The organism is Coprobacter fastidiosus, from assembly GCF_030296935.1.
Classification (GTDB): domain Bacteria; phylum Bacteroidota; class Bacteroidia; order Bacteroidales; family Coprobacteraceae; genus Coprobacter; species Coprobacter fastidiosus.
In genome coordinates this window covers 2,076,172-2,191,514 of sequence record NZ_AP028032.1, presented here as the reverse complement: position 1 = coordinate 2,191,514, position 115,343 = coordinate 2,076,172, and the positions used below count along the sequence as shown (strand labels likewise).

The following is a 115,343-nucleotide window of genomic DNA, read 5'->3' as shown; positions in this document are numbered from 1 at the left end:
GCGGGCGATCATCACGCCATAAGCGACTTCAAGTATTTCATCGATATTGTCGACACCTTCCTGATTTTCTATTTTCGCAATGATTTTTATGCTGCTGTTATGCGCATCGAGTATCTCTTGTATATCGAGGACGTCTTGCTTATTGCGTACAAAGGAGTGTGCGATAAAATCGATATTGTGCTCGATAGCATATAAAATGTTTTTACGGTCTTTTTCGGTTAGAGCCGGAAGATTGATGCGGACACCCGGTACGTTAACGCTTTTTCTTGATCCCAGTTCTCCTTCATTTTCTGCAATACAAAGTAAAAAGTCGTCGTGTTTTTCTATAACTTTGAATTCTATTTCTCCATCATCGATCAAAACTAAACTGCCGACCGAAAGATCTTTGACGAAATTCGGATAAGAGATGCATATATGCTCTTTAGTCGTCAGTTGATTAGGATTACCACTCATTTTTACATAGTCTCCGGTCGAAAAGTTGATGCGTCCGTCGTCAGCAATCGCTGTGGTCCGCATCTCCGGTCCTTTCGTATCCATAAGAATGGCGATCGTATTCGAGACGGCTCTTACATTCGTTATAATTTTATTGAATCCTTCAGCATCCAAATGGGCTGAATTCATACGAACAACGTTCATTCCGTTTTCGAAAAGATCCCGAACGAATTCAACGTCGCAACGTTTATCTGAAACTGTGGCAACAATCTTAGTTTGTTTTGACATAATTTGATCTATATAACTAATATAACAATCTGAGAGTATTTATTTATTACTGATTAATGCTTCGATAGCCAGTCTGTATGAATCCATGCCGAAACCTGCTATTGAGCCTTTGCATGCGGCCGCAATCATAGAGGTGTGGCGGTAAGCCTCTCGTGCATGTATGTTGGAAATGTGTACTTCTATCACAGGAACATTAATTGCACGTATGGCATCTGAGATGGCTATGGAAGTATGTGTATAGGCTCCGGCATTGAGAACAATGCCATCAGTATCCCCAAACCCGTATTGATGCAAAGTATTGATTAATTCACCTTCAATGTTGGACTGAAAATAAACCAATTGGTGTTCCGAGTATTTGTTCCGTAAAAATTCCAGATAGCTTTCGAAAGAATTTTCTCCGTAAACGCTTTTTTCCCGTTTTCCAAGAAGGTTCAGGTTGGGTCCGTTAATGATAAGTATATTCATAAAGAATCTTTTTTATACCTTTGTCTTATCCGAAGATTTCGATGTTTTCAATCCTTCGGTAAGATGTTGCAAAAGTAAATAAAAAAATCGAATATTTAGTTCGTAAATAAGATGATACTTACCGAGAGAGATTTAATGAAAAAATATCTGAGTTATTTAAAGCTTGAAAGAGGGCTTTCTCAAAATACGGTCGAGGGTTATCGAAATGATGTGTATAAATTATTATTGTATATAGGTACTGAGAATTTGACCCGGGAAATACTTCAGAAAGTCGATATTCAACAATTTATATGCGGGTTACAGGATATAGGAATACATCCCAGATCACAAGCCCGCATATTGTCCGGATTAAAATCGTTTTATAAATTTTTGTGTTTAGAGGATTATATCAGCGTTAATCCTGTCGAGTCGATAGAAGGTCCTAAAATCGGACTTCATCTTCCGGAGGTGTTAAGTGTTGAGGAAGTAAATCGCATGGTTGACTCTTTCGATATGTCATTGCCTGAAAGTCAGCGTAACAAGGCAATTATAGAGGTTTTGTATGGTTGCGGTTTGCGAGTGTCGGAATTGATAAATTTAAAAATGTCCCGGATTTATGAAAAGGAAGAGTTTATAATTGTTGAAGGAAAAGGCGATAAACAGAGACTTGTTCCTATTTCGAGGATTGCATTGCATGAAATTGAAAAATATAAGAAAGATCGGATGTTATTAAATGTAAAGAAAGGTGATGAGGATATTCTTTTTTTGAACCGTCGGGGGGGACGTTTATCCAGAGTCATGATTTTTTATGTTATTCGCAATCAATGTGAGATTTGCGGCATTCATAAAAAAATCAGTCCTCATACCCTACGGCATTCTTTTGCTACCCATCTTCTTGAGGGAGGAGCTAATCTACGTGCCATTCAACAGATGTTGGGACATGAGAGTATTACTACGACAGAGATTTATGTTCATCTGGATAAGGAATTTATAAAAAGTGAAATTTTAAATCATCATCCGAGAAATATGAAGTTTCGGACATAAGTCTCGTTTGAGAATCTGTTTGAATCTTTTTCTGCTCTGTTTTTATTTCTCTACAGATGTGTTGTAGTCTTTTCCCGAAGTTGCAAAGTATCTTCAGATTTTTTTTAGATCTGTATGGGTATTGAACGATTTCTGAAATATTGTGTTAAAAAGACAGTTTTTTTTACGCAAAAAATACAAAAACAAGAAAAAGGCGAGATTGAGGGCGGATTATCTGACTTTTATACTAAAAAAATTATTATTTTCAGTATTCGATTGTCAGAAATTTAACTATATTTGTCTCGATAATTTGATGTCTTATATGATGTCAGAAACAGTTTGTTCCTATTTTTTTGCATAATAGGATGTTAAATTAAAAATTAGTGTTACTTTTGTGAATATTAAGAAGAAGTATAACCCAATTAAACAATTAGTTATGAATAAAAAACTCTATTTACCCTTATTATTGGCTGTTTTAGTGGCCTTTGTAGGATGTAAAAAAATGGGTGGATTATCGGCAGATTACTTTACCGTAACTCCCTCTCCACTTGAAGTTGTAGGCGGAAAGGTTGCCGCAACGATTACAGGAAAATTCCCTGAAAAGTATTTCAAAAAGAAAGTTACGGTTACCGTTACTCCTTATTTGGTTTATGAAGGAGGCGAGACTGCAGCTGCTTCATATACTTATCAAGGAGAAAAAGTGAAAGGAAATAATCAGACTATTTCTTATAAATTAGGTGGAAATATCACAATGAAGGCTTCATTTGATTATATTCCTCAAATGAGAAAATCTGATTTATATCTTGCTTTTAAAGTACAAAAAGGTTCTAAATCTTATGATTTACCTCGTGTAAAAGTTGCAGAAGGAGTGTTGGCTACAGCCGAAATCAGCAATGCAGCTACTGTAAAACCTGCACTTGCAGCAGATAAATTCCAACGCATTATCAACGAAAGCCGTAAAGCAGATATTTTGTTCTTGATTCAACAAGCTAATATCCGTGCAAATCAGTTATCTACTGATCAGATGAAAGAATTCCACAACGAAGTGGCTAATGCTGCCAGCGCTGCAAATAAAGAACTTAAAGGAATCAATATTTCTTCTTATGCATCTCCCGATGGTGGTGTTGAATTGAATACCAAATTGGCTGAAAACCGTGAAAAGAATACGGTGAAATATATGAACGAACAGTTGAAAAAAGGCAATATCGAAACTGATATGACTGCTGAGTTTACAGCTCAAGACTGGGAAGGTTTCAAAGAATTGGTTGAAAAATCGAATATTCAGGACAAAGACCTTATCCTTCGTGTTCTTTCTATGTATTCAGATCCCGAACAACGTGAAAAAGAGATAAAGAATATGTCAAGTACATTTAAAGTATTGGCTGATGAAATTCTTCCTCAATTGCGTTATTCAAGAATCACGGCAAGTATTGATATTATCGGTAAATCAGATGCTGAAATCAGTAAGCTCGCAGCTTCTGATCCTAAATCTTTGACATTGGATGAATTATTATATGCCGGTACGTTGACCGATTCTAAAGATGACAAGATCGCTATCTATAAAAAAGCTGCAGAAATTTATCCGAACGATTACCGTGCTTATAACAATGTAGGTATGGCTTATTATCAGAAACAAAATGTAGCTGAAGCAGAAAACTGGTTCAAGAAAGCTGCTAAGATCGATCCGAAAGCTCCGGAAGTTCAAATGAACCTAGGTTTGATCAGCTTGGCTAAGAATGATTATAATAAAGCAGCTCAAGAATTCGGTAATGCTGCAGGTATCGATGAATTGAAAGAAGCTACCGGTGTTCTTTATTTGAAGAAAGGTGAATATCAGAAAGCTGTTAAAGCATTCGGCGATACAAAGAGCAACAATGCTGCTATTGCACAGATCTTGACTAAAGATTATAACAAAGCTAAGAATACATTGTCTTCTATCAACAACGGAAAAGACGCTACGACTCTTTATCTGTTGGCTGTTGTAGGTGCTCGTACAAACAACGAAAAGATGGTTAAGGAAAATCTGCAAAAAGCTATCAGTTTGGATAATCAGATGAAGGCTTTTGCTGCTGCAGATATTGAATTTGCAAAATATGATATTTCTTCTTTGACGAAATAAAAAGAGTGTTTTCTTATTAAACAAGAAGAGTACCCGAATATTCGGGTACTCTTTTTTATTTGAAGTCGTATTACTTTTTGTTCAAGATGTTAATGGATAAAAGTTATTCAAGAGTTTAAAGATTTCAAACAATTCGGGATTTACTGTAGGCAGATGGCGAATGTTCGGCAGAAAATATGGTATAAAAGGCCTCTTGTTTTTCAGACAAAATTTATGTTATCTTTTTTCTGAAATGATTAACAGACATTTTGTTTATTTTTGTCTATTGAATAATATCTCTTTGTTTACCTTGTATTAAGTATTTATGAAAAATGTAATCAATCAGATGAGATCTTTGTATCCTATTTCTGACGATACCATATGTATTTTGAAGAAACATGTGGAATTATGCCGTTTCCCTAAAAGATTTCAGTTGATAAAAGCTGATAGTTTCTGTAAGTTCGCTTATTTTATTGAAGAAGGAGCGACCCGTTCTTTTTGGTTGGTGAACGGGGAAGAGATAACCACGTCTTTTTCTTGCGAAGGAGGTATTGTATTCAGTATGGATGAACTTTATTATAATAGAATGAGTGAAGAGTTTGTGGAGACTCTTGAGAATGTCGTGACCTATAAAATATCATTGGATGATTTGTTGCATCTTTTTCGGACCAATATAGAATTGGCTAATTGGGGTAGGATTATTCATCAAAATGAGTATCGACGTTTACATCGTTCGCACAAAGATCGTCTTACATTGTCTGCAAAAGAGCGGTATGAAGAATTCAAGCGTCAATTTCCTCATATATACCAGCGGGTACAATTGGGGTATGTCGCTTCTTATTTGGGTATAACTCTCCCGACATTGAGTCGACTTAGAGCCCAAAAATGATATTTAAGAAGGCGAATTTGATGTAGGACAATCGAAATACGATATAAATATCGTAATTTTGAACTCTGATTGTCAGAGCCAAAGAGCCTGTCTGAATTTTATTCGGGCCAGGCTTGAGAGTTTCTTTTGAGGATGTTTTTCTGTGTTTACGAGGTTGATAGTGGGCTATCTGACAAGTGAAAACAGGAAAAAAGATCAGAAGAAAACACAAAAATGACCTGACAATATTTTTTGTCGGAAAGTTTATACAGGCTCTAAGTAAAACTTAAATTCTAAATATATATGCAAAAAACATTATCTTCTTCTGCATTTTCAGATTCAAAACCTCATTATGAACTTCTTGATGGATTAAGGGGTGTCGCAGCTCTTTTGGTGATATGGTATCATGTTTTTGAAGCTTTTGCAACAAGTCCCATAGATCAGAAATTTAATCATGGATATTTAGCTGTCGATTTCTTTTTTATTCTGTCGGGGTTCGTTATAGGATATGCTTATGACGATCGTTGGAAGATGACAATGACAGTGAAGGATTTTGTGAAACGCCGGTTGATTCGTCTGCATCCGATGGTTGTTATGGGGGCTATTTTAGGAGCTTGTACATTTTATATACAAGGTAGCGAAAAATGGGATGGCTCGCAAGTCTCTTTATCAGTGTTAATGCTTGCTATGCTACTCAATCTTTTTCTTATCCCAGCAATACCCGGTTCGAAGGTAGAAGTTCGGGGAAATGGAGAGATGTATCCTTTAAATGGTCCGAGCTGGTCTTTGTTTTTTGAGTATATAGGAAATATCCTGTATGCTTTATTTATTCGTCGATTGTCTACCAAGTCACTTGCTTTGCTTGTTTCATTGTCCGGAATCGGATTAGCTGCATTTGCGATCTCCGGCCTTTCGGGTTATGGACATTTAGGAGTAGGTTGGACACTTCTGGATTATAATCTGATCGGAGGTTTTTTACGTTTGATGTTTTCGTTTTCCGCAGGTTTGCTTATGTCTCGAGTCTTCAAACCAGTTAAAATCAGAGGCGCTTTCTGGATTTGTAGTTTGGTGATTGCCGTATTACTCTCTGTCCCGTATGTCGGTAATAAAGAATTTTCGTGGATAAATGGTATTTATGATTCGGTGTGTGCTATTTTGCTTTTTCCGTTATTGGTCTATTGGGGAGCATCTGGTAAAACAACAGATAAATGGACATTAAAAATATGTAAGTTTTTTGGAGATATATCTTACCCTGTGTATATTGTTCATTATCCTTTTATGTACCTTTTTTATGCATGGGTGTGGAATAATGATCTGACATTTGGGCAAGTGTGGCCGGTAGTTTTGTTACTTTTTTTCGGAAATATTTTGCTCGCGTATCTTTGCCTGAAGTTATATGACGAGCCTATAAGAAGATGGTTGAGCAAGAGATTTTTATCTAAAAAATAACGATTGTTTTTTTAGGATAACGACTGGATAAAATCGAGCTGCTCTTTTTGCATTTTTCTCAATGCTACGATGCAAGAAATTTTAAACAGGCATTTGGTTCGCTTTGGCAATATAGTTCTTGATGTTGCTTCTCTAGTTTATCCGTTATTGCTTATTTACGCCCAACCAAGTCCATTTGTGCCAAATAAGTTCTAATGGCCCTTGTTTATGTTTCGACAACCACCATTTGCAGAACTTTACTTGCAATAGGAATGTAAAAAATCCGATTAATAAACTAACTGTATATCCGCAATATGGTGCGAGGTACAAGCCAAATGGAAAATAAATAATTGCTCCTATTATAGATTGGGCGATGTAATTGGTAAGGCTCATTCTACCATAAAAACATAAATTGTTGACCCTATTATGAAACTTCTTGTTTTGGTAAAGAAGTATGAAAGATGCTACCAAGACCAGAGTAAAGGCTAATTTTTGCCACATGTCAAATGCCGTTCCTGCTGTTTGTCGTATGATTGGAGTATTGTCCATAATAAGATCTTTCAATGTATATAAAGGTGCAAATGCAATAGCGGAGACAATCAGTATCTTTACCCAGAAATGGAGATTTTTTTCGGAAGAAACGAAAAGTTGCTTTTTGCCGATATAGAAACCTAATAGAAATAATCCTGCTGTTTGGAAAAAGCGTCCTGCGTTTATGGCCCATAACAAACTGGCTTTTTGTCCTAATGTGATGTTTCCTAAGATGAAATCCCAAAAATTTCCGCCTTTTATATATTCTGCTACTTCTGCATACATTTCGCCTACTTTGAGGTTAGGCAACCGGTGTGTCGGGTTTATCAGATTGGCGATATAATGATACCATTCGATGGGTTGCAACAGAAAAATGACAGAGGTTATGATAATGGCTTTGTTACTCCAATTTCGTGTAAAAAATAATATCGGTCCTGTCACTACGAATAACAGTAAGACATCTCCTGCCGGGAAAAAGGCTGCATTTAATGTTGCGAAACCGACTAACAATATTAAACGCCAGAGGAAACGATAGCCGAAATCTTTACCCCGTTTTCTTTGATTGTTGGTTTGTATGTAGAATGTAAATCCGAACAAAAGAGCGAAGATGGCATAGGCTTTTCCCGCAAAAAGAGAAAAAATTCCGTTGAATATACCTTGATCTAAGATATTCAACCAGTTTGGCGAGTCGGTCGGATAAACCGGAAAAATGAAATGTTCCAGATTATGAACCAAGATGATTGCCATTACTGCAAATCCTCGTAGAGCATCTACGACTTCAATACGAGAATTTTTGTTGATGAGCTGTTCCATGTATGATTTGTCGGTAATTTTAATATTATGCGAATTGAAATTTTATTTGTATCATCTTTATTTATTTTTTCGACAAATACAGTCTGTCAGGTGATCGTTGATGAATCCTGTCGCTTGTAGATAAGCGTAGCAAATAGTAGTTCCGAAGAATTTGAATCCCCGTTTTTTCATGTCTTTGCTCATTGCATCAGATTCGGGAGACGACACGGGTATTTCACTTAATGACTTGAATTTGTTAATTATCGGTTTTTTATCAGGGAAGAATGATAATATATAATTATAAAAGCTCCCGAACTCTTTCTGTATGGTGAGAAAAAGTTTTGCATTTGTAATTGTAGATTTGATTTTTAGACGGTTTCGTATAATGCCGTCAAATTGCATTAGTTGTTCTATGTCTTCTGAAGTCATGCGTGCAACTTGTTCTACGTCAAAGTGATGAAAAGCTTTTTTGTATCCTTCTCGTTTTCTGAGAATGGTAATCCATGCCAATCCGGCTTGGGCACTTTCAAGAACCAGAAATTCAAATAATGTTTTATCATCGGTAACAAGCCTGCCCCATTCTTCGTCATGATATTTTATATATAGCTCATCTGTTCCTGCCCAGCCACAGCGTGTATTTATTATGTCTTTCATTATCTTGATGTATAAAATTCTATTATTGTTAGTCTGATGTTATTAGTATATGACCTTTGAGAGTGACGATGTGAATTTATAAAAAAATTGTGGGTTTGCTATATTGGAAAGTAAAAAAGCCGGTTTGTTATGAGATGAAACCGGCTTTTTCAATTGGGTTAGCTTCTTGTATATATTGGTAATGCTTTTTTGAATGATTGCGTGATTCGAATGCAAATTTCCGTTTAAACGGACTATTTTATTTTTGAAGCGATAGAAGCTGCTATTTTTTCCATTTTTTCAGAAGATACTTTTAACTTCTCCTTTGAGAAGTACATGTCTGTTTCCTTGTTAATAGGGATTAGATGAATGTGGGTATGCGGGACTTCCAATCCCATAACGGCTACTCCTACACGTTTACAGGGAATCGCTTTTTCGATAGCCTTGGCAACTTTCTTTGCAAATAAGGTCAGTCCTGAATAATCTTCGTCTGACATGTCGAATATGTAATCTCCTTCTGCCTTGGGAATGACTAATGTATGACCTTCTGCTAAAGGATTGATATCGAGAAATGCAAAATATTTCTCGTCTTCGGCAATTTTGTAACATGGAATCTCACCTGCTACGATACGACTGAAAATAGTTGGCATAGTTATATTTATTTGAATTAAGTATTTTTTGAAAAACTGCCCGCAACGTACGGTAAACTATAGGATATGTACGCAGGGGCAGTCTGTATAGCAAGAACGACACCGTCCGGGCATCAAACCCGAGGTGTCGTTCCATTTTAAATCGATATATCGATAATTTCGAATGTCATAATTCCTGATGGAACTTGTATTTCTGCAATATCTCCTACTTTTTTTCCAAGTAATCCTTTCCCTATCGGTGTGCTTACGGCAATCTTTCCTTCTTTCAAATTTGCTTCGCTTTCCGATACGAGCATATATTGCATAACCGCGTTATTTTTTGTGTTCTTTATTTTTACCTTATTCAGTATCTGTACGGTATGAGTGTTCAGTTTTGTGTCATCGATCATGCGTGCATTTGCGACTTTATCTTTTAATTGGGCGATTTTCATTTCCAATAGACCTTGCGCCTCTTTTGCCGCATCATATTCCGCATTTTCCGAGAGGTCGCCTTTATCACGAGCTTCCGCGATTTGCCTTGATATTTCAGGCCTTTTTACAGTTTCGAGAAAAGTAATCTCTTCAAGCATTTTTTTATAACCTTCTTCGGTCATATAAACAATAGCCATAATTTTGATCTCCTATAGTTTAATTTTTAATTGTTTTGTCTTCTGTGTTATAAAACAAAAAAGAATTCCCGCTGTTAAGCCGGAACTCCTTTTTGTGTGTTCTCTATTGCAAAGATAAGTTCTTTTTTTTACTTTCCAAATAAAAACGACAATCTTTCTAACTTTCTCTGAATAAAACTTTTATTTTAGAACTATTCTTTATAGGAGTTTTTGAATCTCTCCTGAAATTGATTCTATTGAAGCTATCCGTTTTTGTATTGCACCTGTCCTGTCGATAAGAAATGCGCTCGGAAGATTTTTTACATTGTATAAGTTCGCTACGGTAGAGTAGATGCTGGCCTCATCCCGTACGCATATCCATGGAAGATTTGATGCCGATACTTTCCAGAAATTTTCATTATTGTCTAAAGATACTTGATAAATTTCAAATCCTTTGTCTCTGAATTGTTTATATATTTTGGCAAGTAAGATATTATATTCCGGTGAATAATCGGTTTGATAAGCTGTAAAATCGAGTAAAACAACTTTTCCTTTCAGATCTGATAACTTCTGTTGTTTCCCTTTGATGTCAGGCAACGATATATCTATCAGAGATGCCTCTTTTGCTTGTTCTAACAAAGTCGGCTGTTTTAGTTGTCGTTCGGCTTGAAGAGAAGCTATGGCCATATTGTAAAGTTGCTTGGCTCGATGAGAGCCTTTATAATATACATCGTACGCATTTGCTACGGCACGGATGGCTTTACTGTCTTCTTTGTCGAACGGATCGAAAATTATGTTTCCGTTAACTTGCTGGAAAATGGCAAAATAAGCGGCTTTTGATTTGGGGTTTCCGTATATAATAGGTAAGGTCGTTTTTTTGTATTGATCGAGAGCGTTTAATAACCTTTTGGCGTTTGCTATTCGGATGCTGTCCGAAGTTCCGGTATTACTTAAAATTTTATCAACTTCATTTTTTAATAGACTTCCTGCTTTAGAAACTTCTTGTATTTGTTTATTTTCTTCCGACCCTTCTACAGAGTAATCCGTAAAAGATTTGCCGGATGTCTGAAAAGTGACGGTTTCTGTAGAATCTATGGCAAAGTGGATATATGAACTGTCGAGGCGTAATCTGTAAAATTCGGGGAATTCGGTTTTCGGGGCATAGAATGTGAACTTTCCGTCCGACTTCAATTTTATAGAATCCAAAGTGACGATTTTGTCGATTTGCGTAGCTTCGAAATAGAGCGTTTTTCCTTCTGCATCCGAAACATTTCCCGTTACGGTAAAATCATTGCGGTGGCAAGCCGAAAAGGTCACGATAACAGTTAATAGATAAAGGTACTTTTTCATAAGATATTTTTATGCTTTTCTCTTTGCAAAGATATATTTTTTCATAGAACAAACCGCATTTTATAAATTTAAAGACCCAAAATAGAGATTTTACTGTAATAAAAGGTGAAAATAGAGTGTTCGATAAGATTTTTCTTTCATTTTCACCTTGTTGCACTTAAACTTTAATTATCTTTGCATGAATTTGGAAAGAAAGTGAACAAGAAAAAATTTTATGATTAATCCTATTAAGAAAACGATCGATTTAGGAGATGGAAGAACCATCACGATCGAAACTGGAAAATTGGCTAAACAAGCTGACGGGGCAGTAGAAGTCCGAATGGGTAATACCATGCTTTTGGCTACCGTAGTGTCGGCACAGGAAGCCGGCGAAGGGGTGGATTTTATGCCCTTACAAGTAGAGTATAAAGAGAAATATTCAGCTTACGGGCGTTTCCCGGGAGGTTTTACAAAGAGAGAAGGCCGTGCTTCGGATTATGAAATCTTGACGGCACGTTTGGTTGACCGTGTATTACGTCCTTTGTTCCCTGATAATTATCATGCAGATACGTTCGTAAATATAATAATGTTTTCTTCTGACGGTCACGATATGCCCGATGCATTAGCCGGATTGGCAGCATCAGCAGCTCTTGCCGTTTCTGATATTCCGTTTAACGGTCCTATCTCTGAAGTTCGTGTTGCTCGTATCGACGGACAATTTAAAATTAATCCTACATTCGAAGAGTTGGAAAAAGCCGATATCGATATTATGGTAGGAGCGACTATGGAAAATATCATGATGGTAGAGGGAGAAATGGATGAAGTTTCGGAAGCAGAATTGCTCGAAGCGATGAAAGTCGCTCATGAAGCTATCAAGAAACAGTGTCAGGTGCAAATCGAATTGGCGGAAGCTGTCGGTTCTACTGTAAAACGTACCTATTGCCATGAAGTGAATGACGAAGAACTTCGTAAGGATGTTTGGGAAAAATGTTATGACAAGGCTTATGCTATAGCACAGTCTGGTAATGCGAATAAACATGCTCGTTCTGAAGCTTTTGAAGCTATCGTAACCGAGTATCTTGCCGGGATGGATGCTGAGGCTGCCGCAGAAAAGGAAGCTTTGGTAAAACGCTATTATCATGATGTCGAGAAAGAAGCTGTTCGTCGGTGTATTTTGGATGAAGGGAAACGTTTGGACGGTCGTACCACGACACAAATTCGTCCTATCTGGTGTGAGGTGGATTATCTTCCAGGACCTCACGGATCGGCAGTATTTACACGTGGAGAAACTCAATCTTTGTCAACAGTGACATTGGGTACTAAACTGGATGAGAAAATTGTTGACGATGTGCTGGACCAAACTCGTGAGCGTTTCTTACTTCATTATAATTTCCCTCCGTTCTCTACCGGTGAGGCTAAAGCGCAAAGAGGAGTCGGCCGTCGGGAAATCGGTCATGGTAATTTGGCAAATCGTGCATTGAAACGGATGATCCCTAAAGACTATCCTTATGTGATTCGTATCGTGTCGGATATTCTTGAATCAAACGGCTCTTCTTCTATGGCAACGGTTTGTGCCGGAACTTTGGCATTGATGGATGCCGGGGTTAAAATCAAGAAGCCTGTATCCGGTATCGCTATGGGATTGATTACGGATAAAGATAATGTGAAATTTGCTATATTGTCCGATATACTTGGAGATGAAGACCATCTTGGAGACATGGACTTTAAGGTAACAGGTACAAAAGACGGTATTACGGCAACCCAAATGGATATAAAAGTTGACGGACTTTCTTATGAAGTACTTGAAAAGGCTTTAGCACAAGCTCGTGAAGGTCGTATGCATATACTTGGTAAAATTCTTGAAACGATACCAGAACCGCGTCCTGACATGAAACCTCATGCTCCGCGGATCGAAACTTTGACTATTCCGAAAGATATGATCGGTGCGGTAATAGGTCCGGGCGGTAAAATTATTCAAGGAATTCAAGAAGCAACAGGAGCTGTTGTTACGATTGAAGAAGTGGATAATATCGGACGTATCGAGATTGCTGCACCTTGCCGGGAGTCTATCGATGCGGCTCTGTCCAGAATCAAAGGTATAGTGGCTGTTCCCGAAGAAGGGGAAGTTTATACCGGAAAAGTAAAATCGATTCTTGCTTTTGGTGCATTTATTGAGTTTATGCCGGGAAAAGACGGTTTGTTGCATATTTCGGAGATAAGCTGGGATCGCATTGAATCGATGGAACAGTCTGGAATTAAAGAAGGAGATGAGGTTACGGTTAAGTTGATCGAAATCGATAAAAAGACCGGAAAGTTCCGCCTTTCTATGAAAGCATTACAACCTCGTCCCGAACGTCAAGACAAACGTGACCGTTCGAAAAAAGAAAACAAAGATTAATTATTTGTAGAAAGATTCTTGTAAAATAAGAATAGGGGTGTTGACACTTTGATGTGTCCCCAAGTTATGGTTAAACATTGTTGAAATACACTCTTAGATCGGAATAAAGCTCGGTATTGTACCGAGCTTTTTCCATTTACCGAATATCCCAATTTAAATCTGAAATAAAAAACAGAGGCCATCTCAAATTCAGCCTGAATTTTTGGACAGCCTCTTCTTTGTAGTGCGTACGAACGTTATTTTACCAACATCTTGCGTCCGTTTACAATGTATATGCCTTTAGGAAGGTTTTCCAAAGCTCTGTCATTGCTTACTTTGTGACGAATCAAAACACCGTCAATCGTGAAAACGTCTACTATGGTATTGTCGGTCGTTACGTTCTCGATACCGAGTTCTTCTTCTTTTTCTGCGCTTACAATCATAGCGTTGTTAATCTTGGTATTGCTCGAAATCGGAATTTTGACATTCTGTTCGTTTTCGTACAAGTATAGTTCGAGCGAGTAAGGTATCTCTTGTCGCAGATTGGCCGTAGAGCCGAGCGGTGTGAGGACAAGGGTGGTTATGTCTCCGTTTTCCAGTGAAGCAACAGTACCGGTCAATGTAGCTCCGGTCTGACCGTCCCAAGGTTGCTTGAAATATGCGCGGAATTCTATGTTACTTACGTTCTCGAGAGCTTGCAGTTTTACATAAAGTTTGAGGTTTTCTATAGATGTGAAATTCCCGTGTTCGAAACTGATAGGTGCGGTTACGTATATTGTCGGTGTTTTGCCCGAAATGGTAAGTTGCGGTGCTTTGTTCTGACCCGTAGCCGCTTCTATGCGTATCCATTCTGTGGTGCCGCTTATTTGGTAAACCGGCCATACTTCGAATGTGCCGTTCTTTACAATATCGCTCGTGTTCAGTAGCAATGCGCTGAAACGGTTACCCGGAGCAAAGGTGTAGTCGGTTATACCCGCTATAATTTTCTCACCCGTTGCTACATCAGTCAATTCTAATCCCATGTAAACTTCCTCGGTGTTGGAGATATTTATCATGTTTCCCGAAACGAATAGTTCATCACCGCGAGTTGCCGAGTTTTGCGAAATGGTAATGGCGTCTTGTGCAACAACACCACTGCTGGCTTTAGCCGGCTTTAGTCCTGTTATAATACGCTGGTCGTTATGGTAGCCTTGACCGTGAAGTCCTGCTCCGGTATAAGGATTGAGGGCATCGCTACCCGATAGGGCAAAGTATCCGTTAAAAGTACCTTCCCATCCCCAATTAATATGGAAAAGGCCATCTTTGTAACCATCGCAAACGAACGTGTGTCCGCTGCCGCTATCGTCATTACCGGAGTAGAAAATCGGAAGTCCTGCTTGTAAGTCGTTGTATACAAGCGTTTCCCATTCATCATCGTTAGTAATGTTGCTGCGGCTTATCTCTGCTGCTGTTTTTGCATATCCAAAGTAATCTTGAAATGAATAAACAGCCCAGTTCGATGCGCCGGCTGTGCCTATGTTTGTGTCATTGAAAAGCGAATTTACGCTAATTGCACAGTCGAACATCAAAAGAGCCACTGCATCGGCTTGCTGTTGTGTGTAGCCGGAACGGTATGAGGGTATCATGGCTGCATAATCGTATGTGTGCTCAGCAAAGTTGCTTTCCTTGTGTTGCTGTACTTCTTTGCCGTTTACGTCTATCGAGTAGTCGTAGCTGTACGATCCCGTGCCCTTTTCGGGCCATTTGTGGAAATACATGATTTGCGACATTGCGGTGGCTACACATCCGGTTAAAGCGGGTGAGATACTTGTACCATTATTGTAACTGCAAAGTTGATTGAATGGGGCTTCTTGTGACCATTCGGTTTCGAGCAAGGGCTTTATTTCTGTTTTTACGGCTTTAGCGGCGTGTGTTTGCTCTGTAACTTCCGGCATGGAGCATACTGCCTTTATTTGCCGGGCGTATTCGCCAAGCCACCAGCGCATGTTTGCGGGCAGTGTTGAGGGATTGTATGAACCCTTGTCTACGTATGCAAGTATCTCTGTTGCGCGGTCGTCGGCAGCGGTAATGACAAAACCGCCTCCAGTTATGTTGAACACGTAGTAGAGAGGAGCATTGGCATCGCTCTCGGTGTATACGAGTTCCAAGTTTGTGGCAATAGCCTTTTGTCGTATTTTGCCGTATTCAGTATTAGCAATAAAATTTTTAGCCGTTGATAGAGCGTCGGTAACTTCAATTTTACGGGCATGCAATAGCTGTGTAAGTGCGAGTAAAAAAGTTACAATCAGTAGTTTTTGTAAAATCTGTTTCATTTTGTTGGGGTATTAGGGTTAAGTATGATGTGTATGCAGTTGTGTACAAATCTGATTTTTGTAATGTTAATCATGCTTGGTAAATATAAGAATTAAAATTGAGATTAACAAGGTAGTTTGAAATATTGATTTCTATATTATTATGGTTTTCGATATTGGCTAATTCTGGATCAAAATTAAGGTCGGTATAAAAGTTTTGTCGGGAGAAAACGTAAAAATGACCTGATAATGTTCGCTTATTAGAAAATTCAGACAGTTCTTATGAGCCTATAATACCAGTTTTAAGTAAATGTTTTTTTACTTTATTAATTAAATAAAGTTATTTAAGATTCGTGAGGTTTATCTGGAGAATCGTGGTTTGTAAAAGATAAGGAGAATTGCTCTCTAAAATTTTCGTTATTTTCTTTTTCTGAAAGATTTAATTCCTGTTTTTTTTGTGCACTAAGTATTGATTGGGCGAATGTTTGGTCGTTTTTTACACGAGTTAAGGCTATTTGTGCTGCATTTTGTTGAGCTTCTTTTTTAGAATAGCCGATCCCTATTCCACATGGATTTCCGGCGAGAATTGCTTGAAACTGAAATATGGGATTATTTTCTTTGTCAGTAAAGGCTTCGATGAGAGAGAACGATACATCGATACGGTTTTTTTGTCCCCATTCTATCAATTTTGATTTGAAATTGACTTCTTTCCGTGCAATTACCGATAAATCTATATAAGGTGCGATTATGCGGTCTTGGATAAATGTTTTGCATGTTTCATACCCTTGATCAAGATATATAGCTCCGATGAAGGCTTCGAAAGCATTGCCGTAAATATAATTGTTATGAGTATTTGTCCGGATAGAAGTCTGTACGAGTTTATCCAATCCCATTTTTATGGCAATGTCGTTCAGTGTATCTCTTTTTACGATTTTTGATCGTGTATTGGATAAAAAGCCTTCTTTTTTATTCGGAAATTTATTGAACAGGATATCTGAGACAACTGCGTCGAGAATTGCATCCCCTAAAAATTCTAATCGTTCGTTGTTGATTCGTTGCCCTTCTTGGGTACGGATATCCGATGAACGGTGGACAAATGCCTGTTCGTATAAATTTATATTATTGGGGTAGAATCCGAGTATTTGATAAAACAAAGAATACGGCCCTTTGTGCTTTTGCACAAAAAGCCGTATTCTTTTATAAAAGTTCAGAAACACGTTATCCTTTGAATTTCTTTACGATGATGCTTGCATTATGACCGCCGAATCCGAAAGTATTGGACAGAGCTACATTAACAGTCCTCTTTTGAGGTTTGTTGAATGTAAAATTCAATTTGTAATCAATTTCCGGATCTTCATCTCCTTCGGTAAAGTTTATTGTCGGAGGAACGATGTCATTTTCAACGGTTTTTACACAAATCATAGCTTCAATAGCTCCGGCTGCACCTAATAAGTGTCCGGTCATCGATTTGGTTGAACTTATATTCAGCTCATAAGCATGATCTCCGAATACAGATTTGATCGCCTTAACTTCCGATATATCGCCTACCGGTGTCGATGTACCGTGTACATTAATATAATCTACTTCTTCAGGCTTCATCTCTGCATCACTCAGGGCATTTTGCATAACTAATTTTGCTCCGAGACCTTCAGGGTGAGTTGCTGTCAAGTGATAGGCGTCTGCAGACATACCGCCACCGACAACTTCTGCATATATTTTTGCTCCACGAGCTAAAGCGTGATTCAATTCTTCGAGTATAAGGCAAACACCGCCTTCTCCCATAACGAAACCGTCACGGCTAGCACTGAATGGGCGAGATGCCGTTTGGGGATCTTCATTGCGGGTCGAAATGGCGTGCATTGCGTTAAATCCACCGATTCCTGCTACGGATATTGCTGCTTCAGCTCCACCAGTTACGATAACATCGGCTTTTCCTAAACGAATATTATTGAATGCATCGATCAGGGAATGAGTAGATGATGCACAAGCCGAAACCGTTGCATAGTTAGGACCATGAAATCCGTAAATCATAGAGATATGACCGGCAGCGATGTCGGCAATCATTTTAGGGATGAAAAACGGATTGAATTTAGGGCCGCGTTCTATGTTGGTAAAGTATCCGCCGACTTCTTCTTCAAAAGTCCGTATACCACCGATACCGGCAGCAAATATAACTCCCACCCTGTTTTTATCTACTTTTTCAAGGTCTAAAGCCGAATCTCCGACAGCTTCTTTTGCTGCAGCAACAGCAAATTGCGCATATCGGTCGAATTTGCGCACCTCTTTTTTATCGAGATAAAGTGTAGGGTCGAAATTTTTTACTTCACAAGCAAACTGTGTCTTGAATTGTGAAGCATCAAAATGAGTAATAGGTCCGGCACCACTTACTCCATTCAACAGGGCTTCCCAAGTTTCATCAACGTTGAGTCCCAATGGCGTAACTGCCCCCAGACCTGTTACAACAACTCTTTTTAATTCCATAAAAGTAGAGTATTCAGTTACTTCGCGTTAGCTTCGATGTATGATACAGCATCGCCAACAGTTCCGATTTTTTCTGCTTGATCATCAGGAATCGTGATACCGAATTCTTTTTCGAATTCCATGATCAATTCTACAGTGTCAAGAGAATCTGCTCCAAGATCGTTTGTGAAGCTTGCTTCTGGTGTAACTTCAGATTCTTCTACTCCTAATTTGTCAACGATGATTGCTTTTACTCTTGATGCAATTTCAGACATAACTTCCAGTTTTTAGTTAATTAATAAATTTACTTCTTATTTTTGCTGTGCAAAGAAATACATTTTTCTCCAAACAAAAAAAATATTTACTGTATAAAATCAAAAAAACTGCACACTTTTAGTCTGTTTGTGCAATTTTTTGCCTCTTGATGGCTCTCTGAAGATAAAAATTGAGTTCATTTTATCCTTTTTGATAATGATTTCCTGTGCCGTTTTTCTTTGAACTTTCAATTTTCAATGGAAAAATAGAACGGACAATGAATTGTTCTATACTGACTTTAGGGAAGAAAACGGATATTTTTCGCATTTTTATTTGCCGTTTAGAACATCTTTCGATACATAATTAAATAAATAGAATTCGATTTGTCAATAGATCGACAATTTTATCTTTTAATGTAATTGGTATTAATAGTGATAGGTTTTGACGTGTACCCGTCGAATCCGCTTTTTAGGATCTTATCTTCATCTTCGGTGCTGTTACGGCAATGATTGGAGCTGATGAAGATATTTCACGGATTTTTTTGTCGTTCCGTATTTGTCGAGTACCGGCATATTGATGTCTATCAGAATAATTGAGGCTTGTATTCTTGATAGAGTTTGACTGCTCCTTTATATTAATTGTATCGTTTCTTCGGCTGTTTTATAAATTTTTGTAGTTTTGTCAAGACTTGAAATGATAGAATGAAAAATGAATACACACATTGCCATATTTGCTTCCGGTTCGGGTACTAATGCAGAGAACATTATTCAATATTTTTCCAAATCGAAGAGTATTGAAGTTTCCCTTGTTGTTTCTAACAGGTCGGATGCTTATGTCCTTGAGCGTGCCCGGTTATTGAAAGTTCCTGAACTTATCATTACGAAAAAGGAGTTTTCTGAATCGGAGTATTATGTACTGACAAAACTTCGGGATTTTCATATCGATTTTATCGTTTTGGCCGGTTTTTTATTGCAGATCCCGAAGTATTTGATTCAGGCATATCCCGGTGCAATTATAAATATCCATCCTGCGTTGTTACCTCGTTTCGGTGGGAAGGGTATGTATGGAGATCATGTTCATAAAGCTGTTGTCGAGGCGGGAGAGAAAGAAAGCGGTATAACGATACATTATGTAAACGAACACTATGATTCAGGGGCTATTATTCATCAAGAAAAATGTACGGTAGATCCGGCTGATACTTATGAAGATGTAGCTCGAAAAGTGCACCGATTGGAGTATGAGTTTTATCCTCGGATAATTGAGGATATTGTCTCACGACTATGATTTTGAGGGGCTAATGAACCCTAATTCTTTTAAAACCGGAATTTTTTCGGATGCGGAAAGCATGATTTTATATGCTCCGAATTCTCGACGAAGTCCGTAATTCCCGCGTAAATTTTCGAATTGTTCAGGTGCGGAACGCAAATTGGTTGTGTCGGTTCGGGGATCGTATGACGCGATTACGGCATTCGTTATCGGATCTCCCGAACATACATTTAGATCTATTTCCGGAAAAGGGGCTGGCGGAGGTGTTATTTTTGAGGTGTCGATCTCGATCCCGAGTATTCGGGATATTTCCCGAACCATAGCCCGGGAGGCATTCGATTTTCCGTCGGCTGAGTAGCCGGCAATATGAGGTGTTGCGATAAAGGCGCTCTCAAGTAATTCAGGAAGTATATCCGGTTCGTTTTCCCAACAATCGATGATTATATCCGATATTTCTTTCTTTTGATATGCGGTTAATAAGGCTTTATTATCGACAACTTCTCCTCGGGAAGAATTGATGATAACGGGTTGCTTTCTCAACTTTTTGAAAAAGCTATTGTCGGCCAGATGAAAACTTCGGTATATCCCCGTGCGATTAAGCGGTGTATGAAAAGTGATAAAATCGCATTCTTCGGCAATCGTGTCTAAAGAAACGAAAGTACCGTTTTGTTCCGTATTTGCCCGAGGCGGATCATTGAGCAAAACAGTCATCCCGATAGTTCGGCAATGGTGAGCGACTATCGAACCGACATGACCGACACCGACTATTCCGATCTTTTTCCCTTTAAGCGAATAATTGTTTTGTTCTGCATGCAGAAGCAAAGATGCTAATATATATTGCCCGACCGATGAGGCATTGCATCCCGGCGCATTCTTCCATTCGATATCGTTTTGTTTGCAATATTCGGTATCGATGTGGTCGAATCCGATTGTTGCCGTACCGATAAATTTGCAACGGCTTCCTGAAAGAAGATTTTCATTGCAGCGTGTACGAGTGCGTATGATCAAAATATCAGTATCCTTTACTTGATCTTTTGTTATCTCCGAAGGGGGTAAATATCTAACGTTTGCATACGGTTCGAGAATACCTTTGATGAAAGGTATTTTATTATCGATAATAATATTGATATTCTTTTTCATATCTACGGGAAATGGTACAAAATTAACTCTTTTTTCGGTATGTATTCGGTAAAGGGCGTTAAACCGTATTTATTTGTCCGAAAGATTGTTCGTTTATGAAACAATTGTTATGTTTGTAGACTTAACTATACAATAACAGACTCGATATGACTTTTAGTGAAAAAAGTAACCGGATATTTTGGAATGCCACATTGGCTTATCACAATATAGATGACGTGGATGCTGAGATTCAGAATCCTTTTGAAGAAAAAACAATCGATTATTATTTGTATCTGAAAAATTGGATCGATGCCGTCCAGTGGCATTTGGAAGATATTATTCGCAATCCGGCTATCGATCCCTCAGAAGCGTTGCAGATAAAACGCCGTATTGACAAGTCGAATCAGGATCGTACCGATTTGGTCGAATTGATAGACAGTTATTTCTGGGATAAGTATAAGAATGTAAAGGTGGAAGCAGATGCAAAGATCAATACCGAAAGTCCTGCATGGGCAATAGATCGACTTTCTATTCTGGCCCTTAAGATTTATCATATGCAGCAGGAGGTAGAACGCCGTGACGCTTCTCCGGAACATATAGAAAAGTGCCGTGAAAAATTGCGGGTGTTGCTTGAGCAACGAATCGATTTGTCTTCTGCGATAGATCAGCTTTTACTTGATATTGAGTCGGGGAAGAAATATATGAAAGTATATAAGCAAATGAAAATGTATAATGATCCGGCCCTGAATCCGGTGCTATATGGTAAAAAATAATTGTTCTGTGATTTTCCCCCGACCATTAAGAAATATCTTGATTATTCGGCTTTCCGCATTGGGAGATGTTGCGATGACTATTCCGGTGGTTTACTCGTTGTGTGAAGCTTATCCCGATGTGAATTTTACAATGCTGACTACTCCTGTGATATCTCGGATATTCATAAACCGACCGGATAATTTGAAGATTTATCCGGCTGAAATTCGGGGACGGCATAGGGGGATAAAAGGTATTTATGTACTATATAAAGAGCTTCGGGCGTTATCTTTTGACGGGATAGCTGATCTTCATAATGTTTTGCGTTCACGTTTATTGTGCGCATTATTGCGTCTTTCAGGTGTGAAAAGTATTCATATAAATAAGGGGCGAATTGCTAAATGTGAAATTACGGCACGTCGACATAAAAAGTTGCGGCAATTACCTACATCCTTTCATCGTTATACGGATGTGTTCAGGAAACTCGGCTTTTCTTTTCCTGAAAATTTCGTTTCGATTTATGGAAAGCAAAAAGCCGCTTTACCGGAAATCTTATTATCGGAGTTCTCTTCTGAGGAGCACTGTATAGGTGTAGCGCCATTTGCAAAACATCAAGGAAAGATATATCCGGAAAAAAAGATGGAACAACTAATATCGATGTTGGCAAAAACGGGAGAATATAAAATATTTCTTTTCGGCGGAGGGGAAAAAGAGTCTTTGGTTTTAAACCGATGGGCATCTGATTTTCCGGATAAGGTTGTTTCTTTAACGGATATGAAACTGGGTTTCTCCGGAGAATTGGCCTTGATGAGTCATTTGAAATTGTTGGTTTCGATGGATTCTGCAAATATGCATTTGGCTTCTTTAGTCGGACTTCCGGTTATATCTGTTTGGGGTGCGACTCATCCCTATGCGGGTTTTTTAGGGTGGAGACAATCTCTGGATAATGTTGTTCAGCTCGATTTACCCTGTCGTCCATGCTCGATATTTGGAAATCGTCCTTGTTGGCGGAATGATTATGCTTGTTTAAATGAAATTTCTCCTGAAGAGATAGCGGATAAGATAAAAAAGGAAATATATGCCCAAAAATAGTTTTGTAAAAAGCTATATTCAAGAAAATAGGTATATTTGTATAGAATTAACGAAGAAGAGTTTTAACTCGGTGATATGAATATTGTAATTAATCCGGATTATTCGAAACTTTCACTTTTTATAAAGCAACTTCCCTCTGATTTCAGTAATGGGGGGGATATGATTTATGAGGCCCGTAATCAAATTAAGAAATTCAGGGTACAAGATATCGATGTTGTAGTGAAACGCTATAAAGTTCCGATTTGTATCAACCGTATTATCTATGCTTTTTTTCGCCCTAGTAAAGCGAAGAGAGCTTATGATTATGCTATGTTTCTTTTGAGTAAAGGAATACGCACTCCTGAACCGATAGCCTATATAGAAGTAAAAAAAGGTCTGTTTTTTTATCAAGGATATTTTATAAGTAAAATGGAAAATTATCCTCGAATGATGCGTGACTTTTATAATTCGATAGGGTCGGGTGAATATATCCTCGACAAGTTTGCCGAGTTTACTTTAAAAGTTCATGAGTCGGGAATCTTGCATCTGGATTATTCTCCGGGAAATGTCCTTTATGAACAAGTCGGAGATGACGTGCACTTTAGTTTGGTAGATTTGAACAGGATGCGTTTTGGCAAGCTGACGAAAAAGGAGTGTCTTCGTAATTTTGATAGAATCAGCCCGAGTGATGAAGTAACTTCGTATATTGTTACCGAATATTCCCGTCTTCGGGGCTGGGATATTGCTTCTTCAGTGGAAACAGCATTATATTATAAGAGAAAGTTTTGGGAAAAAGTAGCTAAAAAAGCGGCCCTGAAAAATAAAATGCGCAAAGATTCTTGATTTTAACGATTTTGTTTTGAAGTTTAACCAGATACTTTTTCATAAAGATCGTTTGTCCCGAAATAAATATCTAAGTTTGTTTTTCGAAAGTATGAAACATTTAGCCTGTATATGGAATCTGATTTTAATATAAGAGAGCAAAATATTTCTGAAAATGAACGGGAGTTTGAAAAAGCCCTTCGTCCGCTGACTTTTGATAATTTTAGCGGACAAGATAAAATTATAGAGAATCTGAGGGTTTTTGTTATGGCTGCCCGTATGAGGGAAGAGGCTTTAGATCATGTCCTGCTGCACGGGCCTCCCGGATTGGGAAAGACAACTCTTTCGAATATCGTGGCGAATGAGTTAGGTGTGGGATTTAAAATCACTTCCGGACCGGTATTGGATAAACCCGGAGATTTGGCCGGGATTTTGACTTCGTTAGAACCTAACGATGTTCTTTTCATCGATGAAATACATCGGCTGAGTCCCGTAGTAGAAGAATATCTTTATTCCGCTATGGAAGACTATCGTATCGATATTATGATCGATAAAGGTCCGAGCGCTCGTTCTATACAGATCGATTTGAATCCTTTTACTCTGATCGGAGCTACTACCCGAAGCGGGTTGTTGACCAGTCCTTTACGTGCTCGATTCGGCATTAATTGCCATCTTGAATATTATGATCATACGGTATTGAGTCGTATCGTCTTACGCTCTGCCTCGATTATGCAAGTCCCTTGTACGATCGAAGCTGCGGATGAGATTGCCATGCGTAGTCGGGGAACACCCCGTATAGCAAATGCTTTATTACGCCGTGTGCGGGATTTTGCACAAGTAAAAGGTAGCGGAAAGATAACGATAGATATTGCCAAGTTCTCTCTGGAGGCTTTGAATATAGACCAATATGGATTGGACGAAATCGATAACAAGATACTGATCACGATTATCGATAAATTTAAGGGCGGACCTGTGGGGCTTACGACTATAGCTACTGCTTTAGGCGAAGATCCGGGTACTCTTGAAGAAGTTTATGAGCCGTATTTAATTAAAGAAGGATTTATTAAACGGACTCCACGTGGGCGGGAAGTGACCGATTTGGCATATACGCATTTGCGTCGTTCCCGTTTCTCGGAACAGGGTTCTTTATTTTAAAACGATTATTTATGTCCGGAATGAAAACTCTTGCCAAGGATACTGCGATATACGGATTGAGCAGTATCTTGGGGCGTTTCTTGAATTGGTGCTTTGTTTTTTTGTATATTAACGCACTAAAAACTACCGCAGAGTACGGGATAGTTACAAATTTATATGCCTATATGGCTTTGTTGTTGATTATTCTGACCTATGGACTCGAAACCGGATTTTTTCGTTTTGCCAATGATAAGGAGTATAAAGACCCTCTTAAAGTATATACTACCGGACTGATTTCTTTAGCATCCACATCGTCTTTGTTCTTTATATTGGTGCTTATTTTTTTGAAACCGGTTTCTGCATGGTTGGGGTATCCCGCTCATACCGATTATGTTTGGATGGTGGCATTGATAATCGCAATAGACGCTTTTACCGCTTTGCCGTTTGCTTATTTGCGTTATCAGAAACGTCCGATACGCTTTGCCGCGCTTAAACTTTTTTCTATATTTTTGAATATCGCATTGAATCTGTTTTTTTTCTTATTGTGTCCGTGGATATACAAAACTAATCCCACCCTGATTTCATGGTTTTTTGATCCTGATTTTATGGTAGGCTATATTTTAGTCTCCAATTTGATCAGTTCGGGAGCTGTATTATTGATGTTGATTCCCGAAATATTTAAGATTCGTTATCGTTTTGATGCGGTGATCTGGAAACGTATGCTTCGTTACTCATTCCCGTTGTTGATATTGGGTATTGCCGGAATTATGAATCAGACATTTGATAAAATGTTTTATCCGTTGCTGGCGGAATCCCGGCCTAATGCGATGTCTGAGTTGGGAATATACGGTGCGGCTTATAAGATAGCTATTGTCATGGTTATGTTTACGCAGGCGTTTCGTTTTGCTTATGAACCGTTTATTTTTGCAAAAAACAAAGAATCCGGAGATGAAAATAAAAAATCCTATTCAGATGCGATGAAGTATTTTGTTATTTTCGGACTCTTCATATTCTTGGGGGTGATGTTTTATTTGGATCTGGTACGTTTTCTTATGCCGAAGGAGTATTTTACAGGCATCGAAGTCGTTCCTATCGTTATGTTGGCAGAGTTGTTTTTCGGAATATTTTTTAATCTTTCTCTCTGGTATAAGCTCACGGACCAGACGCAATGGGGGGCTTGGTTTTCTTTATTCGGGTTTGTTGTTACGGCGGCTATAAATATAATGTTCGTCCCTCGTTTCGGGTATATGGCATGTGCATGGGCTGCTTTTTTCTGTTATTTCTCGATGATGATGGCTTCCTATTTTATAGGACAAAAAAAATACCCGATTAAATACGACTTGCCCTCGATGGGACGTTATGCGGTATTGACTCTTGTTTTATATGCTGTTGCGATATGGGTGGATATAGATAATCTGGTTTTAAAATTATTGTTCCGTACAGCACTTTTATCTGTTTTCGTTGTTTATATGGTAAAACGGGATTTGCCGATAAAAGAGATTCCGTTGATAAATAAATTGATAAAAAAGTGAGGATATGTTTTTTAAAGAGTCGTTTCTTGCTGTCAGGCAGTTTTTGGGGCATTATTTAGACCAGAGTCAGGACCGAGAAAGTGAACAGGTGACAGTCGAGGCCATCCGTGAAGGGATAGAATTTAAAGGCTCTACCATATGGATACTTATTTTTGCCATTTTTATTGCTTCTTTAGGGCTTAATACAAACTCTACGGCGGTTATTATTGGCGCGATGTTGATTTCTCCATTAATGGGTCCTATAATGGGCATTGGATTGGGACTTGGAATCAATGACTTCGAATTGATAAAAAAGTCTTTTCGGAATTTAGGTGTGGCGACTATTTTCAGTGTATTGACCTCTACGCTCTATTTTTTGATTTCTCCGTTGAATGAAGCCCGGTCGGAATTGCTGGCACGTACATCCCCGACGATATATGATGTGTTGATTGCTCTTTTTGGCGGATTGGCAGGCATTGTAGCCATGGCTACCAAACAAAAGGGAAACGTAATTCCGGGAGTGGCTATTGCTACGGCTTTGATGCCTCCCTTATGTACGGCAGGTTTCGGCCTGGCCAATGGAAATATGCACTATTTTTTCGGAGCGTTTTATCTGTTCTTTATCAATTCTGTTTTTATTGCTTTTGCAACGACAATGGGAGTAAAAGCAATGAAGTTTTCTAAAAAGCAGTTTGTCGATAAAGACCGTGAGAAAACCGTACAACGTATTGTATATTCTATTCTGCTCCTTACAATGACACCGAGCGTGATCATTACCTATAATATGATACGTCAGAATTACTTCGAGACATCTGCATTCCAGTTTGTGAATCAGCAGTTTAATTTACCTGATATTCAGGTTTTAAGTAAAACGGCTTCATTTGAGAGCGGACAGAAAGTTATTCGGGTTTCTCTTATAGGACAAGAACTTTCGAAAGATTCGATATTGGCGATCGAGTCTCGACTGCCCAAATATGGGTTAGCCGGTACAAAATTGATCCTTTCACAAGGATTTGCATCCAATAAGGAGATTGATTTGAAGAGCCTGAACAGCATGATGTTTCAAGATATTTATAAGGATAATCAGCAGCAGATTGCTTTATTGAATAAGAAAGTCGATTCTTTGCGGACAGTCGTGTCTCGTTATCAGCAGTATGATACGATAGGTGTTGCAATTTCACCCGAGATTAAAGTCCTTTTCCCGTTAGTTGAAAATATTGCAGTTACGAAATCTGTATTCAGTAGTGTAGAAACCGGAAAACTGGATACGATGACGTTAGCTGTGGTACGCTATGCGAAACCTATGTCGAAAGCGGAACAATCGCGTTTTGTCCGATGGCTTGAGGCAAGACTGGCTGTAAAGAGTATAAAGATAGTGATGGAATAGTTCATTACTTCTATATAGAGACGGCAGGTCCTTTCTACAAGAATCTGCCGTTTTATGTTATAAATTCAAATTGACAAATTATAGGACCATTTATCAAATAAATTCGTTCCCGAATTTTGCTTTTGCATCATTCACGATCTGTCGGATACGTTCTTCTTCATCTTTTCTGCAAATGAGCAATACATTGTCCGAATCGGCGACAATATAGTTCTTTAAGCCTTCGATGACGACCAATTTATCTTTCGGAACAGCAATGATGTTGTTATCACTTTCATAAATGAGAGATTTTCCTTCTTGATTTACATTGCCGTTTTTATCTTTAGACGAAATATCATAAAGAGATCCCCATGTCCCTACATCTGCCCATCCGAAATCGGCGCAGAGAACAAATACGTTCGATGCTTTTTCCATCAGTCCGAAATCTATGGAGATGTTTTGGCAAGCGGGGAAATTTTCCTGAATAAATTCTTTTTCTTCAGATGTATTGAATTTTCCGATTCCAGATTCGAATCGAGCCGAGACTTCGGGAAGATATCGTTGGAACGCTTTAATAATGGTCTGCACATTCCAGATGAATATTCCGGAGTTCCAGAAAAATTCTCCGCTTTCTACAAAAACTTCAGCCAATTCCTGATTGGGTTTTTCCGTAAACGTTTTAACGGTGTTGATATCTCCGTTACTTTCATCTCCGATCTGTATATATCCGTATCCGGTTTCCGGACGGTTGGGTTTTACTCCTAATGTAAGAAGAGCCGGAAATTTTTCTACAAATTCTAATCCTTTATCGATACATTCCGCAAAAGCATCTTCTTTGAGAATAAGATGGTCTGACGGGGTTACTACGATATTGGCTTCCGGATCGATAGACTGTATGCGGTATGCTGCCCAAGCAATACAAGGAGCTGTATTTCTTCGTTGGGGTTCTAACAAAATGTGTTTATCATCGGCATCCGGTATTTGTTGTTTTACCAAACCTTCATATTGTTCGTTCGTTACGATGAAGATATTTTCGGGAGGAATAATTTTGCGGAAACGATCATAGGTCAGTTGCAAGAGAGTATGTCCGGTTCCGAAAAAATCTAAAAACTGTTTAGGGCGGTTTGTTCGGCTGACAGGCCAGAATCGGCTTCCGATTCCGCCAGCCATAATGATACAATATCTATTTTTCATACTATAGCTTTTTTGTGTCGGTTGGGCGAATAAAATACAGATTAAATGCTGTTTTTCATTTATTTGTCCGATTCTATTCCGAAATATATTTTGTATTTATACCGTTTGCTAAAGTAACTAATATTTTTCTTTACAAATCTATATATATCCTTTTTTTGAAAAAAAAGTCTGAAAAGCTTGCCACAATCAAAAAGAATATCTACTTTTGCCCCGTCTAAAAGCCCAGATGGCGGAATTGGTAGACGCGCTGGTCTCAAACACCAGTGGATTCACTTCCATGCCGGTTCGATCCCGGCTCTGGGTACTGAAGCGGGGAAAGTAGAAATACTCTCTCCGCTTTTCTTTTCTACTCCCTCGCAACTATTTGATTCACTGATAGATTAAGTCGAGTCTTTTATTTTAAGAATTGGTTCGATATACATTCTCATCAAACGTAGAAAAAAAGAAGGTAATTTAAAGATTGAGATATTGTATAACAGGAAAATGCACTAGATTGTAACAAAGTCTGTTGTTTTCTATTATATTTGAATACAATTTAAACATATCGCTTTATGACAAAAGAATTAGAGAATAGGATTTTATTATTATATGCAATATTGAATTTGGGTGGTAATTCCAACAAAAAAGAAGTTTTGGACTTTATCATTGAAAATGATTTGATTGCATTAGAGGATGTAGATAAAGAACTTTTGGTATCCCGTAAAGAAATAAGATGGCGAAATGAGTTAGCTTATGTTAGGCAACATTTGGTTGAGATAGACGCATTAAATAGATATGAATGGTCTATAACCCCTATAGGAAAGATGTATTATAATTCTTTGGTACATGATTTGACAAATATAGATACGGAGTACAAACTACAACGATTAAAAAAGCCTAATATTTTTGTTCCCATTAGTGATTTTAGGGTCGAGGTAATAGAAGATATTTATAAAGGTGTAGAGTTATCAAGTACTAATATTGAGGCTATAGTGCTTTGTCGGAGGGGACAAGGGATTTTTAGATTAAATCTGCTTAAACTTTGGAAAAAATGTTGTGTAACGGGGTATTCTAATGGAGAATTATTGATAGCATCACATATAAAACCATGGAGATTCTCAAATAATTTCGAACGATTGGATAAATTTAATGGTCTGTTGTTAACACCAACTTTGGACAGATTATTTGATAAAGGCTTGATAACTTTTGACTGTAATAATGGCAAAATTTTGTTGTCTAAAGAACTAAAAGATATTGAATTATTAGGGATTAATAGTGATATGAGAATTAATTTGTTCGAAGAAAATAAGAAATATCTTGAATATCACAATAAACATGTATTCAAAGATAAAATTGAAATGCGTTTATAGAAGTATCAATACTGCATAGATTGTACTCTAGGTTTTAGGTATCCATTTTCTTAATTCCCAAATCAAATCCAAATTGTGTAAAAATTGGTTCGAGAACAGAACGGGTCTTGGTACGAAAAAAGAAAGAAGTCAAATGTAAATCATTTGACTTCTTTCTTTTTATAGGTTTTCCAGATTGTTTCCACGTGTCTTAGGAATAAAATAATTACATTAAGTTTTTTTCTTTTATATGGGGAATACCCTTCATCACCAATGGATTATATTATATGTCATCTATATTTATTAAATAGCTCTTGTCAATTAGAATGTAATTGTATTTTCTTGACATACACTGTTCCAGGTTATATCTATTAGTTTTGTTCATATTTTTCAAGATTATATCTGTTGTTTGCCTCTTTTCTATAACATTTTCATATTTCAAGATATCTTGAAAATTTTGTCGTATATATTCCTGACTGAATATAAGACAGACGTATTTTATCTGTTTTCTATATTCATCAGTAAAGTCATTTTCCCAGCCGAAAGGAATATAGCATCCTTCAATAATCAGGTTTTGCGAATTCTCGATGCAGGTCTTTATTATTTCTTTGACAATCGGCCACAGATAATTGGTTAATTCCATATCATTGCTATCAGTTGACAATTTACATTGTCCGCTTCTAATAGCTCCCATTTTCAAATGGTCTATCGAAAAGTAGGGATATTTATATTTTCCCAGCAACTTTTGCGCTAATAAGGTCTTTCCCGTATGCGTATCTCCTGCAATAAGAATAATCATAAATCTTTTGGGTTATCTGAAATTTCAAATCTTATGCTATGCTTTTTATCAACGATCTCATCATTATAAAGGCATTTCCTCTATGAAATGGTTGGGGTATTTATCCCAATATTTTTTATATACTCTGTCTTTTTGTCCATCAAAATTTAGTTGGTACATTCTGAATGTGACCAGAAAATTTTTAGGTTGCCACAGTTCTTCATAAGAGTACTGATATGTCATGCCTATGGCTTTCATTACTTTTCCGCTTCTCGGATTATTTACATCATGTGTAGCTGTGATATAGGGGATATTTGTTTGTTTCAGCATATCGATTATTGCCAAGCAAGATTCGGTGCAAATCCCTTTATGCCAGAACTCTTTCTTGATGCTATATCCTAAATCATGACTGTCGTCAGCACTTACATGAATACAGCCGATAGGTATATTGTCTTCTTTAAGACAAATAGCATAGTAGAGTCCTTTCTGTTGAATATAATTTTTTATATATTGAAAGTATCTTTTTGTCTCTTCTATGTTTCTCAAAGGATACATGGGGAGAAACGTGTTTACATCTTTATCACTTAAAATGGCGAATAGAGCATTTATATCTTTTTCCGTGAAATGCCTTAATATCAATCGTTTTGTTTTTAAGCAATTCATTTTTACGTATATTTATATTTTCGTAAATATACAAAAATATAAATTGAAGGTTACATGTTTATTGTATGAATAGAGACTTATTTCTATAACAAAGAAAAGTCTGAAATTTTTTATATATGCAAAGTCCTGATTGAGAGTTTGTCAAATGCCCTTATGCGTAATCCTAAACATAGTTTTGATCTGTTGAAATATAAAATTAAATTTATTTACTTAAAGAAAAAATCATAACTTTGTTTTCTCATTCTGAGATAGGGTGCAATTATACCGTGACACGATTAGAAGTCGGTCCGAACGGAGATATGTTCTGAAACAGTTATTGTCTATGGCAGATCATGAAAAAACTTTGTCGGTGATCATTCCTTCGTATAACGAAGGAAAGACCATTTGTCATATCTTGACTCGGGTTTTGTCGGTGTTATTGCCGTTCGAAATAAAAAAGGAGATCGTGGTTGTCGATGACGGTTCTGCCGATGAGACCGGAATGCTTGTCGAATCATTTATCCGGGAACATCCGGAAGTTCCGATAAAATATGTCGTTCATGATATAAATCGGGGAAAAGGGATGGCTATCCGTACCGGGATAAAACATATTACCGGAGAGTATGTGATTATACAAGATGCCGATTTAGAGTATGATCCGCACGATTATTCTTTGCTTTTGCCTTATTTGCATTCCGGTGAATATTCGGTTGTGTACGGTTCTCGTTTCCTGAATAGGCAAAACCGGCATTCTTATCCGGCATTTTATTGGGGAGGCCGTTTAGTCTCGTTTATTGCGAGTTTGTTGTACGGGCAGGTCTTGACCGACGAACCGACGTGTTATAAAATGTTCAGGTCGTCTTTGTTAAAATCGATACCTCTTGACTGCACCGGCTTTGAGTTTTGTCCGGAAATAACGGCTAAAGTTTTAAAAAAAGGATATAAGATAAAAGAGGTGGCAATAAGCTATACTCCTCGATCTATGGAGGATGGGAAAAAAATAAAATGGACAGATGGCCTTGAGGCGATCTGGGTTTTGTTGAAATATCGGATAAGGTGATATTATGGGAAGTAAGGAAAGAACAGTAAAAAGCCCGAAAACGGAAATAAACGGAAAAGCCGTGAAACCGGCTTATTCCAGATGGTTGTTTAAGAATATCGTAGCTGTTGCGCTTACGTTGTTTTTATTGAAGGTCGTCATGGTTTTGCAGCCTACCTATAACTGGGTATGCTTTACGATGCTTCCTGAAAATATGGAAATTGTCAGGAAATATCCGAACCTTAATTATGACGGTAGAATGTCTATAAAGCTCGGGGCTAATTATATGTATCTGAAAAATACTCGGGAACATACACCGGAGAATGCGGTTATTTTATGGCCTTCTTCAGAAGCTTTTACAAAAGGGAAGAGCCCTTTTACGGCTGAGATATCGAATAAAATATATGCACTCCGCTTCCTTTATCCCCGAAAATTGGTTATCCCTTTTGATTTCGGAAAAAGCCATTATGTCGATGAGATTACCCATGTCGCCATTGTAAACGGTGAAGGATTTGAATATGTCCCTTATGAAGTGGAAAAGTTCGAAAACGGTATTTTACCGATTAAGAAACCTGAAAACAAATAAGCATTATGGTATCGTTTGGTATATTTCTTTCATTCCTGACAGGATTTGTGACGGTTAATCTTATATCATTGAAGTTCAGTTTGATCGAGAAACTGGGACTCTCTTTCCCGATAGGTATAGCTTTGCAGACTTTGTTGATGCTGTTGATGGATGCCGTCGGTATTCCGCTTACAAGAGTCTCGATTTTAGTGGCGAGTGTCTTGCTCATCCTATCGCTTTCGTTCCCGATGATTTTCCGTCGGAAAGAACTTGTTCAGGAGATTCGGAAACCGGTCTCTTTCGATTTCTCCAGTTTTAATCTGGTATGGCTGCTGTTTGTTCTCCTCATTATCATTTTGGAATATATGAATTTCTCCCGGTGTGTCTATTTCCCTACTTATGACCGGGACAGTCTTTCGGGGTTCGATACGATCGGGTACATCATTTCCCAAGAGCATACGTTAAAAGGCCTTTCCATATTTCAGGGAGATTATATGCCGTCTATACACCGACCGGGAAGTTATATTACCTATACTCCTATGGTTCAGCTCAGTTATGCCTATGTTTATTTATTGGGAGCACCCATGTCGAAGTTGATTCCGGGGTTGATGTATCTTTTCTTCCTGATTGCTTTTTATGCGGTCTTATGCCGGGTAGTTAACCGTACAGGCGCTGTAATAGCCACTTTCTTTATGTTGATAACTCCCGATATGCTTGGTTTCTCTTCGCTTTCGGGGACAAACGTCATACATGCCGTAACCGCTTCTTTGGGAGTCATATATCTTGCCGTCTGGTTTCGGTATCGTGAGCGGAAAGACCTGTATCTGGCCTCCCTTTTGCTGGCATTGAATATTTGGATACGTACCGAAGGAATCGTATTTATCGGTGCTGCACTTTGTGTTGTCAGTTACGACTCTTTCAGAAGAAAACAGTATAAAGACTTATTGCCGGTTTTGTTGTCATTGTCTCCCGCTTTGCTTTGGAGTCTGTTTATGAAACTGAACGGACTGTATGCCGAAGGTATAGCCATTGTCCGCCTTTTTTGGGATGGGGAGAAGGTCGAGACTATCTATAACTATATGAAAAATCTTTATGTCAATAATTATTATTACGGCTGGTCGTTTTCCGCTGCTCTTCTTTCGCTGCTTGTCAATATCCGGAATGTGATAAAGACACGTGATAACCTTCGTCTGTTATCTATGATTCTGTTGGCATCTCTGTTCTATGTGATTATTTTATATCAGATCGATTATAAATGGGATACGATAGAAAATGTTTTGGCTTATTCCGCCAAGCGTTTCCTTTTCTGCTTTGTCCCTTGCGTATGGTTCTTTACGGTGACGAATAAGATTGTAATGACCGGATTCGATAAGTTGGAAAAATATTTAGCGCTCAGATAGATGCTAAGTATTTATTGGGCAGGAACTTGTGTTTTTCCCTGTTCGGTTTCTAAAAATCTACGTATTTCGCTTTTGACGCGGAGAGTATAAGTGCTTTCTGCTTTTAAAGGTTGTTTCAATATCCGTTCGGCAATGGTAATTGCGTTCGTCGTGTCCCCTCTTTGTAATGAGTTTTGCCATAACAAATAGTTGGGAGTTATTTTCTCGGGAACCATAAAAGACGCTGTTTTCAAATATTCTTCTGCATAGTCGTATTGTTCAGAGAGCATATATGTTTTTCCTATATTGCAATAATTGTTGCATCCCGCCGGCAGTCTCGGCAACTTTTTTATATCCGGATGTTTTTCCAGCCACATGCTGTAAATATTGTTGAATGATTCGCTATATTTTAGCTGTTCATAATGTCGGTCTGAAAATAAAATCGCTTCCGAACTGTTTCCCGTGAAAAATTTTTCGAGAGTTTTCGCTCCGTTATAATAAAATCTGATTTCCCGAATTGAAACGGAACAGACCAGAACCGATAGAATTAGCAGGCTTCCCGTTGTCAAGGCGGATACCGGTATTTTAAATACCTTCCGGCTCTCGATGCATCCCGAAAATATTCCGAAAAGGACAAATAGAGGGAAGACCGAATTCGGATAGGAAAACAACGAAAAGCATAAATAAGTGATTAATCCGGCTTTTAAAATCCGTTTTGTCCCGTTTTTCGATCGGGATAAAAATAGAGAGAGTAAAAAAACTCCGATTGCCGATAATCCCGGGATTCCGAGTTCTACCAATATATGTAGAAACTCATTGAAAGGGTAGACCGTATCATCGGCAGTTTGAGAAAAGCGCGAGTCGGGATGCGTTTCGAAATAGTGCGCTTGGTGCAGCATATAATCCTGTCCGAATGATGCAGTTCCGTATCCTGAGAACGGCTTATGACAGATCATTTCCGAACATACTCTCCAGATCAGGAGTCGCAAATGATTGATTTTTAACAATTTGATCTTTGTTTCTTTTCAGGCTCATACTCCTTGATTTTCAAGACTAAAGGTAGTATTTCTTTTTCAAATAATCTCTCTTGTTTTTTTCTATTTTCTTAAGATGTGTGCAAATTGTGTGCAATTAGATTTGTACGGTACATGTATATTGGGTTATGTCAATAATAGGAAGTTTGCTTCCTGCATCGTTTACAGCTTGCATAAATTTAGTACATTCTTGTTGTGTCATTTTCTTTTTGCAATAAGCGTAATATAGAAAATCAAGAGTCGTTAAATAAGTTATGCAGTTCTTTGAACAGTAGTCCTTTATATCTCTTAAATTACTACTCCCCAATACATCTCTATTGTCCCTACAATATACCATACAGGCACTCTCTCCTTTTCCCAATACTCGTTGCAATGAAAAATATTCTTTTATTGATTCTCCTTTTGGAGCAAATGTTTCTTGTTTCAATTTTGGAAAATGGTGAAGATAGTTGTCTATGAATTTTTTCGTTTTATTATTCTTTGAAACTTCATTGTAAACCACATCCAGTACTATATATTCATATTCGGGGAATATATCCGGTAATAATGAAAAGTTACCCGCTTCTATAAAATGGATAATCACATCAGCATCGAGTACTATTTTCGTTTTCTTGTGTCCCATTGATACTTATTTTACTGAGTAATTCCATATAATGGCTCTCTGAAATTTTTTCTTTATCGAATAAACTACGTGCCTTTTCTCCAAAATCACCGATAACTAACCCCTCATTTGCGGGTTCGTATAGAGCAATGTCATATCCGAAACATCTTGCAGAGTGTTTTACTCCTATCTCTGCAAGCTGGGAACGTGTATTTTCAGTTATGAGGCCAATGTTTAATAATCGATATAGCAGAGCTGAACGAGAAACAGAAAAATAGTGTTCGAGCTTTAAAATCGTTGCTATGGAAATGTTTCTGGTATTTAGTTCTACTTCCGGTATTAACTGGCAAATTCCAGCTTCCGGCATTAATAAGGAAGAAGCAAACATATCTGCGTATTGTTCTACTTTATTTTTGCTGTGTCCTGGATTACATTTATGTGGAGTTGGTTTTTCTTCTATAAATAAGTGGTATAATTCGTGAGCAATCGTAAAATGTTGTCTTCCTCGTGGCTGGTTAGAATTGATAAGCATAAAACGGTGTCCGGAATTATCCTTTAAACACATACCAGAAAAATTTTCAGACAGAGGTCTGAAAATAGTAAGTACGTTTAACTTTAGGAGCAGACTCTTCAATGTAATAGGCTCGGACGAGCTAAGCCCATTATCTGTGCGAAACTCTGAAACTTGTCTTTCTATAATAAATTTATTCAACTTCATTTTGGGCTATTCGTTCCATTTTAAGGTATGATTTCACAATATCCTTGAAATTGGCTATTTCTTTCAAATCGTCATCTTCTAAATCGGAAATTCTGAAAGCCGTAGCCAAAATCTCATTATCTGTTTGGACATTATCTTCAAACAGAATAAAAGGCTCACAACCAAATAGGTTTGATAGTTTTTCTAAAATATCATACGGAACTTCCCTTATGCCTCCTTCATAATTACTATATGCAGAACGCTCAATCCCAATGGATTTAGCTATCTTCTCTTGCGTAAAACCGGATAACTCTCTAATTTTCTTTAGATTTTCTCCAATAATTTGATTAATCGTTTTCATGAGTGTTCTCCTTTAATTTCTGTGGCAAAATTACCTATAAGTTATTATATATACAAATATTGCCACGATAAGTTTGCTTATTTATAGTTATTTAGATGATTTCCTAAATAGATACACATGAATGATGTTTTAACTTATTCAGATAACATTTAAATCATTCAAAACCAATATTCAAAAGACTTCAAAATGTTTCGAAACCGTTTATATTTCCCTTAAAAAATGGATATATAGATTATTGCAGGCAATTCCGCTTGCATGTAATTACTAAAAATCATGTTCAATTATTCTAAAGATGGTGTCGTAGTGTCTACGGTACTGGATGCACGTACAATCAACAAGGAGGGTAAATATCCTGTTAAAATCAAGGTTTATTATTAGAAGAAGCCAAAATATTATTCCATTGGCCTTTGTATGACAAAAGAAGAATGGAATAAGCTGCCGGATAGTAAATCGTTTGAAAGCAGGAAAATCAAACAAGCCATTGAAAGCAGTTTTTCTTTAGTCCGGATGAATATTGAAGCACTGGTAGAAAAGAGAACATTCTCTCCTTCAATACGCTCAATTTACGTTTTGGAAAAGCAACCGGAGACACTCTAAATAGTGCCATAAGAGCAAAAATTGAGGAATTGAAAAGCGAAGATAGAATCGGAACAATGCAATTCTTAAATGTACTTTAGTCATGGTTGAAGAAGTTGGAGGTAAAGATATTCCGTTCAGTGCCATTACCGTTGAATGGTTGCAGAAATGCGAGAAACTTTGGTCAAAGACAAGAAACGTTTCTACAATCGGTATGCACATGAGAAATATTCGTACTTTGATGAATGAAGCAAAGAGAGCCGGAGCTATCAAAGAGCCGCAAACCTGTTGCCGATTTGTCCGAGATTGTTGTATATGATGAAAAAGGACATGCGGTCGGTTGCGTGCCGACAGACTCTTGTTTTAAAAAAAGTACCGATCGTGCCCCGTTGACGTATGTCCGCTATGTAAGAGATAATAAGAAAGAAATGGTAATCGATCTGAAAAGTCTTGTCGGGATAACCCGGATCGTATGTGTGCCTCGAAATGACGGAAATTCGGTTTTCCCGGGCTCTGTCTATGAACTGTTTTATTATGGTATGGACGGATGGGAATCGTTGGGGATAAAACGGGCTGAGGATTATAATGTGGAATATGAAGATGTGCCTGCCGGGGCGTTGTATTGGCTGAAGTGTCTTACCGGAGGTGTTGAAGAGAGAATATTTACGTTTACCGATAAAGACGGAATACGTTTTTTTTGAGGACAGAATTAAATAGGCTCTTAGACGGATTCTTAAACGAGTTATGAAATAAAAAATATGTTTTTGTGTAACATTTAAATCGGATTTGCCATGAAAAAGTTTATGATTATTGCCTGTTTGGTGTTGATTGCTTGTTTCGTTTGGGGTATTAATTTGAGGAATGATTCGGGAAAACAGGTCGGGATCGATACCGGTACAGAAGAGGTTGAAGATGCTTCCGAACCGGAGAGTATCGGAATAAATAAAAATTCCGAGTCAGCGGTGCGGTATAATCCGGGACGGCAAAACCGCTCGGTCAGGAATTATCCGGAGGGGCGCAGATATACAACAAACCATGTTTGGGTACAACCCGAAGGCGATTATTGTTGGGTCGGGATAACCGATTATCTTCAAGAACGTTTGGGAGATATCGTATATGTCTCTGTCGATGGAATCGATGAATATTTTGATAAGAACACTGTATTTGCCACTATAGAATCGATTAGCGAGGTTTGTGATTTGTATATGCCTCTTTCGGGCACGATCTTAGGCGTGAATAATATTTTGGAAGACTCTCCGGGTATGTTGAATTCCAATGCCCACGAATATCCGATTATTATGCTGAAACCGGATGATAGTCTGGAATTCGAAGAATTATTGCCAGCCAACGAATATTCTATTTATATTGACAATTGGTAAATCGTTTAGAGTTCTTTCTTCAACAGTTTTCGGATTTTCCTACATTTATATATGTGTGAATCTTCATTTGTCCGGCAAGTTCTATAACATGTTCATCTCTATTAATTTTATCAGTCATGTTGCAAGCCAATGGAATATTACGTTTATTATATTAAAATAACATGAGTTTGATATAAAAAGCCAACTAATTCATAATTATATCATTGTGAATTAGTTGGCTAATTTTTATTATTTACTGAATCTACTTAGTCGTTCAGGCTTATTTTCTTTGCTTTACCATCTGAATAGTTCCATCTTCATTATAATACAATCGGTCTACACAAATGGATCTCAACCAATCATGATTAGACAATGCACTATTATGATAGAAAGCAAACCATTCGCCTTTATATTCTACAATAGAGCCATGATTTGTATAACTGTCGGTAGGTTCCATATAGATACCTTGATGTTTCCATGGTCCCAACGGGCTATCACTGATAGCATAACGCATTCGGTTATCACCTTTGACTCCATCATTCATATTTTCATCGTGATTATCCGAGTATGACAGATAATACTTTCCGTTATATTTATGTACCCATGGTGCTTCATGAAAATCTACCAATCCTTCCATTCGGAGCATTTCACCATCCAGTTCCATCATGTTATCTTTAAGCTTTCCGCCTTTACATATACCACCTCCTCCATGGTATATATAGGCCTGTCCATCATCGTCAATAAATACGCACGGATCGATCAATGAATCCATACCTTTTATATATCCTTGAACTTTAAAATCTCGGTCAGGATACCGACTGGTTGCCACTCCGATTTTCCAGGAATCATTCCAAGCCGTTTCACTCGGATGCGGGAAATAAAAATAATAAGTTCCATTTTTATAGGCACAATCGGGAGCCCACATGAAACCTCCTTCTTTACGCCCCCAAGCAACCTGAGATGAATTCAGTATCTCTCCATGATCTGTCCAATGTACCATATCATCGGTAGAAAAGACATGATAACGGTCCATCAGATCACATCCCCGTGGAGGATCGATATCGTGGGATGCATAGATATAAAGTCTTCCATCCTCCCATACATGCGCCGAAGGGTCTGCTGTATACATATGCGTAATAAAAGGGTTGGATGCCAAGCTGTCTATACCACTTTTTTCTGTAATCTTATTCTTGACCGACTGGCACGACATCATGCAACCAATAAAGCATAAAGCTCCAATAGTGTGTAAAACTTTCATAAGCAGTTAGTATTAATCATGAAACAAATATCAATGAATTGACGGAGGAACTCACCCTTTTACGCCCCCATTCCTTATTTGGCATATCATATCTTTACGGGATGTTCCACATCCTGTAAAGATCAAACACATTATGAGATATAGAATATTATTCTTCATTATTTCTTTATATTCAAAAGTCAAACAATCAGTTTTAATGCGGACGCTTGGGCAATGTAAATGTCAAGGATTTCTTCCCCTTGAGAATTAACGAAGCCTCTCCTGTCAACCATAAATAGTGATCAGAAGGCATATTGTCCATTCCCACAAATTGAATATTCTTGCCTACCGGTGGATTATCAGTACATTTAAAGATAGCCGTGCCCTCATTCACTTCATCGAACATAGCTATATACAGCATTCTGGCACCGCAGTTTATGGCCGTAGAGATCTGCTGCCAATAAAAACGACCACCTTGGCGAGGTATTGAACCGGATGGTTTAACGTCGTCCGGAAATGCATATCGACTTAAATTATGCCAACTGAATCCGGGTGTAACACAAGGAACGTATTCTATACCGTTCTCCTTACACCATGACATATCACGCAGTATAACATCGCGATAACGATCCATGTCATTATGCAACAAAGGAGTAAATCTTTGTACCATCCAAGGCATAATTAAATCTGCTTCGCGGATAATTTCATGCAAATAAGGATCATGCACACAGTCGGCACCAAGTTCACGCCAATAGGTAGGTACTCCCAACATAATGCTGCATCCTCCATACTCGGGATCATTACATAAAAAATCTATAAAACGTTTCAGGCCGATGTCCCGAATATCGTAAGGTCTGTCAGGAAAACCTACTCCCCAAATTGTAACCAATGGCTTTCCATTATGGAAAATATAAGTATGAGCTCCGTCCTGATTTGTAACTTTTAAAGAATCGACTAAGAATTTCCAGTCTTCAATCAAAGATGAACAATCCTCACCATGAGCTTTCAGCCCTGACAAATCATACATGATGCCGATTGCGCGGTTATACTTGGAAGCTGCTTTAAAGGCATGACTGATAACAGCATTCCCTTTTGTGTTATCTTTACGGGCAGCGTTGAAGAAACGCTGCATAAAGACACCGTCTATTCCATACTCTTTCATCCAACGGAAATGGAGGTCTACAGTACTCTCGTCGGAAGAACAAAAGAATCGTGCAGTAGAACCGTCGGCATGTTTCAGACCTGTTGGATAAGTTTCTGGATATTCACTTACATCAGGCCACATGTCAATTCGCACATTCTTCTCATCAGGATACATCATTCCTTTTTCCGGTTTATGGAACCATCCTTGATACCCGGCCATAACAAGTCCGTGATAAGACGGATAATTTGTATCTGCTGCATGCTTGGGAGATGCAGACAAACTTAATACAAAACCATTAAATAAAAGGAATATGCTTATCCGGATTCTACATGTCTTGAGACTACAATATTTTTTAGTAACAGAATATATCATCAATCAATTATATTACAGATTTAGAACAACAATCGACTATTTATTTTTTAACTTGATTTGTTCTACTGCCTGATCATAGAAACCAAGCAGTAGGACAAATACACAGATTTATCTTGCCGGCCAGGATGACTTCAAAGGAACCTCTCCTCTAAGCATCTTGCGACCTTGCCCGGTAAGCCATAAATAATGGTCTGTCGGAAGCCCGTCTTCCACTCCCTGAAATTTAACCTTTAGATCCTTAGCCAACTGACACCATTCATTAGCCCCGGTCACTTCTACCTTAGATTGAGTCATGCGATAACTATTATTTTGATATACAACATAATAATCGTCTTCAGCTTCATTGCTTGGCACATCACTTTCATTCAAGCATTTGAAAATAGCTGTACCTTCGTCTATTTCATCGAACATGGCAATATACAACATTTGCGCACCGGACTTGATACAGAAATACATCTGATCCCACAAGAATTGGCCTCCGTAACGCGGATTAATCGAATTATTCGGGTGCATATTACGGTCTGAAGAGCCTGGAAAACATAAAGGAGCATAGGCTACATTATTTTCTTTACACCATGCAATATCTTGCTGAATCAAATTATGGAAGTTAGAATAATCACTTTTCCCATACCTTCCGACAAACCAAGGCATAATCACATCAGCCATCTTGATAAGGTCATGTAGTTTGGCATCTGGTATTGCATCATTTCTTCTTTCTCTCCAATAAGTCGGAACTCCCAACATGATACTGAAACCTTTTTCCTTCAGTCCATTCATCAGTTGCTCTACATCATTCATGTTATAAGGACGATTATCGTTAAATCCGACGCCCCATAATACGATCAGCGGTTTCTCGTTTTCATACAAATAGTATTTCTGCACATTCCTGTCTTTCAATCGATATGTATCCAATATTTCCTGTGCATCGGCCAAAACAGCATCTGCATTACGAGTATTATCAGACATAAATCCTCCCAAATCATACATGACACAAATAGCACGCTGATACTGATTTGACGCTTTCATTGCAGAAGCCAGTACTTTATTGAAATGTGCTTTTCCGTCAGGATTATTTATAACTTCACCTACGAATCGCTGCATAAAGACACCATCTAATCCGTAATCCTTCATCCATTTAAAATGTAACATAACGGTAGATTCATCATAAGAGCTGAATACTGTCGCTTTTTCACCATTAGGAAGAATAAATTTGCCGGGAGTATATTGAGTTTCATACTCACTCATATCTGGCCAAAAATCAATTGAATTTCTCAAAACTCCGGGTTCAAAGCGGTCGTTTTCACGATAATGGTACCATGCGGTATTGGAATGGTCACTGTGCGGACATCCATCACCGGGAGCGCCAAACCATCCTTGATATCCGGCCATAACCAACCCGCGATAAGTATTGAAGGGTTCTCCATCTACGTGGGGTGTAAATCCTAAATCATTATAGATTTCAGGAGCTGCCGGTTTTTCCGGTTCTTGAATGGCAGGAGGGATATGGTCATCATCTTTATTACTACAAGAAATACAGCACAAGCCTATTACAGCCCAAAATATGTATAAATTATATTTCAATTTCATAAGCAACTATTCGTTTTTTTTACGTTCGGGAAAAGATTTCTCCTTTCCCGAATCGAATTTTATTAACTTTAATATGTCTATTACTGAGGCACTTCGACCTTTACTATTTCGGTATAGTTATGTTTTTCAAACGAATCCTTAACTTTTGCTCCCATACGAACAAAGTAAATATATCCGCGTTTTACAGGAACAGTAACCTCAAATGGAATAGTTCTGCCATCTCCCTCTTTTTCGATCTTGTCCCATGATTTCATCACATTAACTCTAAAATCATTGGTATTATAATAGTTAATGCAGTTGGATGCTCCACAGAACTGATTTAAGCTCAAATATGGACGGACTTCCATTATTTGTGGCAATCCCTCGGTTATAGGTGCATCCAGACGGCAGGACATCGTAAGATTTTCGCCTTCCAGATTCACTTGAAAATCTATTAACTTCAGATAGGGAGTTACCTCAAAATTCTGAGTTACCGTTTTCTTTCCAATCCCGACACGGATAGTATCACAAGGCCACCAGGCTCCTTCCGGAACGACATCGTATGTTCCGGAAAATAATTTTGAATTATTATATGTACCATCTTGTTTCACAGGAATATCCTGATTTGCAGGATTCAGGCTGAAACTTTTCTCCCAGATACGGACTCTGCATTCGCCCTGGTCTGCCAAAATATTTTCACCTGTAGTACTATCTATGATACGGCCGGTTACATGAGCTTCAGGGGCATCAAAGTTATCTACTTTCATGCATGAAGAACTTGCTAACACGGATGCAACAAACAGAATACTATATATTGTCTTTTTCATATTGTGATCGTTTATATAGGTTTGAAATTAATAACCATCATTGCGGATCAAATTTGGATTCTTTCCGATTTCACCACTTGGAATCTGTTCATAGTACCAACGTTTTTCAAACGTTACTTTACGTCCTTCACGTTCCACTTCATTCAAGAAAATCCACTTATTTTCGTCCATTACATAATATGGCAATAATGTGTGAGTATACATACCATTCTGGAACATGATATCCGCAACTCTCCAACGACGTAAGTCGAAAATACGATGGTTCTCATAACATAATTCACGAGCACGCTCATCACGGATATACTGAAGATTCTCATCGATAGGGAAACCATAAATTTCAGAACCTATATCTTGCGGACTTTCTACCATATCATGGCGATGGGCACCGGCTCTATCACGAATTTCGTTGATATGATCAAACGCTTCTCGTTTTAGGTTATTATCATTCTTGATGAGTCCAAGTTCATAAGCGGCTTCTGCCCAATTCAACAGAATCTCTCCGTAACGGAATACTTTCCATGACTGAGAACTTCCATGCAGAACTCTACTCGATGCGTCAGCATTATAATTGACATATTTGCGTATAAACGCACCTGTACGGGAATATCCTTCATCACCGGTTCCTTCGGCCAATCCATGCTTCCCACTTACTTGAACAGATTGTCCGTTAATGACTTGAGTTTCACCGGGACTTGCTGCCCTTACTCTGTAAGTGTCAGTATAATCGTTAATACTTCCGGGAATTTCAGACTCTCCATCACTTGCCAAACCCGGATATTCCTTATATACACCACCCCGTATGTCAATGCTAACCCCGGAAACAGACTCGGTCATGCCAGGAAAGAAGAAATTGGCACGGCAACGAGCTTCCATCTCGTCTGTATTCCACAATTCATCGACACTATTGAAGCGAATCGGTTTACCTTCTGCATCTTTTATTGCCGGCATTTCATATAAACCTATCATTTCCCAAACCGGTTGTAAAGCACATCCGACATCACTGGCCAGACCTTCACCTCTCGGTAAAATCATAGTATCCCAAGAATGAAACAAGCTCGTGTTTGCCGGAGTAGTCGTCTTGGGTCCATACTGTTTAACAAAGATATCTTCTTCATTGTCTATCAAGAAAGTTTCAAGATAAGCTTTTTCCTTATCAGACCCGGTATGCAATGTAAAACCGGCTTTTTTCAAGAACACACAAGCATCATAGGCATATTGGAAAAACTCTGCCGCTTTGTCCGACGGGATTCCCATCAATCCTGCAGTAACTGCAGGACCTGTCGTCCCGACATAACCTCCGTATTTGGCAATTGTTCCGGCATATAACATCGCTCTTGACATTAATGCCGCTGCAGCATACCGATTTGCTCTACCGATTTCAGCTTTGGATGCAGATGCATTATTCATTGCATATAACAAATCATTGTAGATAAACTTCCAGCAATCGTATTCGGTATCTCTCGGCTGTTGGAGTTCAGCCGTCGGAGCACTTGGATCCAATACTTTATCTACAATAGGGACTCCTCCATATCTTTTTACGATACCGAAATAGTAGAAAGCGCGTAAGAAACGTGCTTCTCCTATATACGCATTGTAATCTTCTTCTGTATAATAGCTACGATATTCAGGAAGTTTCTCTATGAAATTATTGATATCACGGATTCTGTCATAAGGCCAATATCCCCAACCATCACCATATGAAGGATCGCGACCGGCAGCTTCTGCTCCAGCGGCAGCCGGGCTACCTTTTTGGGCTTGCCATTTATTACCGGTATGCCAACCTCCTTGATTGACTGTCGCAAAGCCTTTTTCATCACCATTTTGTTTATAATTGAAGTCTTCAATAGGCAAATCTTGGTATATAAGGGCCATATATTTCTTTATACCATTGTCTGACTGAAACAAAACATTTTCGTATAGTAATCCTTTTGGTTCCAGCTCCAGATCATTACAAGAAGTAATCGAGACTCCCAAAGCGGCTAATATAAATAAATATTTAAAAGTTTTCATATGCTATTCCTTTGATTAGAATTTAATAGTCGCACCAATATTAAATGTACGATTTACAGGATAATTATAGTAAAGGATACCACTGCTACTACCACTATTACTTCCCCCTTGATATCCGGGTCGTTCAGGGTCGATATTATCCAATCCGCTAAAGGTTAACAAGTTATATGCATTTACATATACTCTCAGATTTTTTACTCCGATCTTATTCATCCATACTTTAGGGAAAGTATAGCCGAGTTCGAGTGTTTTCAGACGTATATAAGATGTATTGTGTATACCTGTCGAACCTGTGTTAAAGCTATGTCCCGTAGCCGGATACAATCCTTCTACCCATTGAGTATTAGGATTCCACGGATCATCATTGACATTTACTGTATGCCAACGGTCCTTATACATGTCAAGGACTGCACCACCGTTGAATGGTCCGACTTCTGTAAACACTTCATTATACGAATTATATACACCTGCAGCACCTTGCCAATTCATTGATAGGTCAATGCCTTTCCATGATGCTCCCATAGAAATACCATAGTTGAAAACCGGCAGATTAAATGTGGCTACAGGATGTCTGTCCGCATCATTTACGATACCGTCTTCATTCCAGTCTTTATACCAATAGTCACCCGGCAATGTTCCTTGGTTATAATTCGCACCGGTCGTTCCATGATACCGAATTTCTTCATAACTTGTAAAGCGCCCGCCTTCTTCGTATGTAAACCAAATATCCTTATTACGTCCTGATACATCGGAACGGTACCAATTCTCCATCGAGTTACCGGCTTGACTGTCCAAGTGATAATCCCAACGATTCTTAGTTGCTGAAATCTGAGTATTTACCCAATAATCGATATTTGCTACACGGTTATGGTGTCCCAAACTGATTTCCCAACCGAAAGTTTCGTCACTATTGATATTTTCTTGAGGCATAGAGGCTCCCACAGTACCTGGAATAACAGCCGATGACGTAGCTAACAAGCCTTCACGTTTACGTTTAAATAATTCCAATGTACCGGTAAGTTTCTGACTCCATAAGTCAAAATCCAATCCCAAATTATATGTTTTAGCTGTATACCATGTCAGTTTCGGATTAGGGATCGATGTTGCAGAAACACCTGCCATAAATTTCCCATTATAAAAATAACCTATCTGATCTTTATTGATATTATAGGCAATTTGCGTCTGAGGATATGTATTTGCACCGCTGTCATCTCCCATTTCACCATAAGATGCACGGAGCTTTAAATTGGTCAAGAATGGCACCGCCTCTTTTATAAAATGTTCCTCGCTTATTCGCCAACCGGCAGATATCGCAGGGAAGAATCCCCAACGAGATTCTTTAGGGAAACTTGATGTTCCGTCGTAACGGAAAGAAAAATCAACCATGTATCGACCTTTATAGTCATAATTGAATTTACCAACCAGAGCCTTTCTGGTCTTATCACCGGCACCGGACATTGAACCGACCTGTTCTTCATCTTCACCATAAATCAGATAATCTCCATCAAGCATCATCACACGCTGAGCATAAAAATTATCCCAATTATCATATTGTTCCTCGAACAAAAGCATACCGCTTACATTATGATCACCGAACTTATTCGCATAATTCAAAGAAAGTTGCAGTACGGTTCCATATCTTGGATCCGTATTTCTACGCAAATAACTGTCACTATTTCTAATGAATGATTGTAATTCGCCATCTCCCCCTCTATTATACAGTTTATAAGTACGACGATATTCTGTATTATTCGTTGTATAATAATCATAACTGTAGAATGCTTTTGCAGACAAACCTTTAACGCCAGGTATATCATAGTTCAAAGCTAATGATCCATTAAAATTGTACCGCTTTTCTCTACGATAGCCGGTAAATTCGCTATTTGTTGCAGCCACCGGATTTTCACTGTCCAACATTTCATCATCATACGCTGGCAGACTGTGGTCACCGTCAACCCATGCAGACGATGTAGGTCTGAATGTCCATGCCTTCTTATATACTGCCCAAATATCAGTAAACGGTTGATTCTTTTCATCTATATAACCACTCAAAGCAACGGTAGCTTTCAAACGGTTAGTGATCTTTGCATCTATATTTGAACGGAAATTCCATCTATCGTAATTCAAAGAACCGCTTTTATATGAACCTTCCTGTTTCAAATAGCCCAAGTTGAAGAAGTACTTGATCCTGTCCGAGCCACCATCCATACTGATATTATATTGTTCCTGAGGTACATTGCTGTCAAACAACTCGTTTGTCCAATTTGTACTCTGTTTTTTCCCTGTACTATATTCCATCATCTGCTCCCAAGTATATTTGGGAGTTGTGCGGATAGGATAGTTTCCGTCGAATGAATTATAGCCTTTCTCATTGATAAGGAGCATATGATCTACTGCACTTGCTGTTTCCGGGACATATAAGAATTGTTGCCATCCGTAATTTGCAGAAAATGTAATGTTAAACTTGCCATCGGAGCTATCACCGTGTTTTGTAGTCACCAAAATAACACCGTTTGCAGCTCGGATACCATAAATAGCAGCTGATGCATCTTTCAAAACAGATACGCTTTCTATCTCATTGGCATCCATACGTGAAAAATATGCCTTATCTCTTGGAATTCCATCAACAACAATTAATGGCTCTCCCATACCACGAATATCAATGGTGTTATCAAACTCACCGGGTTGAGAACTATTTTGAGAAATTCTGACTCCCGGAATTTTACCGGTAAGCATATTGACAACGTTCTCATTCTTGGTAACTGTAATTTCTTTATTGGTTACGGCAGATACGGCACCTGTTAAAGTAGCTTTTTTTTGAACTCCATATCCTACCACTACCACTTCATCCAAAGTCTTGGTATCCTCTTTCAAAATGACCTTAATATTTCGTTTATTACCGACAGAAATTACGGCATCTAAATAACCGATAAACGATATGGTAAGTTTCTCATTATTTGAGACATTTATATCAAACTCTCCATTAAGGCCTGTTACAGTACCTCGAGTACTACCATCCACTCTCACATTGGCCCCGATAACCGGTTCACCAGAAGTATCTAAGACGACACCATGTAGAGCTCTATTCTGAGCGAAAGAAGGAAGCGATGAACAGAAAAGAAATAGTATCATCATAGTTTTCCATAAATATGGGCTTCCTATTATTAGTCTTTTATGTTTCATGTTTTAGATTCTTAAAGAATTAGACGAATAATATTAAATTATTCTTTAGGAGCCGGCATTGTAGCACCTTCCGGAGCCAAACGACGATTAAAGAAGAATAATCCGAATTGGTCTGCTTCACCTATCTTCTTGACTCCATAAGCATATTCATATCCTGCACCTACACCGATACGGAAGCCATAGCCTGTATATGTTTCAGGAAGGGTGATGACACCTGTCTGTTCATCAATCTTAAAATTCCAGGATGAAACCGGATCATAGAAAGTTGTCGGATTATTGATATATTCACTATAAGAGCCTAACCAGAGATCATAATCATATCCTTCTCCTCCGGCATAAGATTTACCATTTGTCCCGATGTATTTACCATCTTCTACGGCCAATGTTTCAGGAACATAAATTGCAAATCCGCGATAGAACCAATAAATCCCACGAGATTTCGCAGCATATTCTGCGCCCAAATCTCCTAAAACTAATTTAGTTCCGTCGCAATAAATAATGTTATCCTCATTAGGAGTAGAAATAGCGATACTTGACCATTTTGCAAAGAAGTCATCTTTTCCGCTATGAATTATTGTATAATCACTTTCATAGTTAGTAAATGTAGCTTGAATATCAATAGTCTGTGCTCCTAATGACAGCGATTTTTCACGACCTCCCCATTCTGCTTCAGCTTGTTTTAAACCTGCATTAAAATCAACATCAGCCAATTCATCAATAATTTTCAAATAAATTTTGGCCTTTACTACATCATTGGATACTATATTAAACAAGAATCCGGGACGGTCTTGATTGGAATTAAAACTTGTTCCCGGTCTTTCGGCAAATGCCCATGTTCCATCTTTCTGCAAACTGTTTGCCAACAGAGTATATTTATTCTGCGCATCACCGACAGGCTGCTGATCTATACCTGCAATTCTAAATTCTGCATTTTCCGGTAATTGAGAGAAGAAGTCCTTAAAATTCAAATTTTTTAATAGAGTAACACCGTTTACAGTCATTTCACTATAATTTTCGTCCAAACTGGCAGGGTTATATTCTGATTTTATTTCATAACCACCGATTTGTTCACCGATAAAAGAAAAATCCTCGGCAATATGCACATTGAAATAATTAGATCCTATGACTGTTCCACGCATATTCATTTGCAGAGAGATTGCATAATGATTTCCGGCCTCAACGTTTAAAGCCTTAAGAGGAACAGAAATGAATCCGTTATCCAAAGTTGCCTGACCATTTACTTTAAACTGCTCACCATCTCCTGCACGGGTTACCGCATGTGACTCGGCAATAGAGAACTCAGCACCATCCAGATTATTTAATGAAGGTCTTACTAAAAATTTTACGACCGCACCGTCATTTCCGATTTCTACGATACCATCCAATGTTTCAGGGACATATACCAATGAACTTACAGATGCTCCTAAAGGAAGGATATATTCTTGACCATCTATTGTTATAACTGCATTGGTATCTGTTACTACAACAGAGATATTAGAACCTCCTCCTGCCTGGTTCTTAATTTCAATAGTCTGCCCATTACTTAAAGTAATGTTCCAACTTCCGTCGTCTTTTTGTTCTACCTTCGTTATACTAGCACCTGTAACAAGAGCATTCTGCAATTGCGACTTAATATCATCAATGGCAATTTCTACCACAGACATTCGAGATTTTAATTCATCAACATCATCGTTACACGAAGTAAAACCATTACAAGAAAGGATAATTGTTCCTAATAGGAACGCATTTAAAATGTGTTTATTCATACATGATTAAATTTATAAATGAAAAAAATAATGAAATCAAGGCATTGTAATTCAATATTTGAGCGGAGTTATTTCGAGATAAAAGTATGCTTGCGACCTTAATATTTTCCTTAAAAAAACATTAATAAATACGCTATGTATCTAAAATTGTTGCTATTATATTATTATTATATAAAGTTGTACGACAGGCTCTTATAGAAATAAGCAGAAAATATTCGCGGATAATTTTCGTATTTATTTATAGGAAAAGTTACTTTTGTTTAATTGCATATATTTCTTGTGTTTTATCTATGAAAAGCATACTGAATTTATTAACGTTTTTGTTTATTTCAATATGTACGGCGATTGCTGCATCTCCAAAAGAGTATGGGTTATATATTCGAACATATCCATACCCCAAAGACGAATTTACCAGTGTCGTATTAGAAAATGGGTATCCGATAAGAACTTTCCAAAAGAAACTCACTTTAAGTTTCAGTATATTCACAAGAGAAGAAAATGTTTTTGGTAGCATATTCCGAATAATAACCAACAATAATCAGAATATAGATTTATTATATAGCGTTGATAAAAATGATAAGCGCTACCCTATTTTAGTCACAGGTAAAACAGTACATCCTCTTTCTGACGAGAATGTAAAAAAAGGAGTATGGGTTAACGTCTCAATAAGTATTGACCCCAAGACCGGTGATATAAACCTGATCTATGATAAGACTTCCGCATTTATTAAATTTCCGGAATTGAAAGATACCGAGAGTGTTCGAATCGCTTTTGGATATTGTCCGTTTGAAAACTTTTCTTTAGCAGATGTTGCATCAGTCAATGTCAAAGACATAACTATCAACAGAGGGAAAGAAGAAATACGAAGATGGAAATTGGGTCATCATGACAGAAATACTTGTTATGACGAGCTATTTTACAAACCTGCGACTACCTATAACCCTCATTGGATTATCGACCAATACATAACTTGGAACAAATTATATTCCGCGACGTTCGATTCATCTCTTTCTATAGCGTTTGATCCTAATATAGGGACTTTTTATATGGCTACGGATAAAAATAATTTATATGTGTACCATCTTGGAGAAAAGAAAACAGATACAATTTCTATAAAAGGAGGAGAAATAGCATCAAATTATCCTAATCAATTAGTGTTTATCCCTGATCAGAATCAACTTCTCTCATATAACTTGGATGAGAACATATACTCATCGTTGAACCCTATCAGCCATCGATGGGGCAATAATATAGTCTCCCAAAAGGACCATGATTATTGGAACAATACTTGTGTATTTAACCCTGAAGATTCCAGTCTGATTAGTTTTGGAGGATATGGACATTATCGTTATAATAATGAACTCTTGATCAGCTATCCGTTCCATACGAAGCCTCAACAGAGATATATATTAAAAGAGATAGATCCACGATATTCATGTGCCTCAGTGATAGTCAATGATACTTTGTATGTTTTTGGCGGACGAGGATGCCCATCCGGAAGGCAAGAATTATCTCCACAAAATTATTATGATTTATATGCTATTGATTTAAAGACTTATAATGTACACCGATTATGGCAACATATCACCCCAATAGAAGGAGGAGAATTCCAACCTTGCGAACACATGATTTATGATAAAGCCAATAATTGTTTTTATGTATTCTGCACCCAAGAAGGAGGAGTATTAATAAAAATAAATAGAGACAATCCCCATTTTGAAAAGATGTCACTCCCCATAGGCAAAAAATTTGATTTACAATATTTATATACCAATATATATTTCTCCCGACAATTAAATAAACTATATTTAGTCATACATGAAGCTGAGGTATCGGGAAAATCTTATGTAGAAATTTACGAATTAGACTACCCGCCAATTCCTGCAACAAGTTTTATACAAACCAACAATACGCAAGAGACATCACAAACACATAATTATTGGGCAACTATTATTATATTATTATCCCTTATTGCTATCGCGATCTTAAGCTACATTATCTATATCAAGAAAAGAAAACATAAGGTTGCCCCCGAATATAAGGCAAGTCTTAATAATAATTTAGATGTCAATAATATACATGAAGAAATATTCTCTGCAAAGCAATATGATTTTTCGAAACGATGCATCTGTTTTTTGGGAGGCTTTCGCATTGTAGATAAAGAGGGAAATGATATAACCTTATTATTTACACGTACTCTGAAAATGTTACTTATAGCATTGATATTATATACCGGAAAATGTGAAAAAGGCATAAATGGTAATAAACTCATCCAAATGTTATGGCCCGGAAAACCTGAAGATGCCGCACAAAATATCCGTAATGTATATATGAGCAAATTACGTAACATACTTGAAAAGATCGGTGATATCAAAATTATTAACCAGAAAGGATTTTGGAGCATAAAATTAGATACCGATGTTACATGCGATTATCTTGAAGTATTATATCTCTATAACAAAAATGGCAACAATAATAATATTGAACAATTATTGGAATTATTATTGCATGGAATGATGCTGCCTAATATTGAAACAGAATGGGTAGATACGTTTAAAAGTGATTTCTCCAGCCAAACAATTGATTTACTTTGTAACTTACTTAAACAGGAAGACTTACCGGATCCCCTCAAAATACGAATATCTGATGTTTTATTCCAACATGATTACCTCAATGAGAATGCTTTGTCAACCAAGATACGTATACTCTGTACCCAAGGTAAGAAAGGTGTTGCTAAAAGTGTTTATGATGCATTCTGTAAGGAATATTATACGACATTAGGCGTAGAATATCAATATTCTTTTATGGAGATTATTAAAGATACTCTGGAAATAAGATAAAATGGAAGGCTATCTTAAACGGAATGCCTCTAAAAGTTAGATGATTATAGAAGGATGTCTGTATATTTCTCTCGGAGTTTCAGTTTTATTTCAGGATTATCTTTTATCTTTGAATTGCAGGTTGTTTTTAGTTTATCGAAAAAGGACAGAGACGATCCGAGAATAAATCGGATGCGATTCTTTATTTTAAAACAGTAGGAAATGAAAATTCTGATTGTCGAAGATGAACCTTCTTTGAGAGAGTTGATGCAGAGAACATTGGAGAAAGAGCGTTATGTTGTCGAGGTTGCCGCAACTTACGGTCAGGCTTTGCAAAAGATCGAAGATTACAGTTATGACTGCATTTTACTGGATATTATGCTGCCGGACGGTAGCGGTTTAGATTTGCTCGACCGTTTTAAAGCGTTACGAAAGCAGGGGAATGTCATTATTATATCGGCAAAAGATTCGATAGAGGATAAGGTGTCGGGTCTTGATTTAGGTGCGGATGATTATCTGGCGAAACCTTTTCATCTGGCGGAACTGTCTGCACGAATAAAAAGTGTGATGCGCCGTAATCGCGGGAATGGAGAAAATACGATCAAGTTGGGAAATGTGGTCGTGTCGCCCGATAAATTTCAAGTATCGGTAAATGGCGCTGATGTGCCTCTGCTTCGTAAAGAGTATGATATATTGTATTATTTTATTCTTCGTCCCGGTCATTTGGTCGATAAATCGGTATTGGCGGAAGCCGTATGGGGCGATCATATCGATCAGGCGGATAATTTCGATTTCATATATGCGCAGATGAAAAACCTGAGGAAAAAGCTGAGAGATGCGGGAGCTGAAATTGAAATAAAATCGGTGTACGGATTCGGTTATAAACTTGTCGTTGCCGGATAACCGGTTATAGTGGGATGAAGCTTATATATCAGATCATATTGCGGGTTTCGGTCGCCTTGGTGATTTTACTGACGGCTTGGGCGGCCTTTTTTTATTTTGCATTGCAGACGGAGATTAACGATGAGGTGGATGATGCGCTCGAGAACTATTCCGATATGATTATTATGCAGGTACTGGCAGGAGAGAAGACACTTTCATCAGGTGACGGGTCGAATAACAGTTATCAGATCAGAGAAGTAACCCGGGAATATGCCGAAAGCCGTTCGGCTATCAGCTATACGGATGCGAAAATTTACATTCCCCGTTTGCAAGATACCGAACCGGCAAGAATCTTGAAAACCATATTTCAAAATGACTCGGGTGTTTATTTTGAGCTGACTGTAGCGACACCTTCTTTTGAGAAAGAAGACTTGCGTAATTCTATTCTGAACTGGATCATCGTGCTATATGTTACTTTATTGTTGATTATTATCGGGATAAACACATGGGTTTTTTACCGGAGTATGCGTCCGCTTTATACATTATTGCATTGGCTGGATGATTATACTGTCGGGGGAGAAAACAAACTTTTGAAAAATGATACGAAGATATCGGAGTTTAAAAAATTGAATGATGCGGCGATTCGTTATGCGAGAAGAACCGAACAGCTCTTCGATCAGCAAAAGCAGTTTATCGGGAATGCTTCTCACGAGATACAGACCCCGTTGGCGGTTTGCCAAAACCGTCTCGAATGGCTGACGGACAATACCGAGCTTACGGAGGAACAATTGGTCGAAATCTTGAAAACCCGGCAGACGATCGAGTATATAGTCCGCCTCAATAAATCTCTTTTGTTCCTTTCTAAAATAGATAGCGGACAGTTTACCGATAATGTTTCTGTAAATATGAACGAATTATTGGAGCGGCAACTGGATTTGTACAAAGATATATATAGCTACCGGAACATAAAGGTGGAATTGGAAAAGCGCTCTCAGTTGATTGTTGATATGAATGAGTCATTAGCGACGGCACTTGTCACGAATTTATTGAAGAATGCCTATGTCCACAATTCGGACAATGGTTATATCCGTATCATAACGGACGCTTCGGGAATTATGTTTTGTAACGGTGCAGATTCCGGAGCTTTAGACGGAGAGCGTATTTTTGACCGTTTTTATCAAGGTTCTAAGAAGAAAGGATCGACCGGTTTGGGTTTGGCTATTGTTAAAGCTATAGGACAATATTATGGAATAGAGGTCGATTATCGGTATGTCGGGGGAGAGCATCGTTTTATCCTTTCATGGAATAAACTGCCTTAGAACCTGTTCAAATTTTGTTCGGGTCGGCGGTTTGGATAATTTCTTTCGGTTTGTTTTACTGTCTCTATTTCAAGTTCATTTCAGATTTGTGTTTCATTTTTGTCACATAGGTCATTCTTAACGGTTGTATGACAGTTGAGTTAAAGGTCTTTTTATAAACGAAAAAAAGAGATTATGAAAAAATTATTTGTTCTGTTTATCTGTTTGTTTACCCTTAGTACTGCGACTTATGCGAGAGAAGATCGTCCTATTCGTGTGGATCAGCTACCTGCTAAAGCCCAGCAATTTATCAAAAAATATTTTCCCGATCTGAAAGTTGCATTGGCAAAAGTGGATAAGAGTTGGTTCGATCAGGAATATGAAGTGATTTTCGTGAATGGCAATAAAGTCGAATTTCGTAAATATGGCGATCTGAAAGAGGTGGATTGTAAATACAGTATGGTTCCTGCCGGTATTGTTCCTGTTCCGATTGTTGAATATTTAAAGGAAAATCATCCGGATATACCGGTTATTAAGTTTGAACAAGATACGAAAGAGTATGAAGTGAAGTTGAAAGGTGGTATAGAGTTGACATTTGACAAGCAGTTTCGCCTGATAGATTATGATGATTGATCTTTGCAGAAGATTATAAGAGTGCGCCCGGAAGCAATTCATCTTTCCGGGCGCATTTTTGTAAAGTTACATTGAGATACGGGGGAATACGTATTTATCGGATAATGATGTAAAAGTAAGTCGGACAGGAAAATTATTCTGCTGGATATCCGGATAAAGCCTCGCCAAGTCTATTTGTTTTAATAACCGGAGACTTTCGGCATCTAATGCATATATTTTGTTTTCTTCAGGATTAGATAAAGATACCGTCCAGTCGAAAATGTTTCCGAAAATAGAAATTTCATCTTTCTGCGGGTTGAAGTGAGGAATACCGCTTTTTTTGAGTTCGTAAGTTTTGGTATATAAAACATACAAATCATTTTTGTCATCGGTCAGGAAAGCATGGTATTTCCGATTTTTAAACTCTGTCGGGAAAATATATTTTATTTTCAGTCCGTTCGGAATTTCTATTTTCCTGAAATACGGGCGTCCTTTTACCTGTTTCAAATGATATAAAGATCCTGTCCGGTCTGTAATGAGATAACCTTCGTCATAATCTTTTCGGGCAGTCGGATTTCCGGCTATGATATTCGCCGGGAAACAAAATCCTTTTTTCTTCATGGCATCTGTGTAAATGCGGCTTTTCTTTTCGTCGATACTGTTTGTTTTTATATCTATGAACTCGATACCGTTGTTGTTTATCCTGAAAACATCATCCGGCATTTTCAGATCGACTCTGCCGGACATTGATTCCAGAAGAGGATAAAGTCCCGGTTTTTTACAATTCACGTCAGACGGCTGATGGCGGAAGATGAAATTTTCCGTTTGTGCGATTTTCGGAGACAAGGCGACACCGTTTATTTCCTCCGGGAATCTTTCGTCCGCGATTAATTGCCGGTAGTAGAACATCGGCAATATGCTGTCGAATTCCGATTCGGTATAGTATTTCCCTTTCAGATCTTTTCTTTCCGTTCCTTTTCCGTTATTTTCCAAAATGGCGAAATCGTTTATTACCGTACTGTATAAAATAAACGGATTTTTTTGAGGTTTTGAAAAAATGAAGCCGTATCCCCACGGAATCAACCAGAATAATAACAGAATTATGGTTATATATAGGAGTATTTTACTGAAACGTATCATGATTTTTAGTTTTATATTAGTATCTTAATATTAATCCTGTTTTCCTGCTCTGAATCGTGATACCGATAATAAGCTGAAGAATAGAGTCAGTATTGTAAATAGAATGAGTATAGGTAAAAAACAGTTATAAGATTCGGGAACAGAAGATAAAAAGAAGATGCGGAGTATTGCTGTGGAAATAAGAATATTGAGTATTCTGCGTTTCCATGTGGGCTCGAGGCATATCCATGCGGTTAATAGATATCCGGTAATTCCGGCTGTAAACCAGGGAATCGCGGTCAGCAATATTCTGGATGTCAGTTCTGTTGCAAAGAACTTCTGCAAATAAAGCCATAACAGCAAAAAGTCGGATGCAAATCCGATAAGCAGCAAGATGATTCCGAAAGATAACATGATCGAGATTGTCTTGTATTGCGATACCGGCAGATGCAATGTTAGTTTCAGCCGATTCTGCTGCATCTCAGGAACAAATTGTACCCATGCCAAAAATATCCCGATCAACAATGGTAAATAAGTCAACAAGTCGATAAAAACTACGTCTTTCCCGAGCATTACCTCCCATAGATGAGGTGCGCCTTTCATCGTTATTGCCCGGTTGATTTTAAGTATGCAGTATCCGGTCATACCCCATGACACGAGTATTGCCAAGAAGTAATAGTATCGGGTTTTGATCCATTCTTTATAACATAATGCTTTTTCCATTCTGAGAAGAGTCTTTAATGTATTAATATTTTCCGGTGAGACCGATAAATGCGTCTTCCAGATTGACTGATTCGGCTTTTAGTCCGGAAAAGGGAACTCCAAGAGACTTGAGTTTCTCTTCTGCCTCTTTTTCCGAAAAGAAAGAAAAGGTTTCTACATGATTTCGTATTTTCGAAGGATAGTAGAATCCTGAATATCCGTTTGGTTCATATCGGTCGGGTACGGTAAACTCATACCGTTTTACAGAGCCTAAAAGCTCTTTTACCGGTTGTTGGATCATTATGTGTCCGTAATCCATGATAATACAATCGTCGATAAGGCGTTCCATATCCTGAATGATATGAGAAGTGAGAAAAACCGTCTTTTGCTCTGCACGGGCATATTCACGCAAATAATCGACAAAAAGCCTTCGGTAACCGGGATCAAGACCTAACGAAAAATCATCCAAAATCAACAATTCGGGATCTTGGGCGAGAATAAGTCCGAGAGCTATTTGAGATCTTTGTCCGCAAGACATGCGGCTGATGCGTTGAGTCGGGGTGATTTTTAATTTTCCGACCAGTTCGTAAAAAGCCTCTTTTTTCCATTTCGGATAAAAAGAGGCATAGAATTTCTCGATTTGCCGGATATTCATGAACGAGTATTGGATATGACCTTCTATCAGTAAGCCTATATTACGACGTAATGACGGTTCCATGTTTTGTACATCCCGCCCGAAGATAAGGCATTCTCCCGATTTAGGCTTCAAATAGCCGTTCAAGATATTGATCGTTGTTGTCTTTCCCGTTCCGTTTTTTCCTAAAAGCCCTAAAATGCGGCCCTTCGGGACATTGAAACTCAAATCTTTATAAATAAGCCTTTTCCCATAATAATGGGTCAGGTTTTTACATGATATGACGTTTTCCATTATTCTTATTCTAAGATCTTATAAGACTCTGCTTCTACAAAATAAAAAGAGAGATAATCTTTTCCGGTTTTCGCTTTGCGTTCCGCTATTTTTTTTCTGAAGTCTGCAATCCGTTCTTCTGTCGTGTTTCCGGTTTCTCCCCGAGCTTTTTTCTCGGTGCTGCATCCGGCTTCTCCTGTTCCATGCTTCTCTTCGGTTTTCGCTTTGGTTTGTTCTTCCCATTGTACCAAATAGTTTTCATCGATCCGCTGTTCTTTTAATATACCGTTTACTTCGACAATACTGTTTACGCAATCGGGGCTGAATTGTCCTAATTCACCTGCTTCGATACGTATCGTCTGCGTATCGTCACTTCCCATCAAGAATATTTTTTTAGCACCGTGTTTGCAAGTGTGTGTGCAAATACCTTGTACCGTTATATTTTTTTCAGCCAGCGAATCAGCGTTTGCGAGAAGAGAATCGACTTCCATTCCGGTAGATACGATTGCTTGTTCTTCTGCCGTATTCTGAGATTGTTGTTTTGTGTTGTTTCCGCAACTGACGCTCCCTATGCATAATAATAAAGAAGCGATGTAAGTCATTGTCTTATTCATAATAATTTTTTTTATAATAAAAGCACCCATTTCCTGCGCTAACAGGTTCATGGATGCTTTTTAATAGTTAATATACAACCACTTTAGTCTTGTTCACGATATAAATTCCTTTTGGCATCGAAATCGCATGTTTACCTGTCGATACGGTCATGCTTTTCACGATTTGTCCGTAAGTATTCAGAATTTGTATTTCAGAAGATTCTCCGGCTTCTACAAATATCTGATTTTTTCCGCTGTACACTTTGACGCTTTGCTCTTTGGCTGTTTCTGAAGAAATCAATCCGGTAGTTTGTCCCAGTTCCGGAATTTCGAAAGAAGTAAGAATCGTGATCCATGATCCGGCATCTTTTCGGCTTTCTATTGTATAAGCACCATCTAAAATAGTGTTAGCAGATTTTGCGTTACTGCGGGCGAGAGTCAGAAGTTGTCCTTCGTCGAACAGGCATCCCCATGCGGTAGTTGATCCGCCTTTTACCAAACTATATTCATTCTCTATCTCCCATGTAGAAGTATTATAGGTTATAAGATAAGCATTTCCTAAAGCATAACCGTATGTGTAGATTTTTCCGTTTTCATCTTCGAATGCGCCATAATATCCTCCGATCGAGTTCTCACCGATAGCTCCGCCTAACCAAGTCCCGTCAGTTGCGCTGCATTTGATAAGGAAACCAGTCTGCATAGTGGATGATCCTTTGATCAGCGCTTCGGTTTTGTCTGTCCCGAAACCTCCGACAACGTGTCCCATCAGATATAAATTCCCGTTTTGCAATTCCATTTTTTTGTTTTGGGTAGTATGTTTTCCGTTGCTCGCACCGAAAGCGGGAAAATGTTTTACCCATGCGACGGTCATATCGGTATTAACAGCTCCTACGAGTATATCATCGAATTTTGTCGGCTGTATTGTGGTGTTTCCTAATTTTATTTCAGAATCTTCTGTCGATGCGCCTTTTACCATACCCAAGAAATAAATTTTTCCATCGGCATACGTGATATTGTTGATGCTTTCTCTTGCAGCAGTTCCGGTAGTAGTTATATGTCCCAGATAATTTCCTGCGTCATCTAATTTTACTAAAAACAGGTCTCCGACACTCGATTGGGGATCTCCGGTCCAGCCTTCGGTATTGTGAGGTGTCAATATGACTTTTTCTCCTCCCTTTTTAACGAAAGTCATTTCTTTCCGATAATTTCCGGCAATATACAGATTTCCTTCATTGTCTTCGGCTGCACCATAGAAATAGAATCCTTGCGGAGTATAGTTTTTGTAGGTACTCGATGTCGTTCCTGGTACAGGAGAATAATCTACATTGATCAGTTTAGTCCATTCAACGTTTCCCTCCGTACTGATTTTTACTAAAATTCCTTGATATACCCAGTATCCCGGATATTCCCAAATGACATCTGTCGTTTTACCCGATGCATCGACCAAAGACAATAATTTCCCGTTTTTTGCAGCATCGTAGTTGGTATGATAAAATTTCAGAGCAAGGAATGCTCCTCCGTCGGCAGTCGGGGTGTAAGCACAGTCAGAAAGAGAGGCTCCGCCCCAGCAGCTATATACAGACCAGACAAGATCTCCGTTTTTTTCTAATTTTTGGAATACGATGTTTGAGTTTCCGGAGGAGCTGCTTCCGTCGTAGGGAGCTCCGTGTCCGATTAGAGTTTCACCATAAGAAAGAGAATCTGCAGCTCCGGAGGACCCGAAACCGGCAAATGAGAAGACTTTATCGTCTGCACTTTTTGCAAGAGAATGTGCACTTGTTCCCATAGGAGAAACAAATGTTTTTGCCCATTGAAAATCGATGTCGTTCGCATAGGCAGTCAACCCACATAAAATCGAAACAAATAGTAAAATCTTTTTCATTATCACTTAGTTTTAGATATATTTTATTGCACGGCAAAAATATGTACCGAAGAAAAATTGTGAAATCACTTGATTTAGGTATTTTATAAAGTATTAATCAGTATTTGTAGGTATTGTATGATGATAATATCCACTCTATTTTCGCATCGCATTAATATAGGTATCTCCGGGGATGAATTTGAAGAAAATAATTCTGATTTTTTTTGTGACGTTTTTGTATTTCCCTTTTGTCCGGGCTGTCCCGGATAAAGTAATTTTCAGTGGCTGTGTAAGAGATACGCTCACGAAGGAGTTACTTGAGTTCGCTACGATACAATTAAAAGGGAAAAATACATTTTCCGTGTTGTCTGACAAGAACGGAAATTTTAAATTTTCTTCTGTCTTGCCCGGGGAGTATGTTTTGCAGGTGTCTTATTTGGGATATGTGTCGTGGCAGAAAAAGATCGAACTGAAGAGCGACCTTTTTTTACAGATAAATATGACTGCCCGGTCTAATAAGTTGAAAGAGGTTGTGATAACTGCTGCCGAGTCACCGGGGATCGTTAGTTCGTCGAAAATCGATAGAGCTGCAATGGCGCATTTGCAACCTACGAGTTTTGCAGATTTATTAGAACTCTTACCGGGGAATATTTCCCAAACTCCGAACATGGGGGTGGCTAATACAATAACGTTGCGTGAAACGGGTACATTGAATGCTTCCGGAGGAAAAAGCGACAATCCCGATTATTCTATCTCCTCTTTGGGTACTTTATTCCTTGTCGATGGAGCTCCGATTAACGGTGATGCCAATATGCAGTATATTCCTTCGGGCTCTGACTCGAGTTCTCCCGAGTATAAAAGAAATATAACGAATAAAGGTGTGGATATGCGTTCCATATCTACCGATGATATAGAAAGCGTGGAGATCGTTCGTGGAATTCCTTCTGCGGAATATGGAAATCTTACCAGCGGTTTGGTGAATATTAAGCGGATAAGGAAATCGACTCCGTTTACCGCTCGTTTTAAGGCAGATGAATACAGTAAGCTTTTTTCTGTCGGTAAGGGATTTGCCGTTCCGGGACAAGATCTGATTTTGAATATAGACGGGGGATATCTCGATTCGAAAGTAGATCCGCGAAATAATCTCGAGAATTATAAACGTATCAATGCTTCGGTGCGTTCGACGTGGAATCTTAAAAAAGAGATGTGGAATATGGGATGGAACTCCGGTGTCGATTATACCGGTTCGTTCGATAATGTAAAAACTGATCCCGACTTGTCATATCAGAAAATAGATAAATATAAATCTACGTATAACCGGACGGCTTTTACAAATAATTTTTCGTGGACTTTCCCTAAGGTGGATTTGATAAAATCTATAGAGCTCAACTCTTCTGTAAGTATTCAGTCGGACAGGTTGAAGAGGACGAAACTGATGTCTCCTCAACGTGCGACGGTAGCTCCGACCAGTATGGAAGAGGGGGTACATGACGGAACTTATCTTTTGGGACAATATGTTGCCGATTATTTAAGTGAGGGTAAACCGTTGAATGCGTTTTTGAAAATAAAGGGAGAATTGGAATTTTTTTTAGGTAAGGTTAAAAATGGTATGAAAGCCGGAGGGGAATGGAACTATTCGAAGAACAGAGGTCGGGGACAAGTATATGATATAAGCCACCCGATCGTAACAAGCGGATGGACTACACGACCGAGGGCTTATAAGGATATACCTGCATTGCAAAACCTCTCTTTTTTTCTGGAAGATAATATTACTGCTCGTATGGGTAAACATAAATGGGAGACGTTGGCCGGTGTCCGTTCGATCTCTTTGGTCGGTATGAGTCCAGCTTATTTGCTACAAGGAAAAGTTTATCTTGATCCGCGTATCAATTCCCGATGGAGTTTTCCGGGCATTCGGTTGGGTAACCATGATTTGAATATAGATATATCAGGAGGATATGGTCTGACGACAAAAATGCCGACCATAGATTATTTGTACCCTAACAAATGGTATAACGATATTATTCAGCTAAACTATTATGATGTTAATAAACCGTTGGAATATAGTCGAATTAATGTACGTACTTATATCAAGGATATCACGAATTACCGGTTAAAACCTTCGAGGAATCGGAAATGGGAAGTAAGAAGTGATATATCTTATAACGGTAATCGCCTGTCTGTGACATATTTTAGAGAAAGATTGACATCCGGATTTCGTTACTCTTCTTATTATATGCCTTTTGAGTATCGTAAATATGATGCATCTTCTATTGATGCAGGATCTTTACAAGGCCCTCCCGCATTGGAGGATATTTCTTATACAGATACCCGGAAACTGGATGGATATACGCAAGCGGCGAATGGCAGTCGGTTAGAAAAAGAAGGGGTGGAATTTCAATTTACATCTCAACGTATCAGGCCGTTGAGAACATCCGTGATTATTAACGGGGCCTGGTTCAAATCTACTTATACGAATAGTCAACCTATGTTTGAAACGGTTTCGGAAGTGGTGGATAACCGTCCGATTCAAGAAGAATATGTCGGATTGTATGATTGGAATAGCGGGAGGATAAATCAACAATTCAATACCAATTTTATGTTGGATACGCAAGTCCCGGAATGGGGACTTATTTTCTCGACATCGGTACAGTGCATGTGGTTTGTCTCTACGCAAAGAATGTATCAGAACGGGGTGCCGGTAAGTTATCTTGATGTGAATGACGGACTTTTACATCCTTATACGCAGGAGTCTGCAGAAGATATGAAGTTGCAGTTTTTGGTGAAGACGTATAATGCCGATTCGTTTAAGAAACAAACTGTTCCGATGGCTATGTATGTCAATTTTAAAGCGACGAAACAGATCGGTAAATATCTGAAGCTTGCTTTATTCGCTAACCGTATTTTGGATTATCTTCCGGATTATACCTCTAACGGATTGCAGATAAGAAGAAATGTAAATCCTTATTTCGGTATGGAATTGAATTTTAGTTTGTAATATATCAAATTATAATAAGAACAATGAGATCCAAGTTATTCTTTCTGGTTATTTTTTTAATTCTTTTTGTCAGTTGTGAGGAGAAAAGCGATATTCCGCATACAACGGTGGATATATTGATTGAGTATCCATCCGATTTAGAAGAACTGTCTGTGCAGTATGAGGCAGTGAAATTCAAGAATATATCTTCCGGAATGGAAACCGAGTATTCTAATTCTAAACAGTTTTCGCTACCTGAGGGATTGTATGACTGTAGTTATGAAGCAAGTGTCACTTATTTGAAAAATGGGGAAATGACAGAAGGAAAATTAAGGGGTTATCAGGCTTCTTTAAAAGTACTCGGGACAGATGTGAAGGTTACGTTAGAGTCTTATTTGTTAGAAGATAAAAACGACTTCATTATTGAAGAAATTTTTTTTACCGGCACGTTGCAACCTTCTGGAAAACAGTATAATGGCGATCAATATGTCAAAATCTATAACAATACCGATCATGTCCTGTATGCTGACGGTGTGTCTTTTATGGAATCTAAGTTTACAACGGTTGCCAAATATGACTATACTCCGGATATTATGAAAGAGGCAATGACGGTACATGCCATTTATACGATACCCGGGAATGGGACAGACCATCCTGTACAGCCGGGGGAGTCTTTGATAATTTGTGATACCGGTATGGATCATCGGGTTGCCAATCCGAATTCATTTGACTTGAGTCGTGCTGACTTCGAATGGTATGATGAATCTTCTGTTCCTGCGCATATGGATATCGACAGCCCGACAGTTCCGAATTTGGATAAGTACTATTGTTATACACTTAGTTTCTGGATTCTACATAATCGGGGGTTCAGGGCTTTTGCTTTAGCTCGTATTCCGGAAAAGAAAGAAGACTTTTTAAAGGATTATCTTTATACTTATAAGTATGTCATGGTATTGCCTGCCGGGACTTTCCCTATGGAACAAACAGCCTATAAAGTTCCTAATGAGTGGATTATAGATGCTGTGAATACAAGTGTCGAGTCTCGTTATGTATGGAATGTTACTGATCCGTCTTTGGATTCGGGTTGGACTCATTGCGGAACGATCGATGGAGATAAAACTCGTTATTTTAAAAGCGTACGTCGGAAGTTGTTATATATTACTCGTGACGGTAGAAAGGTGTTGAAAGACACGAATAACTCTTCTGACGATTTCAATACCGAGTGCGTACCTTCTTTGATCGAAGAACAACATACGGCCACGGATGCCAATGGTACTCCGGCTGTGAATATTACTTATGACGGTGTAACGCCTAAGACTGAGTAACATAAATTGAAAGTGAGATGAAAAAAGGATATGCTGTCGTTATGTTGTTTTTATTGTGTCCGGCTTTCTTGTATGCCGGGGATACGCTTTCTGTCATGCAGCGAAATTTGCGGAATAATTCTTTCGGAGAGACTTTTTTCGATTTGCTTTATCGTAATCCTGCAGAAAAATATTATCAGCATGCCTTAACTCTTACCGAGGTAAATGCAATCGTGGAATATTCGGATGAAGATCAACCGATATTTCTGCAAAAAGGAGACGGTTTGATCTGCGGATCGTTTGATGTGGATTCGTATATTTCTCTGAAAAATAGAAAATTATGGGGGCAGGCTTATTATAGAAACGGCGTGAAACGAGATGTCGTTTGGAACGAGACATCCGATTATGATTGGGTGTATCCTTATGTTTTGGGAGATTCGGTCGGCGGAGATTTAAGATGCGAGGAATATTATTTTGCCGGAGGATATGCACGGGAATATGGTCGTGTCACTTGGGGCGGAACGTTGGATTATCGGGCTGCCGTGGAGTTTAGGAATATCGACCCTCGTCCTAAAAATGTTGTTGGAGAGTTGAATGCTTCGTTAGGCATCTCGTTGCGGACAAAAACTCATTATGGCATCGGGATATCTGCTTTTGCAACAAAATATAAACAATCTAATGAAATAAAATTTTATAGCGAATTAGGTCAGTCGAAAGTTTATCATTTTACCGGAATGGGAATGGACTATGCCCGTTTCTCGGGGAATAATAACAGTGCGTATTATAAAGGAAAATCTTTTGGCGGAAATATAGGAATCTCTTCTCATGAACAAAGCGGATTTTCCGGGACGTTCTCCTATCGTTATTATTCTTGTGAGAAAATAATTTCATCTTTGAATGAATTACCGATGGCTTTGATATATGAACATTCCGGAAAAATTGAAATAGGTTACCGTAATGCCACGACATACAGGGTATGGGGGGTAAAAGGGTATGGTAATGTTTCTTGTAGAAATGGAATTGAAAATCTGTTCGGTGATGCAGCGAATGAAATTTATCCGAAAATAGGCGAGGTAGAACAGTATCATAACAATATATTCTACTCCGGTATTGTCGGTATGTATGAGGCGGAAATTGCGAAAGGTTATAAATTGTCTTTGTCGCCTGAAGTTACCTATAAGCGCAATAAAACATCATATATTTATCCGTCTCGTTCACTTGAGGAAAATCGTTTGTCCGGAAACGTTTCTGTTCGAGGATATAAGACATGGGAAAATTGTTTTTTGCAGATAGATGCCGGAGTTGGCTATTCTCGTGCTTTTAACACGGATATTGCCTTGTCGGAAACGGAAATAACAGATTCCGGAGTTTTGAATATGCTTTATCATAATTACCGTTTTATTTCATCGAACAGCATATTTTCTGATATTGGCATACAGTTCTCGCATCGGATTTTGAAGAACTATCTGTTACAGATTAAAGCTGCTTGGAAGCATGGTTGCTACATGAGCAAAGTCAAGTCTGACTATATATCAGGGGCGATAGGAATATCTTTTTAATATAGGCTTTTAGGTGGTAGAAAAAGAATCGATAAATTGTTTATATCGTTTTTCTGCATTTTCGATAAGATGTTGATTAATAGAAGTCGTTTTTTCAAAAAAAGATGTTTTTATAGTTATTCCTGATTTATTTCGAAGAAGTTTCCAGTTACCCGAAATTTTTCCATTATATAAAATAACGGGGTAAAATGTACCGTAATTGTTAAATGCCATTGCCCGGTATTTTTCGTTTAAGACCTCGCTTCGGTCTTTATAACTGATCAAATATTCATCGAATGAGGGTAAAAAATGGAGAATGTTTTTTTGAGGTAAATTTTTGTTTGAATATGATTCATGGATGAATATTTCTTTTTGATTGTCGAGTTGCTCTTTTAGCAGGGAAGAGTTGATGTAATCAATAGCTTGTCGGGCCTCCGTAACAGATAATCCTGACCACCATGTAAAATCTTCTAATGTGGCGGGAGAATGACTTTGAAAATATTTGTTTGCCAGCTTGGCAAGAGCTTCGTCTTTCGTTATTTCCTTGGCAGGAGAAACACGTTCGTTGAGTAGAGCATAAGTTTGTTTGTTCCCTTTATTTATTCCGCTACAAATGATTTTTTCTGTCTCTGCCCGGATAAGAAATCTATTTAACCGAGGTATATCGGTTTTTATATTTTCTTTCTTCAAAATGTCTCCGATTTCTTGTTTGGTGAGGTGGTTATTTCCTGTTAAGTGTTTTTCGATTAACCGGTTGCATTTTGTGTATAGCTTTTCTGTTATTTCTAGATTTTTCCCGAAGGACTCATTGGCAGATCTTATTCGCTGCGCCGAGAGCTTCAGCATCCAATGTATATCTTCTGCAATAATAAAGTGCCATGTAGGACGCAATATGTGCATTCGTAATATTTCTCCCTGTTGGAAGGCTTTTTCTATGATGTTATCTGTGACGTGCTTGAGCCGGATACCGATTGCCCATTTCGCCATATTGTAGTTTTGTGCTTGAATAGCTCCCATCCATGATACGATTTCTTTAGGGGTATCGAATGTCGGTTCTGTTAATTGCTGGCTATATAAACGGATATTTATGAGCATATACTTTTTTTTACCGTAAAAATAATTAAAAAAATAAGAAATAAAATCGGTGTGTACTATATTAATAAATAATACCGTTTCGTTAAAAATAAGCGGGAAAGAGAAGAGTATATAAAAAATGTAAAAAATACACTCGTCGGATTATTCATCGTTTGATTTTAGTATTATTTGTCTAAATTTGCGGAAGGACCTTATATGGTTATTTTTTGTTAAATGAAAAATGTTGCTGTCTATTCTCGTTTCGGGAAATTGTCCAAATATTAAAGAGGATAAATTATAAAATATAATATACCCATGAAAAAAACATCCGTTTTTGCATCATTATTTTTGGTTATGGTGGGCGGTGCTTTTGCCCAGAATTCTGACCGGTATGCCGAAATAACCGACCCGAAAGTTGTGAGTATAAACAAAGAACCTGCCCGGGCCAGTTTTATTTCATATAAAGATGAAGATAGTGCATTGGCAGGAAACCCGACATCAGGGGCAGATTATTTGCTACTTAACGGAAAATGGAAGTTCAATTATGTCGAACAATTCAATGACCGTCCGGTAGATTTCATGTATCCTTCTTACGATGTCAGCAAATGGAAAGATATTCAGGTTCCCGGAAATTGGGAAATGCAAGGTTTCGGAGACCCTATTTATACGAATGTCCCTTATGAATTTGTCTCTGCGGGATATAGTAAGTATTTGCAACATCCTATGCCCCCTTATGTCCCTAAAGAGTGGAATCCGACCGGAACTTATCGTCGAGATTTTGATCTTCCCGATTGGAATGGGAAAGATATTTTTTTAAGTGCCGATGGTGTAAAAGGTGCGGCTTACTTCTATCTGAACGGGAAATTTGTCGGAATGTCAAAAGCCGCAAAAGCTCCGGCGCGTTTTAATATTACAAAGTATGCTAAACCCGGTAAAAATACGTTAGCGGTACAGATACATCGTTTTTCGGACGGAAATTATTTGGAATGTCAGGATTTTTGGCGTTTAACCGGATTTGAGAGAGATGTGTATGTTTATGCCCAGCCGAAAGTGCGGTTGGCCGATTTTTTTGCACGCACTCCTTTAGACGACTCTTTTAAAAATGGCATGCTTGATTTGGATATAACGCTGAATAATACTTCGGGCACGGTGCAATCATATACTGTAATGTATAAGGTTCTCGATAAACAGGGTAAAATTGTTGCTGACGGAGAAGAAAAACGTTCTGTTTCAGAAGGTCTGTCTACCATGAATTTTAAAACAATTCTTCCGAATGTTGCTGCATGGACTGCCGAAACTCCAAACCTTTATACTTTACAGATAACTATTAAAGACGGGAATGGAAAAATTTCTGAATCGATAGCCAACCGTATAGGTTTCCGTACTGTTGAGATAAAGGATAAACAATTATTGGTGAACGGACAGCCTATACTTGTGAAAGGGGTAAATATTCATGAACATAATGGATATACGGGGCATTATGTTCCAGAAGAACTGATGCAAAAAGATTTCGAACTTTTTAAAAAATATAATGTGAATACTGTCCGCACCAGTCATTATCCGCAGCCAGAACGTTTTTATCAATTGTGTGATGAATATGGTTTATATGTAATTGATGAGGCGAATATAGAATCGCATGGAATGGGATATAATATACAAAAAGGACATTCTTTGGCGAATAATCCGGATTGGGTAGATGCTCATATGGATCGTACTCGGAGTATGGTTGAAAGGGATAAAAACCACCCGTCAGTCATTATTTGGTCTTTAGGAAATGAATCGGGAAATGGAGTTTGTTTTTATGATACTTATCGTTGGATTCGTGAAACCGATCCTTCCCGCCCGATACAGTATGAACGGGCCGGAATGGAGTGGAATACCGATATTTTCTGTCCGATGTATAGTTCCATAGAAGGAATCAGAAACTATGCTACGAATAAAAATTCCGATCGTCCGTTGATATTATGCGAGTATGCTCATGCTATGGGAAACAGTCTCGGAAATTTCCAAGATTATTGGGATACGATCGAAAAATATGATTTACTGCAAGGCGGATGTATTTGGGATTGGGTAGACCAAGGATTGATCGCTAAGAATGCAAAAGGAGAGTCTTATTGGGCCTACGGAGGAGATTTCGGAGAGGAAGGTACGCCTACGGATGGAGACTTTTGTATTAACGGTCTGGTTTATCCCGATCGTAAAGTTAAACCTCATACGATCGAGATGGGAAAAGTTTATCAAAATATAAAATTTACCGATTTCGATCCGATACAGGGAACTGTAAATATAAAGAACGGTTTTTTCTTTACCGATTTAAGTAAATATGATATCGTATATACGATAACAGCGGATGGTAAGGCTATTAAAAGTGGGAATATATCTCTTAGTCTTGCTCCTCAGCAGGTTAAACAAATTAAGGTAGAAGAATTGCCTTCCGCACAGCCGGCTTCGGTCGATTATCGGATACTTTTTGAAGTCAGAATAAAAGATGCAGAACCGTTTCTGCCCGTAGGTTATGCAATTGCCAGAGAACAGATGCCGATAAATACTTATGTAAAGGAAAGGGCCGAATTGCCGCAAGGATCGATCAGTGTCAAAGAAGATAAGAATTCTGTAATTTTATCCGGAAAAGATTTTAAGGTCGTATTTGATAAGAGTTCTGGCTTTATGACTTCATACCGATATAAAGGAACTGAATATATCTTGAATGGTTTCGGACTGAGACCTGTATTTTGGAGAGCGCCTTTGGATAATGACTACGGATGGGATACCCCTAATCGTTTGAGGGTTTGGAAAGATGCAACATACCAGAATCTTGTACCGAAAAATTTTGCGGTAGAAAAAACGGAAAACGGTGTGATGGTGTCGTGTAGTTATCCTTATCGTCGTATCAATTCTCATTGGAATGTGTCATATAGAGTTTTTGCCGATGGGGTAATAAATGTAGATAATACATTTACTGTGAACAATAAAGATGTCCCGGCAATACCGCGTATCGGTTTACGGATGCAAATGCCGGTCGATTTTACTGACCTTACTTATTATGGACGAGGTCCGTGGGAAAATTATCAGGATAGAAAAACAAGTTGTTTTGTCGGGGAATATTCTTGTCGTGTGGCAGATATGTTTGAGCCGTATATCCGTCCGCAGGAAAATAGTCACCGTACCGATGTTATTTGGTTCTCGCTATCCGATAAAAAAGGAAAAGGTTTGTTGGTTGTTGCAGACGATAAGTTGGAGATGAATGTTTCGAATTATACCCTTGAAAGTTTAGATAGTGGGGAATTCAGGGATGATATTCCTCAACGTCCGTCGGTTTTGACCCAACGCCATACGTGCGATGCAAAGTCTCAGCAACTGGTAGATCTTTTCATCGATTATAAAATGATGGGTATCGGAGGTGATAATTCGTGGGGAGCTCAGCCTCGTAATGAATATCAGATTAAGTTGAATCCCGGTAAGGTTTCTTATGGCTTTACACTTGTCCCTTATGATACGAGAGCTGATAGGAGGAGTTTTATAAAACAGTATTAATATAGGAATGTTTAAAAGAGAAAAGCAGGAATCGGCAATATTGCCAGTTCCTGCTTTTACATTCACAATACACACACATACTAAAATAACACTCTTTTAGTATTTCCGCTACAAAGATAAGTATTTCAATTGGTTATCAAAGTAAAAAATCGATAAAATACTTTATTATAATGTCAGAAAGTTATTTTTTATGTTTAATCGTATTGTGTTATTATAACTTAGGAGTTTGCTTAAGATATTTGATAGAATTATATTTCCGGGCTTTTTCAGTCTGTTTTAGTCTCGTTTCGTAATGTGAATTTCCAACAGCAGGCACATGTCGGGTCGGTAATATTGGGAAAGCAGCTTATCGTTTCACAATCGAATCTTGAATCGATCTCTTTTGCAAAATAAGAATATTCTATGATCCCTACCGATTTGCAAGGATGCAAAGGCATTCCTTTACGAGTACGGGCAGTCTGTACACGACAGTCAATAACTTTGTAAATAAGTGTATCTTCGGTTATCCGGGTTTCTGTTTGGTTCAGAAAAGCGTTAAAATGAAAATCAAGCGCTTTTTTTAAGCCGTTTATACCCGGTTTTTCCGGTAATTTTAAAAACGTTTTAATACGTTTGGCTTCAATTACAGTATATTTCCTCCATGCATTTTGATCATGCTCTATGGCTTCATCCATGCCGAGCTTAGTCTCTATGGATTGAAACCATACACCATCTAATGCCAGCATGTTTTTAGCAAAAATATGTACTAACTCGATGAGCTCTTGCTTTGATAGCTGTTCTAGTTGATCCATAAAAATTTAAAAATGTCTGTTTTCCCCGTATAATGCAATATACTTCCATAAGGGAGCAGCATGTTGGGCTTGAGTTATTTTATTATTTTCCAATAGATCTTTTACTTCTTCGATAGTCAAGAGTTTTACTTGTATATCTTCTGTCGCTTCTAAATGTGGTTCGGATATTTTTTCTACATTAGTAGCAAGATAGCAATAGGTTAAGTTTGTATGGGTTCCCGGGTTGGGAGATATGATCATAAACTCTTCCCACTCGCCTTTCCCATAACCGGTCTCTTCCATTAATTCCCTTTGTGCGGAGATTAACGGAGATGAATCTTCTTTTTCACAAACTCCGGCACACAGTTCGTATGAAGTGTTTCGCAATCCATGACGATATTGTCGTTCGAAAATAAATTTCCCGTCTTTGGTAATTGCGATTACGTTAACCCAATTAGGGTATTCTAAAACATAATATGAATCGATCGTGTTTCCGTTAGGAAGTTGCACTTTTTCTTTACGTACGGTAAACCATGGTTCTTGAGATATGTACTGACTGCTCAATACTTTCCATTCCATGCTGTCTTTTTCTTTCATTTCTTTGTAAATAAAGTAGTTTGGGGAACAAATATATATCATGTGATTTGTTTACGAGTAATTTTATGAGCTGTTTTTCATCTTTAAATAAAAAACAATACCTTTGCGCTCGACCTTAAATTAAGTTCTGTATTGAGAAAATAGTTTGATTACGATATGTCGAAACGTATCTTAAAGCAATATTGTACTAAAAATTTTCGTAAAATAAGACATCGGAAAGGTTTCGGTGTCCACTCCCCGTTTGCTTATAATTTAATAACCAAAGTAATAGAAGAAACTTATAGTTATTATGCCTATCAACAGATCGAGGAAGTTTGGCATACCCGGGTGTGTAACCAGCTTACTCAAGACGATTTTCAACGACGCAAACCTGTTTCGGAAAAATATGGGCGCTTGCTTTTCCGTATGGTCAACCGATTTCGTCCGGATATAATATTTGAATATGGTTCTTGTTGGGGTATTTCGTCTTTGTGTCTTTATTTAGGGAATACTCGGTCTCAACTTTTTTGCGCAGATCCAGATACTCGTATTTATAATTTCTCGAAAGATGTCATACCTTCTGACTTGCAAAATATCCGTTTTTTCAACTCTTATTTTTCAGAAGGGTTGTTAGAATGTTTGAAATTTGGCACGCCCGATTTTATTTGCATTCACCGTCCATCTGATATACAAGAATATGAATTGATTTATAATCGGTTATTTCCCTGTTTGGGAGAGAATACCGTTATCCTCATAGAAGGAATACATTCGGAGAGTAGAGCTTTAGATGCGTGGCGCAGATTTATATCGGACGAAAGAATTCGAGTGACAATGGACCTGTTTGACTTGGGAATTGCATTTTGTGATCCTAAATTAAATAAACAAGATTATATTGTTGCATTCTAAATATTGCTTTTCAAAAAAAATTTGTATCTTGCTTTCGCAAAATAATTAGAAATAAGGTGTACCTGTTGTTTTGTTTCATAGTGAAGAGGGTATCTCTTTTTCGATTTGTTGAATTTGTTAATCACTAATCACATACGCAAATGAAACGGTTATTATCTTTATGTTTCCTACTTCCTTTATTAGTGGGGTGCAACTCCGGTCCGAAAGTGACCTTGTTGCCTGATTCGCAATTTGATACCATTATAGATGGTAAAAAAGTCGCGCTTTATACGTTGAAAAATGCCAAAGGAATGGCTATGCAAGTGACGAATTACGGAGCTCGGGTGGTCTCTTTATGGGCTCCTGACCGGGCAGGAAAGATGTCTGATGTAGTTCTCGGATATAAGGATATTCATAGTTATGTCAATAATCCGGGCGAACGTTTTCTCGGTGCGGCTATCGGCAGGTACGGGAATCGCATTGCAAACGGTAAATTTACTTTAGATGGCAAGGAATATCAGTTGGCTGCTTATAATAATGGACAATGTTTGCATGGTGGTCTTAAAAGTTTTGACCGGGTGGTTTGGAATGTAGATAGCGTGATGCCGAATAAGATATGTTTCTCTTATTTATCTCCGGATGGAGAAGAGAATTTCCCGGGTAATTTGAATGTCAAAATGACTTATGAGCTTACGGACAATGATGATTTTGAGATTAATTATACTGCTACCACAGATAAAGCTACACCGGTTAATTTGACGAACCATACTTTCTTTAATCTTAAGGGTGAGGGGAATGGGGATATATTAGCCCATGAGTTGACTATACGGGCTTCTCATTTTACTCCGGTGGATAGTCTTTTGATTCCCACAGGTGAATTAAAGGAAACTCTCGGAACTCCTTTTGACTTTCAGAAACCACGTCAAATCGGCAGCCGTATAGATATGGATGACCCTCAATTGCGAAATGGTCAGGGATATGATCATAACTGGGTGTTAGATCGTCATACTGATAAGAATTTGGAATGGGCAGCAACTGTTTTCGAACCGGGAACAGGGCGTCAGCTTGAAGTTTGGACCACAGAGCCCGGATTACAATTTTATAGCGGAAATTTCTTTGATGGGGCAGCTACCGGAAAATCCGGACAGCCGTATGATTACCGTTGTGGTATTGCTTTGGAGACACAGCATTTCCCGGATTCTCCTAATCATCCGGATTTCCCGAATACGATTCTTAAACCCGGAGAAACTTATCAGCAGACATGTGTTTATAAGTTCCGGATAAAATGATCGGATGATTGTGTGAAAATCATATAATTTGATTAAATTAGCACTGCTTCGGTAGAACCGAGCGGTGCTGATTTGTTTATTATATCGATATAATTGATGAATTATGGAGAAAAGTAAAATTTATACGAGGACAGGAGACCGGGGGCAAACTTCTTTGGTAGGAGGAAAGCGTGTTTCGAAATATGATGTGCGTTTAGAGGCTTATGGAACAGTTGATGAGTTGAATTCATACTTGGGTATGTTGATAGCGACTTTGCCCGTTTCATCTTCAGATACAGAACTATTGCAGTTTATCCAAAATAAGCTGTTTGTCGTAGGTTCTTATCTGGCAACTGATACCGCATTTACCGAATTGCGCGAAGCAAGCCGAATGAAAGCTACGGATGTAGAGCGTATAGAACGGCGTATCGATGAAATTGACCGTGTATTGCCGCCGCTCAATCGATTTGTTTTGCCCGGAGGAGTTCCGGCTGCGGTTAAAGCTCATATTTGCCGGACGGTTTGTCGCCGGGCGGAAAGACGTATTTGTGAAGTTGCCGGACAATATGAAGTAGATGAACTTATTCTTCGTTTTATAAATCGATTGTCGGATTATCTGTTTGTCTTATCGCGCTTTATGAATGTAGAAGAAGGCATAGAAGAAATTTATTGGAATAATAGTTGCGAATGAGAAATTTTATTCTATTTTTGCGGAAAATTTGGAAGGAAAACATTAAAAGCATATAATTATGTACTGGACGTTAGAATTAGCATCTAAATTGGAAGATGCGCCTTGGCCTGCAACTAAAGATGAGTTGATTGATTATGCAATGCGTTCGGGAGCCCCTCTTGAGGTAATCGAAAATTTACAAGAAATGGAAGATGAAGGTGAGATATATGAGTGTATAGAAGATATTTGGCCCGACTATCCTAGTAAAGAAGATTTCTTCTTCAATGAGGAGGAGTATTGATCTCTTTTGATGCATAATTAAAGTAGGAATTATAATATGTGAGGCAGCCTGTTATGGGCTGCTTTCTTGTTTTGTAGTCATTATGAGTTTTCTTGATTTAGAGTCTGTTTAAATTTTCTGATAAAGTTATATGTTCAAACTTTTTAATTTTTTGTTTTGTTTGTCTCTTCATTTCTCTATGTCATGAGCTCCGTTGCATTTTTTATCAGAATCGAAAAGGCATCCCTAAAAGATTTTCAAAGAATGTTTGTGTAAAATTTAAACTGTTTCTAATATTAATGCTAATTATAATATGTTGAAATCTTGGCTGTATTCTTATAAATTTGTATACTATAATTAGTGAGTTAAAATCTATCAACATGAAACACGAAATTTTAGTTTCGTTTGGGCGCAAGGTGCAGATGAGGCGTAAAGAATTGAAATTGTCTCAAGAGCAGTTGGCTGAGGAAGCAGGATTGCATCGTACATATATTGGCATGATAGAAAGAGCAGAAAAAAACGTGACTCTTGTGAATATTGAAAAAATTGCAAAGGCGTTAAAAATTAGCATACCGGAGTTGTTCTAACCATTATCAAATACTCTTCACGTTGATATTCGTGACTTTATTATACATCATAAAACTTTAAAATCGCATTATGACTGACATCAAAAGTATTATCGACAATAATTCAGAAACAATCAGAAATGCTGTTTCTGAAAAATTATCGCATTTAACATCAGGTACTGAAGACTATATAACTGCCTGGAAAGCTCTTCAAGACGAGGCTGCCGAAGTCGTTGTTGATATTCTAAAACCTTTACTTCCTAACTGTGAGTTCTATATACCTAAAGGTAAGAGTACGTATCCTGATATAAAAATTACAGCTCCTAATGGAGATTTGTATGCTATAGATGTTAAGTGTAATGAAGCGAGTAAAGATCCATGGTTTGATATGGCGCGATTAGATACGATATACAAAGAGAGGATCAATAAATATGTTTATGAGTGGGAATTAATAATTAAATATGACAGCGAAGATAATGGAAAGTTCCTAAAAGCTTATTTCCTGAAGTTTAGAGAAGTTGTTGGTATGAGACCTGACTGTAAGGGCATTAAGTATCGCCCTTATGATGGAAAAGTTAGACCGAAAACTTGGTCGGACTTTGATAATGAAATTGTTTACTGGAAAACTGACGACGATTTTCATAAAGGCATTGATATTTCATTAATTTATCGCTGGAAAGAAAACATTAAAAGTACACTTGTTCCTAAACTGACAGATGAACAGAAAAAAGAGTTTAAAGCTCTTTTTGATTAAGATATTCCATCTGCCTTTTAACAAACGTTTGTAATTTGTTAAAATCACCTGAATAATCAGAGAGAAGTGTGAATAGTTCGGAATGCTCATTCTTAAGGTCTTCAGAATTTAGCACTTTCTCTTTTTTTATACAAAGATTAATGTATTTTTTTTCAAATTGGTTCTTTGCTAAGTTTGTCGGCTTCGGAGCATTTGAAACAGATTCTCTTTGATAATACAAGTTACCCATTAGATCTGGTACTACCTTTGAGATATTTTTCTTTGCAATTTCAACATAATTCTTGTCTAACTCGGTAATAACATAATGCCTACCTAAGAGCTTAGCTGCGATAGCGGATGTTCCGGCACCTCCAAAAGGGTCAAAGATCACATCTCCTTCATTTGTAAACAACTCTATTATTCTTTCCATTAATTTTGTAGGAAGCTGACAAGGATGATGATCCCGGTCTTTTTTATGTTTTATCCTATATACATCTTGCCAAATATCTGAAAGCAGTTCTTTTTTATCATCTCCGCTATCTTTTCTTTCCTTTACACATTTTGCTCTCAAGCAATAATCTCGACTGTCTATATATTGAAGTTTGTCTATATTGACAGTGGGTATACCGCCTTCTTTAACAAAGTATAATAATGAGTAATGAGCAGGCAATAATTTGCCTGCTGGAGTTGACAATGCGTCCCAAACAATCCAATTTTTGAAAAGTAGTCTCTTATTCAAAAAAGTGAAATGATGAATTGCCCATTTCGGGATATTTAAGACCAGTAAAGAACCTCCGGGCTTAAGATTATCGCACATTCCTCCAAGCCATTCATTACACCAATTGATGTATTTTTGATCTTCTTTATCATCTTTATATGTAGAGTAATTTTTGGCCAAATTATATGGTGGATCGGCAAAAGCTAAATCAAAGCTACCCTGCGGATATTTTTCTTTCAATTTTTTAAGATATGCTATACAGTCGGAGTGTACGACAGTATCCAAATGATCTATCTGCTTTTGCGGTTCAAAAATAGAGATGTTTTCTTCTTGTTTGGGTAAGTTTAATGATTCAGCGGTCTGTTCTACCGCCAGGACTTCATTTCCTTCTGATAAAAGTAATAATATTCTATCTATTACCGGTTTTGGTAATTTGTTTGCGTCTTTAACAGGAAATTCAATAAAATGCCATACGTCGGAGATTGCTGTACCCAAAGGATTGAGCAAATGCTTTTTCCCTCCCCAATCTTTTGTGTTCTGACCGCAATGAATGCAATTTTTATATGGTATTCTTACAAATTTGGTATTTAAATTGAACGGAGTAACACTTTTTTTGCTCTTTGATTTAAGATACATTAAAAGACCGATATGGGATGTCGGAATACTGTTTTCAGTAGCACTAGCGCCAAACTCACAAGCAATCCAATATTTAAAAAGATAGTGGTAATCGACTTTCTCTTGATTATTAAGTTTGTCTAAGTATTCGCCAAAATATGCCAGATAGTTAGTCAAACCATACACGAACAATAATCCGCCGTCTTTTAATAAATTCTTTGCTATATCGATGGTCTTTATAGTCTGATTAACAAATTCTAATATTTGTGCTTCATTTGACGTTTTACCTATATCATTGACTTCGAATGAAGTATTTAGAATAATTGCATCATACGAATCAGTTAGATTTTTGAGTTGAGTATCTGAAATTACTGTTAAGTTTGCTTTTGCAAAGTCTGACGCCATTATAATTGTATTTGTTTATCTGCAATTTAATTATTACTTTGGGGTATTTATGTAGATTTTCTATAAACGTCTGCACATCCTATATTCAGAGGTGCGGATATTTTATCTCTTCCTTATTCTTTTTTAGTTGATTTTTTAATCCTTTCTATCTATGAATAAATATAACTGATCATTTGAAATATAATAATTCATGCTTATTTATATGCCTGCTTTATCAGTAAATAACAGACTTGTCAAATCTTAGCAAAGGTAATAAATCAGTCAAGAGAAAGCAAATAATAGTATGCAAAATGTTTTGTTTACTTTTTTGCTCTGTACTTTATTAAGTATTGAAATACTTTGAAAAGCGATGTGTAAAGATGATAGGGGTTTATATTAAAATACGGTACACTATTTTTAGCGCTTGTCTAACTTTTGTTCCGATAATTCTTTGAACTGGGTTCTTTTTATAATTTGCATGTTCTAATTTTTTACGGATTTGTGTAATATGATTGTTACGTCTTTATAAAATAAATGTAGCCTTGTTGCATTGAGCTTGTAATTTGCGTGTCGGATATTTGCATCGTAAAAAGAACAAAGCAAGAATGATGAACAGAATTACATTGAAACAACTTTCTTTTTTAGTAATAGTTTTTTCCCTATTTTCTTCTACTGCATCAGTCGCACAAACTATTTCAGGTAAAGTATTTGATAAAGAGACCGGAGAACCGGTATTGGGTGCAACCATTTTATTAACCGGATCTTCTGTTGCGACAGCATCGGGAGAAGACGGTTCATACCTGTTAAAAAACTTGCCGGCAAATAAATCTTTGGAAATAGAGTGCCGTTTTATCGGATATAGTGTTCATAAAGAGACTATCATGCTTCAGAAAGGAGAGACGAAAAATATCGATTTCTTTTTGGTCTCAGAAGATAAGCAACTTGACGGAGTCGTTGTTACAGGTGTACGAAGACGAAATACCGAGACAGCGATGATTTCGAATATAAAGAACGCCTTGACCGTTTCTACAGGTATATCGGCTGCACAGATCGTCAAAACATCAGACAGCGATGCTGCTGAGATTATCAAAAGAGTACCGGGCATTTCCCTTATTGAGAACCGATTTATTATTGTAAGAGGACTTTCTCAAAGGTATAATAACGTGTCGATCAATAATGGTGCGGTACCGAGTTCCGAAGCCGACGGCCGAGCTTTTTCTTTCGATATTATACCCAGTTCCAATATTGACAATATGATGATTATCAAATCCCCGACAGCAGAATTGCCGGGTGATTTTTCCGGAGGTTTTATAAAAATTTCGACAAAAAATATGCCGGATGAAAATTCTCTCTCGTTAAGTGTCGGTACTGGGATAAATACAGTTACCCATTTTAAAGATTTTTCGTTGTTGCAATCTTCTTCGACCGAATGGTTGGGATTCGATCGGTGTGCACGTCCTTTATCTAAAGATTTTCCTTCGCATCTGGGTTCGATGACCGATCCATCTCAAATTACTTATTATACGAAAACCGGATTTAATAATGATTGGAATGTAAAGACATTTCGTCCTCTTCCCGACTTGAAACTTAATCTGACATGGAATCGGAAAATCGGAGATAAAGTTGGTACGATTCTTACTTTCGGATATAGTAATGCAAACAAGACAATTCCGGATATGCAGAATACTCGATACGGAATATATAGTGCCACAGCGGATGTTCCTACTATTGAGAAAAATTATATTGATAATCAATTTACAAACGAGGTGAAAATCAACGCGATGAATAACTGGTCTTTTATCCTTGATTCGAGAAATCGATTCGAGTTCAGGAATCTTTTCTCTCAGATCGGGAAAAATCGGTTTACAGAACGTTACGGGACGAGTACGGTAAGCGGTGAGTATTATGAAAATCAGACGGAGATGCTATATTCTTCAAGATTAAGTTATGTGGGGCAGCTTGCCGGACTGCATACGTTGGATGAGGATATGACTCAGACTTTGAACTGGACTGTCGATTATTCGTATGCCAATAAAATGGAACCTGATCGTCGGATTATAAAAAATATCGGGGGAATTCCTGCCGATAAGGTAATTACTCCCGATTTACCTTCTTATAACGATATGATAAACCGTTATGACCAGAAATTGTATGATCATATTGCTTCGGTCGGGGCAGATTATAAAAAAAGTTTTTCCGATCGCTCATGGAATCCTGAAATAAAATCGGGAATATATGGTGAGTATCGCATTCGTGAATATACGCCGAGAGAATTTATTTATCGCTATGACAGACTTTCGGGAGACGAACGGGTAGATTATATAAACTTACCTTATACCGAGATGATGAATGAAAAATGGCTTGGTTATGATAAAGTTTATATAGAGGAGACAACGCGCAAATCGAATGCGTATGACGGAAAGAACAGTATTGCGGCTGCTTATGTAGAAGGAGTGTTTCCGTTCGGTGCATTTCAAGCGAATTTGGGTGTGCGTGCCGAGTGGTGGAATATGTCGATAAAATATGACCGTGCGATCAGTGCGTCACAGATACTGATGACAGAATATAAGTACGATAAAGTTTCGGTTCTTCCGTCTTTTAATGTTACTTATAGTTTTAATGACAAAAATCTTATCCGGTTGGCATACGGACGTTCGGTCAATCGTCCCGAATTTCGTGAAGTTTCTCCCGCTGTTTATTATGATTTTGAGCTTTTTGCCGAAGTACAGGGAAATCCCGATTTGAAGATGGCTACGATTGATAATGTCGATCTGCGATATGAGCTTTATCCTTCGGCCGGAGAAACCGTCAGTGTCGGATTATTTTATAAGAATTTCAGAAATCCGATAGAATGGAATTTTATCGATATGGGTGGCAGTTATCGTTACAGTTACGAAAATGCCCGTAGTGCTTATACGACCGGAGTTGAGGTGGATATTCGAAAATCGCTTGACTTTATAAATATTCCCGACTTGACTTTAGTTCTTAATGCGGCATGGGTGAAAAGCCGGGTCAAATTTAGCGATGAAGGGTTGGTAAAAGAGAAAGACCGTCCTCTACAAGGTCAGTCTCCGTATATCGTGAATGCCGGACTTTATTATACTTCTTCCGAAAAGATAGGATTATCGGCAAGTTTATTATATAACATTATCGGTAAACGTATTGTCGGGGTCGGAAAATCTACCTCTGTCGATGGAAACAGCGATTATGATGTCCCTGACGCATACGAGATGCCCCGTAATGTCCTTGACTTGACTATAAATAAAACATTCGGGAAGATAGTTTCTTTGAAATTGGGGATCAAGGATATTCTGGCACAGTCGGTTATCATGAAACAATTTCCCACTACGACGATCAATGGCGTAAAACAAGAACGGGAACAGATTACCCGGAAATATACGCCCGGAAGATCGATATCACTAAGTCTTTCTTTAAAGTTTTGATCATAAACCAAAATTAAAAAACGATGAAATCAAAATTGAAATTTTTTGTTTTAGCAGTAATCGGTGCTGTTTGTGCAGCCGGATTTACGAGTTGTAACGATGATGATGACAATGGGGACGATCCTGCTGTCACCGGAGAAGTTATCGATTTGGGAGATGGTTCCGACAATTATGAGATAGCGGGTGATTTGACATTGACCTATCCCAATACTTATAACTTGAAAGGTTTTGTTTATGTGCCTGACGGCAAGACGATAACGATAGAGCCGGGCGTGGTTATCAAAGGAGATAAAGCCAGTAAGGGTACGTTGATTATTGAACGTGGAGGTAAAATCATGGCAAAAGGCGAGCAAGATCGTCCTATTGTGTTCACTTCATCACAAGCTCCCGGAAGCCGGAAGCCCGGAGATTGGGGCGGATTGATTATTTTAGGAAAAGCGAAGAATAACGCAGGTGAACAGACTATCGAAGGGGGAGTACGTTCGAAACATGGAGGAAATGATGATGCGGATAATTCCGGAGTGTTAAGCTATGTCCGTGTCGAGTTTGCCGGGATAGAATACTCTACCGATAACGAGATCAACGGTATTACTTTCGGATCGGTAGGAGCAGGTACTCAAGTCGACCATCTTCAGGTGTCTTATTCAGGAGATGACAGTTATGAATGGTTCGGCGGTAAAGTAGATGCCCGCTATTTAGTCTCTTTGGGTTGTTGGGATGACGACTTCGATACCGATAACGGCTATCAGGGACGGGTACAGTTTGCTGTTGCTCTCCGTAACCCGCAATACGCCGATAAATCATGTTCGAACAGTTTTGAGTCGGATAATAACAGTTCAGGTAGCGTAATCGATCCGACCACTCGCCCTATTTTTGCCAACGTGTCGCTTTTCGGTCCGGTTACCGATCCGGCCAATTATCAAGATAAAGGAAATGATAAGGGTAGTACGATGGGCTGTTTCCAGACCGGAGTTCAAATACGTCGGAGTTCAAACTGCAATCTGTTTAATTCCGTTATTGCCGGATATCCGATCGGTTTGATTATCGAGAATGATAAGGCCGGGTCTAATTCTCAGGAATCTGCTACGGCAGGGACATTGAATATTTCCGGATGTGTGATTGCAGGATGCCAAAAAGCATTTCAAGATAAAGCTCTGAATCCGAAAAATCGGGAAAGCGTTATTGATCCCTCTGATCCCGGTACGTTTGTGAGTGCATATTGGTCTACTGCTGCGCTCTCCAATGAAGGAGTCTTGTCTTCGATTTCTGATTTGAAATTAAAAGGAAATCCTCAACTGTTGAACGGTACACCGGATATGTGTCCGAATACCGATAGTCCGTTAGCTGCCGGAGCAGTATGGACCAATAATTATGTGAATAACTCGTTCTTTACCAAAACGGCTTACAGGGGAGCTTTCGGCCCTACTGAAACCGCTTCGGATAATTGGATGAGCGGATGGACTAATTTTGACCCTCAGAATACGGTATATTGATTAGATTCTTGTTTTGTCGGAAGGAGGGGGAAGAGATTTTCTCTCCTTTCTTTTTCATGTCCCGAAGTAATCCGGGACATTTTCGTTATATTTGCATAGACTATTCTTCATAACTATACATCATACACACACGATGAATTACAGAGCAAAGTATTTGTTAATCCTTTTTTTCTTATCCTTATTTGCGGGGTATGACCTGCTTGCGGTTGCAGCATCTTCTCATAGAAAAAAAGAACGTCTTTCTGAATATGTGAATCCGTTTATCGGAGCAAGCACCAATGTCCGGAAAGCAAGAGCCGGTCATGGATTGGGAAAAACTTTTCCCGGAGCTACGACACCGTGGGGAATGACTCAAGTAAGTCCTAATACGATTACAGGAGGTGATAATGGTCCGGGGTATAGTGACGAACATACGACGATAGAAGGCTTTGCTTTGACGCAAATGAGCGGAATTGGTTGGTATGGTGATTTAGGCAATTTTTTGGTTATGCCTACAACCGGGGAACTGTTTACTTATCGGGGTACTGAACAGTATCCCGAAAAAGGATACCGTTCACGTTATAACAAGCGATCTGAAAAAGCTTCTGCCGGATACTATTCGGTTTTTCTTTCCGATTATAAAATAAAAGCGGAGTTGACGGCTACACCGCATTGCGGAATTATGCGGTTTACTTATCCGAAACATAAACAAGCCCGTATTCAGATCGATCTCGCCCGCCGTGTGGGAGGAACTTCTACTCGGCAATATATAGAACGGGTAGATGATCAGACTATACGAGGATGGATGCGTTGTACGCCTGCTGGCGGAGGATGGGGAAATGGATCGGGAAAAGCAGACTATACAGTATATTTCTATGCGCAATTCAGTTGTCCATTGAAAGAATACGGGATATGGAGTGCCGATATTCCCGATAATTGGACACGTCGGTTAGGAGATATAGGAAAACCCGAATATATCGACCGGGTCATTCATGCCGAGACGTTTCATAAACGGGACAAAATGGAAGGAAATCATTTAGGATTTTATACGGAGTTCCCTACAGAAGAGGACGATGAGGTGGTTGTAAAAACCGGTATCTCTTTTGTCAGTATGAAGGGGGCGGAGATGAATTTGAAAGCCGAAGTGCGAGGGTGGAATTTTGATCGTTATCGGGACAAAGCTGCCTCTCTGTGGGATGAAGCTTTGAGCAAAATAAAGGTGTCGGGAGGTACTCGAGATATGAGAACGATCTTTTATACCGCGCTTTACCATACAATGATAGATCCGAGGGTATTTACCGATGTTACGGGTGAGTATATCGGAGGCGATAAGCAAGTACACAAGACCGACGATTTTATCAAACGGACGGTATTCAGCGGTTGGGACGTATTCAGAAGTCAGTTTCCTTTGCAGACAATTATTAATCCGGAAGTCGTAAACGACATGATCTGTTCTTTCATATCTCTTGCCGAAGAGAATGGTACGAAATATTATGACCGGTGGGAGTTCTTGAATGCTTATAGCGGATGTATGGTCGGAAATCCCGCTATATCGGTAATTGCGGACGCTTATCGGAAAGGAATTCGTAATTATGATGTAAAAAAGGCTTACGCTTATGCGGTAAATACAGCTGAGAAAATGGGGAATGACAAAAAACTCGGATATGTGTCGGGAAGGGTTTCCGAAACATTGGAATATGCTTATTCCGATTGGTGTCTCTCTGTATTGGCGGAGGATTTGGGCTGTAAAGAAGCTGCTGCCGAATATTTTGAACGTTCCCGTTCTTATTCTAAAGTTTTCGATGAAGAACAAGGGTGGTTCAGACCTCGTAATGCAGATGGTACATGGAAAGAGTGGCCTGAAGAAGGGCGGTTGAAAGAAAGTTACGGATGCGTGGAAAGTAATCTTTATCAACAAGGGTGGTTTGTCCCTCACGATATTCCCGGAATGGCAGATTTAATGGGTGGAAGAACAAAAACTTTGGCTGATTTGACGAACTTTTTTGAGAAATGCCCGTCCGATTTTTTGTGGAATGCTTATTATAATCATGCTAATGAACCGGTTCATCATGTCCCGTTTCTTTTCAATCGTTTAGGAGCACCTTGGCTTACACAGTATTGGACAAGGGCTATTTGTAACGGTGCTTATAAAAATAAAGTGGAGGGTTTGGTCGGCAATGAAGATGTCGGCCAGATGTCTGCATGGTATGTTTTGTCGGCTATGGGATTTCATCCGGTGTGTCCCGGAGAGACTCGGTACGAATTGACAACGCCATTGTTCGACCGGGTCGAAATAAAATTGGATGATCGCTATGCAAAGGGAAAAAGATTCGTAATCAAAACGGTTGGAAATGCTTCGGAGGCTTGTTATATCCAGTCTGCAAAATTAAACGGGAAATCTTTAGAAAAATGTTATATAGACCATAGCGATATTATGAATGGCGGAGAGATATCTTTTCGATTGGCGTCGTATCCTAATTATTCATGGGGACTTGAGTAATTCCAAAGAGCGTTTGTGAAGCTGTTTTTTGTCCCGATAAGGAGCATAGCGGACTTGAGATGTGCATGAGCGGGAAAAAGGATCGGAAAAGGGACTTGAAAAGATATATGGTTTTACTTTTTGTCTCCAATGGCCGGAGTTAAAGATATATTCGTATTTTTGTAAGAAATTTAATTAGTTTCTTAAACAGGTTTTGAAATACTTGGACAATTTATCAGCCTTTTTTGAGTTATAAATTAAGAAAGTAATTAGACGGAAGTTGGTATTTTTTAATTCTGAAATAAAAAATATATGCTTGTCCGGATCGGTTTGGCTTTTCGGGAAGCATTCGTCATGAGTATAAAAAAAATCATATCGCTGTTTTTATTGTTGCTCGGATTTGTAGAACTTCGGGCACAAGTCGATGCCCAGTTCAGTCAATATTGGGCATTGCCTAATTATTACAATGCCGGAGCGGTAGGACAAGACGGTAAGTTGAATATTCGTGCCGGTTCGCGTCAGCAGTGGGTAGGTATGCCCGGAGCACCCAAGACGTTTTTAGTTTCGGCCGAAATGCCTTTTCGCTTATTTAAACAGAATCATGGAGTAGGGTTGGCGATGACAAACGAAACTCTCGGTCTGTATTCAAACATGACGATTGCCCTCCAATATGCTTATAAAGTGCGTTTATGGCAGGGACAACTCAGTCTGGGATTACAGTTGGGGTTACTCGATCAGCGTTTTGACGGTACGGAAGTTTCTATACCTGAAAGCGATTATCACAATTCTTCGGATGACGGTATTCCCCAAAGTGAGTTGCAGGGGATGGCATTCGATATGGGATTCGGAGTATTCTATTCCCATAAATATTTTTATGCAGGTCTTTCGTCAACACATCTTACCGAACCGGTGATTACGTTCGATGAAAAATATGAAACTTATACGGGACGTTCGTATTATTTTATCGCCGGGGGCAATATTCCTTTTAAAAATGCGTTATATGAGTTGCAACCCTCGCTTTTGTTAAAGACGACGTTTCAAATCACTCAGGTGGAGTTGACGGCTCGTCTGAGGTATAATAAGTTTTTGTGGGGGGGATTGTCTTATCGCTGGAAAGATGCGTTGGTGATTATGATTGGTGCTGATTATAAAAACTTTATGTTGGGATATTCTTATGATTATCCGGTTTCGGCAATTGTAAAGGCAACAAGCGGGAGTCATGAAGTTTTTTTAGGATATAGTTTAAAGATAGATTTTTCAAATAAGAACAAGAATAAACATAAAAGTATTCGGATACTATAATTTATGAAGAAGATCATGTTATTTTTGGCAATCGTGGGCATGTTGGTATCTTGCGCTCCGTCTTCTGCACCTAACGGTGGAGAGGTGGTGGGAGTAAGCAGCACTGCTTTCGGTGAGCCTACACCTTACGGTATGGTATTGGTAAAGCGCGGTTCTTTTGAAATAGGTCCGTCCGAGAAAGATACTCTTTGGGGAACGCCCCAAACGGCGAAAGGGATATCTATTGATGCTTTCTGGATGGATGAGACCGAGATAACCAATTCCGAGTATAAACAATTCGTGTATTGGGTGCGGGATTCGATTATTCGGGAACGTCTGGCCGATCCGGCTTTTGGCGGGAACGAAGCATTTAAGATAGAAGAAGATCGGGATGGAAATCCGGTAAAACCTCATTTGAACTGGAATAAGGCGATTCCATGGCGTAATCCGACCGAAGATGAGGCTCGGGCGATTGAGAGTGTCTATCGGATCAATCCGATTACCGGAGCGAAAGAGTTGGATGTGAGACAGCTTAATTATCGATATGAAGTGTTTAACTATACCGAAGCTGCAAAACGGAAACATCGTCTCGACCCGGCACGTCGCATTTTGAATACTGACGTACAACCCGATCCTGAGGCAGAAGTGCTCATTTCCAAAGATACGGCCTTTTTCGATGATGATGGGCGGATTATTACACAGACGATTGTTCGTCCGTTGCAAAGCGAGTTCGATTTTCTGAATACCTATATCGTTAATATTTATCCTGATTCTACGGCTTGGGTAAATGATTTTGATAATGCATATAATGAACCTTACATGCGTATGTATTTTGCACATCCGGGTTATAACGATTATCCGGTAGTCGGTGTTTCATGGGAACAGGCGACAGCTTTTTGCGTATGGCGGACTCATTATTTGTTGGCCGGAATCAAAGGCGCTTCGTATATAGAGCCTTATCGTCTGCCTACTGAGGCCGAATGGGAATATGCGGCGCGTTCCGGAAAGAACGAAAATAAATTCCCTTGGTCCGAAGATGCTCCGATGTCTGATAAAGGATGTTTTTACGCTAACTTCAAACCGCAAAAGGGGAATTATGTAAAAGACGGAAATCTTATTACATCCCGAGTCGGAACATATCCGCCTAATGAGTTCGGACTTTACGATATGGCGGGAAATGTATCGGAATGGACATCGACAGCTTATACTGAGGGTGGAAATCTTTATACCAGCGACATGAATCCCGATTATCGTTATAATGCGGCGAAAGAAGATCCTTATCGGATGAAAAGGAAGATCGTGCGCGGAGGTTCATGGAAAGACGTGTCGAATTTTGTACGTTCTGACATACGTATGTGGGAATATCAGAATGAACAACGTTCGTATATCGGTTTCCGGTGTGTACGTACGCAAGTGGGATTCGCCAAAGGTCGTAAATAATAAAAGGATTTAAAGTTTACCATTATGGGAAAATATAAAAAATATAAAAATCGTATTGAGAAATTTCTTTCGGGCGATTCCGGAAAACGATTCTTTAATTTTGCTTATAGTATCGGTGCTGCTATTGTAATTTTAGGGGCTTTATTTAAGATATTGCACCTTCCGGGAGGTAATTTTATGTTGTCGGTCGGTATGGGGGTAGAGGTGATGATGTTCTTACTGACAGCATTCGACCGTCCTGCCAAAGAATATAACTGGGAAGAAGTGTTTCCCGTGCTATCGACCAAAGATCCTGAAGATCGTCCTGAATTTCATGGAGGTCAGGGCGGTGGCGTAATTATTAAGGGGGGCACCGGAGCGACCGGAACAGTTGTCGTTAACGGAGGATCGTCCGGAGTACATGTTTCACCTGAAGAGGCCAAGAGAACGGCTGGCATTCCTTCGGACATACAGTTGGGGGAAGAAGATACGCAGAGTCTTTCGGAAAGCATTCAGAAACTTTCTGCCGCAGCCGACCAACTTTCGCGTATGGCTGAATTGACTGAGGCCACCCAAAATTATTTAAGTCAGTTATCAGCTATTTCCGCACAAATGGATCAGTTTAAAGAGGCTACACGTTCGTTGACGGAAGTTTCTAATATTTTGCTTGATTCCTATAAAAGTATAACCGAGAATTCTGAGGGTATTTCGGATCATTCTCAAGGGTATGTTACTCAAATGGAAGATCTGAATCGGAATCTGGCCGGTCTGAATACGATTTATGAAATCCAATTGAAGAGCATCAGTTCACAATTGGATAGTATCGACCGGGTCAATGCCGGATTAAAGAGCATTCGGGATATGTACGAACATTCGATGAACGACAGTAATCGTTATTGTGAAGAGACGGAAAAGATGACTAAGTACATGGCACAATTAAATGCCGTATATGAAAATATGCTTGCGGCGATGACCGTAAATATGTATAACCGTCCGATGACGCCTCCTCAGCCTCCTGTAACTCAGACAACTTCTGAAGAGGATGAAAATAAAGCGGTTGCTCAATAAAGAAATTATAGATTATGGCATCACCTAATTCAAATCTCTCTCCCCGGCAGAAGATGATAAACTTGATGTATATCGTCCTCACAGCCATGCTGGCATTGAACGTCTCGTCCGATGTGCTGAACGGGTTTAAGCAAGTAGATGAGGGATTGGTGCGGACGACACAGAATTCGACGATACAGAATCAGGCTCTGTATAATGAACTTTCGGCATTTAATCAGACCAATCCCGAAAAGTCCGGAGCTTGGTATGGTAAGGCGACAGAAGTGAAAAACCGTACGGAGTCTCTCTATAAATATCTCGATGAGTTGAAATTGCGTATTGTGCGTCAGGCAGACGGAAAGGATGGCAATGTCAATGATATTGTACATCAGGATGATCTGGAGGCCGCTTCTTATATTATGCTTTCTCCGCGTACGGGAGAGGGTAAAAAACTCAGAACGGCATTGGAGCAATACAGTGACTTTGTCACGCCGATGATTACCGATACGATTCGGCGACAGATTATTTATGATTATCTGTATCCTCGTATTGCAGGGCAGTCGGAACGGAATCATAAAAAATGGGAAGAAGTGATGTTCGAGAATATGCCTGTTATCGCAGCAGTTACATTGTTGAGTAAAATACAAAGCGATTTGCGTTATGCCGAAGGAGAAATCTTGCATGCTTTGCAGAAAAATATAGACGAAGGAGACGTCCGGGTGAATCAGTTGAACGCATACGTGATTCCGGCTTCTAAAACGGTAATGCGGGGAGGAAAATATTCTGCCAATATTGTATTGGCGGCTATCGATACGACTCAAGCTCCGGCAATATATATCGGAGGACAGAAACTTCCCGAAGATCGTAACGGGCTATACGAGTTTGTATGCGGGAAAACCGGAGTATTCGACTTTAGCGGGTATCTTGAAGTTCCTCACGGAGACGGAACTCTGACTCGTCATGATTTTACTTCGTCATATACGGTAATAGACCCCACGGCGACAGTATCGGCAACGATGATGAATGTTCTTTATGCCGGTATCGACAATCCGATCAGTATTTCGGTTCCGGGCATTCCGACACAAGCGGTTCAGGCTACTATGTCGGGAGGGACGTTGACTCGTTCGGGAAATGGTTGGATCGCACGTCCCGGAAAAGTCGGACAGGATGTGACGATTACGGTGACCGCATCTATGGAGGGACGTTCTCAGGTCGTGAATACGACGACTTTCCGTGTTCGGAAATTGCCCGACCCTATGCCTTATATTGCATACAAAGATGATAAAGGTAATGAACAGCGTTATAAGGGAGGAAAACCTTTCTCAAAGCGAATATTGTTGTCTGCACCGGGTATTCAGGCGGCAATAGACGATGATTTGTTGAACGTATCTTATCGTGTTTTACAGTTTGAAACCGTATTTTTCGATTCTATGGGGAACGTAATTCCCGAAGTTTCTGACGGGGCATCGTTCTCACAACGTCAAAAAGATGCTTTTCGCAGGCTCTCCAGAGGAAAACGTTTTTATATTTCCCGGGTTAAAGCGGTTGGTCCTGATGGAATAGAACGAGACTTGTCTCCGATAGAAGTGATAGTAAATTGATAAAAGATTTAAGAAATAGAATAGAGCGTATGAAAATAGCAGTAAAAGGAGTTATTCCGGTACTTTGTCTTTTTATGGCGATGCCATTGCTCCGGGCTCAGAATAATAACAGCAGTACGGTGCGTACGGGTGTGGTGGGAAGCACGAACAATACTTCGTCTTCTTCTATTTCGGTGCGGGCAAAGTCTTTGTATGAGAAAGAAGCGATCTCTCCCGCCGATATTCCTTGGATGCGGGTTATTTACCGTTCTTTAGATCTGAAGGAGGAGGAAAATATGCCTTTGTACTATCCTGAAGAACCGACTGAAAATCAGGAAAATCTTTTTAGATTGATTATGAGGCTTCTGACAGAAAATAAGATCGTTGCGTATGAATATCTGGACGGAAGAGAGGTATTTACCGATCAATATAAGATGAATCTGAAAGATCTGTTGGACAAGTTCCATATTCTGTATGAAGAGAAAGAAGGACGCACCTCTAAGAGTACCCGCTATATCGTGAATGAGAGCGATGTGCCTTCTAATGAAGTCCTTTCTTACTATATTCGGGAAAAATGGATATTCGATCAACGTAATTCGGGTCTGACTTCCGTAATCGAGGCGATTTGTCCTATACTGCATCGTGTCGGTGATTTCGGAGGAGATGCCATGACTTATCCTATGTTTTGGATTAAATATGACGATTTGCGGCCTTATATGGCACAACAGTATATTTTGACGAACAATGAAAACAATGTACAGAATTATACTTACGATGATTATTTTAAAATGAGAATGTTCGAAGGCAAGATATATAAGACGACCAATTTGAGAAACATGTCGTTGATGCAATTATATGATACGGCGGAGAAACAAGACAGCGCACGGGCCGGTATCGAAAAACAATTGCAAAATTTTGAAAACAGCCTTTGGGTGAAATCTCCCGCTCCGGTAGAGCAAGCTTCTAAGGATACGGATAAAAAAACGACAACGGCTTCATCCGGTCAAAATGCGACGGAAAAAGAAGTGAAAAGTTCGGTGCGTTCTTCTCGAGGAACGACAACATCCCGCTCGTCTGTAAAATCAGGAAGTTCAAAATCTGTAAAGAGTAAATCTTCTCGTTCGTCATCTTCCAAATCTGCACCGATACGTTCGGTACGAAGAACGAGATAAAAAATGAAATATAAAAACCTCAAAAAACAAGGGCCTGTTTGAATTTTGTTCGAGTCGGATTTGAAAATTTCTTTCGATACTATTTTCTTGTCGGAAAATTCAGGCGGGCTTTAAGCAAACATCTTAATGTTTGCTTGTTTTTTTATAAATCATTGTTGATTCAGTGGACTATCTGGAAATTTGCGGAACTTTTGTCGGATTGCTTTATCTGTGGTTAGAATATCGGGCGAGTGTTTATTTGTGGCTGGCAAGTATTGTGATGCCGGCAATTTATATTTTTGTTTACTATCGAGTCGGCCTGTATGCCGATTTCGGCATAAATATCTATTATCTTCTTGCAGCCCTTTATGGGTGGTATATATGGAAGTATGGGAACAAAACGGAGAATGGAGCAGGGAAACAGCCTGTCGGAGAATTGCCCGTTTCCCGTATGCCTTTGCATTATTATCTCCCCTCGACATTCGTCTTTATTTTTTTGTTTGTTGCAATAGGATATATATTGCTTTTCTTTACCGACAGCAATGTTCCTTGGTGGGATAGTTTTACTACGGCGCTCAGCGTGATTGCATTGTGGATGCTTGCACATAAATATGTAGAACAATGGTTGGTCTGGATTGTTATCGATGTAGCATGTTGCGGAATTTATGTTTATAAAGGCCTCTATTTTACTGCATTCCTGTATGGATTTTATGCCGTAGTCGCTATCTTTGGGTATTTAAAATGGAAAAAGATGATGCAATGAGCAGAAATGATGTTCCTCTGATTGAAAATAATCTTGATTTTCTTCCTTTTGTACCGGATGCCGTTATTTTGGCTGACGGTGAATATCCGGTACATGAATATCCGTTGCGTTTATTACGGGAAACACCGTATATCGTTTGCTGTGATGGGGCTGCAAATACATTTATCTCTCACGGGTATATTCCGAATATGATTATCGGAGACGGAGATTCTTTGTCTGTCGAGAATCGGATGCTCTATAAAGACCGGTTACTCTATGTTGCCGATCAGGAGACGAACGATCTTACTAAAGCGATTCGTTTCTTGCTCGGAAAGAATTTTCGCAATGTCGTTATTTTAGGAGCTACCGGGAAAAGAGAAGACCATACGTTGGGGAATATCAGCTTACTCATGGAGCATTTTCCCTGTTTTTTACACTTGGCTATGGTGACCGATTATGGAGTATTTATACCGGTATGCGACAGCCATACATTCGATTCTCGTCCCGGACAACAAGTTTCTGTTTTCAATTTCGGAGCATGTGACATGCGTTCCGAAGGACTGGTGTATCCGGTCAGGGATTTTTCCCGATTATGGGAAGGAACACTCAATGAAACTTCAGGAAGCGCTTTTTCTATTTTTTGCAAAGGTAATTATCTGCTATATTTAGCTTATGATGTAAAATGAAGAGTTTAAAGCCGGTCTGAATTTTCTGACGGAAAAATATTGCCGAAAGAAACTTTCAAATCTGTACTCGAGTAAAATTTAGACGGCCGGCTCTTATTCTTTGATAATCTTGAACTCTTTTGCTTCTTTTCCTGCAATTACCTTGAGAATATACCAGTTTGGGGGATATGAAGACATGTCGATGGAAATCGGTGCGGAGCTGTTCCCGATTTCGGATTTTAACAAAGAACCTTTACTGTTGTATAATCGAGTTTGTATGTCGATTGCATCTCCCATGCCTGAAAATACGATTTTTACGACTCCTCGGGTCGGATTAGGATATACTTTCATGGCTTTTCCGGCTATCGGTTCAGGATTTGTTCCGGATGTTTTCTCTTGTATCGTCCTTTGTAGATTTTGCACCGAAATTTTATACCGGAGTATTACATTCCCGATGCGGTCGTACTCATATCTTATCGGTGTTTGGGCATAACCGTTTCCCGATAAAATGAGTATAAATAAGACCGAAAAGATTTTATTTTTCATTTTGATTATATGTTTTTGTGCTGAAATCGTTTTGTTTAGTAAAAAAAGTTCTTTATCCATCTTTATAAGATATTTCATAATAGCCATACTGTTTATGAATCGATGTTTTTCTTTAAAAGAAATATTGCATGATAAAAGATTCTATAATTTTATCATGTTGCATCTAAGAGCCTGTCTGAATTTTCCAATAAAAACCTGATCCGAGTAAAATTTAGACAGGCACTAACAGTTCTTTTTTTTCCGGAAATCTTCGATCATGGAGTCGATCTTTTGGGCGGCCGGAGTATCATCGTTTAATTCTATTCTGTATTTCGATAAAAAAGAATATTCGCTTTTCGAGGAGATATGGTCTTTTTGTAACAGAGCCTTGATTTTTTCCTCGAATTCCTGAAGTACGGTTTCTGCCCTTTTTATCTCATCTTCATCGGTTGTTTGGCAGATATAGTCATCGACCATACGAGCTTCCTCGGCATCCCGTATTCCCCGTTTCAGGATTGTCCGTATTTTCCGGTTCATTTTCCATTTTTCGAGAGCAAGCCCTTCTCCTTCTCCGAAATTTTCGATTAATAATCGATCTATTTCTCGAAGGTCTTCAGAGTCCTCGATTCTTGTATCGGCAAGTTCGTAATCTTCTAATGTTTCACGCCATGTCATTTCGATTTGTCTTTTTGTATATTTTTTTAGTTTGATATTATTTATGATATCCGTTAAATTGTTTTTTGAGATTGTATCAGATATATTGCTTATCTCATAAGTCAATAAAATGATTACTTTTTTTTCTAATAAAGTCAGTTCTTTCATTTTTGAATGTTGTTTTTAGATTTAAATAGTCTCTATGTTTTTTAGTTTAGTTTTTTTAGAGTACCCCAGGTGTTTATGAGCAGTATGGCCAAAATGGAAATTCCCAAGACATACCCCCAGGTGATCCGTTTATTTATTTGGGGATTGTCACAAAACTTCGGTTTCTTTTTGATAATCTCTTTGTATTTGCCTTTTGCGTATAGCATACGGTAAAATATGAAATATAATAAGGGAAACGGGAATGCTGATAAACAAAAAAGAGGAATGTTGTCTATTAAATTTATGTCATAATATATACATATAGTTTGTATCATTATAAAAATAAACCATCCGTGGGCAATCGTTAATGTAGAGAGGACTCTCATTTCCGGACATCCGTCATGCTTTTTATAACTCAAGTAACAGTAATAGAAAACCGTTTCGAAAAAGTGCCTCATATCAGTGCATTTAAGGTATTTTGCAAATGAAATAATTAACAGTTCTTTTTCTTCCGGAAATCTTCGATCATGGAGTCGATCTTTTGGGCGGTCGGAGTATCATCGTTTAATTCTATTCTGTATTTCGACAAAAAAGAATATTCGCTTTTCGAGGAGATATGGTCTTTTTGTAACAGAGCCTTGATTTTTTCCTCGAATTCCTGAAGTATGGTTTCGGCTCTTTTTATCTCATCTTCATCGGTTGTTTGGCAGATATAGTCATCGACCATACGGGCTTCCTCGGCATCCCGTATTCCCCGTTTCAGGATTGTCCGTATTTTCCGGTTCATTTTCCATTTTTCGGGAGCAAGCCCTTCTCCTTCTCCGAAATTTTCGATTAATAACCGATCTATTTCTCGAAGGTCTTCAGAGTCTTCGATTTTTGTATTGGCAAGTTCGTATCCATCTAAAAAGTCATGCCATGCCATCTCAATTTGTCTGTTTGTGAGATTTCTTGTCCTAATTTTTTCTATAATAGCCTCTAATTCTATTTTCGATTCTAAAAAAAAGGCAGATTTGATTTTATATTTTAATAAAACAATTAATTTTTTTTCTAATAAAGTCAGTTCTTTCATTTTTGGATGATGTTTTTAGATTTAAATAGTCTCTATGTTTTATTAGTTTAGTTTTTTAGAGCACCCCAGGTGTTTATGAGCAGTATGGCCAATATGAGAATTCCCCAAATATATCCCAAAGTAATCCGTTTATTTATCTCGGGATTGTCACAAAACTTCGGTTTCTTTTTGATAATTTCTTGCTATAACAAAAAACAAGCTGGTAACGGCTGATAATGCAGAAAGATCCATTATTTCCGGGTTTGGGTTATTTTTTTTATAACTCAAGTAACAGTAATAGAAAACCGTTTCGAAAAAGTGCCTCATATCAGTGCATTTAAGGTATTTTGCAAATGAAATAATTAACAGTTCTTTTTCTTCCGGAAATCTTCGATCATGGAGTCGATCTTTTGGGCGGTCGGAGTATCATCGTTTAATTCTATTCTGTATTTCGATAAAAAAGAATATTCGCTTTTCGAGGAGATATGGTCTTTTTGTAACAGAGCCTTGATTTTTTCCTCGAATTCCTGAAGTACGGTTTCGGCTCTTTTTATCTCATCTTCATCGGTTGTTTGGCAGATATAGTCATCGACCATACGGGCTTCCTCGGCATCCCGTATTCCCCGTTTCAGGATTGTCCGTATTTTCCGGTTCATTTTCCATTTTTCGGGAGCAAGCCCTTCTCCTTCTCCGAAATTTTCGATTAATAACCGATCTATTTCTCGAAGGTCTTCAGAGTCTTCGATTCTTGTATCGGCAAGTTCGTGCCCATCTAAGAAGTCATGCCATACCATCTCGATTTGTCTTTTTGTATATTTTTTTAGTTTGATATTATTTATGATATCTGTTAAAATGTTTTTTGAAATTGTATCAGATATATTGCTTATCTCATAAGTCAACAAAATGATTACTTTTTTTTCTAATAAAGTCAGTTCTTTCATTTTTTTGTATTTTTAGTTGTATATTGTTTTTGTTTTCAATATCCGGAATAAGGCGCTAATTGTCCAAAATATTTGTTTGATTGACGATGAAAATATCTTCCATTGGGATTATATTTAGAAACAGCTCGAATAGAATTTCCTAAAAAAGGAGAGCCTATTCCTCCGTAATGATCGATTAACTATTGTTCTCTTCCTCGTATAGCATGTTTGCCTTCAGTTCCAAATGCCGCACAGTCTAATTGGGGATTTCCATAACCCAAACTTCGTCTATATTGATGATGATAATATCTGTTCATCATTACTTTATAAGGATCTCCGTTTCCACTGGCTCTTCCAACATATTTCATTCCGTCCGGTCGACTTAAAACATAAGTTACGTAGGTACGGGTTTGGCGTTCTATGATTTCTTCTGCAACAGATACAACACCATAGGCAACTCCTATACTCGCAAGCCCGTATCCTAAAATCGGTTTTTTCGCTAATCCTGCTATTGCCCCGTATCCTGACTGTGGGATCACCAATGCTACGGCGGCTGTTTCCATGTCGGATTTCATGAAGCGTATTTCTTGAAGCCATCTTTCATTACGCTCTGATTGTTCCGGTTTTGGAGCAATGATAGCCATACGGCTTTCACCGTTCAATGTATATCCCACAGAAACACCGTTATCCCAACCGGCATTTATCATATAGTTGCCGTTGAATCCCATGCCGATATCGCCGGATATTTTTCCCGAGGTATTATACCCCGCACTTACGGTAATGTTCGTTCTTTTCCAATCCCATTTAAACGGATTCAACTTGCCGTGATTGGCTTTAACGCCATCACAATAGGCTTTACCCATCATTAGACCGATATTGAGGCCTATGGCTATTCCCAAAAATTCTCCCGACGGATCGTTGAATTGTATGGGATTGTTCAATGCATAGGCATATCGGTTGTATGCCAACGGATTGTCCGGATCGGATATATACGGGTCGGGAGAGAAAAAACGTCCGGTAAGCGGATCATAGAGCCGAGCGTTCATGTTGATAAGCCCGAACTCGCGGATATGCTCATGTCCGGAAAATCCCCGTCCGAACAGAAGCGGGGCTTCTCCTCCTGCAGGAGAAATGTCTCCGAACTCTGAATCGCGCAATTTCCCCCACGGGTCATAATAATATGTGCCTATTGCTGTGTTCCCACGAGCTTGTATTATGCTGCCGAGATGGTCTCGAAACAGCCGGAATATCTGGTAAGAACCTCTGTTCGCCAGATCGATCTCCAGCACATTCGTTGCGGTATAGGGCGTTCCGTCCAAATATACATAGATTTTCTCGTTTCCGGTATCGGTGCGTACATGTTTTTGATAGATGCCTTCGGCAAGATATTTGTTCTCTTCGGTCAGTACGTCATCTATATACAGTCTTGACGAGGATCGGAAGCAGTCCGGCCCGTACCGGAATATCAGTCGCTTATTTCCCATCGACAGTGTGTCGGGCCGGTCGAAGGAGGTGTACGACACCGACAGTTGCTGTTCGGGAATCAAACCTTCTGGGTTTTCTGCTTCGGTGATGGCATAGGGATTTGCCCCGTTATAAGACATGTTCCCTGTTTCCGGTTTGAATATTATGTTGCCGAACTTGTCATATCGGTATTCTTTTGTTTTTCCTGAAAGTGTGGCTCTTTGCAGTTGATTAAAGCCATCGTATTCGAAAGTTTCGGGTATTCGGATGTTTTTTTCGATCAACTGTCCGGTATAGGAATCGTATTTGTAGCTGTCCCTCCTCACTATTTTTTTTCCATTGGTAGTTTCTACCAATACCGGTCTTCCCATGCAGTCGTATTCCTGCCGGTGGATATAGTATCCGGTACTGTATCGTTCGGCTTGTTCTGCCGCATTGCATTTATGGAGCGACCATAGGTCTTCGGTTTTGCCGTTAGGAAGAGAGAACCGGATATCGGTCAAGGTAGAGTTATCGCTGTATTCGTATAGTAAAGTGCCGATAATTCCCCGGTTATCGGAAAGTTCTTTGGATAGAATCAGTCCGTCTTTTCCGTATGAGAATTTTTCTCGGTAAAACAGACCGTCTTGTTCCCATTTGGTTTCGACAGGTCTCTGCAGGTCATCATAAACGAATGTTTTTTTATCGCCTGTAGAGGATATGATCGAAAGCGGTTGGAATGATTTCGGGTGATATGAACAGGAGATCGAAAACTCGGGTGTCTGTATCTCGGAGAGCAGTCCGAACGAATCGTATTGGTAGAGAATCGATTTCCCGTTTCTCGTTTTTTTATATAACTGTCCTTCCCGATTATATTCCCAGAGGGTTTCACCGGCCGAAGCATCGGTAAGTTTTGTTCTCCGTCCTAAGGCATTATATTCGTATTGTACCGTTCCTCCGGGAATCGCTCTATTTATGCGGGGTTGTCCGTCGGGCCTGTAAAAGTGACGGACCGTGATCCCGTTTAAACCGCTTATCATTGTTTCGCCGTTCAGGTCTGTCGTGTGCGAGGTGGTTATTCCTCCTCCTGTACTTCGGGTGATATTCCCTTGATAAGATATGGTTTTTGTCGTCAGATCGGGATATATGATACGGGTTATCCGGTCGGCACGGTCATATATGTATTGAGTCCAGTTTATCTCATCATTCTTGCGGTATGGTGTCGATTCGTGCCGTAATCGTCCGATGTCATCATACCTGTATTGCGTGATGATCGTGTCGCTTTTTTCTATTCCCTCTTTTTCGACGCGTACCGTATTTCCGAAAATATCGGTGTAAGAGGTTTGTGCGGGGAGGTTGGTCTCCCTGACGGTTTCCCTGATAAAATTCTCTCCGTTTATCTCTACCCACATTCGGGATATTTCGGTGCGGGTACTGTCCGGACGCAGGACAAGGGTAGGTTCTCCGGAAAGGTCATGATTCAGGTAAACGGTCTTTTTCCCGAGATTATCCGTCATGCTCAGCAAAAAAAGTTTTTCCCGGTCGTATTCATAAGACTCGGAGTCGTAAACAGTCCCGTCTTCGATTGTTTTTGTTATCCGGTCGGCCAACAGCCGGTCGGCATCGGAATAGGAATATACTGTCTTTTTCGCTGATCCGGTGAAATGCCGGGTCTCTTCGGAGATTTTGTTCGAGTAGGCATCATAGGCGGTTTCGGTCAATCTTTCTTGTTCTCCGTTTCGGGTTACGGATTCTTTGATGACATTTCCTTCCGGACTGTATTTATACTCGGTAACTGTTATATCTTTTTCTGAGATTCTGGTAAGTATTGTCGTTTGTTCCCGAGGTAGATTATAGGCGGTGAATTCGTCTTTCGTAAGGTTCGAGTATTCGATTTCCGTTTCGCTGACGATACTTTCGTTTGTGGAGGTCTGTCGTGTGACACGTTTCAGCTCCGGAGCTTCGTTTTCGTTATAATTCAGTAATTCCTGTGTTTCCGTTATACGTGTAATGCGGTCGAAGATTTTTTTTGTAGAAGATACGGGCTTTATTGTCTTATCTGCATCGATTACAAAAACGGAAGCCTGGTCTATATTCTGGTGTTGGGGCTCATTGGAAATGAAGGACGATCGATTTTGAGTCTCGACCGGATATCTTCCTTGAGAAAGCGCATTTATATAGTCGGATATGTCGTTGTCCTGAATTTCTTCATCGCCCCTTAGCAAATCGATTGCACGGAATGAACTGAATCCGAGGAATCCCAATCCTTCTTTATGAAAAACTCCATGTCCGTATTGATACTCAAATGATGAATGAATCTTTTCGTCGGATGTCATTATTGCATGTCCGACCGGAAGGTATTGGTGAGTAAGGTATGCCGTGAAGGGGTGCGGATATTCTTTGTATCCGGTAGTACTCGAAATCTCGGACAGGCTTTTATATCGGGTTTTTAGGATTCTTCCGTAACTGTCGATTACTGTTGTAATAAGAGATTCCCGAGATAAGTTTTTTTTGCGAGTATATTTGAATACGCGGTAATCGTCGAGAATGTACAGCCCGTTGCTGAATGTCGTTATCCTGAAATTCGGGGAGACGTTGATTTGTTTATTGTCTTCGATATATAATATTCCGCCTTTATAGCAACAATGTATTACTTCGGCGGTATTGTCGCAGTCGATATCTACCGAATAGAAAAGGTGAATGTCTTCGGTCGGGGAATTAAATGTTTTTCCGCTGACGCTCATTACGGGCGAGCCGGCGCTGTCGTCTGTGTACAAATCTCCGGCAAGATAAGCAATTCCCGGTAATCGGGTGAGGAAGTCTTCCGTTATATAAGTACCTGCGGATATACCTTCATATCGGCATTGCGAACAGGATTCATGGATGGAGGTATCGGTGGGCGTAAATGTTTCACCTAAAAAAGTATTATGCTTTTTGCAAAATATCTTATATCTTCTTTGAGTGTATGCGGCTCGTTGCAAGTCGGCACATCCATCACCGTTATAGTCGCTAAAAGAACATCCGTCACCTAATGACCTTGAGGTGCGGGTACGCTCGGTGAAATAAAATTTTCCGTCATTACCCTTTATATAATTGCAAACCGATGTGAAATTGTCTCCGGATATGATAATCTCGTGCTTACCGTCACCGTCGAGGTCGGCGGTATAAAATCGTTGTCCGGTAAAGGACTCGTTGATCGGATAATTTCCGGTAGCGACTTGATATCCCGATCCGGTATGGGCATACATATTGTAATATCCCGTAGAAGCGTCGATTACCCGTTCGATTATTTCTGTTTTTCCGTCACCGTTAAAGTCTCCTGGTAAGAAAACAGGTTTTTTCTGTATCGGGTCTCTCTTATAACTGAAAGCTTCTAACACTTTGTCTCCTTGCATTGTGAACAGGTCGTAAATATGGATTACATATATGTCTTTTTTTGATTTGTTATAGGAGCGTATGAGGATGACTTCGTCTGTGCCGTCGCCATTAACATCTCCGGTCAATATTTGTTCTACTTTACTGTGGCTGTTTCCCGGTATTTCTATTTTTTTTATTTCCCGAGTATCACCGTGGGTAAAGACAAATATTTGTCCGTGAGGTTTGGAATAGACAAGAAACCCTTCTGTCATGGAATTTTTCAAGAAATGCCCGCTTATGATTTCTGCGGAAGGATCGTTATGAGAAGACCCTATATTTCGTTGTTCCAGTGTATTTGTATTATTATTGTACTCATATCTGAAACGGATAGGGATGAGCTCTTTTCCGTCGATCGTGTTATGAATGGATGTCAGTTTCCGGTCATTGCCATATTCCAGTTTGTATTCGGCACGGATGTGGTTTTTGAAACGGGAAGTTACCTTGGTCAGTTTTTTTCCGAGCGTAAACTTGCTCCCCATTTTGAAATCGAATCGTGATTCTCCGTTGATATAGTCGAATTGAATGGATGCGAAATGATCGAGATCTTTATTTTTTCCGTATGATATTTTTGAAATGAATAACATGTTGCCGAATGTGATGTATTCGAAATCCATGATGTCTCCCCTGATACTTGTTTTTCGAACGATCGGATATTCTATCCGGCTTTCCGGTCCGTTGGGCGTTTCGTAGTCTCCGATTATTCCGTCCGGAAAGAAGACCTTGAAACGTTCTATATCTCCGTTGCTCACGTATCCGGTTACTCTGATATTACCGGAGACGGTGCGGAAATAGATTTCGTTTTCGTTTTCTTCTGTTTTTATCAGCCGTATTCCGTCTAAAGAGAAAGAACAGTCTTTTCCTCTCGAAATAGCTCTGTTTTCTCCGTCATAATAAATGCATTTGTTTGTTCTGGCAATAGAGGACAGGCCTCCGATAGACCACCCTGTACCCATATTATTATAACGGTATATGCTTTGGTAGTTGAACGATAGGTCGGGTTGGAAGCCATTTCTCCCGGGAGTTGTCGATATGGGAATATTATATTCCATTATGCCCGATGGCGATACTTGATAATTGAGTGGAATACCTGTCGTCTCTTTTCCTTCGACAGGTAGGGGCGTAAAGTAATCTTCTCCGCTTTCCGGCAATTCGTGTCCCCATATTCCGGCTTGAATGGCTTTATGGTCGGCATAAAACGGAGTAGGGGAGTCGGCGTAATAATTATGGTTTAGTTGTATAGATTTCAGATAATCTCTGCTGTACCCGTTATTGGCTTGAACTTGGGATACATTACGATAGGGAGTGAATTTTTTGTCCCAACTCTTTGCATTTCCTAAATAATGGACTTCGTCAACCAGAGAAAAAAGAGAATTCTTAAGATAGACACTGCCTCTTTTGTTGGCGAGTATGAATTTGTCGTGATAGAATATTTGGGATTCTTGCTCTGCACTTATATTGGGAAATAGATCGGAAAGCTTAAATGTTCGGTCTTTTGTGGAGTCTTTGTAGCATATAATGGCTGTTTCTCCTGATTTGAGAATAGAGCCTTTTGGAAATTGGAAAGAAAATTGTCGTGCATATCTGTATTTAGAGAGAATACCCCACCCTGACAGATCTACATCATAGGGTTCGAGGTTACAGATCTCTATAAATTCTCCGTTATGGCTTACATTGATGCTGTCGTTATCATCTTCTTCATAAGGAGTGTCGTAGAATACTTCTGATATTTTTATGTTCTGGGCTGTCGAACAAAATGTCCAGATTGACAGTAACAGGCATGCTAATATTTTTGATATGTTGAGGTTCATGATAATCGAAGATTAAGGTTGTCGAAATATCGGCCGATCAGATGTGGTTATTATTGACAAATCGATCTTGAGGAGACAGAGCGATTATCTTGTTTTTGATTCTCGAGTATCCGGCAGAATCATTTTTCTTTATATAAAGACGGGCCAATGCATAATAAACGGAAAGTATTTCTTGTGTATGCACCGGCTGTTTATCGTCCAACCGATGGTAGAATGATATTTCTTCATTTATAAAAGGATCGGGATAGATGTACTTGATGATCGGGTCATCGGGGAATTCTTCGGTATCCGGCCGATGTTTTAGGCATTTTGTCAGTATTAAGTTCAAAATATTTTCAGCTGCTTCATAGTTCTCTTCAGATATATATGTCTTGGCATAATGAATGGAGAGTCCTCGAGCGATACCGCCTATCCCGTTCAGCAGTTCGATCCCTTGCAACAATATTTCACGTGCACTGCTGTATTTCTTTTCTTGTATAAGGCAAGTGGCTTTACCTCCATATAACGCACCTATTTTTTTAGGTTGGAGTGCTTTGTTTTTTTTCTCGGCTTCTTGGTATAAGACAAATGCTTGGGATGCCGTATCTTTATTTTGTTTTAGTGAGTCTGCATAAGATATGGTTCTCCAGAAAGTTTTTGATCGGTTGTATCTGTTTTTGGTCAGTTCGATGAGGAATTTTTGTAATTTGTATTGTTTGGCGTATTTTTTTATCTCTCCGAACAAGGAATCTGTTATTAAGTTCGGAGATAAGGTCGAAATATAGGTATATACAGTTTTGTAAACAGGATTTTGGAGGAGGTTTGATAATGTTATCGTTGTTACCCATTGTAGATGGGCTGTTATTTGTTTTGCCCTAAGTTGTTCTTCTTCAGGGAAAAACATTGCTCTTCTTTTTTTCGGTGGAGTAGTGGCCGTTTTTCCGATATGACGGGCTTTATTGATAGGAGAATTCTTTTTTATCGAAGTTCTGCTATGTTCCCATGATTCTTTTATTTCCGATGTAAGTTCCGGAATTTTCGATAAAATTGCGGTATCCGGCTGGTGAATGGGAACTCGAGAGCGGGAAGATGTATATATTCCGATTTTCTTTTGAATGTCCAATAATCCTGTTTTCAAATATTGTTTGTCAGGGAATTTGGAGATGGCTTCTATATATAGTTTTAAAGAGTAATCGACCGGGTCGATGCCTGTCTCTTGTTCATATTTGGACCTTTGAATTTTATTTCCTCCGGATAGTGCGGTTAAAGCCCGTGCATAACGATCGTAGAATACAGGATTGTCCTGATTCTTTTTTAAACCCTCAGCATAAAGAACACAAATATCCGATATTCTGTTTTGAGCTCCCAATACTTTTCTTAAACCGTCATAATAGCTTATTTTATCGGGATGGACTGAGATTAATTTATTGAATAGATTTTCTGCGTTTTTGTATTCTTTTTTATAAAAATATGTAAGAGCTTGTTTCCTTGTAATTTCATCGGTCGGTAGATTGTTCGCCTTGTCGGTTATAGCTTTTCCTGATGTAGAAAACGTTATGGGGTTTACATATAATAGTGCGCTACCCCAGAAGAATTGTTTAAGAAAATCTCTTCTTTTTGTTTTTTTCATGGTATCGGATTCTCTTGGTTATAATATAAATTGAAATAACCACTTAAAATAGTTGCTTTCATTAAAAAAAGGATTCCAGGAAGATTTTAACTTCCAACCCCCGGGACAGAGCCTGTCGCTTTTATATAATTTAAGCTATGGAATCCTATTAATGCAAATATATGTATAATTTTATTATAAACAATGTTTTTGATTAAAAAATGCAATTTATTTAAGAATCGGCCTGATTTTTCTCTAAAAGATACTATCAGCTCATCTTTGTATTTTCTTCCGAATCTATAATGATATTGGTGGTATCGGCACGCTTCCCTTCTCCAGAGTGGAACTGACTATTCGTGTGTGTTTCTCTCGAACTTTACCTAAGCAAAATTCAGACAGGTTCTAAACGGGTTCTTAGTTTTCTGCATTTTTATTGATTTCCGATTTTTGTATTCGGTTTAAATAGTTTTCGTTGCATAAAGAGTACCCATACGGTTATTAAAGTAGCTATTCCGTCAGCGGTGGGAGATGCAGACCATACACCGTCGAGACCCCATATTCTGGGTAATAACAAGATTGCCGGAATCAAGAATAATACTTGCCGGGAAAGACTTAAAAATATCGATATGGACGCTTTCCCTATTGATTGGAAAAAATTTGTAATGACAATTTGTGCACCGACAATGGGAAACATCATCATGGTAATTCTTAGCCCGACCGAAGAAACGTCGATAAGGTGTGTGTCGGTGGTGAATGCTCTTGCAAGGTAATGCGGGAAAAAGGTCGAGCCGATAAATCCTAAAGAGGTAATGATTGTGGCGACTGTTGCCGTTAAGGTCAGAGCTTTTTGCATCCTTTGCAGATTCCCTGCTCCGAAATTGAATCCTACGATGGGTTGCATGCCTTGGCACAGGCCGATGATGAGCATGACAATCAACATACCGTAACTATTGATAATGCCGAATGCCCCGATTGCCGTATCTCCTCCGTATTTTTGTAGTGAAGTGTTCATAAAAATGGCGACAGCGCTTGCCGTGAGATTGATTAGGAACGGAGACATACCGATAGATACGATATTGCGTATGATCTGTCCTTGTAACCGGAATGAATGTTTGTGGAAACGAATCGAACTTTCTTTCCCGATAAAGTGGTACATGACGAATGCTGTGGATACGGCCATAGAAATAACCGTGGCGATGGCTGCGCCCTTGATTCCCATTTTGAACCAAAATATGAAAATCGGATCGAGAATAACATTCATAACAGCCCCGATCAACATCGTAATCATTGCTTTTTGGGGATATCCCGATGCTCGCATCATATTGTTGAAACTGTAACATAAATTGGTAAGAGCCATGCCGGGTAACAGATAGAACAAAAATTCCCGTGCGTAGGGAATTGTTTTATCGCTTCCTCCGAATTGCCTCAGTATATCGTCCATAAAAAAAATGAAAAACAGAATATAACAGGCTGCTAAAGCGAGTGTGAGCACAAGGCTGTTCCCCAATATTTTTTCTGCCCGTACCGGATCTTTTTGTCCCAGTACAATCGATATGCGGGCGGATGCTCCTGCTCCGACCAGCATTCCGACGGCTGCCGTAAGATTCATGATCGGAAATGTTAGAGCCAGTCCCGAAATAGCGTCCGGACCTACTCCTTGACCGATGAAAATACGGTCTATAATGGTGTAAAGAGACATAACCATAGTACCGACAATAGCCGGGACAGCATATTGCCATAGTAATTTCCCGACCGGTTCGGTTTCGAGTTTATTGCTGGGCGGAGTACTTTGTGTCATAATATAATGTAGAGTCGAATATTTCCTGCCTTGCTACTTAGAGCCTGTTTAAATTTTCCAAAAAAAATACTATCAGGTCATTTTTGCGTTCTCTTCCGGTCTTTTTTCCTGTTTTCCCTCGTCAGATAGCCCGCTATCCTCCTCGTAAAAACAGAAAAACATACTCGGAAGAAATTCTCAAAACTGACCCGAGTAAAATTTAAACAGGCTCTTGATTCTATTTGTCTTTCCAATCTCCGTTTATTTTTATTAATTCTATCAATTTTTCTACGGCTTGTTCTTCAGGGATATTTTTTTCAATGCATACTTTATTTTTGTACAGGCTGATTCGGTCACGGCCTGCTCCTACATATCCGTAGTCAGCATCCGCCATTTCTCCCGGACCGTTTACGATACATCCCATAATTCCTATTTTCAGGCCTTTTAAGTGAGAAGTGGCAGCTTTTACTTTGGCGATTGTTTTTTGCAGGTCGAACAACGTCCGTCCGCATCCGGGACAGGAGATGTATTCGGTTTTGCTGATACGTTGTCTTACTGCCTGAAGGATTCCGTACATGCAGCATATCTCGGCCTCTGTCGAGATATTTCCCTGATTTTGCAGCCAGACCCCGTCTCCGAATCCATCGGATAATAAAGCCCCGAAATCGGCTCCTGCTTTGATCTGCAGATCTTCATTATCGTTTTCTGTATAGTTGTGTTGAAGAATTACCGGAGTATCTAAACCTCGACATAATAATTCATGGAAAAAGGCTCTTTGCTCCCCGACCGGGTTTTTGTGGCCGGAGGTTAGAATCACCACGATGTCGTCATTTTCTTTTAAAGTTTTCCATAGCGTTTCGTTGAGTTGGGGATAGGAAAATAGTAAGAATTTTGTTTTCGCTTTTATTGAAGGGATAAGCCCGGCGGATTTTGTTGTAAATAGCGGATATACGTTCGGCTGAGGGACATAAACATCTGCATCGACGATCCGTGCGGCAGTGTTCGGGTATTTGTTCGGGTCATTATTGCCTATATACCAATAGTCGGGATATTGTTCTCCGATTATGCCTATTATGTCGACATTTTTTTCAAGTGCATTGGCTATGGTAACGGGAACATTGTTGCCTCCGATATTTCCGATGATTTTACTTTTTCTTCTTTCCATGCGGAGAAAGTCGAAGTGTGGGTATGTTTTCCCTTTAATCGGGGTATGACCTTCTCTGTTGGTAATATAATCGACGAGTTTGCGAGCTACCGGAATTTCCGCTTCGGGAGCTTCGCTAAGAGAAACCCGTATCGTGTCTCCGATTCCGTCGGCGAGAAGTGTCCCTATACCTACGGCAGATTTTATTCGTCCGTCTTCTCCGTCACCGGCTTCCGTTACTCCGAGATGTAAAGGGTAGTTCATGCCTTCCTGTTCCATTTTTGCAATCAACAATCGTACGGATTTTATCATAATTCCGGTATTCGATGCTTTGATCGATAGCACGACGTCATTGAAATTTTCTTCTTTGCATACTCGTAAAAATTCCATACATGATTCTACGATGCCGGCCGGGGTGTCTCCATATCGACTCATGATGCGATCAGATAACGATCCGTGGTTTACACCTATACGCACGGCCGTATGGTGTTCTTTGCATATATCGAGGAATTGAATAAAACGGGCACGTAATTTTTTTATTTCTTCTGCATATTCTTCATCGGTATATTCGAGGTGAACGAATGTCCTGGCACTGTCAACGAAGTTTCCCGGGTTGATACGGACTTTCTCAACGATTCGTGCGGCAGTGTCTGCAACGTTCGGATTGAAGTGTATGTCGGCAATCAGCGGAGTATGGTATCCTCGTTTGTGCAGCTCTTTCTCTATGTTTGCAAGATTTTCTGCTTCTTTTGTCCCTTGAGCTGTCAGTCTGACATAATCTGCTCCTGCATCGATGATGCGAATACTTTGCTCTACACAAGGTAAAGTTTCTTGTGTGCGAGTATTGGTCATGGATTGTATGCGAACTGGATTCTCCCCGCCTAACGGTGTATTGCCTATTCGGGTAACAGAGCTTTTCCGACGATGATAATTGAAGTAGTCCATACGGGTAAGAGATTATAAAGAGCGGAAAAAATCCGGACAGGACTTTTTACCGCTCTGAAAATCGTTATTTTTAATTTGTTTTGAATTTGTATTCTATTTTGGACAATTGCTGGTTGGCGTCTACGATCTTTTGGGCCAAACCTTGCTTGTATGCTTTTAAGCGAGCATTGATTTTTTCATCTCCGAGAGCGAGCATTTGAGTCGCGAGAATGGCTGCATTCAAAGATGCGTTGATTCCGACTGTTGCGACAGGAATACCCGGGGGCATTTGTACGATAGCATAAAGGGCATCTATTCCCTCCAGGCTTGATTTGATAGGGACTCCGATAACCGGAAGAGTAGTCATGGAGGCTATGACTCCGGGCAAATGAGCTGCCATTCCTGCTGCTGCAATGATTACTTTGATTCCTCTCGATTCTGCATTTTTGGCAAATTGTTCCACTTCTACAGGAGTACGATGCGCAGATAATGCATTCATCTCAAACGGAATCTCAAAGTCGTTGAGCAGTTGTGCTGCTTTTTCCATGATAGGCAGGTCTGAAGTGCTGCCCATGATGATGCTGACAATAGGTTTCATCTTTTTGTGGTATTATTTGTTGTTTAATAAATTCTTATTTCAAGTAATATTGAAATAGAACGAAATCAGGAGTATCGATCCGAACACCCAAATGAATCCGTTTATAACGCCTGCTGCGACCTGCATTAATGTGTGACGCCCCAAACCGATGCGGGCGCTCCCTAATATTCCGGTCAGCATGATGAGGGTACAAAACAATACGATCGGGAATGTCATTTGTATGCTTGCCAACCCGAACGCTAATCCTGTCAATCCGCTTATTCCGGTCAGGTGTGCGCTGATTTTCCAGCGTATATTTATTAGTAGAGCAGTAATTATCGAACCGATGCAACCGATAAAAAATGCAAGAACCCATATCGGAAGTCGGGTTTTATATAAAAAATAGAGACAAAATCCGTATCCGAACAGATTTATCACATACGGAATTTCACGATCGTGCCGGTCATTCAGTCCGATGCTTTTTACTTTTTTTGTTTTATACATCCATAAAATAGTCATTGCAGGAATAATTGCCGTAAAGAACAGAACGCCGGATGCGATGAATAATTTGAAAGAGATAGGCAGAATATAGAGATAAGAAAAGAAAAAAATGATGCAGATGCCGTAAAACGGCATCAATAACGGGGTTAAGACGGCTGAAAAAAAATGGGCCAGCGTTTTCATTCTGTATGTCGAGTTTTATAGATTTATATTTCTTTTCTTAAGCGGGCAACCGGAATGCCTAACTGTTCCCGATATTTTGCGACTGTACGGCGAGCGATAACATAGCCCTTTTCTTTTAGCAGGTCGCAGAGTTTATCGTCTGCCAGAGGTTTCCGTTTATCCTCGTTCTCGATGCATTGTTGTAAAATTTTCTTTATTTCCCGAGATGAAATTTCTTCACCCGATTCGTTTTGCATCGATTCGGAGAAAAAATATTTCAAGGGAAAAATCCCGAAATTAGTTTGCACATATTTGCTGTTACTTACTCGGGAGATGGTAGATATATCATATCCTGTACGTTCGGCAACATCTTTGAGTATCATCGGTTTCAGATTGCTTTCGTCTCCTGTCAGGAAAAAATCTCTTTGTAGATCGATAATTACTTGCATCGTATTCAACATTGTCTGTTGACGTTGTTTGATAGCGTCGATAAACCATTGAGCCGAATCTAATTTTTGTTTTACGAATAATAACGCATCTTTTTTATCCCGGGTTTGGTTTTGTTTATTTCCCATGTAATCCTCTAACATGTGAGTATAAGAGCGGTTGACCCTTAATTCCGGTATATTGCTGTTATTAAGGCTCAATGTCAGTTCTCCGTCATGAGAATCGACTATGAAATCGGGGATAATATGGCTCATCCCGTCAGAAAACGAATCGCTCCATGAACTTCCCGGTTTCGGATTGAGCATTGTGATTTCGTGAATTGCCTTTTTCAGTTCTTCTTCAGAAACATTATATTGTTTTTGTATTTTGTCATAATGTTTTTTTGTGAATTCATCGAAAGATTTGTCTATGATTTTATAGGCTAATAGTGCTGCCGGAGTACCTTCATGGCGTTCTAACTGCAATAACAAACATTCGCGCAGATTGGACGCTCCGACTCCTGCGGGTTCGAAATCCTGGATCATTTGCAGCAGATCTTCGAGTCGTTCGGTGGAAATGTCTATTCCTACCTGGAAAATGAGATCGTCAGATATTGCAGACAACGGACGTTGCAAATAACCGTTGTCATCGATATTACCGATAATGTATTCTGCTATTTTGGCATCTTGTTCCGACAGGTTTCGTTCTCCTAATTGTTTCAAGAGAAAATCATGAAAAGTCGATCCGCCGGAAAAAGGAATATCTTCATGCTTTTGGTCTTTTGAGAAATTGTCTGCCTCGAGTTTGTAGTCGGGGATATCGTCTTCCGTCAAGTAATCTCCCATGGAAATGTCTTCAGCACTTTCGGCAGATGCATCGGTATCTTCGTTTCCGAATTCGTCGGTATCGGGGTTTTCATGCTCTTCTGCCCCCTCGTCAAGTGCCGGATTATCGATCAGTTCTTGTTTGATGCGTTCCTCCAGCTCAATAGCCGTCAGCTCAAGCAGTCGTATTACCTGTATTTGTTGGGGTGACAGCTTCTGTTGCAGCTTTTGTTGTAGTTGTTGTTTCAGCATCGGTTTTCTCTTGAAATTTTCGAACGAAGATACTCTATTTTATTGGAAAGAGGGAATTTTTACTTAATTTTTAGCCGTTAAAAATCGTGACAAAGAAAAATTATCCTTACCTTAAATCTTTGTCCAAAGTTTAGAGTCAGTTTAAATATTCCAATAATGTGATTGAGCCGAATTATCTTTTTTTCAGCCATCCGGGAATGACACATACACCTATGGCTAAATAGAGGTAATAGGTGATGATTCGCCATATAAACGCGATAACCAATGCCGTTCCTGCAATAGGAAAGAAGTCTGCGTAGTATTGGCTGAACATGTATTCGCTGAACCCGCTTCCTCCAGGAGTCGGACTTACGGTCATGACGATCCACAAGATAAATTGTCTGCCGAATGCCAATAGTTGTTTTCCGGTAACAGGAGAAAATGCAAGAAGCAATGCATTCACAACGAGGAAACGAGATGTCCAAGAAAAAACCGTAGCTCCGAATGCCGAAATCCAAAAAGAAAAGGGCTTTTTCCCTATCGCATGGGAACTAACGACCAGATTGTCTCCCAGTTCGGAGACTTGCTTTCCCCATCGTTTGAGCATCCTAATCTTGAATATTTTGTTTAATGAGTCTCGTATCCATTCGGGTTTTTTGAAAAGCCCTGTGTATAATATCAGTGTCCAGCTCACTATTAGCATATAGACGAGAAAAAACAGATTCATAATACTTTTAGACAGGATTGTCGTTGTACCGAAAAGTTCGGGTATAGAGATGCTGATTAAAATTATCGGGATGGCAATTACGAAAAACAACTCGTCTAAAAACAGGCTGGCGAACATCATTGCCGTACTGCGTCCGGCGTTGATCCCTTCTTTGTTGAGAAATACGACGATGAGGCTGCTGCCTCCTACTGCAGAAGGTGTGACTGCCGATGTGAATTCGCAAAGGATATTGACTCGTATTGCCTGCCACCAACTCAACGTATTTCCCGATATTTTACGATAACGCCAAATCAATCCGGCATCTCTTCCCAGCATAAATATAACAGCAATAGCGACAAATGTTGTTGTTTTGAGGGAAAAAGATACATGGGTAAAAATGTGTGGATCAAACTCCTTCCAAAATAAATAACATATCACTGTCAGTCCGATAAGTACCGGTAATAGGATATAAGCAACGGTTTGTAGCGGTTTTGTTCGTATATCAGTTATTTCAGGCATAGCGTTTTAGTAAAGATTTATATCGGTCTTGTACTTCTTCTGCTACATTTTCCCATGATCGGGCTATCGTATTGGATGCTGCTATTCCTGTCTGACGCACCTTTTCCGGGGATTGTATGAGGTAGGTTAATTTTTGTGCAAATTCTGAAACAGATTGCCCCGATAAAAATCCGTTTTGCATGTCTTTGACGATTTCGGCAGAGGTTGCTCCCGATAGTAATAACGACGGAGTTTGCATTGAAGCAGCTTCTCTGACGACCAAAGGTGCATTGTCATACAATGAGGGGAATAAGAAGAGATCGGCGGCGGCATAGTATCGCTTTAATTGTTCTCTGTCGGTGAGATTCCCTACAAACTTGATTTTATTGGTTAGTTTAAGGCTTTTAACTTGTTCATGTAATTCTTTTTCGGCATATCCTGATCCGATGAAAAACATTTTAAAAGGCTTTTCTCTTATAAGTGATAGTGCATCAATGATCAATTCGGGATTTTTTTCTTTGATATGCTGCCCGACGAAAAGAAACATTAGTTCTTGATCGGTAATGTTTAATTCTTTTCGCATATCGGATTTTAGAGTCAAAATGTTTGCCGATCCTGAAAATTCGGTTCCGTTGTCCACTATTTCTACTTTCCCTTTATATCCGTACTCCCGTATTGTGTCTTCTACGGCAGCTTGGGGTATCCATACTTCGTCTGCTGCTTCGTAAAAACGGATTATCTTACGGATGAGTAGGGCCAAAAGAGTTTTATTAGGGATAATTCTTTTGAAATCATCCCGGTATTTTGAATGAAAAGTTGCAATTATAGGTATATGCTGGCTATGGGCTATGCGCATGGCCAGTTCTCCCGAAGAAAA

90 protein-coding genes, 1 tRNA gene and 2 pseudogenes (2 of these 93 only partly in view) are annotated in these 115,343 nt (G+C 38.9%); 44 read left to right on the top strand and 49 right to left on the bottom strand.

Going from position 1 to position 115,343, the window contains the following annotated elements; genetic code table 11:
* On the bottom strand, nt 1-723 hold the beginning of the coding sequence (pyk, locus tag QUE35_RS08695; protein WP_031258150.1) for a pyruvate kinase. Its footprint begins 744 nt before the window's first position; 723 of the gene's 1,467 nt are visible here — the first part of the coding sequence; the start codon lies at nt 721-723; the stop codon falls past the left edge of the window.
* Between the two features lie 36 nt (nt 724-759).
* On the bottom strand, nt 760-1,185 hold the full coding sequence (aroQ, locus tag QUE35_RS08690) for a type II 3-dehydroquinate dehydratase (RefSeq protein ID WP_022599963.1): 426 nt from the start codon (nt 1,183-1,185) through the stop codon (nt 760-762).
* A 111-nt stretch (nt 1,186-1,296) separates the two neighbouring features.
* On the opposite strand from aroQ, the gene xerA reads away from it, so the two are divergent.
* The 4 genes from xerA to QUE35_RS08670 all read left to right on the top strand — a co-directional run bounded on the left by xerA (nt 1,297) and on the right by QUE35_RS08670 (nt 6,602).
* The gene (xerA, locus tag QUE35_RS08685; RefSeq protein ID WP_022599961.1) at nt 1,297-2,208 is read left to right on the top strand and encodes a site-specific tyrosine recombinase/integron integrase; all 912 of its coding nucleotides are present in this window, start codon (nt 1,297-1,299) and stop codon (nt 2,206-2,208) included.
* Between the two features lie 415 nt (nt 2,209-2,623).
* Nucleotides 2,624-4,306, top strand: a complete 1,683-nt coding sequence (locus tag QUE35_RS08680; RefSeq protein WP_031258149.1) for a tetratricopeptide repeat protein — start codon at nt 2,624-2,626, stop codon at nt 4,304-4,306.
* A 304-nt stretch (nt 4,307-4,610) separates the two neighbouring features.
* Nucleotides 4,611-5,174 carry a Crp/Fnr family transcriptional regulator gene (locus QUE35_RS08675; protein WP_022389884.1) on the top strand — a complete coding sequence of 188 codons (564 nt, stop codon included), beginning with the start codon at nt 4,611-4,613 and terminating at the stop codon, nt 5,172-5,174.
* Between the two features lie 282 nt (nt 5,175-5,456).
* Nucleotides 5,457-6,602: an acyltransferase family protein gene (locus QUE35_RS08670; RefSeq protein ID WP_022389883.1), complete on the top strand. Its 1,146-nt coding sequence runs from the start codon at nt 5,457-5,459 to the stop codon at nt 6,600-6,602.
* A 144-nt stretch (nt 6,603-6,746) separates the two neighbouring features.
* Here QUE35_RS08670 and QUE35_RS08665 read toward each other — a convergent pair whose 3' ends face one another.
* The 5 genes from QUE35_RS08665 to QUE35_RS08645 all read right to left on the bottom strand — a co-directional run bounded on the left by QUE35_RS08665 (nt 6,747) and on the right by QUE35_RS08645 (nt 11,124).
* Nucleotides 6,747-7,925: a DUF418 domain-containing protein gene (locus tag QUE35_RS08665; protein ID WP_022389882.1), complete on the bottom strand. Its 1,179-nt coding sequence runs from the start codon at nt 7,923-7,925 to the stop codon at nt 6,747-6,749.
* 57 nt (nt 7,926-7,982) lie between these two features.
* Nucleotides 7,983-8,558: a DNA-3-methyladenine glycosylase I gene (locus QUE35_RS08660; protein WP_009318247.1), complete on the bottom strand. Its 576-nt coding sequence runs from the start codon at nt 8,556-8,558 to the stop codon at nt 7,983-7,985.
* A 233-nt stretch (nt 8,559-8,791) separates the two neighbouring features.
* Nucleotides 8,792-9,187: an HIT family protein gene (locus QUE35_RS08655; protein ID WP_009318246.1), complete on the bottom strand. Its 396-nt coding sequence runs from the start codon at nt 9,185-9,187 to the stop codon at nt 8,792-8,794.
* Nucleotides 9,188-9,324: 137 nt separating this feature from the next.
* Nucleotides 9,325-9,795 carry a transcription elongation factor GreA gene (greA, locus tag QUE35_RS08650; protein ID WP_009318245.1) on the bottom strand — a complete coding sequence of 157 codons (471 nt, stop codon included), beginning with the start codon at nt 9,793-9,795 and terminating at the stop codon, nt 9,325-9,327.
* Nucleotides 9,796-9,993: 198 nt separating this feature from the next.
* Nucleotides 9,994-11,124 carry a TlpA disulfide reductase family protein gene (locus QUE35_RS08645; protein ID WP_022599955.1) on the bottom strand — a complete coding sequence of 377 codons (1,131 nt, stop codon included), beginning with the start codon at nt 11,122-11,124 and terminating at the stop codon, nt 9,994-9,996.
* A gap of 214 nt (nt 11,125-11,338) precedes the next feature.
* Here QUE35_RS08645 and pnp point away from each other — a divergent pair, with 214 nt between their 5' ends.
* Nucleotides 11,339-13,501, top strand: coding sequence for a polyribonucleotide nucleotidyltransferase (gene pnp / locus QUE35_RS08640; RefSeq protein WP_022599953.1), 2,163 nt, complete (start codon nt 11,339-11,341; stop codon nt 13,499-13,501).
* Between the two features lie 236 nt (nt 13,502-13,737).
* Here the strand turns inward: pnp and QUE35_RS08635 are convergent, their stop codons facing one another.
* The 4 genes from QUE35_RS08635 to QUE35_RS08620 form a co-directional block, all read right to left on the bottom strand.
* Complete coding sequence (locus QUE35_RS08635; protein WP_022599951.1) at nt 13,738-15,792, bottom strand: C10 family peptidase; 2,055 nt, start codon at nt 15,790-15,792, stop codon at nt 13,738-13,740.
* 323 nt (nt 15,793-16,115) lie between these two features.
* Nucleotides 16,116-16,952, bottom strand: coding sequence for a ribonuclease III (gene rnc / locus QUE35_RS08630; protein ID WP_009318241.1), 837 nt, complete (start codon nt 16,950-16,952; stop codon nt 16,116-16,118).
* Nucleotides 16,953-16,989: 37 nt separating this feature from the next.
* Nucleotides 16,990-18,252, bottom strand: coding sequence for a beta-ketoacyl-ACP synthase II (gene fabF, locus QUE35_RS08625; RefSeq protein WP_009318240.1), 1,263 nt, complete (start codon nt 18,250-18,252; stop codon nt 16,990-16,992).
* Between the two features lie 17 nt (nt 18,253-18,269).
* Nucleotides 18,270-18,506 carry an acyl carrier protein gene (locus QUE35_RS08620; RefSeq protein ID WP_009318239.1) on the bottom strand — a complete coding sequence of 79 codons (237 nt, stop codon included), beginning with the start codon at nt 18,504-18,506 and terminating at the stop codon, nt 18,270-18,272.
* A 688-nt stretch (nt 18,507-19,194) separates the two neighbouring features.
* Here QUE35_RS08620 and purN point away from each other — a divergent pair.
* Nucleotides 19,195-19,770: a phosphoribosylglycinamide formyltransferase gene (purN, locus tag QUE35_RS08615; RefSeq protein WP_022599949.1), complete on the top strand. Its 576-nt coding sequence runs from the start codon at nt 19,195-19,197 to the stop codon at nt 19,768-19,770.
* Here the strand turns inward: purN and pdxB are convergent.
* Nucleotides 19,765-20,892: a 4-phosphoerythronate dehydrogenase PdxB gene (gene pdxB, locus QUE35_RS08610; protein WP_022599947.1), complete on the bottom strand. Its 1,128-nt coding sequence runs from the start codon at nt 20,890-20,892 to the stop codon at nt 19,765-19,767. The genes purN and pdxB overlap by 6 nt on opposite strands.
* A 146-nt stretch (nt 20,893-21,038) precedes the next feature.
* Between pdxB and QUE35_RS08605 the strand changes: the two genes are divergently transcribed.
* From QUE35_RS08605 to QUE35_RS08580, 6 genes are all read left to right on the top strand, one after another.
* Nucleotides 21,039-21,644, top strand: coding sequence for a DUF4254 domain-containing protein (locus QUE35_RS08605; RefSeq protein ID WP_022389876.1), 606 nt, complete (start codon nt 21,039-21,041; stop codon nt 21,642-21,644).
* Nucleotides 21,631-22,713, top strand: a complete 1,083-nt coding sequence (locus tag QUE35_RS08600) for a glycosyltransferase family 9 protein (protein ID WP_022599945.1) — start codon at nt 21,631-21,633, stop codon at nt 22,711-22,713. The genes QUE35_RS08605 and QUE35_RS08600 overlap by 14 nt, the downstream gene beginning before the upstream one ends.
* Before the next feature lie 75 nt (nt 22,714-22,788).
* A complete protein-coding gene (locus QUE35_RS08595) occupies nt 22,789-23,535 on the top strand; it encodes a lipopolysaccharide kinase InaA family protein (protein ID WP_022389874.1) in 747 nt (248 codons plus the stop codon).
* Between the two features lie 111 nt (nt 23,536-23,646).
* On the top strand, nt 23,647-24,669 hold the full coding sequence (ruvB, locus tag QUE35_RS08590) for a Holliday junction branch migration DNA helicase RuvB (protein WP_009318232.1): 1,023 nt from the start codon (nt 23,647-23,649) through the stop codon (nt 24,667-24,669).
* 11 nt (nt 24,670-24,680) lie between these two features.
* Nucleotides 24,681-26,180 carry a lipopolysaccharide biosynthesis protein gene (locus tag QUE35_RS08585; RefSeq protein ID WP_022599943.1) on the top strand — a complete coding sequence of 500 codons (1,500 nt, stop codon included), beginning with the start codon at nt 24,681-24,683 and terminating at the stop codon, nt 26,178-26,180.
* 4 nt (nt 26,181-26,184) lie between these two features.
* Nucleotides 26,185-27,546: a TIGR00341 family protein gene (locus tag QUE35_RS08580; protein WP_022389872.1), complete on the top strand. Its 1,362-nt coding sequence runs from the start codon at nt 26,185-26,187 to the stop codon at nt 27,544-27,546.
* 93 nt (nt 27,547-27,639) lie between these two features.
* Here QUE35_RS08580 and QUE35_RS08575 read toward each other — a convergent pair whose 3' ends face one another.
* The gene (locus QUE35_RS08575; protein ID WP_031258145.1) at nt 27,640-28,716 is read right to left on the bottom strand and encodes a mannose-1-phosphate guanylyltransferase; all 1,077 of its coding nucleotides are present in this window, start codon (nt 28,714-28,716) and stop codon (nt 27,640-27,642) included.
* Nucleotides 28,717-28,936: 220 nt separating this feature from the next.
* On the opposite strand from QUE35_RS08575, the gene QUE35_RS08570 reads away from it, so the two are divergent.
* Nucleotides 28,937-29,020, top strand: a tRNA-Leu gene (locus QUE35_RS08570).
* On the opposite strand, the pseudogene QUE35_RS13750 reads toward QUE35_RS08570, so the two are convergent.
* Nucleotides 28,986-29,148 (bottom strand): annotated as a pseudogene (locus QUE35_RS13750) (recombinase family protein); the annotation flags it as partial. The gene QUE35_RS08570 and the pseudogene QUE35_RS13750 overlap by 35 nt on opposite strands.
* 119 nt (nt 29,149-29,267) lie before the next feature.
* Between QUE35_RS13750 and QUE35_RS08565 the strand changes: the two are divergent.
* On the top strand, nt 29,268-30,065 hold the full coding sequence (locus tag QUE35_RS08565) for an HNH endonuclease (protein ID WP_022599938.1): 798 nt from the start codon (nt 29,268-29,270) through the stop codon (nt 30,063-30,065).
* Nucleotides 30,066-30,327: 262 nt separating this feature from the next.
* Here QUE35_RS08565 and QUE35_RS08560 read toward each other — a convergent pair whose 3' ends face one another.
* Both QUE35_RS08560 and QUE35_RS08555 read right to left on the bottom strand, forming a co-directional pair.
* The gene (locus tag QUE35_RS08560; RefSeq protein WP_009318228.1) at nt 30,328-30,843 is read right to left on the bottom strand and encodes a hypothetical protein; all 516 of its coding nucleotides are present in this window, start codon (nt 30,841-30,843) and stop codon (nt 30,328-30,330) included.
* A gap of 63 nt (nt 30,844-30,906) precedes the next feature.
* Nucleotides 30,907-31,485 (bottom strand): GNAT family N-acetyltransferase, encoded by a 579-nt coding sequence (locus QUE35_RS08555; RefSeq protein WP_009318227.1) that lies wholly within the window; start codon nt 31,483-31,485, stop codon nt 30,907-30,909.
* A gap of 322 nt (nt 31,486-31,807) precedes the next feature.
* Here QUE35_RS08555 and QUE35_RS08550 point away from each other — a divergent pair, with 322 nt between their 5' ends.
* From QUE35_RS08550 to QUE35_RS08540, 3 genes are read left to right on the top strand one after another with little or no spacing between them, the layout of a single operon-like run.
* Nucleotides 31,808-32,524: a glycosyltransferase family 2 protein gene (locus QUE35_RS08550; RefSeq protein WP_022599937.1), complete on the top strand. Its 717-nt coding sequence runs from the start codon at nt 31,808-31,810 to the stop codon at nt 32,522-32,524.
* Between the two features lie 4 nt (nt 32,525-32,528).
* Complete coding sequence (locus QUE35_RS08545; protein ID WP_022390615.1) at nt 32,529-33,089, top strand: hypothetical protein; 561 nt, start codon at nt 32,529-32,531, stop codon at nt 33,087-33,089.
* A 5-nt stretch (nt 33,090-33,094) separates the two neighbouring features.
* Nucleotides 33,095-34,468: a hypothetical protein gene (locus tag QUE35_RS08540; RefSeq protein ID WP_022599935.1), complete on the top strand. Its 1,374-nt coding sequence runs from the start codon at nt 33,095-33,097 to the stop codon at nt 34,466-34,468.
* A gap of 11 nt (nt 34,469-34,479) precedes the next feature.
* Here the strand turns inward: QUE35_RS08540 and QUE35_RS08535 are convergent, their stop codons facing one another.
* The 4 genes from QUE35_RS08535 to QUE35_RS08520 form a co-directional block, all read right to left on the bottom strand.
* Nucleotides 34,480-35,436 (bottom strand): O-antigen ligase family protein, encoded by a 957-nt coding sequence (locus tag QUE35_RS08535; RefSeq protein ID WP_147404875.1) that lies wholly within the window; start codon nt 35,434-35,436, stop codon nt 34,480-34,482.
* A gap of 142 nt (nt 35,437-35,578) precedes the next feature.
* Entirely contained in the window at nt 35,579-36,103 is a 525-nt protein-coding gene (locus QUE35_RS08530) for a hypothetical protein (RefSeq protein WP_022599931.1), read from the bottom strand.
* The gene (locus QUE35_RS08525) at nt 36,066-36,800 is read right to left on the bottom strand and encodes an ImmA/IrrE family metallo-endopeptidase (RefSeq protein ID WP_022599930.1); all 735 of its coding nucleotides are present in this window, start codon (nt 36,798-36,800) and stop codon (nt 36,066-36,068) included. The genes QUE35_RS08530 and QUE35_RS08525 overlap by 38 nt, the downstream gene beginning before the upstream one ends.
* Nucleotides 36,787-37,140, bottom strand: a complete 354-nt coding sequence (locus QUE35_RS08520) for a helix-turn-helix domain-containing protein (RefSeq protein WP_022599928.1) — start codon at nt 37,138-37,140, stop codon at nt 36,787-36,789. Before QUE35_RS08520 ends, QUE35_RS08525 begins: the two co-directional genes overlap by 14 nt.
* A 273-nt stretch (nt 37,141-37,413) precedes the next feature.
* Between QUE35_RS08520 and QUE35_RS13705 the strand changes: the two are divergent.
* From QUE35_RS13705 to QUE35_RS08505, 3 genes and pseudogenes are all read left to right on the top strand, one after another.
* Nucleotides 37,414-37,999 (top strand): annotated as a pseudogene (locus QUE35_RS13705) (phage integrase SAM-like domain-containing protein); the annotation flags it as partial.
* Between the two features lie 13 nt (nt 38,000-38,012).
* Nucleotides 38,013-38,417 (top strand): hypothetical protein, encoded by a 405-nt coding sequence (locus QUE35_RS08510; RefSeq protein WP_031258142.1) that lies wholly within the window; start codon nt 38,013-38,015, stop codon nt 38,415-38,417.
* A 90-nt stretch (nt 38,418-38,507) separates the two neighbouring features.
* Complete coding sequence (locus QUE35_RS08505) at nt 38,508-39,095, top strand: glycine cleavage system protein H (protein WP_022599925.1); 588 nt, start codon at nt 38,508-38,510, stop codon at nt 39,093-39,095.
* Nucleotides 39,096-39,354: 259 nt separating this feature from the next.
* On the opposite strand, the gene QUE35_RS08500 is transcribed toward QUE35_RS08505, so the two are convergent.
* From QUE35_RS08500 to QUE35_RS08470, 7 genes are all read right to left on the bottom strand, one after another.
* Nucleotides 39,355-40,332 (bottom strand): family 43 glycosylhydrolase, encoded by a 978-nt coding sequence (locus QUE35_RS08500; protein WP_009318208.1) that lies wholly within the window; start codon nt 40,330-40,332, stop codon nt 39,355-39,357.
* Between the two features lie 193 nt (nt 40,333-40,525).
* A complete protein-coding gene (locus QUE35_RS08495) occupies nt 40,526-41,827 on the bottom strand; it encodes a glycoside hydrolase family 99 protein (protein ID WP_031258140.1) in 1,302 nt (433 codons plus the stop codon).
* Between the two features lie 108 nt (nt 41,828-41,935).
* Entirely contained in the window at nt 41,936-43,414 is a 1,479-nt protein-coding gene (locus QUE35_RS08490; protein WP_009318206.1) for a glycoside hydrolase family 99 protein, read from the bottom strand.
* Between the two features lie 80 nt (nt 43,415-43,494).
* Nucleotides 43,495-44,220 carry a DUF3823 domain-containing protein gene (locus QUE35_RS08485; RefSeq protein ID WP_009318205.1) on the bottom strand — a complete coding sequence of 242 codons (726 nt, stop codon included), beginning with the start codon at nt 44,218-44,220 and terminating at the stop codon, nt 43,495-43,497.
* Between the two features lie 27 nt (nt 44,221-44,247).
* On the bottom strand, nt 44,248-46,230 hold the full coding sequence (locus QUE35_RS08480; protein WP_022599916.1) for a RagB/SusD family nutrient uptake outer membrane protein: 1,983 nt from the start codon (nt 46,228-46,230) through the stop codon (nt 44,248-44,250).
* A gap of 15 nt (nt 46,231-46,245) precedes the next feature.
* A complete protein-coding gene (locus tag QUE35_RS08475; RefSeq protein WP_009318203.1) occupies nt 46,246-49,413 on the bottom strand; it encodes a SusC/RagA family TonB-linked outer membrane protein in 3,168 nt (1,055 codons plus the stop codon).
* Nucleotides 49,414-49,451: 38 nt separating this feature from the next.
* Nucleotides 49,452-51,179, bottom strand: coding sequence for a PL29 family lyase N-terminal domain-containing protein (locus QUE35_RS08470; RefSeq protein ID WP_022599914.1), 1,728 nt, complete (start codon nt 51,177-51,179; stop codon nt 49,452-49,454).
* 290 nt (nt 51,180-51,469) lie between these two features.
* Between QUE35_RS08470 and QUE35_RS08465 the strand changes: the two genes are divergently transcribed.
* The 4 genes from QUE35_RS08465 to QUE35_RS08450 all read left to right on the top strand — a co-directional run bounded on the left by QUE35_RS08465 (nt 51,470) and on the right by QUE35_RS08450 (nt 56,811).
* A complete protein-coding gene (locus QUE35_RS08465; RefSeq protein WP_022599912.1) occupies nt 51,470-54,019 on the top strand; it encodes a tRNA wybutosine-synthesizing protein 4 beta-propeller domain-containing protein in 2,550 nt (849 codons plus the stop codon).
* Nucleotides 54,020-54,220: 201 nt separating this feature from the next.
* Nucleotides 54,221-54,901 (top strand): response regulator transcription factor, encoded by a 681-nt coding sequence (locus QUE35_RS08460; RefSeq protein ID WP_009318200.1) that lies wholly within the window; start codon nt 54,221-54,223, stop codon nt 54,899-54,901.
* Nucleotides 54,902-54,915: 14 nt separating this feature from the next.
* Complete coding sequence (locus tag QUE35_RS08455; protein WP_009318199.1) at nt 54,916-56,199, top strand: sensor histidine kinase; 1,284 nt, start codon at nt 54,916-54,918, stop codon at nt 56,197-56,199.
* Nucleotides 56,200-56,373: 174 nt separating this feature from the next.
* A complete protein-coding gene (locus QUE35_RS08450; RefSeq protein WP_009318198.1) occupies nt 56,374-56,811 on the top strand; it encodes a PepSY-like domain-containing protein in 438 nt (145 codons plus the stop codon).
* 66 nt (nt 56,812-56,877) lie between these two features.
* On the opposite strand, the gene QUE35_RS08445 is transcribed toward QUE35_RS08450, so the two are convergent.
* The 5 genes from QUE35_RS08445 to QUE35_RS08425 all read right to left on the bottom strand — a co-directional run bounded on the left by QUE35_RS08445 (nt 56,878) and on the right by QUE35_RS08425 (nt 61,993).
* Complete coding sequence (locus QUE35_RS08445; protein ID WP_022390608.1) at nt 56,878-57,930, bottom strand: DUF4857 domain-containing protein; 1,053 nt, start codon at nt 57,928-57,930, stop codon at nt 56,878-56,880.
* A 30-nt stretch (nt 57,931-57,960) separates the two neighbouring features.
* A complete protein-coding gene (locus QUE35_RS08440; protein ID WP_009318196.1) occupies nt 57,961-58,632 on the bottom strand; it encodes a hypothetical protein in 672 nt (223 codons plus the stop codon).
* Nucleotides 58,633-58,654: 22 nt separating this feature from the next.
* On the bottom strand, nt 58,655-59,539 hold the full coding sequence (locus QUE35_RS08435; protein ID WP_022599909.1) for an ABC transporter ATP-binding protein: 885 nt from the start codon (nt 59,537-59,539) through the stop codon (nt 58,655-58,657).
* A gap of 5 nt (nt 59,540-59,544) precedes the next feature.
* Nucleotides 59,545-60,132 (bottom strand): hypothetical protein, encoded by a 588-nt coding sequence (locus tag QUE35_RS08430; protein WP_031258136.1) that lies wholly within the window; start codon nt 60,130-60,132, stop codon nt 59,545-59,547.
* 67 nt (nt 60,133-60,199) lie between these two features.
* Nucleotides 60,200-61,993, bottom strand: coding sequence for a DUF6383 domain-containing protein (locus QUE35_RS08425; RefSeq protein WP_022599905.1), 1,794 nt, complete (start codon nt 61,991-61,993; stop codon nt 60,200-60,202).
* A 172-nt stretch (nt 61,994-62,165) separates the two neighbouring features.
* On the opposite strand from QUE35_RS08425, the gene QUE35_RS08420 reads away from it, so the two are divergent.
* From QUE35_RS08420 to QUE35_RS08410, 3 genes are read left to right on the top strand one after another with little or no spacing between them, the layout of a single operon-like run.
* Nucleotides 62,166-64,970: a TonB-dependent receptor gene (locus tag QUE35_RS08420; RefSeq protein WP_022599903.1), complete on the top strand. Its 2,805-nt coding sequence runs from the start codon at nt 62,166-62,168 to the stop codon at nt 64,968-64,970.
* A gap of 23 nt (nt 64,971-64,993) precedes the next feature.
* Nucleotides 64,994-66,274, top strand: coding sequence for a DUF4876 domain-containing protein (locus tag QUE35_RS08415; RefSeq protein WP_022599901.1), 1,281 nt, complete (start codon nt 64,994-64,996; stop codon nt 66,272-66,274).
* A 17-nt stretch (nt 66,275-66,291) separates the two neighbouring features.
* Complete coding sequence (locus QUE35_RS08410; protein ID WP_022599899.1) at nt 66,292-67,812, top strand: DUF6850 family outer membrane beta-barrel protein; 1,521 nt, start codon at nt 66,292-66,294, stop codon at nt 67,810-67,812.
* A gap of 9 nt (nt 67,813-67,821) precedes the next feature.
* Here the strand turns inward: QUE35_RS08410 and QUE35_RS08405 are convergent, their stop codons facing one another.
* On the bottom strand, nt 67,822-68,886 hold the full coding sequence (locus QUE35_RS08405; RefSeq protein WP_009318189.1) for a winged helix DNA-binding domain-containing protein: 1,065 nt from the start codon (nt 68,884-68,886) through the stop codon (nt 67,822-67,824).
* A gap of 294 nt (nt 68,887-69,180) precedes the next feature.
* On the opposite strand from QUE35_RS08405, the gene lacZ reads away from it, so the two are divergent.
* Nucleotides 69,181-72,399, top strand: a complete 3,219-nt coding sequence (lacZ, locus tag QUE35_RS08400) for a beta-galactosidase, LacZ type (protein WP_022599897.1) — start codon at nt 69,181-69,183, stop codon at nt 72,397-72,399.
* 266 nt (nt 72,400-72,665) lie between these two features.
* On the opposite strand, the gene QUE35_RS08395 is transcribed toward lacZ, so the two are convergent.
* Both QUE35_RS08395 and QUE35_RS08390 read right to left on the bottom strand, forming a co-directional pair.
* Nucleotides 72,666-73,190, bottom strand: coding sequence for a DUF6125 family protein (locus QUE35_RS08395; protein ID WP_022599895.1), 525 nt, complete (start codon nt 73,188-73,190; stop codon nt 72,666-72,668).
* 6 nt (nt 73,191-73,196) lie between these two features.
* Nucleotides 73,197-73,766, bottom strand: coding sequence for an NUDIX hydrolase (locus QUE35_RS08390; RefSeq protein WP_022599894.1), 570 nt, complete (start codon nt 73,764-73,766; stop codon nt 73,197-73,199).
* Nucleotides 73,767-73,922: 156 nt separating this feature from the next.
* Between QUE35_RS08390 and QUE35_RS08385 the strand changes: the two genes are divergently transcribed.
* The 6 genes from QUE35_RS08385 (at nt 73,923) to QUE35_RS08360 (ending at nt 78,168) form a co-directional block, all read left to right on the top strand.
* Complete coding sequence (locus QUE35_RS08385; RefSeq protein ID WP_022599893.1) at nt 73,923-74,651, top strand: O-methyltransferase; 729 nt, start codon at nt 73,923-73,925, stop codon at nt 74,649-74,651.
* Between the two features lie 140 nt (nt 74,652-74,791).
* Entirely contained in the window at nt 74,792-75,919 is a 1,128-nt protein-coding gene (locus QUE35_RS08380) for an aldose epimerase family protein (protein ID WP_022599892.1), read from the top strand.
* A gap of 103 nt (nt 75,920-76,022) precedes the next feature.
* A complete protein-coding gene (locus tag QUE35_RS08375; protein WP_009318183.1) occupies nt 76,023-76,589 on the top strand; it encodes a cob(I)yrinic acid a,c-diamide adenosyltransferase in 567 nt (188 codons plus the stop codon).
* A 58-nt stretch (nt 76,590-76,647) separates the two neighbouring features.
* The gene (locus tag QUE35_RS08370) at nt 76,648-76,869 is read left to right on the top strand and encodes a DUF2795 domain-containing protein (RefSeq protein WP_009318182.1); all 222 of its coding nucleotides are present in this window, start codon (nt 76,648-76,650) and stop codon (nt 76,867-76,869) included.
* A gap of 359 nt (nt 76,870-77,228) precedes the next feature.
* The gene (locus QUE35_RS08365; protein ID WP_022389662.1) at nt 77,229-77,435 is read left to right on the top strand and encodes a helix-turn-helix domain-containing protein; all 207 of its coding nucleotides are present in this window, start codon (nt 77,229-77,231) and stop codon (nt 77,433-77,435) included.
* A 70-nt stretch (nt 77,436-77,505) separates the two neighbouring features.
* Complete coding sequence (locus tag QUE35_RS08360; protein ID WP_022599891.1) at nt 77,506-78,168, top strand: hypothetical protein; 663 nt, start codon at nt 77,506-77,508, stop codon at nt 78,166-78,168.
* Here the strand turns inward: QUE35_RS08360 and QUE35_RS08355 are convergent.
* Nucleotides 78,149-79,885 carry a DNA methyltransferase gene (locus tag QUE35_RS08355; RefSeq protein ID WP_286260589.1) on the bottom strand — a complete coding sequence of 579 codons (1,737 nt, stop codon included), beginning with the start codon at nt 79,883-79,885 and terminating at the stop codon, nt 78,149-78,151. The two genes, QUE35_RS08360 and QUE35_RS08355, sit on opposite strands and share 20 nt — an antisense overlap.
* Nucleotides 79,886-80,469: 584 nt before the next feature.
* Here QUE35_RS08355 and QUE35_RS08350 point away from each other — a divergent pair.
* The 10 genes from QUE35_RS08350 to QUE35_RS08305 all read left to right on the top strand — a co-directional run bounded on the left by QUE35_RS08350 (nt 80,470) and on the right by QUE35_RS08305 (nt 95,164).
* Nucleotides 80,470-83,307: a TonB-dependent receptor gene (locus QUE35_RS08350; protein WP_022602931.1), complete on the top strand. Its 2,838-nt coding sequence runs from the start codon at nt 80,470-80,472 to the stop codon at nt 83,305-83,307.
* 23 nt (nt 83,308-83,330) lie between these two features.
* On the top strand, nt 83,331-84,800 hold the full coding sequence (locus tag QUE35_RS08345; RefSeq protein ID WP_022602932.1) for a beta-helix domain-containing protein: 1,470 nt from the start codon (nt 83,331-83,333) through the stop codon (nt 84,798-84,800).
* 133 nt (nt 84,801-84,933) lie between these two features.
* Entirely contained in the window at nt 84,934-87,279 is a 2,346-nt protein-coding gene (locus QUE35_RS08340) for a GH92 family glycosyl hydrolase (RefSeq protein WP_022602933.1), read from the top strand.
* Nucleotides 87,280-87,570: 291 nt separating this feature from the next.
* Nucleotides 87,571-88,560 carry a PorP/SprF family type IX secretion system membrane protein gene (locus tag QUE35_RS08335; protein WP_022602934.1) on the top strand — a complete coding sequence of 330 codons (990 nt, stop codon included), beginning with the start codon at nt 87,571-87,573 and terminating at the stop codon, nt 88,558-88,560.
* Nucleotides 88,561-88,563: 3 nt separating this feature from the next.
* Entirely contained in the window at nt 88,564-89,979 is a 1,416-nt protein-coding gene (porK, locus tag QUE35_RS08330) for a T9SS ring complex lipoprotein PorK/GldK (RefSeq protein ID WP_031258934.1), read from the top strand.
* Between the two features lie 24 nt (nt 89,980-90,003).
* Nucleotides 90,004-91,026 (top strand): type IX secretion system motor protein PorL/GldL, encoded by a 1,023-nt coding sequence (porL, locus tag QUE35_RS08325; RefSeq protein WP_022602935.1) that lies wholly within the window; start codon nt 90,004-90,006, stop codon nt 91,024-91,026.
* A gap of 14 nt (nt 91,027-91,040) precedes the next feature.
* A complete protein-coding gene (porM, locus tag QUE35_RS08320) occupies nt 91,041-92,606 on the top strand; it encodes a type IX secretion system motor protein PorM/GldM (RefSeq protein WP_022390304.1) in 1,566 nt (521 codons plus the stop codon).
* A 29-nt stretch (nt 92,607-92,635) separates the two neighbouring features.
* Nucleotides 92,636-93,757, top strand: coding sequence for a type IX secretion system ring subunit PorN/GldN (gene porN, locus QUE35_RS08315; RefSeq protein WP_022602937.1), 1,122 nt, complete (start codon nt 92,636-92,638; stop codon nt 93,755-93,757).
* A 163-nt stretch (nt 93,758-93,920) separates the two neighbouring features.
* Entirely contained in the window at nt 93,921-94,499 is a 579-nt protein-coding gene (gene pnuC / locus QUE35_RS08310) for a nicotinamide riboside transporter PnuC (protein ID WP_022602939.1), read from the top strand.
* Nucleotides 94,496-95,164, top strand: coding sequence for a thiamine diphosphokinase (locus QUE35_RS08305; protein WP_044261922.1), 669 nt, complete (start codon nt 94,496-94,498; stop codon nt 95,162-95,164). The genes pnuC and QUE35_RS08305 overlap by 4 nt, the downstream gene beginning before the upstream one ends.
* A gap of 93 nt (nt 95,165-95,257) precedes the next feature.
* On the opposite strand, the gene QUE35_RS08300 is transcribed toward QUE35_RS08305, so the two are convergent.
* From QUE35_RS08300 to QUE35_RS08240, 13 genes are all read right to left on the bottom strand, one after another.
* Nucleotides 95,258-95,689: a T9SS type A sorting domain-containing protein gene (locus tag QUE35_RS08300; RefSeq protein ID WP_169721146.1), complete on the bottom strand. Its 432-nt coding sequence runs from the start codon at nt 95,687-95,689 to the stop codon at nt 95,258-95,260.
* A 222-nt stretch (nt 95,690-95,911) separates the two neighbouring features.
* On the bottom strand, nt 95,912-96,490 hold the full coding sequence (locus QUE35_RS08295; protein WP_022602942.1) for a hypothetical protein: 579 nt from the start codon (nt 96,488-96,490) through the stop codon (nt 95,912-95,914).
* 472 nt (nt 96,491-96,962) lie between these two features.
* Nucleotides 96,963-97,541 (bottom strand): hypothetical protein, encoded by a 579-nt coding sequence (locus tag QUE35_RS08290; RefSeq protein ID WP_286260582.1) that lies wholly within the window; start codon nt 97,539-97,541, stop codon nt 96,963-96,965.
* 341 nt (nt 97,542-97,882) lie between these two features.
* A complete protein-coding gene (locus QUE35_RS08285; RefSeq protein WP_022602944.1) occupies nt 97,883-98,461 on the bottom strand; it encodes a hypothetical protein in 579 nt (192 codons plus the stop codon).
* Nucleotides 98,462-98,640: 179 nt separating this feature from the next.
* A complete protein-coding gene (locus tag QUE35_RS08280; protein WP_022602945.1) occupies nt 98,641-105,108 on the bottom strand; it encodes an RHS repeat-associated core domain-containing protein in 6,468 nt (2,155 codons plus the stop codon).
* Between the two features lie 37 nt (nt 105,109-105,145).
* Nucleotides 105,146-106,717 carry a tetratricopeptide repeat protein gene (locus QUE35_RS08275; protein WP_022602947.1) on the bottom strand — a complete coding sequence of 524 codons (1,572 nt, stop codon included), beginning with the start codon at nt 106,715-106,717 and terminating at the stop codon, nt 105,146-105,148.
* A 409-nt stretch (nt 106,718-107,126) separates the two neighbouring features.
* Complete coding sequence (locus QUE35_RS08270; protein WP_009318163.1) at nt 107,127-108,494, bottom strand: MATE family efflux transporter; 1,368 nt, start codon at nt 108,492-108,494, stop codon at nt 107,127-107,129.
* A gap of 217 nt (nt 108,495-108,711) precedes the next feature.
* The gene (locus QUE35_RS08265) at nt 108,712-110,562 is read right to left on the bottom strand and encodes a 4-hydroxy-3-methylbut-2-en-1-yl diphosphate synthase (protein WP_022602951.1); all 1,851 of its coding nucleotides are present in this window, start codon (nt 110,560-110,562) and stop codon (nt 108,712-108,714) included.
* A gap of 70 nt (nt 110,563-110,632) precedes the next feature.
* The gene (gene purE, locus QUE35_RS08260; RefSeq protein WP_009318161.1) at nt 110,633-111,139 is read right to left on the bottom strand and encodes a 5-(carboxyamino)imidazole ribonucleotide mutase; all 507 of its coding nucleotides are present in this window, start codon (nt 111,137-111,139) and stop codon (nt 110,633-110,635) included.
* Between the two features lie 39 nt (nt 111,140-111,178).
* Nucleotides 111,179-111,802 carry a hypothetical protein gene (locus QUE35_RS08255; RefSeq protein WP_022390296.1) on the bottom strand — a complete coding sequence of 208 codons (624 nt, stop codon included), beginning with the start codon at nt 111,800-111,802 and terminating at the stop codon, nt 111,179-111,181.
* A gap of 23 nt (nt 111,803-111,825) precedes the next feature.
* Nucleotides 111,826-113,283 (bottom strand): RNA polymerase factor sigma-54, encoded by a 1,458-nt coding sequence (rpoN, locus tag QUE35_RS08250; protein WP_009318159.1) that lies wholly within the window; start codon nt 113,281-113,283, stop codon nt 111,826-111,828.
* Between the two features lie 172 nt (nt 113,284-113,455).
* The gene (locus tag QUE35_RS08245; protein ID WP_022602955.1) at nt 113,456-114,487 is read right to left on the bottom strand and encodes a lysylphosphatidylglycerol synthase transmembrane domain-containing protein; all 1,032 of its coding nucleotides are present in this window, start codon (nt 114,485-114,487) and stop codon (nt 113,456-113,458) included.
* A protein-coding gene (locus QUE35_RS08240) for a glycosyltransferase (protein ID WP_031258936.1) crosses the window boundary here: on the bottom strand, nt 114,480-115,343 show its 3' portion. Its footprint extends 282 nt past the window's final position; the window shows 864 of its 1,146 coding nt (coding positions 283-1,146); its start codon lies off the right edge, out of view — the gene reads right to left on this strand; the stop codon is at nt 114,480-114,482. Before QUE35_RS08240 ends, QUE35_RS08245 begins: the two co-directional genes overlap by 8 nt.

Excerpts from the sequence above, each read along its gene's own strand:
- aroQ (WP_022599963.1), bottom strand. The coding sequence starts at position 1,185 with ATGAATATACTTATCATTAACGGACCCAACCTGAACCTTCTTGGAAAA.
- xerA (WP_022599961.1), top strand. The coding sequence starts at position 1,297 with ATGATACTTACCGAGAGAGATTTAATGAAAAAATATCTGAGTTATTTA.
- QUE35_RS08680 (WP_031258149.1), top strand. The coding sequence starts at position 2,624 with ATGAATAAAAAACTCTATTTACCCTTATTATTGGCTGTTTTAGTGGCC.
- QUE35_RS08675 (WP_022389884.1), top strand. The coding sequence starts at position 4,611 with ATGAAAAATGTAATCAATCAGATGAGATCTTTGTATCCTATTTCTGAC.
- QUE35_RS08670 (WP_022389883.1), top strand. The coding sequence starts at position 5,457 with ATGCAAAAAACATTATCTTCTTCTGCATTTTCAGATTCAAAACCTCAT.
- QUE35_RS08665 (WP_022389882.1), bottom strand. The coding sequence starts at position 7,925 with ATGGAACAGCTCATCAACAAAAATTCTCGTATTGAAGTCGTAGATGCT.
- QUE35_RS08660 (WP_009318247.1), bottom strand. The coding sequence starts at position 8,558 with ATGAAAGACATAATAAATACACGCTGTGGCTGGGCAGGAACAGATGAG.
- QUE35_RS08655 (WP_009318246.1), bottom strand. The coding sequence starts at position 9,187 with ATGCCAACTATTTTCAGTCGTATCGTAGCAGGTGAGATTCCATGTTAC.
- greA (WP_009318245.1), bottom strand. The coding sequence starts at position 9,795 with ATGGCTATTGTTTATATGACCGAAGAAGGTTATAAAAAAATGCTTGAA.
- QUE35_RS08645 (WP_022599955.1), bottom strand. The coding sequence starts at position 11,124 with ATGAAAAAGTACCTTTATCTATTAACTGTTATCGTGACCTTTTCGGCT.
- pnp (WP_022599953.1), top strand. The coding sequence starts at position 11,339 with ATGATTAATCCTATTAAGAAAACGATCGATTTAGGAGATGGAAGAACC.
- QUE35_RS08635 (WP_022599951.1), bottom strand. The coding sequence starts at position 15,792 with ATGAAACAGATTTTACAAAAACTACTGATTGTAACTTTTTTACTCGCA.
- fabF (WP_009318240.1), bottom strand. The coding sequence starts at position 18,252 with ATGGAATTAAAAAGAGTTGTTGTAACAGGTCTGGGGGCAGTTACGCCA.
- QUE35_RS08620 (WP_009318239.1), bottom strand. The coding sequence starts at position 18,506 with ATGTCTGAAATTGCATCAAGAGTAAAAGCAATCATCGTTGACAAATTA.
- purN (WP_022599949.1), top strand. The coding sequence starts at position 19,195 with ATGAATACACACATTGCCATATTTGCTTCCGGTTCGGGTACTAATGCA.
- pdxB (WP_022599947.1), bottom strand. The coding sequence starts at position 20,892 with ATGAAAAAGAATATCAATATTATTATCGATAATAAAATACCTTTCATC.
- QUE35_RS08605 (WP_022389876.1), top strand. The coding sequence starts at position 21,039 with ATGACTTTTAGTGAAAAAAGTAACCGGATATTTTGGAATGCCACATTG.
- QUE35_RS08600 (WP_022599945.1), top strand. The coding sequence starts at position 21,631 with ATGGTAAAAAATAATTGTTCTGTGATTTTCCCCCGACCATTAAGAAAT.
- QUE35_RS08595 (WP_022389874.1), top strand. The coding sequence starts at position 22,789 with ATGAATATTGTAATTAATCCGGATTATTCGAAACTTTCACTTTTTATA.
- ruvB (WP_009318232.1), top strand. The coding sequence starts at position 23,647 with ATGGAATCTGATTTTAATATAAGAGAGCAAAATATTTCTGAAAATGAA.
- QUE35_RS08585 (WP_022599943.1), top strand. The coding sequence starts at position 24,681 with ATGTCCGGAATGAAAACTCTTGCCAAGGATACTGCGATATACGGATTG.
- QUE35_RS08580 (WP_022389872.1), top strand. The coding sequence starts at position 26,185 with ATGTTTTTTAAAGAGTCGTTTCTTGCTGTCAGGCAGTTTTTGGGGCAT.
- QUE35_RS08575 (WP_031258145.1), bottom strand. The coding sequence starts at position 28,716 with ATGAAAAATAGATATTGTATCATTATGGCTGGCGGAATCGGAAGCCGA.
- QUE35_RS08565 (WP_022599938.1), top strand. The coding sequence starts at position 29,268 with ATGACAAAAGAATTAGAGAATAGGATTTTATTATTATATGCAATATTG.
- QUE35_RS08560 (WP_009318228.1), bottom strand. The coding sequence starts at position 30,843 with ATGATTATTCTTATTGCAGGAGATACGCATACGGGAAAGACCTTATTA.
- QUE35_RS08555 (WP_009318227.1), bottom strand. The coding sequence starts at position 31,485 with ATGAATTGCTTAAAAACAAAACGATTGATATTAAGGCATTTCACGGAA.
- QUE35_RS08550 (WP_022599937.1), top strand. The coding sequence starts at position 31,808 with ATGGCAGATCATGAAAAAACTTTGTCGGTGATCATTCCTTCGTATAAC.
- QUE35_RS08545 (WP_022390615.1), top strand. The coding sequence starts at position 32,529 with ATGGGAAGTAAGGAAAGAACAGTAAAAAGCCCGAAAACGGAAATAAAC.
- QUE35_RS08540 (WP_022599935.1), top strand. The coding sequence starts at position 33,095 with ATGGTATCGTTTGGTATATTTCTTTCATTCCTGACAGGATTTGTGACG.
- QUE35_RS08530 (WP_022599931.1), bottom strand. The coding sequence starts at position 36,103 with ATGGGACACAAGAAAACGAAAATAGTACTCGATGCTGATGTGATTATC.
- QUE35_RS08525 (WP_022599930.1), bottom strand. The coding sequence starts at position 36,800 with ATGAAGTTGAATAAATTTATTATAGAAAGACAAGTTTCAGAGTTTCGC.
- QUE35_RS08520 (WP_022599928.1), bottom strand. The coding sequence starts at position 37,140 with ATGAAAACGATTAATCAAATTATTGGAGAAAATCTAAAGAAAATTAGA.
- QUE35_RS08505 (WP_022599925.1), top strand. The coding sequence starts at position 38,508 with ATGAAAAAGTTTATGATTATTGCCTGTTTGGTGTTGATTGCTTGTTTC.
- QUE35_RS08500 (WP_009318208.1), bottom strand. The coding sequence starts at position 40,332 with ATGAAAGTTTTACACACTATTGGAGCTTTATGCTTTATTGGTTGCATG.
- QUE35_RS08495 (WP_031258140.1), bottom strand. The coding sequence starts at position 41,827 with ATGATATATTCTGTTACTAAAAAATATTGTAGTCTCAAGACATGTAGA.
- QUE35_RS08490 (WP_009318206.1), bottom strand. The coding sequence starts at position 43,414 with ATGAAATTGAAATATAATTTATACATATTTTGGGCTGTAATAGGCTTG.
- QUE35_RS08485 (WP_009318205.1), bottom strand. The coding sequence starts at position 44,220 with ATGAAAAAGACAATATATAGTATTCTGTTTGTTGCATCCGTGTTAGCA.
- QUE35_RS08480 (WP_022599916.1), bottom strand. The coding sequence starts at position 46,230 with ATGAAAACTTTTAAATATTTATTTATATTAGCCGCTTTGGGAGTCTCG.
- QUE35_RS08475 (WP_009318203.1), bottom strand. The coding sequence starts at position 49,413 with ATGAAACATAAAAGACTAATAATAGGAAGCCCATATTTATGGAAAACT.
- QUE35_RS08470 (WP_022599914.1), bottom strand. The coding sequence starts at position 51,179 with ATGAATAAACACATTTTAAATGCGTTCCTATTAGGAACAATTATCCTT.
- QUE35_RS08465 (WP_022599912.1), top strand. The coding sequence starts at position 51,470 with ATGAAAAGCATACTGAATTTATTAACGTTTTTGTTTATTTCAATATGT.
- QUE35_RS08460 (WP_009318200.1), top strand. The coding sequence starts at position 54,221 with ATGAAAATTCTGATTGTCGAAGATGAACCTTCTTTGAGAGAGTTGATG.
- QUE35_RS08455 (WP_009318199.1), top strand. The coding sequence starts at position 54,916 with ATGAAGCTTATATATCAGATCATATTGCGGGTTTCGGTCGCCTTGGTG.
- QUE35_RS08450 (WP_009318198.1), top strand. The coding sequence starts at position 56,374 with ATGAAAAAATTATTTGTTCTGTTTATCTGTTTGTTTACCCTTAGTACT.
- QUE35_RS08445 (WP_022390608.1), bottom strand. The coding sequence starts at position 57,930 with ATGATACGTTTCAGTAAAATACTCCTATATATAACCATAATTCTGTTA.
- QUE35_RS08440 (WP_009318196.1), bottom strand. The coding sequence starts at position 58,632 with ATGGAAAAAGCATTATGTTATAAAGAATGGATCAAAACCCGATACTAT.
- QUE35_RS08435 (WP_022599909.1), bottom strand. The coding sequence starts at position 59,539 with ATGGAAAACGTCATATCATGTAAAAACCTGACCCATTATTATGGGAAA.
- QUE35_RS08430 (WP_031258136.1), bottom strand. The coding sequence starts at position 60,132 with ATGAATAAGACAATGACTTACATCGCTTCTTTATTATTATGCATAGGG.
- QUE35_RS08425 (WP_022599905.1), bottom strand. The coding sequence starts at position 61,993 with ATGAAAAAGATTTTACTATTTGTTTCGATTTTATGTGGGTTGACTGCC.
- QUE35_RS08420 (WP_022599903.1), top strand. The coding sequence starts at position 62,166 with ATGAATTTGAAGAAAATAATTCTGATTTTTTTTGTGACGTTTTTGTAT.
- QUE35_RS08415 (WP_022599901.1), top strand. The coding sequence starts at position 64,994 with ATGAGATCCAAGTTATTCTTTCTGGTTATTTTTTTAATTCTTTTTGTC.
- QUE35_RS08410 (WP_022599899.1), top strand. The coding sequence starts at position 66,292 with ATGAAAAAAGGATATGCTGTCGTTATGTTGTTTTTATTGTGTCCGGCT.
- QUE35_RS08405 (WP_009318189.1), bottom strand. The coding sequence starts at position 68,886 with ATGCTCATAAATATCCGTTTATATAGCCAGCAATTAACAGAACCGACA.
- lacZ (WP_022599897.1), top strand. The coding sequence starts at position 69,181 with ATGAAAAAAACATCCGTTTTTGCATCATTATTTTTGGTTATGGTGGGC.
- QUE35_RS08395 (WP_022599895.1), bottom strand. The coding sequence starts at position 73,190 with ATGGATCAACTAGAACAGCTATCAAAGCAAGAGCTCATCGAGTTAGTA.
- QUE35_RS08390 (WP_022599894.1), bottom strand. The coding sequence starts at position 73,766 with ATGAAAGAAAAAGACAGCATGGAATGGAAAGTATTGAGCAGTCAGTAC.
- QUE35_RS08385 (WP_022599893.1), top strand. The coding sequence starts at position 73,923 with ATGTCGAAACGTATCTTAAAGCAATATTGTACTAAAAATTTTCGTAAA.
- QUE35_RS08380 (WP_022599892.1), top strand. The coding sequence starts at position 74,792 with ATGAAACGGTTATTATCTTTATGTTTCCTACTTCCTTTATTAGTGGGG.
- QUE35_RS08375 (WP_009318183.1), top strand. The coding sequence starts at position 76,023 with ATGGAGAAAAGTAAAATTTATACGAGGACAGGAGACCGGGGGCAAACT.
- QUE35_RS08370 (WP_009318182.1), top strand. The coding sequence starts at position 76,648 with ATGTACTGGACGTTAGAATTAGCATCTAAATTGGAAGATGCGCCTTGG.
- QUE35_RS08365 (WP_022389662.1), top strand. The coding sequence starts at position 77,229 with ATGAAACACGAAATTTTAGTTTCGTTTGGGCGCAAGGTGCAGATGAGG.
- QUE35_RS08360 (WP_022599891.1), top strand. The coding sequence starts at position 77,506 with ATGACTGACATCAAAAGTATTATCGACAATAATTCAGAAACAATCAGA.
- QUE35_RS08355 (WP_286260589.1), bottom strand. The coding sequence starts at position 79,885 with ATGGCGTCAGACTTTGCAAAAGCAAACTTAACAGTAATTTCAGATACT.
- QUE35_RS08350 (WP_022602931.1), top strand. The coding sequence starts at position 80,470 with ATGATGAACAGAATTACATTGAAACAACTTTCTTTTTTAGTAATAGTT.
- QUE35_RS08345 (WP_022602932.1), top strand. The coding sequence starts at position 83,331 with ATGAAATCAAAATTGAAATTTTTTGTTTTAGCAGTAATCGGTGCTGTT.
- QUE35_RS08340 (WP_022602933.1), top strand. The coding sequence starts at position 84,934 with ATGAATTACAGAGCAAAGTATTTGTTAATCCTTTTTTTCTTATCCTTA.
- QUE35_RS08335 (WP_022602934.1), top strand. The coding sequence starts at position 87,571 with ATGCTTGTCCGGATCGGTTTGGCTTTTCGGGAAGCATTCGTCATGAGT.
- porK (WP_031258934.1), top strand. The coding sequence starts at position 88,564 with ATGAAGAAGATCATGTTATTTTTGGCAATCGTGGGCATGTTGGTATCT.
- porL (WP_022602935.1), top strand. The coding sequence starts at position 90,004 with ATGGGAAAATATAAAAAATATAAAAATCGTATTGAGAAATTTCTTTCG.
- porM (WP_022390304.1), top strand. The coding sequence starts at position 91,041 with ATGGCATCACCTAATTCAAATCTCTCTCCCCGGCAGAAGATGATAAAC.
- porN (WP_022602937.1), top strand. The coding sequence starts at position 92,636 with ATGAAAATAGCAGTAAAAGGAGTTATTCCGGTACTTTGTCTTTTTATG.
- QUE35_RS08305 (WP_044261922.1), top strand. The coding sequence starts at position 94,496 with ATGAGCAGAAATGATGTTCCTCTGATTGAAAATAATCTTGATTTTCTT.
- QUE35_RS08300 (WP_169721146.1), bottom strand. The coding sequence starts at position 95,689 with ATGAAAAATAAAATCTTTTCGGTCTTATTTATACTCATTTTATCGGGA.
- QUE35_RS08295 (WP_022602942.1), bottom strand. The coding sequence starts at position 96,490 with ATGAAAGAACTGACTTTATTAGAAAAAAAAGTAATCATTTTATTGACT.
- QUE35_RS08290 (WP_286260582.1), bottom strand. The coding sequence starts at position 97,541 with ATGAAAGAACTGACTTTATTAGAAAAAAAATTAATTGTTTTATTAAAA.
- QUE35_RS08285 (WP_022602944.1), bottom strand. The coding sequence starts at position 98,461 with ATGAAAGAACTGACTTTATTAGAAAAAAAAGTAATCATTTTGTTGACT.
- QUE35_RS08280 (WP_022602945.1), bottom strand. The coding sequence starts at position 105,108 with ATGAACCTCAACATATCAAAAATATTAGCATGCCTGTTACTGTCAATC.
- QUE35_RS08275 (WP_022602947.1), bottom strand. The coding sequence starts at position 106,717 with ATGAAAAAAACAAAAAGAAGAGATTTTCTTAAACAATTCTTCTGGGGT.
- QUE35_RS08270 (WP_009318163.1), bottom strand. The coding sequence starts at position 108,494 with ATGACACAAAGTACTCCGCCCAGCAATAAACTCGAAACCGAACCGGTC.
- QUE35_RS08265 (WP_022602951.1), bottom strand. The coding sequence starts at position 110,562 with ATGGACTACTTCAATTATCATCGTCGGAAAAGCTCTGTTACCCGAATA.
- purE (WP_009318161.1), bottom strand. The coding sequence starts at position 111,139 with ATGAAACCTATTGTCAGCATCATCATGGGCAGCACTTCAGACCTGCCT.
- QUE35_RS08255 (WP_022390296.1), bottom strand. The coding sequence starts at position 111,802 with ATGAAAACGCTGGCCCATTTTTTTTCAGCCGTCTTAACCCCGTTATTG.
- rpoN (WP_009318159.1), bottom strand. The coding sequence starts at position 113,283 with ATGCTGAAACAACAACTACAACAAAAGCTGCAACAGAAGCTGTCACCC.
- QUE35_RS08245 (WP_022602955.1), bottom strand. The coding sequence starts at position 114,487 with ATGCCTGAAATAACTGATATACGAACAAAACCGCTACAAACCGTTGCT.